Genomic DNA, 115,343 nt, shown 5'->3' on the forward strand with positions numbered 1-115,343 from the left:
CTATCATCGGATAAAAGACATCCGTTTTTCCACGGTACAGCTAAATTATCCGCGCCTCGTTGGTAAAAATGCGCGATTGGATCTGCATGGCCATGGCCCACGGGTAGAGATCTGTGTGCTATACACCGATCAGGGCGCCACGGGCTGGGCATCGCTACGCGGATCACGCAAGGAAGCCGAGCCCATTGCTAAAGCGATGATCGGCAAGAAAGTAAGCGAGCTTTTCCAGCGACAGATTGGTATCACGGACGCCCAGTATATACCCTTCGATATCGCCCTACACGATCTGGCAGGCGTTATCCTGCAGAAACCGGTATATGCCCTACTGGGACAGAAGCGGCCAATCATTAGCGATTGCTACAGCGGCATGCTTTATTTTGATGATCTGGAGCCCAGCGACAAGCCTGCAGGCATCGACAAGGTATTGGAAGAATGCCGAGACGATTATGCCATGGGCTACCGCCAGTTTAAGCTGAAGATCGGGCGTGGCCATAAATGGATGCCTGCCGATGCCGGCTTACAGCGCGACATCGATGTCACCAAGGCTGTAGCCAAAGCCTTTCCCGATTGCGAGATACTGGTGGATGGTAACAACGGATTTACGGTAGACCGCTTTATCCAATACCTACAAGGGATTGCCGGTGTCAAGCTTTTCTGGATCGAGGAACCCTTTCACGAAACCGAAGCCGACTACAGCAAACTGCGCCAATGGCTAAAAAGCGAAGGCATAACCACCTTGTTGGCCGATGGCGAGGCCGACCCTAATCAGCAACAGCTGCGGCAGCTTTTCGAGAAAAAACTACTCGATGTACACCTCACGGATATCGAGGGGCTAGGCTTCACCAATTGGCGCAAGCTGATGCCCGAGTTAAAGCAACTTGGTGCGCAAGCATCGCCTCATGCTTGGGGCTCTCTACTCAAAACTTACTATACCGCCCATTTGGCCGGCGGATTAGGCAACACTGTCACCATTGAGGGCGTGAGCAGTACCTCTGATGATGTTGACCTATCAAGCTACCGTTTGGAAAAAGGCAAATTAATTCCAGCGAGTGGACACGGCTTCGGCATGAAGCTACTCAAGCAAGTGTAACAATAGAGCGACTCGTACGGGCTGTCGACAACTTTTTCGACAGCCATTACGAGTACAACCTGTTAGAATTATTTGTACATTTAGCGGTAATCTACTTGTGCTAAGAAAATGGTCTATTCAAAAAAAATCGCCCTCCTAGGAGCCTGCCTGACTTGGTTTGCGCTCGTCGTCCAATTTGTCATTATGTTGCTTCATCGGGAGGTTTCCCTAGTCGAGTCCTTGGTTCGTTTTTTTAGCTATTTCACCATTCTTACCAATATTCTGGTTGCACTATATTTCACAGCTGTAGGCTGGCCAAAACCTATACGCGCACTACACTTTATTCAAAACCACAGTGCCGCTACGGCAATCTGCACGTTTATACTCACCGTGGGTATCGTCTACCAAACGGTTCTGAGAAACCTGTGGCAGCCACAAGGCATACATTTCGTTGTCGATCAATTGCTGCATGGCATTGTCCCACTTTTTATGTTGGGGCATTGGTTGCTTATTATTCGCAGTGGTAAAATCGAGTCCGGCCGCGTGTACCGCTGGCTATGGTATCCTATTCTCTACCTGCTATTTGCGCTTACCCGTGGTTATTTCTCCGGTTTCTACCCCTATCCTTTTCTGAATATCGAAGAAATCGGTTTCGGCATAACCTTAATCAATGTTGCCTTGATATCCTTTGGTACTATCGTGATGCTAGCCTTGCTCATTACCCTAGGCAAGTGGGTTCAGAAAGGATTGAAAACACAATAGTCTGCGCTATCAAACTTAACGCCGATGTCAGATTTTCCCGTTCACCCCAGTTCGCAATACAGCATATTACTAAAAATAACTACCTTTGTTTAACAGAGATGCTACAACGCTTGGTTTACATATGGATTGTGCTGCTAGGGATATCCTTTTATCCCCTAGATGTTGCCGCTTGCCAAGAGGCAGCGCACGAAGCATCCATGGCCTGCTGCGCAGAGCAACATACCGCTGCCGATAGCGAGAAAGATTGCTGCGCTAAAACAAAAAAGAATAGCCATCCCGATGATTGCGAACAAGATGCATCCTGCCATTGCCCCGTCATGAAGATGCCGATGCATATGTTAGCTTTTTCCCTGCGAGATCTTGACGTGGACGTACCTTCATTAAATCACGATGCGTCCCGGCCGGTACATATTCCCCAATCGGGATTTACCCATATTTGGTTGCCGCCTAAAATAGCTTAAAATTAATATCGCCTAGCCATAGGTGTGTCCTGTCGTGTGCTAAAAAAGCAAACACCAAAGATTAACATATTATTTTATCCATTTTTATTTTAAGCAAAAACCATGAAATCATATACATTAGTAGGTCTATTAGCCCTTTCAATATCCGTTAACAGCGCTATGGCGCAAATTAAAAACAGCAAATTGCTTACCGTGCAGATCAGCGGAAACTGCGGCATGTGCAAATCCACTATCGAGAAAGCAGGCGATGTGGCCAATGAATCTTTAGTCGTTTGGAATAGTAAAACCAACGAAGCGACCCTAACCTACGATAGCAACAAAACATCTGAAGATGCCATTTTAAAACGCATTGCACTTGCCGGATACGACAATGAACGCTATTTGGCGCCGGAGGAAACCTACGCCGCCTTGCACAGCTGCTGCCAATATGATCGCACACTACAGGCCGAAGAAGCAGGCCGCAAGCCAGCCGAGAACCAAAGCCAAGGAGATAGCGGTGAGCAGCATACGGCTCACGAAGCAACAGCGAGCAGCTCGGTTAGCAGCCTGCTAACGCCCTATCTAGGCCTAAAAGATGCCCTGATTGCAGGCGATAGCAAGGCCGCCAATGAAGCCACGAAGAAATTCGACCAAGCCTTGACGGCACTGCAGGCTGCGAACTTCAGCAAGGAAGAAAAAGCGGTGTGGGCTAATGAACAAAAGAAACTGCAGCAAGCAACTGCAGGCATCACGGCAGGAAAATCCATTGACGCACAGCGTCAGGCATTCGACAAGCTGTCCCGTTCACTTTACACCGTGCTCAAAGCGTCCAAAACATCGGACAAGCTTTACTATCAGCATTGCCCGATGTATCAGGACGGCAAAGGCGCCTATTGGATAAGCCGCGAAGCAGGGATCAAAAACCCCTACTATGGAGCGCAGATGCTAAGCTGTGGAAAAACGGTAGAAACCCTGTAAACGCTTCTCCATGTCATTACGCATTTATCGCGCAAGTTTTCTTGCGCTGTTGCTCCTCGTGCTCGGATTTTCCGTGCGGGGGCAGCAGACGGTTCGGTATGAGCTTTACGTCCGCGATACCCTGGTTCACTTTGCGGGAAAAGAAAAACGTGCCATTGCGGTCAACGGACAATTGCCCATGCCCACCCTAACGTTCACGGAAGGCGATACCGCAGAAATTGTTGTGCACAACCAGCTGCGGGAGAGCACCTCCCTGCATTGGCATGGCGTGTGGCTGCCCAACAAAGAAGACGGGGTACCCCATCTCACGCAGCAGCCGATTGCCTCCGGCAAAACGCATACCTATCGCTTCCCCATCATCCAAAATGGCAGTTACTGGTACCATAGCCATTCGGGGCTGCAGGAGCAAATTGGCATGTATGGTTCCATGGTTTTTCATAAGCGCAAGGACGACCCCAGCTTCAGAAAGGGTATCGATGATATCCCTAGCTTATCCTTGCTGATAAGTGAATGGACCAACCTTCGTCCGCATACGGTAGACCGCATGCTGCATACCGGCAACGATTGGTTCAGCATCCAGAAAAACACGGTACAAAGCTATGCCGAGGCCATACAAGCCAAACATTTCAAAACCAAACTCCGTAACGAGTGGAAGCGTATGGAAGCCATGGACGTCAGCGACGTGTATTACGAAAAGTTTCTGATCAATGGCCTAGCCGAACAGCAGCTAGCCTCGTTCAAAGCGGGCGATAAAGTCCGCCTACGCATAGCCAATGCCGGAGCATCCAGCTACTTTTGGCTTACCTATGCCGGTGGAAAGATCAGGGTTGTGGCCAACGATGGCAATGATGTAGAGCCAGTGGAAGTAGACCGCCTACTGATTGGCGTTTCCGAAACATATGATATCCTGCTGGAAATTCCTGCGCAAAACACTGCCTATGAGCTGCTGGCTACCGCCGAAGACCGCACCGGCTCGTCCTCCTTTTTCCTCGGAGCCGGTAGGCGACAACTGACGGCGCGCCTGCCCCGCCTCCAATATTTCGAGGGCATGAAGATGATGAACGATATGATGAAGATGAACGGCGACATGCACGATATGGGCATGCAGATGAGCCTGCAGCAGATGGACATGAATGCCGTGATGTATCCCGAATTAAAGGACGAGGCGTCCACATCCGCAAGTGATGCGCATCATGCAGCAGCATCAAGCCCCCATGAAAAGCATGAGGGCCATGCACAACATGCGCCCCAACAAAAAGACAAGGTGACGTTAAATTACGGGATGCTGCGCGCCACGAGCCCCACTACGCTAGATAGCGCCGCAACGGTAAAAAATCTACGCTTCGAGCTTACCGGCAATATGAACCGCTATGTATGGAGCATGGACAACCGCGTGCTCTCCGAAACAGACAAGATACCGATCAAAAAAGGTGAAGTTTTACGCATCGTACTGTACAACAACTCCATGATGCGGCACCCCATGCATCTGCATGGTTTTGACTTCCGGGTGCTGAATAAAAATGGCGACTACGCACCCCTGAAAAATGTCTTGGACATTATGCCGATGGAAACCGACACCATTGAATTCGCTGCCAACCGAGACGGCGATTGGTTTTTCCATTGCCATATCCTTTACCATATGATGGCCGGCATGAACCGCGTATTTGCTGTGGGCGATTATCAAAACCCGTTGCTGCCCAACAGAGAAAAGGCATACAGCGCTTTGCAAAAGGAAAGCAACATGTGGCACTTTATGGCCGATAACGACTTTGCCAGTAACGGCAATGATGGATCGGCCATGCTGCAAAATGCCCGTTGGAGTGTAGGAACGGAATGGCGACTGGGCTACAACAACATGCACGGCTATGAAGTGGAGACCCATGTAGGGCGATACATCGGCAAGATGCAGTGGTTGATGCCCTTTGTAGGCTTCGATTGGCGGTACCGCAAGCTGGGCATGGATCAGCACGAGACCAACATCTTCGGGCAGACCAATAAGAAAGACAGTCGGCAAGCAGTGAGCGTCGGAGCCATGTACACCCTACCGTTCCTGATCAACGTGCAAGCCGAGGTTTACCATGATGGTATCGTACGCTTAGCGCTTATGCGTGAAGACATCCCGATTTCCAGAAGACTGCGAGGCGGCTTTATGTGGAATACCGATCGGGAATATATGGTCGATCTGCGCTATATCCTCCATAAAAATATGGGCGTCCGCACGCATTACGATAGCGACATGGGATTTGGCGTAGGCTTGGCCTTGAATTATTAAAAATCTTAAGAATTGTTAAAAACCATAGCGCCCAGAAACGAAAATAAGCGCATAGCCGTTAATTAAAGATACGATGATGTCTAATAATAATACAGCTATGCGACTATTTTCTATTTACATGCTATTCCTAAGCAGCCTGACGCTGATCTCCTGTCAAGAGGATGAATCCACATTTTTAGATCCCGTAGAAGTCAACGATGATTTCAGTTCATCGATGATGGATTGGAGCGGTGATTTTGCAGACTACCCCTCCGAAGGAGATACCGATTTCGAGCTCAGTATCTCGCACGAAGCCTTGCCGGCACCGCTCGATCAGTCAAAAAACGGCATCCGCATATCGGGCAATAACCGTAGTGATGATCTTTTTATGTTCATTAAGAAAAAAGTCGATGGCCTAAAGGCCAACCAACGCTATCGCGTTCGTTTCACTGTAAATTTTGCATCCAATGCCGCGTCCAATCAGGTGGGCGTGGGTGGTGCACCGGGCGAGAGTGTCTATGTAGGTGCTGGCTTCAGTGTCGTTGAGCCTATGAAAACGATAGACTCCACCGACAACTACTACCGTATGAATATCGACAAAATGCAGCAATCACAAGATGGTGCAAGCATGAAAGTCATTGGCGATATTGCCAACGGCACGGAAGAGAACAACTATGTGCTCATCAGCCGAACGGGAGAATTTACAGGGCAGGCCGATGAAAATGGCAGCGTTTGGCTGATTGTAGGGACAGATTCGGGCTTTGAAAGTGTGACCACGCTCTACTATACCGGCATAAAGGCAGTTTTTCAAGAAATGACCAACTAGCCTCCGAGGCTATCATCAACAAAAAAAGGTCTCCACGAATGGCCACAGGCACATTCGGGAGACGTTTTATCTGATAAGCGTTTAAAGACCCTTACAATTTTTTGATTCGGATATTACGCAAAAAGACTTCCGAGCCATGACCAAGAAATCCGATATGGCCTTGGGCATTTTTTAATCCCGGATGGTCTTTTCCATCCAAGGTTCCATTTTTGGAAGCCTGCGCCAAGTCACCATCCAAGATCACCACACCATTCAGTGTTACCCGAATCTTGTTGCCCTGCAGGCGAATCTCTTGGCTGTTCCATTCGCCAATAGGCTTCATGCCTGTGCGCTTTGCCGGGATAATGCCATAGGCCGAGCCATGATATTGATATTCCTTTAAGTTTTTATAGATATCCGCATCGTTATCCAAAATTTGGATTTCCGTGCCCACATAAGCAGCATCACCGTCTAATGGTGTGCGGATACCGACACCATTGTTTGCTCCCGGCGTCAATTTGAAATCAAAACGGTACACAAAGTCGCCATACTGCTCTTTGGTATATAGGTTTTTACCAAACTTTGCATCCGGATTTGCGCGTACAAAACCCTCGGGTGTAATCTCGTAAGCAGAAGTTTCTGTCCACTTATTCAAGTTTGTGCCATCAAACAACAGGTCGAAGCCCTCCTTCTTTTCGGCTTCCGACAAGCTGTAGACCTCTTTTCTAGGAAATTCCTTCAAGTAGATATCACGGTACCAAACCTGCGATCCGTGTGCCTGCAGCTCCAACTGTTCCGTTGGGAAGATCGCCTGGTTACGGTCCCAATAATTCTCCAAGGTGACACTATCCACCACCAGTTCGCCATTGAGCCATACCCATACCTTTTCGCCGCGCATGCGCACCTTGAAGGTATTCCATTCGCCCAGTGCGTTATCGGCTACTTTCAACGGATCTTTTGAGTTCTTTTGATTATTGTACAAGCCGCCCGAGCCTACTTGAGCCCCCACGTTGGTACGCGAGATATCCCAGATTTGTACCTGCGGTGTGCCGCGTAGGTAGATGCCTGCATCAGGCTCCTTTCCATTTGGATCCAACTTCCAATCCACCAAAAGCTCAAAATCACCGTACTGCTTCACCGTAGCAATATTATCGCCATGTCCGCTAAACACTAAACTTCCCTGATCAGCTTTCCAACTTTCGCGCATCTGTTGATCCGCCACTTGTTGTTTTGCGGCCAACTCTTTGGCAGACATTTTAGACCGTTTAATAGGGTCTTCCACAAGTCCCTTCCATCCCGAAAGATCCTTTCCGTTGAACAAGGCTACATAGCCTTCCCCTTTTAGCATTTCGGCCAAATGCCGCACGATAGCTTCCCGCAGGTACGAGCTTTCACTCCCCGAGAGGTTAGCCATCGCCTTTTCCAAAATAGAACGCACCGTTGCTCCCGTAAAAGCAGCGTTGTCCATCGCAATATTCATCGCCGTATTCGTGGCGGCACCTTTTAGTTCGGCATCATCTAGAAACTGCGCCGCAAAAATCATGGCTTGGTAGGTTTCCGTTTGTTGTAGGCTAGCCAACACCTGTCTTTTCTGCGCCACATTGCGCGCCAGTGCAAAAGCATCTTTCAGGTACAGGGTCTTCTGCTCGGCGGTATGCGCACTCGCATTCACCTGCTTAATCAGTCCCGCGAAAATAGCGTCGAACGTAGCGCCCTTTTCTTCTCGGGAAAGGTTGATCAAGGTCGGCAATACTTCCGGATTAGACCAAGCGGCCAACGCCTGCTGCGCCGGAGTTTTTAAGCTAGCGTTGGGCAGATAGTTCTTCACAGCCTGCAATGCATCCGCGCCACCTATGCCAGCAAACACGGGGAAATAATTTGCTGCTGAAGGTGCTGCCGAGCGGGAAATATTTGCAGCCAATCGCTGCACCTTGGCATCCCGATCCGTGCTGGACTGCAACACCGAAATCAAGGCCTTTTGCAATGCCGGCGCATCCGTTGCCGGTGCAGCCGCTAGCAGCTGCACCACTGCATCAAAGTCATCCGCTTGTACCACGGTCGGTAAAGCCTTCAACGCAGCTTGCTTTACCTGCGGATCTGCTGAAGCAACCAAAGGCAAAACTACTTTGGAAGAGGCCGCATCCGTCCGCTTCGACAGGATATCCAACAACAGCAATTGCGTTTTCGCATCGGCGGATGGCAATGCCGCATCAATCAGGGCCACCGTTTGGGGATCCCTACTAGAAAGCAGCAGGCCCGAAATCGCCTGTGCAGTAGGTTCATCCGCTCCTTTCACGGATTGGATAAGAAAGGCTGCATTGGATTCCTTACCCAGCGACGATAAAGCTGTTAAGCCCGCAACTTTGGATTGCGTATCCTTCACGTGCGGCAAACTTGCCTGTAGGGCTGCCAAATCTGTCGCATCCCCTGTTTTTGCCAAATAGTTGAAAATGCTTTCTTGCACCTCTGGCGAAGCTTTTTTCAAGATAGCCATCAGCTTCTTATTGTCCGCAGCTGTTGCCTGTCCCTTCAACAAAGACAAAGCACTGTTACGATACAAGGCGTTGCTTGAGGTCGCCGCTTTCATCAGCTGTTTCTTTGCTTTTTGCGGATTAGCATCCATCAACAGACTGAGAGCGCCCACCTGCAGCGTCGTCGCTTGGGCGCCAGCAGCTCCCTTCATAACGGCGTTGGCCACCGATAGCGCCAAGCGATCGTTACCTTCGCGCAACAGCTGCTGCGCATAGTCAAGAGTCAGTCCGCCAATATTTGTTTTGTCAAAGCTGTAGTTGACCGTCTTTAGCTTGCTCAATAGCACAGGGGCAGATTTAGCGCCGCCGATCTTGCTCAGCGCCGTATACACCGTGCGCTGAAAGTTCTCACTATCATAGCGACTTAAGCTGGCAATGATGGCGTCTTCATCGCTTTTCGAGCGCAGATCGCCCAAGGCGGCAACCAATGCCGTCGTTGTCTTTTCCGAATCCGCCTTCTGCAAAGCCTCAGACAGTGCTTTCGCAGCCTCGGGCGTACGGATACCGTTTAAGGCGAGCGCTGCTTTGTCTACCAGTTCGCTGTCGCTAAGGTAAGGTACAATGGCCGCAATGGCTTCATTTTTAGCCGTCTGCTTTAACAACTGCAATACAAAAGCCTTGTGCTGCTTGTCCTGCAAACGATCGAGTGCTTGGATCAGCCCTTGCGAGAACTGCGCGCGCGCAGTTTCCTTACCCTGTTGCAATACGTAAAAGGCATAGGAATTTGCCGCATAGGTAATCGGAATATTTTCGGTACTGTTGCCTTTAAGGCCTGTCAATAGGTTCACGATATCATCGGCCGTAAAGGCCTCCAGCTCGTTCATCGCCGCGAGAAACTTCGTTTGTTCCTCTGCAGGCTGCTGTGCCAACACATCGGCAATCTTCGTTGCTGACGTTCTATTGGCCGGCTGTTGTGCGTAGGCCGCTCCCTGGAGTAACAGTAAAACGGATAACGTATTAAATACTTTTTTCATTTTTCGGTTGGTTAGATAGTCCAGGGTCCGCGCATCGGTTGATTGATCAGTCTGTTCGCTCCTTCGTCGTTCACAAACTCCTGCTTTTCGGAATCGAAATGCAGGGTACGATTTAAACGCAGCGCCGCAAGCCCTAAGTTGACCAGCGTGGCCGAGTAATAGCCATTCTGCTCGTTCAGGGCAAATTTCTGCCTGCTGCGGCAAGCCTCCACAAAATCCGTTACCTGCGCTGCCGGTTCCGGGTACTGGGAAAGTTTACGCTCCAAATCCGGAATATCCGATACAAAGCCTTTATACAGTTTTCCTTTCGGCCCGTCGATATAAGCCTGTCCCTCTTCGGTACCGGCACCATCCAAAATAATCTGGCAACCATCGGCGTAGGTGTAGGTAATCTTGCGCCAAGTACCCACAGCATCAAAATGCTGCTGTGGCGCATCGACCTCTACTTTCACCGGACTCTCCTGGTCTTTACCTAAAAAGTACTGCACAGGATCCAAGTAATGCTGACCCATATCGCCAAGACCACCGCCATCATAATCCCAATAGCCTCTAAAGGTCGTGTGCACGCGATGCGTGCTATATGGCTTGTATGGCGCTGGCCCTAGCCACATATCGTAATCCAATTCTTTTGGCGCCTGCTCTACCGGCAGGTTCTCCTTGCCCACCCAGTAAAATTTCCAGTCAAAGCCGGTATGTTTACTGATGGTCACTTTAAGTGGCCAACCCAACATGCCGGTATCCACCAATTTTTTTATTTTCTTCACCGGCACGTTCATGCCATAGAAATTGTCTGTAAAACGAAACCAAGTATTCAGGCGAAAGATGTTGCCATGCTGCGCAACGGCCTCCTTGACTTTCTTACCTTCACCTATGGTGCGCGTCATCGGTTTCTCACACCATATATCTTTGCCCGAGCGGGCTGCTTCTACAGCCATAATACCATGCCAGTGTGGTGGCGTAGCAATATGAACAATGTCCACTTCTGGATTTTGGATAAGCTCTCTGTAGTCGTGGTGCTCTTTGATGCCGCCACCCAATTCCTTTTGGGCAATGGCTAAATGCCGGGTATCTACATCGCATATGGCCACCGTTTTGGTACCCGCATAGGCGAAATGTCCACGGCCCATCGACCCAACGCCGATAACGCCTTTGGTTAAATGGTCACTCGGAGCCAAAAAACCGTTACCGCCCAGCACATGTCGGGGCACAATGGTAAAGGCAGCAGCTCCAATCAACGTCTTTTTAATAAAATCACGTCGTGAAGTGTTGTTTTCTTTCATTTTCTAGTAGCTAGTCTTAGATTTAGCTTCCAAGTTAACAAACTTTATATTCAATACCAAAATTGTCACACAATTGTTGATATTTAGGCGGAATAGCATCGCTGATCAACATATCAACTTTATCCAAGGCCGCAATTTTGCCCAGACTTTTGCGGTCAAACTTGGACGAATCGGCCAAAACAATCACCTGATGGGCTGATTCCATCATCTTGCGGTTCAGCAGCGCCTCCTGTGCATTCGTGGTGGTGATGCCAAAGTCGCCATCAATCCCATCGACGCCCAAAAAGAGCTTAGAGCAGAAGAAATCGCCCAACAGGGCTTCGGCATAGCTGCCCATAATGGAAGAAGAGGTTTTGCGAACAGGACCGCCGAGTTGTATAATATCCACCTGCTCATGCTTGATCAACTCCATGGTCACATTGATGGCCGAGGTGATCACCGTCAAGCCAGCCTGCGGCACAATCTCGCGGGCAAAAAACTGCATGGTCGTTCCCGAAGCAATAATAATAGAATCATTGGGCTCCACCAGCTTTGCAGCCTCCATCCCGATACGCCTTTTGGCCTCGGCGTGTAGTTGCGCTTTCTCATTAATCGGGCGATCCTTTTGATAAGGGTTTACGCTTGTTGCTCCACCATGGGTACGGGATAGCAGCATTTCATCTTCCAAAAACTGCAGGTCTTTTCGAATCGTGACCGAAGAAACCTTCAGCTCTTCGCATAAATCTACAACCGAAACATGCCCGTCTTCAGCTATTCTCCGAATGATATATTGGTGGCGCTCTACGTTATTCATAGCCCCAAGATACGGATTTCTGGGGATGGAATGATTTCGAAACCGAAATTAATTTCGAAAAGTTTCGTTTGTTTACGTTTTTTATTAAATTTACAATCAAAACAAACATAACGAAACAAATCAACATGAATTTCAAGCGAATCGAAGCCATAGGAAACGTTGCAGCAGGTGAAGCCTGGGACATCATCATTATCGGCGGGGGTGCTACCGGCTTGGGCATAGCCGTTGATGCCGCCTCCAGAGGCTACAAAACGCTGCTGCTGGAGCAGTATGACTTTGCGAAGGGCACCTCCAGCAAAAGCACCAAGCTGGTGCACGGCGGTGTGCGTTACTTGGCCAATGGCGACGTCAAGCTGGTCTTTTCGGCGTTGAAAGAGCGCGGGCTGATTTTCAAAAATGCGCCACATGTATCTTTTGTACAAAGCTTCGTGATTCCCTCCTATTCTTTCTTCAGCAAGATGAAGTTTCTCATCGGCCTTAAACTATACGACTGGATGGCGGGCAAGCTACGGATAGGCAAATCTAGCTTGCTGAGCAAGGCACAGGTGCAGGCGAGCCTTCCCAAGATCAAGACCGAGCGTTTACAGGGCGGGATACGCTATTACGATGGGCAATTTGATGATGCCCGTTTGGCTATCAACTTGGCACAGACCGCCGCAGAGCAGGGCGCCACCGTGCTAAACTATTGCCAAGTGGTTTCGATCGATAAAGACGCACAGGGGCAGGTCAACGGCGTTCAATTTATCGACAGCCTAAGCCAGAAAAGCTACCAGGTGAAAGGCAAGGCGCTTGTCAATGCGACCGGCATATTTGTAGACGATATCCTGAAAATGGATACGGCCAGCCACAAAAATTTGGTACGTCCCAGTCAAGGCGCCCATATTGTGATCGACAAGCACTTTTTGGGAGACCGCGATGCACTGATGATTCCGGAAACAAGCGACGGACGTGTGCTTTTCGGTGTGCCTTGGCATGATAAGGTGCTGCTGGGCACCACCGACACGCCGCTACATGCCCACCAAATCGAGCCCCGCCCCTTGGAAGAGGAGCTCGACTTTATCTTGAACACGGCGAAGGACTACCTGCAGGGCGCACCCACCCGTGCCGATATCAAAAGTATATTTGCCGGTCTACGTCCTTTGGCAGCACCAACACATGGCGACGGCGACAGCACCAAGGAAATTTCACGGGATCATAAGCTTATAAAAAGTCCTTCCGGCCTGGTGACCATCACTGGCGGAAAGTGGACCACCTATCGTAAAATGGGCGAAGAAACGGTGGATCTTGTTGCCAAACATACCGACCTGCCAGCCAAGGCCTGCCAAACGACTTCTCTTCGTCTTCATGGGTACAGCGTAGAGAAAAGGGCCGGCCACTGGCAGGTATATGGTGCGGATTATCTCCACATTGCGCAGCTGATGGAACATGATCCACGTTTGGCAGCGAAAATCCATCCCGATTACGACTTCCGCTTAGCCGAGGTGGTTTGGGCCGTGCAAAATGAAATGGCCTGCCGGCTGGAAGATTTCCTTGCGCGCCGTATCCGCCTCCTGCTGCTGGATGCCCAAGCCTCTTTGCAGGCGGCTCCTCTAGTGGCGCAGGTGATGGCCGAGCAACTGGGGAAAGATCAGGCATGGATCGATAACGAACTGCGGGACTACCAAGCGCTCGTCAGCAAATACCTTATATAAATCAACACATACATATACCCTATAAACCAAAAAGCATGAGAAAAGAGTTTATTTTAGCGCTGGATCAAGGAACGACAAGTTCCCGCGCTATCTTATTCAACAAAGCGGGGCAGATTGAAAATATCGCACAAAAGGAATTTACACAGATCTTTCCGAAGTCGGGCTGGGTAGAGCATAATGCCAAGGAAATTTGGTCCACACAGCTGGCCGTATTGACCGAAGTTATCGCCCAATCAAAAATAAAATTGGATGAAATAAAAGCGATCGGCATCACCAATCAACGGGAAACGACCGTGGTATGGAACAAAAAGACCGGCGAACCGATCTACAACGCTATTGTGTGGCAAGATCGCCGCACGGCCGAATACTGCCAGTCCATCGCCGCCAAGGGCTTGGATAAGCTTATCCAAGAAAAAACGGGACTGCTGATCGATGCCTACTTCTCGGCCTCAAAAATAAACTGGATACTGACCCATGTGGACGGCGCGCGTAACCTTGCCGAGCAGGGCGAACTTGCATTTGGTACCATAGACTCTTGGTTGGTATACAACCTTACTAGTGGGCAGAAACATATAACCGACGTGACCAACGCCTCGCGCACCTTGCTGTTTAACATACATAGCCTTGCTTGGGACGAGGAACTGCTCGACATCTTCGACATCCCTGCCTCCATGCTTCCCGAAGTACGCAGCAGCTCGGAGGTCTATGGCGAAACCAGCACCGAGCTGGGTAGCCGTGCCATCCCCATTGCTGGTATCGCGGGCGACCAACAGGCCGCGCTGTTCGGGCAGCTGTGCACCCAAGAGGGAATGGCCAAAAATACCTACGGCACCGGCTGCTTTCTGTTGATGAACATCGGCAAGAAGCCTGTTATCTCCACCCATAAACTGGTGACCACTGTTGCTTGGAAAATTGGCGATGAGGTGCAGTATGCACTAGAGGGCAGCATCTTTATCGGCGGCGCCGTGGTGCAGTGGCTGCGCGACGAGCTGGGCATCATCCGCCATTCGAGCGATATCGAAGTACTAGCCAGCAAGGTGTCCGATACGGAGGGGGTATACATGGTTCCCGCCTTCTCGGGCTTGGGCGCTCCGCATTGGAATGCCGAAGCAAGAGGCACCATTGTGGGGCTCTCTCGGGGTTCCAGCGATGCGCACATCGCGCGCGCCGCACTGGAAAGCATCGCCTACCAAACGTATGACATTCTGCAGGCCATGGAGATGGACGCGCCATCTCGCATCAAAGAGTTGCGCGTGGATGGCGGCGCCACACAGAACAACTTCCTTATGCAGTTTCAGGCAGATATCCTCAAAACCAATGTGGTGCGCCCAGCCATCACGGAAACCACGGCCCTTGGCGCAGCCTATCTGGCGGGACTAGCCGTAGGATTTTGGGAAGATATTGAGCAGCTAAAGAGTCTATGGCAAGAAGATAAGACTTTTGTTTTTGACCCGGAAAAGAACCACGAGGCGCAGCTCCATGAATGGAAAAGGGCGACCGAGACCGTCAAATTTTGGGCTAATTATACCTCGTAAACCAGCACTTTATAAACCATACGTTATGACTCCATTTCTCTCAGAACTTATAGGTACCGCCGCCATGATCTTATTGGGAGGCGGTGTGGTGGCCAATGTGGTGCTCCAAGACACCAAAGGGAACAACGCCGGCTGGATCGTGATATGCACCGCTTGGGCTATGGCCGTTTTTGTAGGTGTGACCATCGCTGGTCCCTACAGCGGCGCCCACCTCAACTGTGCGGTCACCATTGCCAACCTGGCCTTGGGCAAGCTTGACCTACAAACCTCCCTCAGCTATATCACCGCCCAGTTTCTGGGCGCCATGATCGGTGCTGCATTGGTGTGGCTGGTCTACAAAGATCATTTTGCACGCACGCAGGATGCCGCAACGAAACAAGCTGTCTTTTGCACTTCGCCCGCGATACGCAACCTGCCGGTCAACCTTATTAGTGAGGTGGTAGGCACCTTTGTGTTAATCTTCACCATCCTCCATTTCACAGAACCCATGATGGGGGACAAAACGCCGATCGGGCTAGGCTCCATTGGCGCTATTCCTGTCGCTTTCTTGGTGTGGGTCATTGGCCTTTCGCTGGGCGGCACCACCGGCTATGCTATCAATCCGGCTCGCGACCTTGGCCCTCGCGTTATGCATGCGCTACTGCCTATTAAAAATAAGGCGCCCTTTGATGTTGCCTATGCTTGGGTGCCTGTCATCGGTCCTATTGTCGGCGCCTTGCTAGCGGTATTGCTTTTTGTACTGATATCGGGTTAATCTGCTTGATCGGCCCGCAACATATACGCTATCCCAAGAGGCTGAGACGACATCGCAGCTTCTTGGGATGGCATGACCTTAATCTGTATGTTGACGAACGCATACCGGCAAAAATCCGCTTAAAAAGCGGTTAAAATGAATAAATAAACACTCCTTTAGAAAATAGTTGCCATTTTGCATATAAACAACAACTTGGTGCATAAGAACAATACGTTATAGCATGTATGCAATGGAGCGTTGTTTGTAAACAATACAGCATTGTTCATGAACAATGGCGCATTGTTCGTATACAATAGAGCTTCGAACAGGAGCATTACTCCTTTGTTTACTAACAATGCCGCATTGTACAGTGCGTTTGTCCCTTTGCATGGAAACAACGCTTCATTGTAAGTGTGCAACGCGGCATTGTATAATGAAGATGATCCATTGTAGGAGAACAACAACCCGTTGTTTTTATGCAACAAGGCATCGCTCATATGCAATACGCAGTCGTTTTCCCGCGATCCGCTCGTGTTTATCCTCTCCGACTTGCCGATGAGCAGCAACAAATGCGGGCATGCACTGCGGCGTTTAAAGTTTGGTACCTTGTACTTATCGTAACGGAACAATGGATTGTGGAGCAGCATCCGCAGCTTATTGCAGATGAACTATGTTATAAATAAGGGTGTCGATGGTTTATAAACGAGAAGATAGGATGTATTGATGGAGAGCGACGTCCCATTGAAAATCATCAATGTTTCGAGGACATGTAGTATAAATCAAACCAAAACTTTTCGCTTTTTTATACAGCCTAGGAAGACAAGTCTTCATAAACTAATGCCAATGGACTATCTTTTTTCACAAGGGTGGACCAACCAGGAAACGCACCCTTTTCTAGTTTAGCCACGAACATATTGGAAAAATAGATTTCCGCAGAAACATTCTCCTGATGTACCGCCCAGCGAACCTCAACCAACGTTTCCTCGTCAACAGGCGGCATATTAATTTTGACAAACATGTGCGGATTCTCAAATGGAAGATCACTTTCATTACTCCAATCGACAGTTTCTGGGGTTTTCAGGCTATTATATAACCAAACATCACTGATGATCAGCTCTTTTCCTTCTACCAAGTAGGCGTAGCACACTTTTCCGTCATCTTCGATTATCACGGAGAACAGCGGAAGTTCGTTATTGATGTATTGCTTAAAATAGGCCATAACTGTTTACTTTAAAAGTATAGCGCCGAAAATTCAGAATCGTTTTGATCGCAAAAAATCGTCCGTCTTTGATTGCTATCGGCAGCTTTCAGTAAGAAATAGTCAAAAGAACTTATTTCCAATTGGCTAATCTTAATCTGCTACCTAGCAACATGCAAAACTAAAGAATTGCAATCAGTTTTGCTACAGCCCCCATCTATAGAAACAACCGAAAGCTATAGAATTACGAGGGCACATAGTTGTTTTAAATAGCGTATCGCAAAGAAAGTAAAAGAGCTGAGCACATTTACGCTGATATTCATTAACTATGTTTCCATTTGGCGAAATAGCAGAGATCGTCGTAACAGGTAGGAAGAATATACATCAAACAACTCTCAGGACAGCACAGGATAGAGGCATCACTATTTCTTTATAAATTTAGTTATTACTATTTAACATGCATGCAGAACCGAATAACGAAATAGTTTCGTTCTATTGAGTACAACATGGATATGTTATGCATGAGGCGCGTAAGGAGCAAGTATTAACTTTTGTTTATTTGTATACATATGTTAGGTGAAGTTGTTTCATTTCTCTTCCTGCTGTTTATTTTTTCAACAGCCCATAGTACTGTATTGGCTCAGCTTTCATCTATTACGCGAGAATTGGGCGAAGCCGGCGTGCAGCTGCATGATGTGGTGCATTTTTCAGCAACCTCTAAGCTCGATATTTCACGCAAGGGCTCTTTGCCGACTTATACTTTTCTAAATGATGATACATCAGAAGTGTGGCACTTAAAAGTGAGCAGGCACCCCATATCACAAAACACGGGCTCTAAAGAAACGACTTCTACACAGCTAACAGCTAAAAGTCATAGAAAGCCCGCTAAAGAACTGCTTACAAATAAAGAACTAAAGCAACTGGGCGGGAGCTTGGGCGTATTGGTACATTTACCAAATCTCGACGCATTTGACCCGATTGTATACGAAGACAAAACCTATTCCCCTATAGCCTCACTCACCCTGTCAGGAAGCAAAGCAATAGTCAATTTGACCATCTATGATATGGAGATCCAGAAGAATATCAGCCGAAAAAGTTGGATAAGCAAAATCAAAAAATTTATGACAATCGATTAATAAGATTAAAACAGTTGTTTGTGGCAAGTAGGTTGTTTTTATGCAGTAACATTACACCTTACCCTCCATCAATAGCTGGTCCAAACTACAGCGATGCAAACCGAAACGGTCTTATTCACGTAAATTCAAAAAAGTCATTTGAAGAGCCTCTTTTTTATCCTTATTAAAAATCTTTACGTTAACGCTTGAACCTTTTCGAAAAACATTCCTGTATGCGTTACTATCACCCATTCGTTTCAGAAAATCATCGCCGTATTTAATGTATGCTTTTTGTCGTCTCTTTAAATTTAGATTCAAACAAATAGAGTTATCAAACTCAACCCTGTGATTGAACAAATTTAATATCCCGTAGTGTTTATAATAATATGCTTCACATAAATAAATCTCCAGATCATTTTTAACATCTGCATAGAAAGCCGAATCCAAAATCTTTATCTCGTCCGGACGAATTTGCCTGATGAAGTTGTTATTGTAGATCGAATTTTCAACAGATAACTGTGCGGGAAAGTGGTAGTTAACAAATTGTCCATTCCTAACGATCAAAATAGACAACACGTAATATGCCAAAACAATTGCTAGACATATTGTTACGGATATTTTTATTGCTCTATTTCTTTTCATCTTTTTTTGTTTTTTATAAAAACTCAGCACCAACCCAGTCAGCTCCGTTACCACCACAAGTAAATTGAAAGTACAGCAAGATAGCAATGTAAAAACAAATTGCTATCCGCCACACGATGTGCAACTTTCCAGAAACGTTATCACTTGGCTCTTTCTTTTTACTCTTTTTGAGTATCCGATTCTTAGGCATAACAGTTAATTAGTACAGCTTTTTTTTATAGGTATCCATCCTGTGCGATACAGCCTTCTTCATATTCCCATTTGTTCTCTTGCTCCCCTTTATCGAGAAACAACTTTACTAGACCATAGCTAACTTTTGGAGGTATATCCACGGCGATAAGTACAGCGATGTGACTGATCTCCGAGCTGCAACCCAATGCTGTTAACTCATCGCGAGTAGGCTGAACATCGCTGACATCGTTAAAAATCATACGCACCGTACTGTGTCCAGATTCTTCTATCAGATATGATACGACAAGTTGCCCGTCCTTTTCTTGCACGGCTAAGACATCTCCCCATGCATATCCCCTTGCGTAAAATGGGATATTATCCAATTTGTAATGATCTCCGACTTTCTCCGCCCAAACGCTCTCCATCATCATTTCATCCGTGATTAAATCCTCGCATTCAAAAACTATTTTTTCCATTACTTTATTTCGTTTCGGGGGATAGCATGGCTTTTTGCCAACAGCACAGCAGCTCTAAAAATAGCTAAAAAATTAACAAAAGTCGCGGCAGGCTATATGCTCGCTATAACAAAGGTGTCGTTGACTCCCTTCCTTCGCGCGTAAAACCCCGGTTTCATATCCGGCAAGAGAAGTATCGATGGATCTAAATCAACGATCTCTTCGATAGCAACAAGTCTGTAATCTGATTCTGCGACTTCACTGTCTCCGAAAAACGTCCACATACCATCTTCCTCGTAGTGATAAACGCTTGTTATTACATCAGTTTTGTTCAACACAAATAAACTGGTCAGTACCGCTTCCCTCAGATCGGAAAACTGTGAGTCGTCAAACAGCTCGCTTGTATTTTTCCTCATATCGCCTTTTTTTAATTCTATAAAAGTTAACGGTTGATATAATTCAGATATTCTTCTTGGATCATACCACTTGCAACATATTTAGCATTGGATGCATTATACGTTAAAACTGCAAAATCTAGCGCGTCTGCAATTGAAGAGAAAGTACTTATTACACCAAATGGCTCATCAGGATCTATTGGTGAAAACTCATAAATATCTAAAAATTCTTCACCACCCTCATCAACGCATTCTTGATATACGACAGCGACACCTTCATTTTTAACACAATCGATACTTAACCATTTAAGTATTGTAAAATCGTCTTTCTCGACAAAGCCTAGCCATTGCTCGACAGACCTACCTGCGCCTAATCTCGATCTAATTTGTTCTTCGTTTAAATACTTTTCCATCATGGGCTTTCATATTACAATATTATATAACAGTATACCTTTCAGCTTCTTAACTTCATAAAACTCTGAAAATCAAGCATCACAAATCTATCCAACAACGATAAGGCAGGTTTACAATATATATACTTTCCCGCTAATCCAAATCCGCCAGCATGTTTAGCAAAGCGATATTCAAATCTACCGCTTATCTCAATTATGGGGCAAGGATTGGGCTTGCAGTCCTTCGGTTTAAAGATACCGGATATTCCAAAGTTTACGATTATTTATCGAATCGACAATTTTGTTTAAAAAAGAAGATTGATACTTTTTATTTGTAAAACAATCGATACTGATTGGAAGATCTTGGCGATCTGGCCGACCTTCCCTGACCATAAAGCTAAATAGATCGCCGTCTAACTCATAGCCACACTCCCCAATATCTTTAATCAATTCTTTTACTTCAGGAATATTAAATCCGTCAATACTCCCCTCTTTAAAAGATAATCGCTCAACAACGTTGCCTTTAGCCAGTCTAGAGATGTTTATACTGTCTTGTGCGTATGTCCATACTGTAGAGAACGTTGCATTTGTAGAAGTAAGATAAAAAGCATTCCCGTTCTTCTCATAAAGTGAAAGAAAGAGCTTATTTGTGCTGACATTATTCTTATTAACAGTGCGTTTCATTGACCTGCATGAGACGCACAAACCTAACAGCGCAAACAACAAATACCATAATATTCTATTCATTTCCGTAGCTATTTCCTTCTTTTTAAAGTCCCGTTAGTTTATCAAAATACGCTATTAGATCTATTGTTCTCTTTGCTTTATGCTCAGCAACTTACCAAACATAAGATGAAGGCGTCGTTCTACGTCTAGCGCCTTTCTTCGACTCAGGAAATATGTGAGGTAAAAAGGAGCCGAAATGACAAAAGACATCTTACTTCCGTCCTTGCTCGTAATACATAAAGTCATGAAAGCATCTCCTTTTTCCATCTCAAGGTCGTCCAAATTCGTAAACGGAATTCGAACCGATTTTTTAGACATTTTCCCAGCGTTGATTAAAAGGACGCACCCGTCTCTGCTTAGGGTGTACGTCGGAAGAATAATTGTTGCAAGAACGTTTCCTAGCATCACAACAACAAACAATCCTAACGTCAGGATCAAAAATGCGAAAATAATTTGCATTACTCCACTGTTACCAAGCAACCCTATATCGTTGATAGCTGTTGATACATCGGAATTATCCATCAATTTTGTAGATGCTAAAAGTATAGCAGCCAGCAACAGCATGTACCCCAAAAAGAAAATATTATAAATCTTATGTTTATGAAGCTTCATTAGCATTAACCCGATTGTACTACATGGTCTCGAAATTCTGCACCCACGATATAAAAACCTTCAGATCTTACCCGGCAAGTGATTGTTTTTTAACATTGTCCTTGACAAACAGATCTATAAAAATCCAGCCCTTGGACTTACCCATAGGAGTCATTGGACCGATAACTTGATACCAAGGCAATTTGAAGTTACCCGTTGAAAGAAACAAAACTTTATAGCTATCCATAGTCAAGTCATTTTGCTCCAAGTAGAAATCTATATACTCGTTAAAGGCAGCACGCACCTTACGCTTTTCAAGACGCAAACCGAAAAAAGTACGCTACCGAATATCAATACCGGATATAAAAATTCTATATAATCCATAAAACTTATCTTTTGGAAAAACCTATGCTAAAATTAACAACAAATCCAGCAACAAAGATACGAAACGATATACTAACGTATAGCCTACATTACCTACTGCGGCATCCGTTCCTAAATTCAGAACGGTGATAGCGGCGCTTAAGTGGACTGTTCAGTCAATTGCAGCATACATGTTTCCCATTTGACCGTATCTTTCAAAAGGCCTTCAACAAATAAAGCCTCTTTAGTACCAAGATTTCTATACATCATTCCAAAAAAATTATTTAGTGTAGTATAGTAACACGTCCGACATTTATTACGCTGTAATCTTCCCTTAGCGAATCTAGCTAATATTATACGTTACTATAAAATGGTACCATAGTAAAATATAACAACAGCCAAAAAGGCGCCAACTGGTGTGCTGACAGCGTGCGCAAAAATTTCGGGGCAACCAAACATTATCCTGTTATTATTCTAGGTAAAAACCCGTGGCCCAAAACTCCAACGTTTGACCTTCATAAAACTCCAAATAAAAATATCCTCTTCCGTCTTCTAAACGCTCAATTAAAGCTCCATTTACTTCCGCTCTCCCTCTGTACAAAATATCAAGCGTTAAATTCTCTACATCATTAACATTAAAAAAGTCTATGGTCATAATATTAACGTCGGTGAACATCAGTGACAGTTGATTTCTACCGATCAAAGATTTAAATACTAGTCTTAATAAACCACTGGCATACGATAATTTTTCAAAACTGTAATCGTTATGAAAATCGTGGTTTGCATTATCGAAATCATATTGTGCTAAATCCTTAAAGAAAGGCACTGAAGTTGCCGCTATCATATTATTTACCGAGTCTTACTACGTATTTCTGTTCTTATTATACTCCTGCTGAATCATTTGAAAATTTAATTTTTCACATTAGCAAGTTTAAAATTACTTCTATGTGCCCCAATAGAGTTTAGTTTAGCTTATTAACTCTTTTAGATGCTTGCTCTGCTAGCATTTGGCTTTCCTTTCGATTGTTGCATAAATATTTCAACGACCTGGTCTAAAGTACCAAAATCCCCTTTTTCTTTTAAGAGGGTCGTTAAATATTTAAACCTGCCTATTTCTGTTGTACCGGCATAGTTCTATTCACCTGAACTAGAAATCTCCCGTTTCAGTAAAATTAAACAACTCTTCTTCCCCTTACGGCGCCCATACTATTCCTTACCTAATTCTTTCTCTAATTCTATCTTTCTCCTGAAGTAAATCCTCTGATACTCTTCCTCCATTTCTACGATAAGGTTCTCATATGCCTTTTTATCAGAACACAATTCAGAATACCCCAAAATAGATTGCACAAAAGGGTAAATATTTTCGTCTTTTTCTATTAATCTAAAGTACCAACTTGAAGCTGCTTTATTATCAACAACCTCAAACAATTGACATGGACAGGCACAAATCAACCCACTATCATCTATTAAATAGGCCTGGTAGGTTTGAAAAGTTATCAAACCCATTACTAAATATTCCTTACCCACCCATAATTGATCATATCCAGTATAAGCAGTAGCACCAAACCTACCCATCATTTCTTTCTCTAATTTCTTATATTCATAGGTTCTTAAAAATTCTCCCGTATTATTTATGCAACGTACTTTCATAATTATTTAAATTTAAAATCATCGATTGCTTTTATTATACCATTTTCTAATGTAATGGAATAATGCATTTTTGTCCAACCTAACCAGCGAGGGTCAGATAAATTTGCAACTACAGTACCCCTACAGACCACCGTCCGGTAGCAGGATCGTACATTATCGATCCATGATCAAATAAATTTAATTCATTTTGGTCAGAGAATTCTTTTCCCGAGTAAAGATAGTTATTGTTACTACCCGATACCTAGACATACAGTTAATCCTATCAAAAGCAAACATGACATTACCTCCAACAAAACCTTCTGCCCCTAGCCATTGTTAATAAAGTAGCAATAAGCAAGATAGTTATGAAAAAGGCATTTTTTAGATTATTGAACAAGGTTAATAAAGCAGCGTTGCCGAAGCTTTCGGACAAAGATCCGGCAACGCTGAGCAAATGGCAGCAGGGCCTATTGGCCTACCGTTATTACGTGCTTACTCAATCACTCGATTGATCTTTCTTCGGCAGACTGGCCAAGATCGTACCGTCAGATTTGATATGCATCTCGGTTTGCGGATAGGGAATAGAAATGCCTTTAGCATCTAAAGCCAGTTTTATTTTCTCCTGCAGCTCATTATGCGTCGCCCAAAACTGTTCCTTGTTTACCCAGCCGCGGATGGTTAAGTTTACCGAACTATCCGCCAGCTCGCTCACGAAAATTTCCGGCGTAGGGCTTTTCAAGATACGCTCATCAGCAGCAATCAAAGCCGTAATGGTATCCTTCGCGTCCTTGATATTATCATCATAAGATATCCCCACAATAAACTGAAACCTACGCGAAATAATCTTCGTAAAGTTCTTGATCACCGAGTTGGCCAAGGTTCCGTTGGGGCTAAACACCTTAATCCCTTCGCCACTAACCAAGGTGGTGTAGAGGATATCGATGCGATCTACCGTGCCCTCCGAGCCATTGTTGCTCGAAATATAATCGCCCACTTCAAAAGGGCGAAACATCAGGATAAGCACACCTCCGGCGAAGTTAGACAAGCTGCCCTGCAAGGCCAAGCCCACCGCCAAACCAAAGGCCGAAAGAGCTGCAATAAAAGAAGTCGTCTGAATGCCCATGGTATTGGCCACGGTCAAGAACAGTAGACAGTACAAGGTAAACTTGATCAAGCTGCTCAGGAAGCTGCGGATGGAGCGATCCACATTACGCTTCTCAAAGCGTCGTTCGATCAGGCGAAGTGCTAAACCAATTAGATAGCGGCCAATGACCAAGATCACCAGCGCAATGCCAATGGCGGGAAGTTTAAGAATCACCGCATCTATTAATTTCTCGATACTACTTTCAAATTTTTCCATAAAACAAAAATAAAATAATCTAGCAGATCTTGAAGGTTTTTATCATATTAAGCCTATCTTTAACCTATGTCGTGGATATATTTGGATAACAATGCAACCAGTAAAATCGACCCATCGGTATTGGATAGCATGCTCCCCTACTTACAAGAATCCTACGGAAACGCATCGAGCGTGCAGCACCGCATGGGGCGCGAAGCCAACCAAGCCATTGAGGTTGCTCGGCAGCAGGTGGCCAGCAAATTAACCTGCAAAACCAACGAAATATTTTTTACATCCGGCGCCACGGAAGGCATTAACATGGTGCTGCGTGGAGTGGCCGAGGCCTACCAGAAAAAAGGCAAGCATATCATCACCTGCCGCACCGAGCATAAAGCGGTGCTGAGCACCTGCGCCATCTTGGAAAAACGCGGTATAGAAATAACCTACCTGCCCGTCGATGAGCAAGGGCAGGTAGACCTGCAGCTTCTGGAAGACAGCATACGGCCGGATACAATCCTCGTGTCTATTATGGCCGCCAACAACGAGTCGGGCGTTATCCATCCCATCGACGAGATTGCGACCATATGCCAGCGTAAAGACGTGCTCTACTTCTGCGATGCCACCCAATATGTGGGCAAGCAGGAGCTCAACCTACAAAACACAGCCATTGACATCTTGACCTTTAGCGCGCACAAGTTTCACGGGCCAAAGGGCGTGGGCGTATTGTACATACGCCGTAAAAGCAAGCCCATACAGGTTCCCGCGCTGATTAGCGGTGGCAAGCAAGAGCATGGAATACGTGGCGGAACGCTGCAAGTACCGAATATCGTGGGATGCGGCAAAGCGTTGGAAATCGCCAAAAGCCACAGTCATCTTAAGCTCTACCGCGACCAGCTGGAACGCGAATTGCTAGCGCGAATACCGCAAACCTTTGTGCACGGCGCATCTGCAAAGCGATTGGACAACACCAGCTTTATCGCCTTCCGGCATATCAAATCGGCGGAGCTGATGACCAGCCTGCCCCAGCTAGCACTTTCCTCGGGTTCGGCATGCGCCTCCGGGCTGCTCGACCCCTCCCACGTGTTGAAGGCCATGCAGGTATCCGACGATGACGCCTTCAGCAGCGTGCGCTTTAGCCTGAGCAAATTCACCGAGCAAAGTGAGGTCACCCGCGCCATCGACGACTTGGTAGCTGCCGTGGAGCAGATCCGCACCCTATCGCCGGTTTGGAAACTTTTTACAGACGGCCTCATCGATTAGTTTTTTTACACTAGGATAACCCAACGCCCTTGCAACTATAAGCGATATTAACGTATTTTGTAAGGTAGCGAATAACATAATAGGAGAACACATGGTAACGATCACCGATAAGGCAAAACAACGTATAGAGCAGATTATGCAGGATGAGCAGTACGATAGCAACTATTTCGTACGTGTGGCCGTAGAGAGCGGCGGCTGCTCGGGTCTTTCCTACAAACTAAACTTTGATAACGAAGAAAAGAAGGGCGACCAGTTTTGCGAAGATAAAGGCGTAAAAATATGCTTGGATATCAAATCCTACCTCTACCTTGCGGGGACAGAGTTGGATTACTCCGATGGTCTGGGTGGTAAAGGATTTGAATTCCACAATCCAAATGCCAGCCGTACCTGCGCTTGTGGAGAGAGCTTCTCCGTATAAGAAAGCAAAGCTTTGCCGAATAAAACACGAGGCTTGTTATCCAAATAGATAACAAGCCTTTTTTATATAGAAAATAAAAAACACACGCTTTTTATTTAATAATTTCATTACTTTTACGTCTAAATTTTACAAAAATAGCAATCAGAAAAACCTACTGGTTGTGTTATTTTGAGGACAATACTATGGGACGTAATTTATTGAAAACCGAGCAGGCGATCACGTTTGTTAAGGAAACCTTTTCGCATAAACTAAAAGAAACATTAAACCTGATACCGGTATCATCGCCGTTGGTGGTGCTGGATGGCACAGGCATCAACGACGACCTCAATGGGATCGAGCGGCCCGTAGCCTTTCCGATCAAATCCTTGAACGAGCAACGCGCCGTGGTGGTACACTCCTTGGCCAAATGGAAGCGCCTGCGCCTCCAACAGCTGGAGATCGAAAAGGGCGAAGGCATCTTGACCGATATGCGGGCACTGCGCCCCGACGAGGATTACACGCCCATCCACTCTATCTATGTTGATCAATGGGACTGGGAGAAACATATAGCCGTCGCAGACCGTAGCTTCAGCTACCTCAAACAAACGGTGCTACAAATCTACCAAGCACTCTATGCCACCGAACAGGCAGTAGCGCAGCGATACCTAGAGATCCCGGCCGTATTGCCGGAGGAGATCCATTTTATTTCGGCGGAAGAGCTGCTCCTCACCTATCCCGACCTGACGCCAAAAGAGCGTGAACATGCCATCGCTAAGGCTCATGGTGCCGTATTTATCTATGGTATAGGCGGAGCACTGAGCAACGGCTTTCCGCACGATGGACGCGCCGCCGACTATGACGACTGGAGTACAGACAATGAAAACGGCTACAAAGGCCTCAACGGCGATATCTTGGTATGGAACCCCATTTTACATGCTGCATTCGAGCTCTCTTCCATGGGTATCCGGGTCAATAAATCGGCCTTGCTACACCAGCTGGAGGTACGCAACAGCCGTGATCGTGCAGCACTATCCTTCCACAGCATGTTGCTAGAGGACAAACTGCCGGAATCCATCGGCGGCGGCATAGGTCAATCGCGGGTATGCATGTTTATGCTGAAGAAGTCCCATATTGGCGAGGTTCAGGTAAGCATTTGGAACGAAGAACAGCGACAGCTACTCGCCACACAGGACATCAACCTCCTCTAATAAGTCACTACGCAAACAAAATGAGCAGCCTTTCGTTCTACTAAGCGAAAGGCTTTTCTATGAAAAAACTACAACATTACTTAGCCGCCAGCATGCTTATCATGGTAGGCGCTTGCCAACATCCCAATCAGGGACAGACGACAGCGGAACAGTCGGACAGCAGCGCAATGGAACGATTGGATAAGCAGGAAAAGCGACCCATCATCTTCGAACGACATCGCATAGCCCATCAAAAAGACACCTTGACCTTCGAGCTTGCGCAAGCAGCGATGGTGCATATCGATCTGAAAACGTCCAGCACAATAGGCAACATACGGCTTAATCAGTTGCTGATGCCCAATGGCCAAGCGGATGGGCCTTTTGGAAAAACCTTTGCCGACAGCCTGACGCAAGTCGGCACTTACCGCCTCATTATCAGCGAAAGTCTGATGCAGGAAAACCCGTATACCGGCGACTATCAGGTAACGATCGAACTGAAATAACTACAGATGTGCGCATAATTCTATTAAATTTAGTTAATTTGCATCTTCATTTGGAATAGATAGAAAAATAATATGATCATACAACCACGCGTAAGAGGTTTTATCTGTTTGACTTCACACCCTGAAGGTACAGCAGAACATGTTAAACAACAGATAGACTACGTAAAGTCCAAGGGCGAGATCAAAGATGGCCCAAAGAAGGTTTTGGTAATCGGTGCTTCCACAGGTTTCGGTTTGGCATCGCGCATCACTGCCGCTTTCGGATCTAACGCTGCCACCATCGGTGTATTCTTTGAGAAGTCCGCAGCGCCAGGCAAGCCCGGAACAGCAGGTTGGTACAACAGTGCCGCCTTCGAGCAGCAAGCACAGGAAGCAGGCCTTTATGCAAAGAGCATCAACGGCGACGCTTTTTCCGACGACGTAAAAAAACAGGCCATCGAGCTTATCAAGCAAGATCTTGGGCAGGTAGACTTGGTTGTTTATTCATTGGCATCCCCACGCCGTACGCACCCTAAAACAGGTGTGGCCCATGCGTCGGTATTAAAACCTATTGCAAATCCATTTACCAATAAAACGGTTGATTTCCACTCGGGTGTGATCTCTGATATCTCCATTCAGCCGGTAGAAAGCGAAGACGACATCAACAACACGGTGGCCGTGATGGGTGGCGAAGACTGGAAATTCTGGATCGAAGAACTTAAGGCCGCTAATGTCCTTGCAGAAGGTGTTAAAACAGTAGCCTATTCATACATTGGCCCTGAGCTGACCTACCCGATCTACCGTAACGGAACCATCGGAAAAGCAAAAGATGATTTGGAAGCTACTGTTCCGGTTCTCAACGAGCTGTTGGGCGACCTAAACGGTATCAGCTACGTATCGGTCAACAAAGCTTTGGTGACGCAATCCAGTTCGGCAATCCCTGTTGTTCCACTTTACATCTCTTTGCTCTACAAAGTGATGAAAGAAAAAGGAATCCACGAAGGAACAATCGAGCAGATGCAACGTCTTTTTGCCGAACGTCTATACAGCGGATCAACTCCTGCATTGGATGAGAAAGGCAGAATTCGTGTAGACGATTTGGAAATGCGCGAGGATGTACAAGCTGAAGTAGCCGCATTGTGGGAACAGGCGACAACGGAAAACTTGGAAGATATCTCTGATATTGCCGGATACCGCAACGACTTCTTCAACCTATTTGGCTTTAATTTCGACCAAGTTGATTACGAAGCTGAAACTAACGAGGTGGTTAACGTTCCCAGTATAAAAGATTAATTTATTTTTATATAAAGTGACGAGGCAGTAGAATTATCTACTGCCTTTTTTTATTTTTGCCAGAACAATTACCTTTTATTTACATAGCTAATAATTTCCATCGACATGAGAAAATTCCTTCTATCGCTTTGCTTCCTGTTCTTGACGACGGCTCTTTTTGCACAATCGTACAAAATTACCTACCAACGCAGCTATAACGATAAGGTTACCCCGAACGAAGATCCGCTCTTGGTATTTACCAATGCCGAGCAAACGGTGATCACCTCCGAGAAGGCCACCCAGTCCAGCGCGCACTATCCATATGAAACATTCTTCGTAGACCGCAAGCAGCCTTCGGCCTACTACCGCCTCACAAATTTCTCCGCAGACAACGAGCTTGCGACATTAGACAGCGCCATATTAAACCGCAATACCTTGGCTCTGACCGAGGAGACCAAGAACATACTGGGCTACACCTGTAAGAAGGCTACCACATCAGTAAACTCCAACAGCATCGAGATTTGGTATACCAACGACCTGAACGTAAAAGGTGCACCAAACGAGCTGGGACAAAACTTAGGGCTGGTATTGGAATATGTGCGCAACGGCAACTCCAAGATCACGGCGACGAAGATTGAAAAAATAAAACATATCCCCAACCATGTTGCGCTACGCCAATTTAAGAAAACGGTGGATGCCTTAACCTATCAAGATGAGGTTTGGAAAAGTAGATTTGTACATATACCCGTGTTTCAAAACGAACAGATCAACTTCTCCGATCAAGCAAAATCGGATAGCATCATGCGCTTTGCGAGCGGAACGGTGATCGTCAAAAAAGTTAAAATTCCGACACTCGACAAGGGCAGCCAAGCTTTTGTGCAGCTGATTGAAAAGTCTAATGGCGATGCTTATGACCGCACAGGATCGGTATTTATGATTGCGGAAGACCAAGCGCAGAGTTTCTTGGACGGCATGAAAAATGGTATGCAAACCCTACCGATGTATAACAACGGTGATGGCGAAAACTATCCCGGCATGGTGCGCACCGAGGGCTACTCGCCCATCTACGAGCTGATGCGCTTTTTCACGCCTTTTGGTGTAGCACACTTCAACGATCGCTTGACGCTGAAAGGCAAAACCTGGCAAGACTCTGTCGTCTACCGACAAGATATCTCGGAATTTTTAGGCGCTATGAACGGTAAAGAAGTGTATATTGGTACCTACATCGGCAACTACGACAAGGGTGGACATCGCGTAAGCTTGGAACTGACCATACACCCCGGCAGCTCCAAGATGGAATATCAAAACGTGATGTCCATTTTCAATAGCACCAATGTGATGGAAATGGGCGGGCAAACCTATGCGCGCTTTTTCAGTCAGGAAAAAGGATTGGAGGTGTCTTTTGAGCTTCCCCACGATGCGGAAAATGTGCAGCTGCGCTACATCACCACCGGGCACGGCGGCTGGGGAAATGGCGATGAGTTTGTACCCAAGGAGAACAGCATTTACCTAGACGGAGAAATTGCTTTCCGCTTTACACCATGGCGCACCGACTGCGGTTCATACAGGCTCTACAACCCGGTATCCGGAAATTTCCAAAACGGCCTTTCCTCATCCGATCTTAGCCGCTCCAACTGGTGCCCGGGAACCATCACTACACCCAACTACATCAACCTCGGAAACCTGAAGGCCGGCAAACATACCTTGCGGGTACATATCCCCCAAGGTGAACCCGAAGGCAGTAGCTTTAGCTTTTGGAATGTCTCTGGCGCATTGATTTTTTAGGTAGTGGGTAATGCGTAGTGCGTAGTGCGATAAGGGTAGCGGTAAATCTTAAGATTACCGCTATCAAATGTCACTTCGTCACTATATCACCTTGTCACTAATATCACTATTCCCCCCCTCACCCCTTTCCGCCGTTCGCCACGGCAGGGCAGCACTTTTGAAGGCCAAAAGTCCTCAAACGCCTTCGTCTCCTTCAGGTGCTTCGTCGCACTGAAAATAGTATATAGTAGTTAGTACGGAGTATATAGATAAGAAAATGGCGGTAAACTAGCAGATTACAGCTATTAACTAGTCAATCATACGATGTCAACTCATCACCATCTCACTTTATCACTCCCCAAAAGCGATCGAGCACATCTAATTTAAAATATAGCGATCAACGGAGCTTTTTCGTTTCATCAGGCGATGGAGAGAGCGAGATGCTGCCGTGGCCTAGTGAGTAGGGAAGGCATTAGATTATATTCCAAAATCCAATGAGAAGGATTTTGGGATGTCATCTTCGCCTGGCAGGCAGTGAAACGCTGTGGGCTGGACGGTGGGCAAGATCGCATGGATGAAACAAAGATTTTTTGCATACTTTTTTATCTTGAAAAAAGTATGGCCCTGTCCTGGCGAAGGACAAACCGGTTCCTGAAAGGGACAAGAAAGTAGTTAGTACGGAGTACATAGACAAGGATCGCGGTAAACCTTAAGATAACTGCTATCACCTCGTCACTTTGTCACCATATCACTTCATCACTATGTCACCTTTTTAACCGAACTTAAATGTTTATAACCGTTTAATAACCGACTAATAAAAATATCTTGTTTTTATTTGCCTTGTAAACCATTTATAAAGCGAAGTATGACGACCAACAGTACGTTCATTGACTTAACGACGGATTTCGGCTTTAAGCGAATCTTTGGTTCGGAAACGAACAAGGAATTTCTAAAGTCCTTTTTGAATGAACTCTTCCACGGACGTAAGCATATCGCTGACTTCCACTATGGGAAGAACGAGCATGTAGGTGACGCCGAAGATATAGGGACGGTGATCTTCGACCTAGTATGCACGGCGGACAGCGGGGAAACGTTCCTGATCGAGGTGCAGCGCAGTGTGCAGCGAAACCTGAAACGTCGGATGCTATATTATGGGAGCAAGCTGATTGCCGATATGGCACCCAAAGGTGATCGCTTTGGGTGGAACTACGCGATCAGCGAAGTGTACGTTATTGTGCTGTTGGATGGATTCCCAATGCCCGATCATGAAAGTGATGGACGATATATTCATGAAATCGGTCTCTGCGATAAACATACGGGAAAAGTTTTTTATAAACAATTGGGATATACTTACATAGAATTAGTTAAATTTGAGAAGGAAGAGATTGAATTACAGACGGATCTCGATAGGTGGCTCTATGTGTTAAAGAATATGTCTAAGCTGAAGAAGCTATCGGTCTATCTGCGGAAGCCTATATTTGAGCGGCTATTTGATATAGCCGCCTACACACAGTTAAATAAGGAGGAACGAAATATGTACGATGTAAGTTTAAAACGCAAATGGGACGCCTTCTCCATCCGTGAAACCCAAGAACTGGATCTAGCAGATGCGATTGAGAACGGCTTGAAGCAGGGGTTAGAGAGAGGTCTAGCGCAAGGACTAGAACAGGGCTTAGAACAAGGTCGAGAACAAGGTCGAGAAGAAGGATTAGAAAAAGGACTAGAAGAGGGAGAACGCCGGAAAGCCGTTGCGATAGCGTTACAACTCAAGAAAAAGAGTCTTTCGGTTGCTGATATTGCTGAGGTAACAGGCCTTTCTGTTGCCGAGATTGAAGCATTGTCGTTTTAATAGTATTGTTTAGTGGGTATAGCGTAGTGCGATAAGAGAAGCGATGAATCTTAAAAGATTACCGCTATCACACGTCACTTTGTCACCTCGTCACTAAATTCACAAGCTTTACAATTACCGCTCCTGCCTTAATTAACAGCAACGTCGCCTTATTTTTGTTGCGTCTGTAGAAGCTTGCCTAAGCACTGTCCCACAAGGATGCAACAAAAATTCACGACAGGGTTTTGGATACTTTTGCCCCACAAAAGTATCGCCCATCTACCGGGCTTAGGGACAAGATAGTACTTAGTATTTAGTACAGCGTATGTAGATAAAGATCATGGTAAATTATTGGATTACCACTATCAGCTCATCAGCATGTCACCATATCACTACATCACCTCGTCCACTGAATTCACAAACTATACAATTACAGCACCTGCCTAATATTAACACGAACGTCGCATCATTTTTGTTGCGTCTGTAGAAACTTGCCTATGCACCGTCCCCCAAGGATGCAACAAAAATTCGCGACAGGGTTTTGGATACTTTTGCCCCACAAAAGTATCGCCCACGTCCCGGGCTTAGGGACAAGATAGTACTTAGTAGTGAGTACAGAGTATGTAGATAAAGATCATGGTAAATTATAGGATTACCGCTATCAGCTCATCACCATATCACTTCATCACCTCATCACTATATCTCAACAACTTAACGCCCGCGTTTAAACAACAGATAATCTAAACTAAACTTGCCAGGACCAAGCAAGAAAACAGCCAAATAGCCCACAACAAAGGCGCTACCCAATTCATGTTGGCCAAAAAATTCCCAGTTGTGCACGGAAAGAATAACGAAAGCCGTTACCAAGAGCGGTATGGTGGCTAGGCGCGTGAAAAGACCTAAAATCAAAAATATAGAACAGAAAAATTCTGCAAAGATGGCGAGACTTAACGAAATGGTACTCCCTAGTCCAAGAAAATCCATAAACTGTGCCTTACGCTCATTGAATTCCACCAATTTGGCGTAGCCATGATGAGGAATCATCAGCAAGCCGAAGCCGATACGAAGAATAAAAGCAGCTAAGTTCGATGTGACCGTCCCTTTTGGAACAGATAGAAAAAATTTCTTCATGGTTATCAAAAGTTATCTACAACAAATATACTAGAAATACCTGTTTATCAATAAAAATTGTATGAAAGAATCGCTGTTCCGGATTATAAAAATACGCTGCAGGCTCGGGAGAAATGCCAAGCCTGCAGCGTATAATCATCTTCGTGCGCTCTAGCGCAAGTGGGCACGAAGCATCCAGGCCGTTTTTTCGTGCTGCTCGATAATCCCCACCAAGAAGTCCTCCGTTCCGGCATCGCTGTACGTCTCGCCAACAAGATGAATCTGTTCGCGGATGAAAACGATAATCGCCTCCACGTCTTCCAACAGCTCTTCGATATACCCTTGGCTGTTGTTCTTCGTATGTCGCATTTCAGACAACTGTGTCAGTGCTAGAAATTCCTTCATGGTGCCTACAGCATAATGCCCTATTGCACGAACCCGTTCGGCAATTTCATCGATGGTCTCGCCCAACTGATCGTAGATACCCTCAAAAAACAGATGCTGGGCATGAAAATCAGGCCCCTCCACATTCCAGTGTGCATTGCGCGTTTTGACATATAGCACATGCTCATCGGCGAGCAACTTATTTAATATCTCGGCAACAGCCTGCCGATCCTTCTCTTTAATACCAATGCTTGTTCTCATATTTGTCTACCTTAATTAATAACTACTTGCTTCATCCAGCAAAATCAATTCCTCCTTGGCAAAGGTTAAGTCCACGGCATCCACAAAAGGTTGCAGGTGCAGTTCCTTGGTGGCACTAGCGATAGGCGCCGCCACCGTCGGTTGCTGCAAGAGCCAAGCAAGCGCCACTGCCGAAGGCGTGCTGTCGTGTTGCGCTGCCACATGTTGCAGTGCCGTCACGATTTTCTGCCCCCGTTCGTTCCAGTACTGATCCTTCACCCCCTGTCCGCGTGCCGATTTACCAAAATCATCCTCGCTTTGGTATTTTCCGGTCAGGAAGCCGCTAGCGAGCGAAAAGTAAGGAATGACCGACAGCTCCTGAGCCTGCGCAATGTCGCGATAGTTTTTCTCGAAGCCCTCGCGGGAGTACAGATTGTACTCCGGCTGCAGCGTTCTGTAAGTGGGTAAATCCAATTTGCGACTGGTCTCCAAGGATTCCTGAAGGCGATCTGGAGTAAGGTTGGAAGCACCGATATAGCGTACTTTGCCTGCTTTGACCAGTTCTTCGTAAGCACGGAGCGTTTCCTCTACGGGAGTCTCCTCCTGATCGAAATGCGTTTGATACAGATCAATATAGTCCGTCTGCAAACGTTTCAGCGATAGTTCCACCTGCTCGACGATGTGCTGCCGTGTGGTGATTGGCGTTGGGCTACCTGCGAAAGCGCCACCTACTTTCGTCATCAATACCACACGGTCGCGGTTGGCTCTCGACTTTGTCCAAGCTCCCAATATCGTCTCGGACTCTCCGCCCTGATTTCCCGGCACCCAATATGAATATTGGTTGGCGGTGTCAATAGCGTTGAAACCACGATCCACAAAAGCATCTAAAATAGCAAAGGAATCTTTCTCGTCTAACGTCCATCCAAAAACGTTGCCTCCGAAAATAATCGACGCAATCTCAAGCGCAGTATTTTTTAATGTTATTTTTTCCATGTATACATTCATTTTGTTCTACGACAAGTTACGCTTTTTACCGTTTTTCAGGAAAAGCACTGCTCCATATTATTGTCATAAATCGGAATAAATTTTTACTTTTGTGCCGCGATAAAACCCCGCAGATGTCAACAACAAACATCCCTTTCTTACATCAGTTCCAATCGGATGTTTCCCATTTGACAAAACCCGCACGCTTTACCTTTCCGTTTAGCTATGTACCCAATCCCTTGAGCGAACTAGCGGCAAGCGAGCTGCAAACCTACCTCGAAACACAGGAAGATTTTGTGCACAACTTCGGTTTACGAGCCATGGAAGGACTCGTTATTGGGAAGATGTTTGGCGTATTGGTTGTTGAGACCGAGGACGGAGCATTAGCCTACCTCGCGGCCGTGTCGGGTAAGCTGGCCAACAGCAACCAACATCGCTACTTTGTGCCGCCTATTTTCGATATGTTGACCAAGGACAGCTTCTTTTTAACGGAAGAAGAACAGATCAATGCCTTGAACAGCAAAATCGAGCAGCTGACGAAAGACACAACGCTCCCGCAGTTGGAGACAGATCTAGCCGACTTACAGCAGCAGGCGCAAACCGCTTTGTCCGAATTTCGCCAACACATGAAAAGAGAAAAGGCGGGACGCAAAGAAAAGCGTATGCACGGTAAAGAGCAACTCGATGAAGCAGCCTACCGACTGTTAGAAGAAGACCTTATCAAACAAAGCTACCGCGACCAACACGAATACGACGTATTGAAGGCCGGCTGGAAAAGCAGCATGGAAGCCAAGCAACAGCAGCTGGAGGATCGGCAGCAAGCTATAGAGCGCTTGCGTAACGAGCGTAAGTCGCGCTCTGCCGCGCTACAGCGCCGCCTGTTTGATCAATACCAATTTCTAAATGCCGCTGGCGAGCAACGCAGTGTTTTATCCATCTTTACAGACAGCAAGCAACCTACGCCACCTGCCGGAGCAGGAGAATGCGCCGCGCCGAAGCTGCTGCAATACGCCTACCAACATAGCCTGAAGCCCATAGCTATGGCTGAATTTTGGTGGGGAGCATCGCCCGCCTCGGAGGTACGCAAACATAAAAACTACTACCCTGCCTGCAAAAGCAAATGTGAACCCATCTTGTCGCATATGCTGCAAGGCCTATCCGTTGATCCCAATCCGTTATTGGAAAATCCTGCCTTAGGTAAGGAAGTGGAAATTATTTACCAAGATGATGATATTGTTGTGGTCAACAAACCGGCAGAATTCCTCTCCGTACCGGGCATCCATATACAGGACTCGGTATATAGCCGTATCCTCAGCATAATACCGGATATATCCGGCCCGGTGGTCATTCACCGATTAGACATGTCGACCTCCGGTATACTCGTTTTAGCAAAAAATAAGGAAGCCCACCAATATATACAGGATCAGTTTATACGACACACCGTCGTCAAGCGCTACACGGCGCTGCTCGATGGCGAGCTTCCACTAAACGAAGGAGAGATCGATTTACCGCTGCGTGTAGACCTCGACGACCGACCTCGGCAAGTGGTGTGCTACACCTATGGCAAGCCCGCACGCACTCGCTACCGCCTGCTCCAACATGAAGAAGGCAAAACGCGCGTTCACTTTTTTCCGTTGACAGGCCGCACCCATCAGTTGCGTGTACATGCCGCCCACCACTTGGGGCTCCACTGCCCTATCGTCGGCGACGATCTCTATGGCAGCCGCCACGAACGCCTACACCTACATGCCGGATACATCCAATTTCAACACCCACGTACCCACGAAATCATCCATTTTCACGTGCCCGATCCCTTTTAATTGTAACGGAAAAAACAGAATCATCAAAACAAAGTCACAATCCTTTTTCCGCCCGCTATTCCCTTTTAAACTTATTTAAACAATTATTACTTTTGTTCGACTTCCTAAAGAGCTGACTTTATAAGTTCAAAAGTCAGTTCGATAGTTTCAAATTATACGTTATGTCCACAATACATATAAAGGTAGCCCGTAAGTATATCGCATTACTTTTTGTACTGCTCACCTTTTCTTTCATTTCCAACGCACAGAACCTGCACATAAAAGGCCGGGTAATGGACGTTACCAATAAACAGCCCATAGGCTACGCCACGGTGGCAGCCATTGGATCAACAACGGCTACCGCGACCGACGATAACGGTAACTTCGCCCTACATATAGAACCGGGATTTTCCAAGGTACGGATATCCTACGTAGGCTACGAGCAGCAGGACGTAAGCATAAGCGCAGATGCCTACCAAGAACTCACGATCTACCTTGTGCCGGAGGAAAACACGCTGGAAGCCGTGGAAATAAAGGCGCCTAGACGTTCAAAGTATTCCAACAAGAATAATCCTGCGGTGGAACTGATCCGTCAGGTGATTGCACATAAAGATGAAAACCGATTGGAGGCATACGAGTATGCCGAATACCAACAATATGAAAAGATCTCGCTGGGCTTAAGCAACCTTTCGGAGAAATTTAAAAACAGGAAAGTATTTAAGAACTATCAGTTTCTTTTTGAGCAGGAAGATGCCGAAGAAGGTGCTACCAAAGGATACACCCTACCCGCATTTATCGAAGAGCGCCTTTCGCAATTCTACACCCGCAAAAAGCCAAACAACAGCAAACAGTTGATCTTGGCCGAACAGCGCGCCCAATTTGATCCCAAATTTATTGATAACAATGGGATGAGCGCCTACTTTAACAAGCTGTATCAAGATATCGATATCTATGAAAGCAACATCGAACTGGTGACGAACCAATTCTTGAGCCCTATTGCCGGTGCTTCTCCGACATTTTATAAGTTCTACATCACCGATACGATCAAAACAGAAACCCCTTATTTGGTTGAATTGAGTTTCTTTCCGCGGAATAAAGCCGATCTACTTTTTCAAGGAAAGCTTTATATCACCTTGGATGGCCGCTATGCCGTAAAACATGCCGAGCTGAGTGTAGCCAATGACATTAACCTCAACTTTGTGCGTGACCTGGATGCCAAGCTAGACTACGAAAGGGACAGCAACAACCGATACTACCTCAAAACAAGTTCTTTGGGACTGGATTTCTCGTTGACCGATAAAGGAACCGGGATTAAAGGCAACCGCACTGTTATCTTCGAAGATTTTAAGACTGGTATTGCGATGCCGGACAGCACTTATACTGGGCCAGCCGTGGTGAAGGTGTTCGAGCAGGAGAAGAAGCCTATTGCAGACGATTATTGGCTTACCCACCGCCCCGTACCTTTGCAGTCCAACGAGCAAAATATCTACCGCAATATCGATACTTTGCAGCTGATGCCTTCGTTTCAACGTTTTCTGGATATCAGTGCCTTGGTTCTGTCGGGCTATAAACAGTTGGGACCTGTGGAAGTTGGCCCTGTGAACACCTTCTACAGCTTCAATCCCGTAGAGGGATTCCGCTTGCGCCTTGGCGGACGTACCACCGACCGCCTGAGCAAACGCTTTTATGCCGAAGGTTATACCGCCTATGGTTTCAAGGATGAGAAATGGAAGTATTTTCTGAGTGCTACCTATGCCCTCAACAATAAATCGGTGTATACCTTCCCGCAACATTACCTACGTGCTTCGGTGATGCGGGATACGAAAATACCGGGGCAGAACCTCGAATTTGTACAGGAAGACAACTTCTTGCTTTCCTTCAAACGCGGTGAAAACGAACGTTACCTCTACAACGACATCTATAGGTTAGAGTACAAAAGGGAGTTTGCCAACAACCTATCTTATGTCTTGGGCCTTTCAAAATGGAAACAGCAGCCAGCGGGCATCCTGACCTACCAAATGTTTGATGAAAACGGTAATAACCGACTTTTCAACGAACTGAATACGACAGAGCTATCCCTCAGCGTACGCTATGCACCACATGAGGAATACTATCAAGGTAAATTGTATCGCACCCCAATCTTTAACAAATACCCGATTTTCTACTTCAACTATGTAGCGGGGCTTAAGAATGTGCTTGAGGGAGAATATGATTACCACAACTTTACCTTGGGAGCCGACAAGCGTTTTTACTTTTCGCAATTGGGCTATGCCGATGTGAACGTCGAAGGAAACTATATCTTGGGCAATAACATTCCTTTTCCATTCTTGAATATCCATCGGGCAAACCAGACGTATGCCTACCAACTGCGCTCGTACAACTTAATGAACTTCCTGGAGTTTGTGAGCGACCATTCGGTTTCGGCAAATGTGCAATACTACATGAATGGTTTCATCTTGAACAAGGTGCCATTGATCAAGAAACTTAAGTGGCGCGAAGTATTCAGTATGAAAGCCATTTACGGCGGTCTGCGACAGGAAAACGATCCTGCTTACAGCAGCAATGTCTTCCAATTTCAAAAAAATGACGATGGACAGCCCATCACCTACGGCTTTGGTAGCAAACCCTATATTGAGGCCAGCGTAGGATTGACAAATATCTTCAAGTTCATTCGCGTAGACTATGTACGTCGATTGAACTACCTAGATCAGCCTGATGCGCCAAAACACGGTATTCGGGTACGTGTAAAATTTGACTTTTAATCGTTTGTATAGTTTATTTAGAAGCTGTTTCCATTACGGAAGCAGCTTTTTTTATGCTGTGGACGTAAAGGAGACACATTCAATGAGCGCTATCGATTGCACCGGATTTTGTACCGGATAAACCTTGCACATTGCAAAGATTTTTCTATTTTTATTGGGCTTTTACAGCTTACTAACAAGAATAAACAATGCAGACTAGCAGCTAGCGCTTATGTACCCAGAGAAACTCCATCTGATTTACCAGTATCCATCCATGAGCTACGCCGATCTCGACCAGATTACGGCACAGCACGAACGCGTGACGTTCAAAAAAGGCGACCTTTTATTACGCGAGGGTCAGGTGAGCGATTGCTATTACATCCTTGAAGAAGGGATTGTGCGTTCTTTCGTGTATGATTATGATGGTAACGATATCAGCACCAATTTCTTCTGTGAAGATGAAATTGTGATCGAGGTAGCATCTATCTTCCACCACATCCCAACAAAGGAAAACATCATCTGCTTAACCGATTGTGTATTATGGCGTATCAAGTTTGATGCCTTTCAGGATCTCTTTGAGCGTATCCCCGCCGTGACAGAATGGGGACGCGCCTGGATGTCGCACCAACTGTTTTTAACAAAAAAAAGAGCGCTGGATATGATTACCCTTTCGGCCATCGACCGCTACCAGCAGCTGCTGGACGAAAAGCCGCAAATCCTGCAGCAAGCGCCGTTGAAGCATATAGCGACCTTTTTAGGGATAACAGACACCTCCCTGAGCCGCATACGAAAAGAATTGGTCGGCAAATAAGCTATATCCGCAAAAAGTTGCCCTAAGACAAGCGTTTACCTCGCACAGGCACGTAATTTTGATAGAGGAAAACAAACAGCATGTACGTATGGAAATCAATTTTAGAGGGGGACCTAACATGGCGATGAAAATTCCGCCGGGAGAATATGAAAAGACGGTAGCGTTTTACCGCGACATCCTCCTATTTGATGTGGAGGAAGTGCCGATTGACCATCCCACGGTGCTGGCCACACATAAGCTGCGCTTTGGCGAAACGATACTGTGGTTGGATTGTGTAGAGGGAGTGACGCAGGGGCAACTATGGCTAGAACTACAAACGACAGATGTAGATCGCGCCACCGCCTACCTGCAAACCAACGATGTGCAGACCTGCGATGATATCGAAAAGATAAGCCCAGGAATGCATTGGATCAAAGATCCAGCCGGTACCGTATTGTTAGTAAAAAAATTGGATAACGAAAAATAAGAAACAATGGAAAAGATAAACATCCAGGCCACGATAAACAACAATGTAGCGACTATTTGGAATGCCTACAATTCCGCCGAAGATATTATGCAGTGGAACCACGCCTCAGCGGATTGGCACTGTACCAGTTCTTTTAACGACTTACGCGTTGGGGGGAAATTCAGCAATCGCATGGAAGCCAGAGACGGAAGTTTCGGCTTTGACTTCGAAGGGAAATATACCGCAATAGAACCTTTCAAGCGCATCGCTTATGCAATGGAAGATGGTCGACAAGTGGACATACACTTCCGGGAACATAACGAAAGCACGACGATTGAGATAGCTTTCGATGCCGAATCTGAACATCCATAGACATGCAGCGTGACGGTTGGCAGGCCATCTTGGATAATTTCAAGAGCTATGTAGAGCGGATCTACGGCAACAGCAAAGCATAAGGCGACAATAAAAAACACAAAAGAAGCTATGGCAAAAAACAAAACAGCCTACACCGGCGAAGAGGTAGGCAACTTCCTACAGCAGGTGAATGATGAACAGAAAAGGCAAGATAGCCTCGCACTGATAGCACTCATGGAAGAAGTAAGTGGCGAGCAGGCACAAATGTTTGGTCCGAGCATCATTGGTTTCGGCAAATATGCCTACCGCTATGCCAGTGGCCATGCCGGTGAGGCTCCCCTGATTGGTTTCTCGCCGCGAAAAGATGCCATATCCCTTTACGTATACACCGGTGCCGATGAACACCGCCACCTGTTGGATGGCTTGGGAAAATTCAAGATGGGCAAAGCCTGCATCTACATCAAACGGCTGACAGATATCGACAGCACAGTGTTAACCACGCTGATGACCGAAACGATAGCCTTCTTAAGCCATACCTACACACGCGTAGCCAACAACTAAAACATCGTATTACGCTTAGCATAGCATCATGAAGATCCATTCCACGAATTACTATGACACGCTCATCACCGTAGCGGAAGACAGCAAGGCCAACCAAGGTGTGGCTCCCCTATCAGCAAAAGGAAAGAAAACCGTCGCCAATTGGCAATTTGAACTCATTGCGGAGCAACCCTCTTCTCATACCTCGGACGAGGTGATTTTTTTGACCTATGCCTACCGCAATGAGCTCCTTGATTCCGAGATGGCTGAAGCCCGTGCTCAGTTTTTTGCTAAAGGGCAACCCTGCCTGCGCACTTCACCCTTGGCCAAAACCTATGGTTGGGGCATTCTTTCCGATTCGGCAGGGAAAGTGCGGCTGATCGATTGTGCCTCCGAAGAATACCAAACATTGCTCGGCACAGACAGCATCAAGAAGGTGCCCGCGATGAAATCTAAAAAGTAAATACTATGGAAAGCGCTCACTTTACAAACATCGACGAATACATCGCCCAGTTTGACGACAAGCAACAAGTCTTGCTACAAAGCGTACGGGAAATTATACGGGAGGCCGCTCCCGAAGCTAAGGAAACGATAAGTTACCAAATGCCCACCTTTCGACAACAAGGTAACCTCATCCACTTTGCACTGTCCAAAAATCACCTAGGCATCTACCCCGGCCCAGCAGCCATTACATTTTACCAAGCCGAGCTTGCTTCCTATAAAACGTCTAAAGGAGCGATACAACTGCCGCTCGACCAGCCGATACCAAAAGCCCTCCTGCAGAAGATCGTGCAGTTTAACCTGGAAAAGCAACAAGACAAGGTAGCACCCGACTGGAAGAAATACCATAGCCAATGGCAAGAAGCGATCGAAAAGACGCAAGCGATTGTTCAGGATTTCCCTTTACAGAAAACCTTTAAGTGGGGAGGCGATGTGTACACTTTTCAAGGTAAAAACGTGCTATCCTATGCCGGATTCAAACAGCACTTCGCCATTTGGTTTTACAACGGCGTATTTTTGAGCGACCCCGAGCAGGTGTTGGTCTCCGGCTCCGAAGGCAAGACCAAAGGTTTACGGCAGTGGCGCTTTAGCCACGTGGACGAAATGGATGCAACGAAGATAGCTCGATACATTGAAGAGGCCATACAAACCGTCCTTGATGGCAAAGAGCTGAAGACCGAAAAAGGGAAACCGCTTGTGCCTACCGCATTTCTTGCTGCACTGCTAGAAAGCGACAGCCAGTTTAGCGAGGCCTTTCATAAGCTCACCCCTGGGCGTCAACGCGAATACAATGCCTTTATCGATGAAGCGAAGCAGGATAAAACCAAGCAGACTAGGCTGGAAAAGATCAAGCCATTGGTAGCCGCTGGTGTGGGTTTGCACGACAAATATAAAGGCTAGCGCTTAGTCAAGCGCCAGCACCACTACCGCAAAAGGAGGTAATTTAACCTTCATCTGCTGCTTCTCCAGCTTAACAGCCTTGAAACTTGTGGGCACGATACGCTCTGCCGCATCAAAGTCGTTAAAGTCGCGGAGCTTGGCGGAGGTTAACAGGCGAGCGCTATGGAGCTTACGCTGCTGTGCTAGGTCGATGGTAACCTCTTGCGCAACCTTGGGATCTATATTGACCAAAGAAATATGTGTTCGTCCGTGCTTATCCCTAGAAGCCGAAGCCGATACCGCAGGAATGGCTTCGCCATTGAGCACATAGTCCGCACTCTTGATCTGCAGCGGAATCAACTGGGCATCCTGATGTACCTTATACATTTCTAACACATGGAACGTAGGCGTCTTGAGCATCTTGTCCTCTTTGGTGAGAATAACGGCTTGCAGCACGTTGATCGTCTGTGCCAAGTTAGCCATCTTGATACGATCGGCGTGGTTGTTAAAGATATTTAATGTTAGTCCGGCGATCATCGCATCACGCATGGTATTCTGCTGATAGAGAAAGCCCGGATTAGTGTTGGGCTCCACCTCATACCATCCACCCCATTCGTCCACCACGAGCGCGACTTCCTTCTTCGGGTCATACTTATCCATGATGGCACTATGTTTCTCCACCAGCTCATTCATGAACCAAGCAGATTTCATCGTCTGGAAGTATTGCTCATCGCTATAAGTAATAGATGGCCCCTTTTGCTTCCAATCGATTACGGAATAGTGGTGCAAGGCAATGCCTTTGACAAGATGCTTGGGTAGTTGCTTCATCAAGGTTTCCGTCCAATGGTAGTCGGCGCTGTTAGCACCCGATGCGATGCGATAGAGCCCGCCGGTATTTGTCCAATCCGCCATGAAAGTAGCATACTTCCGATAGATGTCGGTGTAGTATTCGGCTGTCATGTTTCCACCGCAGCCCCATGCTTCATTACCAACGCCCCAAAACTTTACGTTCCAAGGCTTATCACGTCCATTTTCCCGACGAAGATCGGACATCGGGCTTTTGCCTTCGAAATTGACATACTGCACCCAATCTGCCAACTCTTGTACCTCGCCACTGCCTACATTACCCGCCAAATAGGGCTCGGTCCCCAATAGCTCGCACATATCCAAAAAGTCATGCGTACCAAAGGAGTTATCTTCCGTAACACCTCCCCACCAATTGTTCACAATTGCCGGACGGTTTGCTTTTGGGCCAATACCATCTTTCCAATGGTAGGTATCTGCGAAACATCCGCCAGGCCATCGCAAATTAGGGATGTGCAACTCTTTCAACGCAGCGATTACATCGTTTCGAACACCGTTCGTATGCGGAATAATCTTATTATCCTCTCCCACGTAAAATCCATCATATACACAGCGTCCGAGATGTTCCGCAAAATGTCCATAAATATGTTTACTGATTTCCACCGGTTTCTCGGTGGGAAGCAGCTGTACGGTTGTTTGTCCAGAAATACGCCCGAAAAGCGACCCCATAAAAAACAAGCAAAAAAAATAACGTTTCATAGCTAACAAAAAAATAGGTTTATCGTAAACTTTATGTCCGCAGGACGAACCCACAAGGTCTAAAATAGATAAAAATAATTAAAGGTCAATAAAACATTTATTAAACAAAACGGCGACATTTCATCTGGCAGAGCTAGACGCTAGTTATAGGATGACGGTGATATTTACGAACAAAAACATAATTTTCGTGTTTAAAAACAAAAAGAACGATAACCAATGAATTCTTGCCCTATGCTAAGCGCATCGTTTAGGTAAGGGATTAACTTTGATGAAGTCAATAAGCAAAAGCTAACGCAACAAATAAAAGACACCGATACACTAAAAAACGAAAAATCATGGAGCAAACACATCAAATGCAATTTAAGCTGGCCGCAGATGGAAAATCTGTCCATATTTCTAGGCAATACGCGGCTCCTTTGCAGCAGGTTTGGGAAGCATGGACAGATGCAACGATTTTGGACCAATGGTGGGCGCCACAACCTTGGAAATGCCACACGAAGCACATGGATTTTAGCGAGGGCGGACAGTGGCTATACAGCATGCAAGGCCCCGAAGGAGAAGAAACTTGGAGCCTTTGTAGTTACGAGGAGATAGAACCACTATCCTATTTCGAAGGAAAGGATGCCTTCTGTGACGAGCACGGAAATCCTAATCACGACTTCCCATCCATACATTGGCGTACCGAGTTTAGCGAAAACGAATTGGGTACACTCGTTGAAAACCACTTGCGCGCAAAATCAGCAGACGACCTCCAACAATTGGTTAACCTCGGATTTAGAGAGGGCTTCGAAATGGGACAGAACAATCTCGAAGCATGGTTGACAAAACATAGTCGATAGGCTATACTAAATTGTAATTTATTTAAATTATATAATAAACTTAAGATCATGGCAAAACTACATGCTTACCTAAACTTTAACGGCAACTGCGAAGAAGCGTTTAATTTTTATCAAACGGTATTCAACACGCCGCTATTGGGCACCCATCGATTTGGCGATATGCCAGCAGACCCTAACTTCAGTATTCCTGAAGGCGACAACAACAAGATTATGCACACCGCACTGCACATCAACGACGATGTGATGTTGATGGGATCAGACTGCATAGAAAGCTTCGGGCAGAAAGCCGTCTTTGGAACAGGAACTTACATTATGCTGGATACCGCAACAGTAGAAGAAGCGCAGGAACTACACGGAAAACTCAGCGTAGACGCACAAAATATGGAGATGGATTTGGCAGAAACCTTTTTTGCAGAACTCTTCTCTTCGTTTACCGACAAGTTTGGTATTAGCTGGATGATCCACTACGAAGGAAACAAGAAGATGGGTTAATCTTCACTAGAGAAAAGAAGAAACAACCAACTCGTTATAAAATAATTAACTTTCATTTTTGCCAAAATGGCAAAAATGAAAGTTCCATACGAAGACCCATTAAAGAAGAAGCTATGAGGAAGCTTATCATGTCCCAATTTGTTTCGTTGGACGGTTTTGCAGCCGATCGTAACAAGACCACGAGCTTTTTTGATACCAATCCTTTGATTGACGCGGCCGTGAATGAAGACTTGTTGTCATTCATACATCAAATAGACAGCGTTATCCTCGGAAAAAGCACGTATGAAATGTTTGTAGACTTCTGGCCAAAAACCACTAATGATGAACAAATTATGGCCGACGACCTCAACAAACTTCCTAAGTTTATTTTCTCCTCCAGTCTGCAAGAAGTGCATTGGGGAGATTGGAACAATGCTATCCTAATCAAGGAAAACGCCATCGACTACATCAAGGCCTTGAAGGCCGATCATGGCAAAGATTTGGTCATATGGGGAAGCATTAACTTGGCGCATTCGCTGTTGCGCGCAGGACTGATCGACGAGATCCGCTTGTTTATCTGTCCTATTGCCATCGGCAAAGGGTACACACTTTTTCCTGCAGAATTTGAACATCTTTCCCTAACTTTAACCAAAAGCATTGCCTATCAGCAAGGCGTAGTACAGCTTATTTACACAGTACCAACAACTCATTTTTAAACTATTATGAAAATCTTAAAGTACATTCTATTCACGATTATAGGCTTGATAGCCCTCGTACTGATCGTTGCGTTATTTTTGCCTAAAACATTCCATGCGGGCAGCCAAATCAACATTGACCGCCCTAGCACCGAAGTGTTCGCTTACATATCCTCCCTGAAAAACCAAGGCAACTATGATGCTTGGTCTAAACAGGATCCCAACATTGAAAAGAAATACAGCGGTACCGATGGAACCGTGGGATTCACTTACGAATGGAAGAGTAAAAAGGTCGGTGACGGCAAACAGGTAATCACTAAAATAGAACCGGGTAAGCGGATTGATATGAACCTTTACTTTCAAGGAACAGATATCGCAAACCCATCCTTTATGGAGGTAAAGGAACTCAGTCCTACCCAGAGCCAAGTGACTTGGGAAATTGACGGTAAGATGCCTTATCCATTCAATTTCATGAACCTTTTTTACGACATGAACAAGGACTTTGAGGCAGGCTTGCAAGGTTTAAAAAGTATTTTAGAGCAACAATAATGCAACAGGCGATCGATTTCTTACAGCACTACATAGCCATCTTTTTACTAGGCCTGCTCCTCCCCCTCTGCAGCCGTGCACAGGATTTACCAAACTTTCTAACGGGCGACTGGAAAGTAGAGGGCAAAGAAAGCTATGAGCATTGGGACCGGATGAACGGCAACTTGTTAAAAGGCTTTTCCTATACAAAAAACAACGAGCTTCCCAAAGTACTTGAATACATGGAGATCGTTCAGGAAAAAGACAGCGTTTGGTGTAAAGTAAATATACCTGGACAGCATGATGGAGAAACGTTCTCCTTTTTACAGCGAAAAGTAGGGAGTCAATGGATCTACGAGAATCCGGCTAACGATTTCCCTCAAATTATTATCTACGAGCTGCTCAGCGATAACGACATTCAGATCTACCTGAAAAACGAAACGCAGGAAGTTAGCTACAAAATGCAGCGCGTACCACACAAGTCAACCGATTAAAACGAAAAACACGAGACGATGACAAAAGCTATTTACCCGGCGATATGGTTTAGCGAAGCGGCCAAGGAAGCCTTTAACGATTACGTAGACACTTTCCAGAACAGCTCGATTATCGAGAGCAATCCGGTTGTGGTATCGGCCAAGCTGGACGGCGTGCCCTTTATCGGTATCAATGGAGGGCCATACTTTACGCCCAACGCTTCCATTTCCTTTATGGTGATCTGCGAAACGACAGAGGAGATTGATCGCCTGTGGGCCATGTTGAGCGATCAGGGCGAAGTCCTGATGCCGCTACAAGCCTATCCTTGGAGTCCCCACTATGGCTGGCTGATCGACAAGAACAAGGTTTCTTGGCAACTTTACTCGGGAACCTTAGCCGACGTTAACCAGCAAGCTATTGTGCCGACCTTGATGTTCTGCGGGCCACAACAGGGGAAATGCGAAGCAGCCATCGCATTTTACAAAACGGTTTTTAGCGACTTTATTGAGCAAGGAAGCGTGCACTACCCCGATGGTGATATGCAGGGGCAGGTGATGCATGCACAATTTATCATCCATGGCTTTACGCTTATGGCTATGGACAGTGGTGTAGCGCAGGATTTCACCTTCAATGAGGGCATTTCCTTGGTGATTCCTTGTCAAGATCAGGAAGAAATTGACTATTATTGGGCGGCAATGACCAAAGATGGCGAAGAAAGCCGTTGTGGATGGTGCAAAGACCCCTATGGCGTAAGCTGGCAAATTGTGCCCCACAACATCGATGAAATTTTGCGCACACATCCTGCCGCCAACAAAGCGCTGATGAAGATGAACAAAATCGATATCGCGGCGTTACTTTCATAAATTAAAAGATTTGAGCATGCTTACAGCAAATACACAACTGCAAATACAAAAACCGGCATCGGAGGTTTTCCAGGCAATTATCGATCCCGACAAGATGAGCAACTATTTCATTGCGCACGCGACAGGCCCACTGGAAAAAGATAGTACCGTACAATGGACCTTTCCGGAGTTTCCAGAGTCTTTTCCGGTGACAGGCAAAGAGATCCAAGCGGACAGCTACATCTCTTTTGACTGGAATGACGGAAAACCCAATCAACTGGTTGAGATCTTTCTTTCCGATGGAGGGAATGGCTCCACCATCGTCCGTATTGTTGAACATGAAATGGGAAACAGCCCAGAAGGCATTGAGCAGATGAAAGGACAAACAGGAGGATGGGCCAATTTCTTAGCCTGCTTAAAGGCTTACTTGGAATATGGCGTTAATCTGCGCAAAGGCGCTTTTGATTTTATGCGCAAAACAGAACAATAGATCCTATGAGCATCAATAAAACGCTGTCGACTTATGTAGTATTGCTACGCGCGGTCAATGTATCTGGAAAGAACATCCTCAAAATGGCCGACCTACGGCAGGAGCTCGTCGATGCTGGATTTCAGCATGTGCGCACCTACATACAAAGCGGCAATATCCTACTAGCCTCGGCCGATACAGCTGACTCCGTGCAGCAGCAAGTACAGCAATTGATATTGGACAAATTTAGTCTGACGGTACAAACCTTCGTCGTCGACGCGCCTCTGATTGAAAAAGCGCTTGCTTCAATTCCAATTAAAGGCGAGCTTGCTCCTAACAGGCTTTTTATTACACTATTCGACAAAACGCCAAAAAAAACATTGGTCGATGCATTGCAAGGCACTGACCATGGCACAGAAACCTTTGCCTTGGTTGACAACATCCTCTATTTCTATCTGCCCGATGGTGCAGCAAAGGCCAAAATGAGTAATAACTATTTCGAAAAGAAGCTCCAAGTTGTGGGCACAGGACGCAACCTGAACACCTACCAAAAGTTACTAGAATTAGCTCAATAAAGTGGACTAAACTTTATCATACTATCTAAAAGCCGAATGCATTGTCAACCGGCTTTTTTTTCGGCTAACCCATCATTTTTATTTCCTATATTTACTGGATAACCATTTATAATGATGTATTATGAACCGACCCAATCAGCGGATAGATGACCCGTTATGGAAAGGCATCATCGAACATACTTTTGCGCATTTTCTAGATTTCGTCTTTCCAGATGCAGGAAAGATATTTGACTTAGATCGAGGTGTAGAATATCTCGATAAAGAGTTTGAGCGCCTCTTTCCTCCAGAAACCAACAATAAGGGCGTGCGTTACGTAGATAAATTGGTCAAGGTGCATCTCCTGGATGGACAAGCGAAGTTTATACTCTGTCACATAGAGGTGCAATCCAGTAAGGGGAGAGATGATCTTGCCGAGCGCATGTTTCAATATTTCTACCGGATCAAGGATCGTTACAAGGTTCCTATAACCGCTATTGCTATCCTCGCCGATAGCAACAGGCAATATAGCCCCAAACTATACAAAGAAGAGTTTATGGGCACAAGCCTGCAATATAGTTTCAACTGCTACAAGATTTTGGAGCAGGACGAAGAACGTTTGCGAGCCAACAGCAACCCTTTTGCAGTGGTAGTACTTACTGCGCAGCAGGCCATTCTGCACAGACATGCGAACGATGAGCAACTCATGTCCATCAAGCACGATCTCTATGATGAGATGATGAAACGCAAAATGGATCGATCTGCACGTCAGGGCATTTACGGCTTTTTATCACGTTATGTAAGTTTTAAAGACAGATCATTTTTTACTATCTTTGAGGAAGAGGTCACCGCCAAAACAGGAAAAAATAGCACTATGGGAATCAAGGAGTATTTACTGGATAAAGCGACAAAGGAAGGCAAACGCGAGGAACGTGCCAAAGCTGAAGCTGAAAAATTGTTGGAGAAGGAGCAAATGGCGAAGAAGATGCTAGCGAACGGTTTTGACACCAAATTAATAGCCGACATTATAGGACTTTCCATTGCGGATATAGAAAAGCTGAAATAGGAGATGATGCCAACACTACTTCATTTAGTCGATTCATGGTGTCTTTAATTACTTTAGAAAAATAGTATGACGAAAATAGCATTACCTGACTATTGCGGAAACTCACCGAAAATGCAACGTATTGCAGACTTCAACTTAGCATTTGCTTCGGCAGACGTGACGAAGGCACTAAGCTTTCTACACGAGGATGTACAGTGGGATATGTTGGGAGAACAGACCATACAGGGCCATCAAGCTGTTAAGGATTTTATAGAAGAAAATGCGAAGCTCAGCGTGTTGTCTTGGGAATTGCAAGATGTGTTATCACACGGAAAACTTGGGTCTGCCAGTGGGATGGTTCAGTTGAAACAGGAGACCATCTACTTCGCCGATTTTTACGAATTTGCATCCACTGCGGCGACGGCTAAGATAAAGAAAATCAAAACTTTGGTGCTCTCAAAAAAAACAAAGACAAAATAACGGATCATACCGAATTCTTGGGGGGATAAAATTTAAGCATATAATTTCATTACTCTGTACAGGAAGAATTTTGTATCCCTGACTCCGCGGAATATACTCCTAAAGGCTTTAAGTTTTGCATTGAAGGATTCCGCTGAAGCATTTGTACTATTATTGTCGAAGTAGTGAAGGATATCTGTGTGGTGTGCTGCAATTGACCGAGCGACACTCTCAAAAGATGCAATACCGGAGTTTTCTACCTGATTGTGCCACAGGCCAAGCTTGGTAAAAGCTACCGTCTTATCCTTGCATTTGTTGAAGATATCTCCCAGTGCCATCGCCAAATCATACGCTTTCTTTAACAGGGGAAAACGTACAAATAAGATTTCCGCACGATGCTTTTGGCTTTCTGTCCATTTGGAAGGATGTTTGAACAGCAGGTATCTTGATCTTGCCAGTAGCTGTTTGATGGTATCGCCATTGGACAGCAGCTCAGGGTCGTAGGGAATACCTTTCTTACGGGCACTGGCGATCTTCCTACTCTCTTCATCCAGCACCTCCCAACGATACCTTATACGGAGTTCCTGAACGGCATCATAAACCAGTTTCTGCACATGAAACCGATCGATGACCCTTCTGGCATTCCCAAAACACCGGCGGATTGCCTTTGCCATATTGGGAGCCATATCCATCGTTACTTCACGAACTTTATTTCTCAACCTGAGCGGGATACGTTCCAGTACAGTGATGATATCTTCTGCCTTTGTTCCCTTAATGCTGGCCAGGATGGTGCCTTTTCTTCCCTTGGAGGCTTTGCTGCCCACAACGGTATAGAGTTCGCCATTGCTAAAACTGGTCTCATCGATACTCAGCCGCTCGGAGATATTTGCCGGAAATACCGTCCAGTACTCGGCGTGGTGTTTCTGATCCCAATCATGAAAGTCGCTCAGATGGTTCCTGTACTGATCCTGCAGCTGCTTACCATCCAGCTGAAAGAGAAGTCCCAAAAGATGCGCACTGATGGGATGGTTATCCAAATATCCCCTTTAAAAAAAGCCCGAATTCCGTAGTCATCCGAGCACCTTCATGAACGAGGTTCCAATCCCTGGTAATGATCTCCCGTGTATCCAGCACGGTCCAACGTCTACGTCTGATATGTAGGGTGACTTTTTGGCCCCGGATGGGAAAGTCCTTGATCTGGGAAACCGGCATAAAGCCTTTGGATTCCAGCTTACTGTTTTCATAGCCTGAGGGGGCAATGTTTCTTTCATCAAGATAGATGTGAAGTTCTCCATCAACCTTGGAAACATCAATAATATCAAAATAATCTAAAAGCCCTTCGGGCATCAATAAAGACAGTAATTTACGTTCAGCGTCTTGCAAGGTAATCTATTTTAAGAGCGCTAAGCTAAGAATTTATTCTATGCCCCCCCAAAGATTCTGCTTGATCCAAGGTAATCTATTTTAAGAGCGCTAAGCTAAGAATTTATTCTATGCCCCCCCAAAGATTCTGCTTGATCCAAAATAACAGATTCAACAACAACAACTTACGGACAATTTAAAACTTTAATAAACTGACAGCAAGCGCCATAAAACAAAAATAGAGGCCTTTTGGACCTCTATTTTCTGGGTAAGTAATGGGGCTCGAACCCACGACCCCTAGAACCACAATCTAGTGCTCTAACCAACTGAGCTATACCTACCGTGATTTTGATGACACAAAAGTAGAACAAATACCCATATCCTCCAAATATTTTAAACAAAATAATGCGCGCAAACAGTAAAGAAGTTCATTTTTAATGAGATAATTTTTTGGAGGCGACGACCTGTAGGTAAAAGATATTTGACATGGCTCGCAAAACGATCATTGCCCCATCTTTCAAGAAGCCCAATGTCCAGAGATATTACCTTAAGATAAAAGACGGAGCACAAAAAAGCCACGAGGAATAGACAAATAATCCCTCGTGGCTTTCAACTATTTCCACTGAAGCGATCCGCTATCAGCAAGAAGAGACAAGATCACCAAATACTTTTCAATGTATGCACCTGCCCATCAACCAATGTTGCAGAACCTCCCGAAACGCGGAGACTGTAGTCCCTATTTTTTTGATCAAGATTGTAATTTATAGGCATAAAAACCTCGCCTTGACTTGCAAAAATCTCCACCCCTGTACGATCGACAAAAATTGTGAGCTCTTGTTCACCGTTGATAAGTGGAGCATGGGTGCGCACATTATCGACCACAAGTTCCTGATCCGCCACTTGGTACAAAATATGGAGCCCACGCACATTGATATGTATAGTATGCGCATCTTTTGGTTTAATACGCAATTTGATCTCTGCCAGCTCACTATCAAAGGCAGCCAATGCATTAGCTGATGTTGGCGTCAAATTACTGCTCTGCAGTTGCTGTGATCCGGCCCTTAAAGCTTCCCATTCGACAACAGGCTTGCGAATAATACGTGTCCCACGCGCCGTCTTCCGCAAAGATAATGTCGTGGGAATACTCATAGACTGATTGAAAGAACTGCCATGCTGGTTCGTATGCGTGCGCCACCAACCTATTTCCACACGACGCCCCTTGGGTTCGTTACTAAAGGTTTGTGCAGCATAGTAATCACGTCCCTGTTGGCTATACATACGTTCTTCTTCCGGGCGAAACGTTTTACCATCGAAAGTACCAATGGCATATTGGCTATTAGCGCCAGTAAGCACCCACTTGCTTTCCTTCTTTGCAGCCCCCTCGACCGGAAGCTCAAAAAATTCGGGGCATTCGAAAAGGTAACGATCATTTCCCTGTCCGCCCAGCACTTTGCTGGCAAAGGTCCAAGACTTCATGTCTGTGGAAGTAAAAAAGTGCATGGCATGCTGATCGCCCTCTTCGGTAACGTAAACCACCAGCACCCAATGTTTCGAAGGCTCATGCCAGATCACCTTCGGATCCCTGTTACCATCAGTAATCTTATCGATTACCGGTTTTTCCAATTTCTGAAAGCTACGCCCGTCGCTGCTATGCGCCAACGCTTGTGTCCAGCTCTTTTCTGCGGCCGTGTAAAACAACGTCAACGGCGGCTTCTGAGCAGATCCGAAGCCCGAAGAATTTTTGGTATCGACGACGGCTCCACCGCTAAACATCGTTCCAAATTCGTCAGGGTATAAAGCTTCGCCCAACTCTTCCCAATGCACCAAATCCTTGGAAACGGCATGCCCCCAATGCATGTTGCCCCAATTTACCCCATAAGGGTTATGCTGAAAGAACAGATGATACTCGCCATTGTAATACACCAATCCGTTGGGGTCATTGGTCCATCCTCGCTTGGGCGAAAAATGGATCTGACCACGGCGCGGTTCTGCGTAGACATGCGCATTGCTATCCTGATCTGTCTGCACAATAGGCTTGAAGGCCTTACTATGCTCTGGAAGTCCATCTACGCTGATGGTTAGTTCGGCCCCCTTCCAATCGCTAATATCAAGATAGGCAAACCAGTCGGCCTTTCCTTCGGCCAGCTCTGCGTTGAACCAACGCACTTTCTTATTGTCCACCAAAAGGTCTACTTGGCGCTGCGCAGCGCCATTCTTGATAGGAATCTGCAGAAACTTCTTCTCTCCGCGAAACTTACTAAAAAAACGCGTTTGCGCTTGAATCGTAAACGATAACAGTACGCAAACAGCGATCAAAAACATGGGTTTATTCATAGTATGGTAGTTTATTTATATTCATTTCAAGATGTGGCTCGTTCATCAATATGGAACGCCTTTAAATCGTGGATCCATTGAAACCTATTTAGGATCGTGGAATCATATGCAGGGCAAGCGCCATCACTTTGTGTGATGAAACCACTCAATGTAGCGGCAAATGAAAGCATCTCTTCTGCACTTGTCACCTTATCCCTTCGGCAGCGCTGCGCAAGAAAGGCCGCAAGAAAGGAGTCGCCACTACCAATGGTATCCTTCACCTCTACTTGCAAAGCTGGGAAGTGGTAACTAAAACCCGCCGATTGAACATGGTAAACCGCCCCCCTAGCGCCGTATGTTATGATAACCTCATCCACATAGCAGCTCTCCATAATGGCATCCACCTTCATTCGATCCGTCCATGTCTCGGAGAGTCCCATCCAAGTGGCGACCATGTCCAGCTCCTCTTGGTTCATCTTCACCAAATCTACATGTGATAATAGCTCCAAAACACGCTCTTTGGTATAGAAGGGTGCCCGAAGGTTCACGTCAAGCACCTTAAACTTAGCAAAAGGAAGCAACATCTTCCATGTTTCATAACTCGCTTGGTTTCTGGTCGACAAGGTACCGAAAACTAAAAAATCAGCCTCCTTAACAGCGTCCAGCTCTTGCATGCCCACCGCAATGTAGTCCCAAGCAACAGGAAACACGATCTCGTAGGTGACATCCCTATTTTCATCGATATGAACTTCCACCGTTGATGTTGGATATTTGGAATCTCGCTGGAAGAGCCTAGTCGGTATGCCCAAACTGGCACACAACCGTACAAGATCATCGCCAGCTTGGTCCTGCCCCACCCGCGTTAACATCATCGTCTCTACACCGAGTTTATTCAGATGGTAGGCCACATTAAGCGGTGCGCCCCCCAATTGACGACCCGTGGGCAGATTATCCCAAAGCACCTCGCCAAAACACATCCCTTTGATCGTTAATTTTTCTGTTTTCATTTTCTAATATTTATAGCTCTAAAATAGAGAACTCTTTGTACTTTACACGTTATTAAGCATCAGCTACACTTTTGCCCACCTCTTCCAACGAGCGTCCACCTGTCTCGGGCATCATCTTCCACACGAAAAGCAATTGTAAAACCATAAAACCCGCAAATATCAAAAAGGTATAGCCTCCGCCCAACATTTCGGTCAGCGCAGGAAAGCAAAACGTGATAATGGCTGCCATGACCCAGTGTGTCAAACTACCCAATGTCTGCCCTTTGGCACGTACATCGTTAGGAAAGATTTCGGAGATGAACACCCAAATCACTGCACCTTGAGAAAAGGCGAAAAAAGCAATATAAAACATCAGGTAGAGCGTGACAGCCACACCTTCCGTACGTCCCGAAAAAAAAGAATAAGAGACAAGTGATAAGGACGCAATCAGGCCAAATGAACCGATCAGCATCAGTTTACGCCGCCCCACCTTATCGATAAAATTGATCGCTATCAATGTAAAGGCGAAATTGACCAAGCCGATGCCCACCGAAGATAACAACGAACTTTGTGCGCCAAGGCCAGCCATTTCAAAAACACGGGGTGCGTAATAAATAATAGCGTTTATACCCGACACCTGATTGAACACAGCGAAGAGAATCGCCAGCATGACAGGTACGCGATTTGCTTTGGTAAACAGGCGCCCTCCCAGCGTAGTGCGGTTCTGTGCGGCCAAAATATCGTCAATATCACTTAAGTATCGATCACCGCTTATCTTCTGCATAACCCGCATCGCTTCCTCTCTGTTATTGCCATGAAGGAACAGCCAGCGAGGGCTTTCCGGCACAAAGAAAATCAAAATAAAAAATAGTAAAGCCGGAAAAGCTTGAACGCCCAGCATCCAACGCCAAGAGTCTTCACCAAACTGTCCAATGAAATAATTGGATAGGTAAGCGATAAGAATACCGAACACCACGTTAAACTGGAATAATCCAACGAGCTTGCCTCTGGATTCCGCGGGCGAAATTTCAGAAATGTAGATCGGCGCGGTAACCGAAGAGATGCCTACACCGATACCACCTAAAAAGCGAAAGATGATAAACATGCTCCAGTCCTGCGCCAAAGCCGTGCCTATGGCCGAAAAGAAATACAAACTAGCCACAAAAAACAAGGTATTCTTACGACCAAACCTATCGGACGGATAAGCCCCTAAAGCGGCGCCCAGTACGGTACCCAATAGCGCGATGGCCATGGTAAGTCCATGCTGAAACTCGCTCAGCGACCAAAATAACTGCACGGCCTTCTCTGCACCGGAAATGACAGCCGTGTCAAAGCCAAATAAAAAACCACCCAAAGCCACTACAAATGACCAGGCTAAAATCGAATTACTACGCATGGTATATTCCCTCATTAATATACCCAAAGTTATCGGAAGCTAGTGGAAGCGTATAATAATCGTCGAACAAAAGATACAGCTTTTGTTACCTTGTATAAAAATACGCAAAGAACTCATCAACAAACAATTAAAAACAAAAAGCTATTTTAAAATTATCGATAATTGAACAAAAAACATTTATTTTGTTTCACATTGATCACTACACAAAATAGTGTACTTTCTACACCTGAGAAGCCTACTGGGCGATAAAAACAAAATACGTATATTGCTTTTTCAAAACTTCATATTGGGATGTCAGCGCACTATCGTATTTATTTATTGATCATGGTACTAGTATTTCTTTTGGGCTGCCAAGAAGCGCCGACGAAAAGAAAATACGTTATCGCCTTTTCACAATGCATAGGTAATGATGCTTGGCGAAAAACCATGCTGGAAGAAATGAAACGCGAGCTTTCTTTTTATCCCGATGTGGAATTTCTTTATCGCGATGCCGGAGGCAGCAATCAGCAGCAGGTTTCCCAAATTAGAGAACTGATGGAGCGCCATGTTGATCTGCTCATCGTCTCGCCCAACGAAGCAAGCCCCCTCACCCCTATTGTAGATTCCGTTTTTCGGGAGAAAGTTCCCGTGATCGTAACCGACAGGAAAACGGCTTCTGGCTTATATCATGCCTATGTAGGAGCGGACAATGTGGCCATAGGGAGACTCGCCGGTCAATACATGCGACAGCTATCGTCCCAGCGTCTCAACATCGGGATTATGACAGGACTACGCGGATCTTCCGCATCCTTAGAACGTATGAAAGGCTTAGAGCAGGTTGTCGACAGCCTTCCTTCCATGCGCATTGGTATTACCCTACACGGCGACTGGACAAAAAACACCGCCTACACACTTGCTAAAACCAATCTTACTGCGTTACTAAAACAAGATATCGTGCTTGCATTCAACGATCAAATGGCCAAAGGTATACAACAAGCATATGCTGAGGCAGGCTATCCAGATCGAAAAATAGTAGGGATCGATGCGCTTCCTGGCGCCGGAAACGGATTGGAAGCAGTGACAGACGGTATACTCTACGCTTCGATGCTCTATCCTACCGGTGGTGCAGAGGCCATCCGTACAGCGATCGCCATCTTAGAGAAGAACCCCTTTACCCGAGACAATATCTTAGGCACTTTAGTAATCGACAAAGCAAATGCGGCATTGATGGGCCTACAATCACAAAAGATCAAGGAACAGCAAGAAGACATTGATAAACGACAGCAGCTTATCGCCGCGCAACAGGAAATCTATAAAAACCAACAAGCAACCTTAAATACCCTGGGAATAAGCTTGGCCCTTGCGGTCGTTTTTGGCGTACTATCCATTATCGTTATCCGCAGTAACCGAAGAAAGAACAGCGATCTGAAACGCCAAAATGAAGAGATTAAGCTACAGCAACAGCAGATCATCTCGATGAGCACCCAAGTGCAGGATGCCGCTGCTGCTAAAGACAAATTCTTCGCGCAGGTATCCCACGAATTTAAAACACCACTCACCCTCATCATGGCACCATTGGATATCTTGCAAGATGAACGTCAACTCTCTACGGACGGCAGAGAACAATTACAACGCATACAGCGAAATGCCAACACGCTGCTGCAACTAGTACAGAATCTAGTAGACATTCATCGCCGTGAAAACACCAAATTGCAGTTGAAAGCCACATCCGTGGACCTACCTGTATTCATACGCCAGGTATTGAGCAACTTCAAACCCTTAGCGCAGCAACACCGCATCTCACTCAGCTTTAGCAACCAAAGCGCAGCAACACATATATGGCTTGATCCATACCTTATGGAACAGGCTTTATCCAACCTGCTAACCAATTCCATCAAGTTCACGAAAGAACAGGGAAAAATAGCGATGCTGATTGAGGACAACAACTTTGGTGATTATATTTACATCCGCGTGCAGGACGATGGCATAGGAATATCGCCCAGCGATATTGATCATGTATTTGAACCGTTCTATCAGAGTACACCAAACCGCCAAGGTGCAGGAATAGGGCTGGCCCATGTAAAGGAAATCGTTGAGCTGCACCACGGCCAAATTACAGTGAGCAGCAAGCTCGATGTTGGGTCAGCGTTTACGCTACGCCTACCCGTTGGCAATGCCCACCTACGTGAAGAAGAAATGCAAGCAGCGGCCGCGAAAATCTCCTTTACGCCCACAAAGCAAGAAATTACTGTATCTGTAGACCATGATAATCTGAGCTCTTTCCATTCCAATAAAGCAGCAAGCATCTTTATCATCGACGATCACCTCGACATTCGACAATTGCTTCGAAGTATAATGGACAAACAGTACAACCTGCTGTTTGCAAAAAATATAGGCGAAGCGCGCGAAAAACTTCGCGATCAACATCCAGATCTCATTATCAGTGATATCATGTTGCCCGATGGCAGCGGCCTAGAGCTGTTGAAAACCATAAAAAGTAGTCCGGGTCTATCCCACATCCCTGTTTTACTGCTTAGCGCAATGGATAGCGAAGAGAGCAAACTTGACGGCATCAAGCTTATGGCCGATGCCTACCTCAACAAACCATTTCAAGTAGCCCATCTGTTGGCCGTGGTGGAAAACCTTCTACAATCACGCAAACAACTGAAAGCCCACTTTTCGAGTGTTCCACAGGGAGCAACCGCATCACTACAGGAACACAGTTTCATGAGCGATCAAGACAAGCGGTTTCTGCAACATGTGGAGCTATTGGTCGAAGAACGGTTAAGCGACCAAAAACTGACCACAGAAGAACTGGCTGAAGCCTTACAGATATCACGGGTGCAACTTTACCGCAAGGCCAAAAGCTTGCTAAACTGTAGTATGAACGAATATATATTGCAGCGTCGCCTCACGAAAGCTAAGCACCTGATTAGAGAGGGCTTCCACATCAATGAAATAGCCCGTGAGGTAGGTTTTTCTTCGGCCAATTACTTTGCCGTAGCCTTTAAAAAACAATTCGGGCAAAGCCCTAGCGCCTTTCGTAAGGAACTATTCAAACGATAAAAGTGGCTAAAAGGGATACGCAACATATCCCCTTTTGCCACTTTTAAAAACTGTAAAAAGCTTTTCTTAAGGCTACCTAGATCATCTCTACACTACGTTTCACGAAGGAAGTCAGATCAGCACCGGTCAGTAAGCCACGTGACAACAATGCCAAATCAAAAGCCTGTTTGGCTAATCGAGCACCTTCATCCTCGCCACTTTCGATGATACGTTTTACCAAAGGGTGGTTTCCATTAACCGTTACCTTATAGTTATCAGGTAAGGTACCATAGAAGCCCATTCCACCACCTGTTTTAGCCATATCTTTCATCCGTCGCATAAACTCGTCTAGCGTAACAGCTACGGGTAGATCGTCCGATGCCAAGGCATCAATCTCCACCTTCATATCCGTTCTAGCGATAGCCTTTTCGAAGATCTCAGAGGCTTTCTTCGACTCATCCTCCGATAGGCTAAGCGTTTGCTGTTCGTCCTTCGGTATCAACTTGTCTACGACATCCGCGTCTACACGCTTAGCCTGTACCTTCTCGCCACCTTTTTGCTCCAAATAGCTGGTAAAATGCGTATCCAAAGGACCATCCAACACCAATACATCATAGCCTTTAGCCTTTACAGAGCCGATGAAGCCATCTTGTTGCGCCTGATCATTGGTATACAAGTAAACGATGTTACCATCCTTATCGACTTGAATATCCTTTACCTTTTCGTAGTATTCCTTCAAGGTATAGCTTGAGGCATCCGTGCTTTTCAACAAACAGAAGTCGTTGGCTTTCTCCGCAAATTTTTCATCGCTCAACATACCATATTTGATAAAGAGGCCAATATCGTTCCATTTCTCTTCGAAATTCTTACGATCAGCTTTGAACAGTTCGTTCAATTTATCGGCTACTTTTTTGGTGATGTAGTTATTGATTTTCTTCACATTGCTATCTGCCTGCAAGAACGAACGAGAAACGTTCAACGGAATGTCCGGCGAGTCGATAACCCCTTGTAACAACATCAAAAACTCTGGGACAATATCCTTCACTTCATCTGTGATGAACACTTGACGGGAGTACAACTGTATTTTGTTGCGTTGGATCTCCATCTCGTTTTTCACTTTCGGGAAGTACAAAATACCAGTCAAATTGAATGGATAATCCACGTTCAAATGAATCCAGAACAAAGGTTCATCCATGGAATTTGGATACAGCTCGCGGTAGAATGCTAGATAATCCTCATCTTTTAGATCTGCCGGCGCTTTTGTCCATGCAGGGTTTGTGTTGTTAATGATGTTATCAACGTCGATGGATGTATATTTTGGCTTTCCTTCTTCATCCTCACCATCGGCTTGCGATTCGGTTTTGGTGCCGAAACGAACCGGAACAGGTAAAAAGCGTGCATACTTATTCAGGATATCACCTAAGCGACTTCTATTCAAGAACTCGATCGACTCTTCGTTCACATGTAGAATAATATCCGTACCGCGATCGGTGCGGCTACCTTCCGAAATTTCGTAAGATGTACTGCCATCGCAAGTCCAATGTGCTGGCTCTGCTCCTTCTTGGTAAGAAAGGGATTCGATTTCTACGCGGTCGGCCACCATGAACGCCGAGTAGAAGCCCAATCCAAAGCGACCGATGATCTCATTGGCATCATTTGCTTCCTTGAATTTCTCCATGAATTCGGTCGCGCCAGAAAAAGCGATCTGGTTGATATATTTTTTAATCTCGTCCGCGGTCATCCCGATACCGCGATCAGAGATCGTGATCGTCTTCGCCGCTTCGTCAAATTTAACGTCGACCGTCAAATCGCCAAGCTCGCCCTGAAACTGGCCCAAAGACGACAAACGTTTAATTTTTTGAGACGCATCCACTGCATTGGACACCAACTCCCGTAAAAAGATCTCGTTATCCGAATAGAGGAACTTTTTGATCACCGGAAAGATGTTCTCGGTGTGAATCGAAATACTACCTTTTTCTTGCATATACTATTATGTTTTTATCTACTTTATGCTAATGGCATCAACAAGGAATATTCCAAAAGGAGATTTGCAGACAGGATGACAGTTTGCTGACGTTAGAAAAACAAAAAACTGACGAGTTTACATTTTTTAATAAAATAGTTGCAGAAAACAAAAAAGACTACTAAATTTGTAGAGTATTCAGAATTGCCTAGGCAATACCAACCGAGTGTCGTCACCACGGTGGTAAAATAATACGGGTAAAGAGCCAAAATTAATGTGTTTAACGCTTGTTTTTACACCCACAAATTTCTGGATACAATTTATGGTTAAACTTTTAATTTTAAATTGTATGTCAACAGTCCTTCATTTATCCTCCCATCTGCAGGAGCAATTTAGCAACTACAGTATTCCGGAGCTGATTACCATCAACAATGACATCGTCGAAAGTGACGGTTGGGGCGCTTCGCGATCGACCTTCCGCAATGCGATTCTCAAAGCCTTGGCGAAAAAAGGCATTGATCTATCGCCTATCATCTCCAAAGAAGATGGCTTTAGCAGCATTCAAATTGTCAAGGTTCGCCTAGAGAACAATACCCTCATTCCACTACATCGGTAACGACAGCTTATTTTCCGTCATTCAGCAACTATTGGCTGGGATTAGATAGCGCTAGCAGCGCGAATGTGCCCAGCCAATGGCTACCCATATAATCGTCGTTGGATATATTCTTAAGGGAAAACTCGATATGCTGATTGGCCAACGGAACCAAAGTGGCTTGCAATTCGGGAATCACGCGTCCAATGCCATACAGGCAATTGGCACGACTAAAGTTCAAGCCGTCAAGGTGCACCAATTTGCCGTCGGTACGATCGCTCACGATACCAGGTTGTAGCAGGTCTACTTGCTTTTCGAATAGCACCGGCATAAAATTGAGTAGCCAAGTTTTATATTCGTCTTTAGCGAGAACCTTGCTCATCAGGTACGCTTCTTCCAAGCAAGGAGAAAGAAAATCAGAACCGCTGGGCTCGTAGGCTAGATCACAATTCTTATCGTTTTCGAAGAGGCGCAGGCTATTTGTTTTTATCGCATTCAGCAAATCATGATCCCCCATCGCTTCCGCATACTCGTACATGAGCGTCAAACTGAAGGCTGTATTTTCGTGTTGACCGGTGCGTATAGGGTATACAAGTTTCGTTAGATAAGCCTGCGTGCGTTTAGACAACAAGTCGGCCAAAGGCTGCAATACGGAGGCCCATTGTTTAGCATCCGGATCTTCCCATGAAAGCAATTCCTGCTGTAGCTTCATTAGCCAAGCCCAGCCATAGGTGCGCTCAAAGCTAAGGTTGTTCTTATCGTTGAAGAAAGCAAGTTCTACAGATAGGTTCTCTTTAGTGATGTGCGCTTTCAACTGCTGTCGAACGGTTCCAGCTGCATCAAGCTCTGGGTACATCTTTAGCAAACGAACAATGGACCAATAACCGTGTACCGACGAATGCCAGTCAAAGCAGCCGTAAAAAATGGGGCGTAGTACTTTTGGTGTTTTCAAATCTGCGGCACTCCCCAATACCTCGCCCATTTTATTGGGATATTCCACCGTTAAGCAATGGGTAGGAAGTGCAAATATTACTTTGGCATTTTCTTCTGTCAGCACCAGCTTCTCGGGGACTTTGGTCGACGTTTCCTTGTTTTTATCCGATTGTTCACAAGAAACAGCAAAAACAAACATCAATAAACCATAAAAAAAACATACTGTTCGTTGTCGAAACATAAAATTTGCGCGTAAGGTTCTAAATTACTTGGGATAAAGTTAAAAATTACGTGCATTTAATCGTAGAATTCCGATCAAAAAATTATCAGCAGATCATATTTACAGATTTCTAATGTTCACAAAAAATTAATTAGTCGCATTCCTCAATAAAACTTACCTTTGCCCTCTCATTCACACACTACATGAACAAATCACTAATCGCCTTAGCCCTCGGTGGATTAGCCATCGGTATGACAGAATTTACCATGATGGGTATCCTCCCCGACATCGCCAAAGATTTAAATATAGATATTCCTACTGCCAGTAACTTAATAGCCTTATACGCATTGGGAGTCGTGGTAGGTGCACCTACTTTGGTCGCATTTACGTCCAAATACTCGCCACAGCGCGTGCTACTCTTCTTGATGCTGCTCTTTTTTGTCTTCAATGGTATCTTTGCCATTGCACCAAATAAGATCCTGCTGTTAACCTCTCGTTTTATTGCGGGCCTACCACATGGCGCATTTTTCGGCGTCGGATCGGTTGTAGCAGCACGATTAGCCAAACCGGGAAAAGAAGCGCAAGCCATATCCATGATGTTTACCGGCATGACCATAGCTAATCTTGCCGGAGTACCCTTAGGCACCTATGTAGGTCATCACTATTCATGGCGCATTACCTATGGCGTCATCAGCCTTTTGGGCTTGGTAACCTTTTTGGCCATCTACTTTTGGATGCCAAAGATTGAGGCGAATAAAGATGGTAACATCATGAAACAGATCGGGTATTTTGGACGTTGGGACGCCTGGTTAATGGTTGCCGTTATCGCTATAGGAACCGGAGGCCTTTTTGCGTGGATCTCCTACATTGCGCCACTCGTCACCTTTGTTTCCAAACTAGATGCTGATCGTGTGCCGATTATTATGGTACTCATAGGCTTAGGGATGTTTTTCGGTAATATCATCGGCGGAAAGCTCTCCGACACCATATCGCCATCGAAAGCGGCCATATTAAGCTTTTCGGCGATGTCCATCTGTTTGGTTGTGGTGTTTTTCACAGCACATATTACCCAATTGGCCTATCCAATGGCTTTCATTACGGGTATGATATCTTTCTCTATAGGCTCGCCCTTGCAGATGATGTTGATCAACAATGCCAAGGGAGCAGAAACCTTTGCCGCTGCCGGAGGACAAGCCAGCTTTAATATAGGAAATACACTTGGAGCCTATTTAGGTGCGATTCCTATCAGCATGGGCTACGCCTACAATTACCCGTCATTAATCGGGGTAGTGATGGCGGCCATAGGCGCTATTTTGGCCTACACCTTCTTGGTGAAAGTGGTACGCGCCAAAATGAATGTTTAATAGTAAAACAAAAGCGAGCCTTGCAGCTCGCTTTTGTTTTTATTTAGTTTCTTGCTTCCTATCCCAAGCTACTACCAGGCGAGACATCAACGAGTAGCGTGCTGCCCCCTCCGGTTGATTATTATGCTTTAGGTAATTGCCATAAAAAAAGCCCATCAGACGATCTACAGGGCCACGATAACGTTGCCAAAACAAACGATCATCACGGTAGTCCCCCTTCACCGCATCAGACAATTTAAGCACATAAGCACGGTAGCGCTCTTCATCTTGAAAATAAAGTGGCCTTAACATGTACTCGACCGTTTCATAGTAGGCCGCATATTGGTAACGTAAATTAGGATGATCGTGGAGCGCTAAAAAAGCGATAAAATTGCACTCGTCCTCAAAACCTATGCCCATTTGATGCGCCAGTTCATGCACCACTGTGAACGGATATGATGTAGTAGGAGCTATAGCATTTACCTGCACCTCCTGCGTAAACGGGTTGAGGTAACCGGTGACCGTAAAATAAGAGACCAGTTCGCTGGACAGCGGATTTTTAGCACACACCTGTGTGCGAGACAGCATAGGCAGAAATTCCGTTTTCTCTCTCATCATCGCAGCTAATTCATGCTGCACCTTTGCTCTGTCCAATGCCGTCGTATCAATCCGAGCACGCAGCTTATTCAACGTATCAATGTAACGATTCAATACATCCAAGTAATCGTCTTGATTTAGGCTATCCACCTGGAGTTGAAGTTGCTCCTGCAGCGGAACACGATAGTAATTCATCCCCCAGCTCACGTAGAAGTAGCCATATAGCAGCAAGCACAACGTAAAAACACGAAGTACATACAACCAAGCCAGCTGCCACTGCTTTCTAAATAGTCGAATGATGGCGCCCACAATAAGACCCAGAAACGACAGCAATGCCACAATGTAGAATAGATCACCAACACTAAAAGGTATCCAACCTATAAGCCATTTTGGCAAATAGGAAAACAAGGAATAAAATCCTTGGCTATAGTAACGCTCAACAGCATTTGGATACTGCTTAAACAGCTCCAAAAGAAAAATGATTGGCAACAGCACGGCAATACTAATATACTGACGCTTAATGCTCAAAGACCACTTTCTATTAGGATTGCGTCTCGTTTTCAAAATACAATTTATAGTAATTTAGCCCCCGTTCTTCATCGAATCCGGTTTCGAGGTAATCCCGTTTGCCGTGAATATAGATATGGAAGTTCTTATCCAATTTAACGACGGATTTGTAGGCCGACGCCATTTTTTTAACCGCAGGCGTGGCTATGTCGAAACTCGATTGGAAGGAAGTATCGAACTCCTCTTCGAAATTCTGTTGATAACTTTTAAAAAGAGAAGCCGCATCAGGGTTGGCAATAACCTCTTCTTCGAACTCACTTTGGTCAAAGGTTTCTTTTGTTTTGAAATAGTTCATCGAACGATTAAGCAGATCGATCTTATCCGCGCTTTCCAGCTGAAAAACCTCGTCCAGCTTTTCGTTAACAAACTTCTTATACACCTTCATGATGTTCCCCGTCTGCTGATAATTATCATTACGTGTGCGGATTTTTAAAAAATCATCTTTCCAATACACGGCTTCCGATTGGTTTGTCTGATCGACAACCAACACTTTGTACCCCTCCTCATCTTCGACATTGACAATCACCACGCCTTTATCCAACTTGTTGATATTGATCGCTTCTTGCTCATAATCGAGGTCAAAGCCTTCGCCATTGGGATATACCTTTAAATAAGCTTCCTTGTTTTCCGACTTAAAGATACCGATAGCATCGTGGTCCTCCCCTTCCATTTGTACATTTTTAAGCGCAACGATATATAGTTCCCCTCCTTTTATTTTCGGATGTTCCGACACTTCGTACAGGTGCTTTGCAAGTTGCTGCGACATATCGTGAAAGGCGATCTTACCATCAAAGAACTGCTTGCTGAAGTAATAAACCTCATTCAACTGCAGATCATCATTCGGATGGTAGAATCGATACACCTCATTCGCCTTGCTAAAAGGCTTCATAAAATATTGCATCAATAAATCGGGCAAAACCTCGTCTTGGCTAAGGTCAATAGGACTATCCGACAACACATAAAACTCGTCTTGAGCTTTATTACCGACCCGGTGTATGGACAATTGTTCGAATGTAGCGTCTTGGTGAAAAAACATGAAGAAAATTAAATAGTCAAAATTAAAATTTAAAAATACAAAGTGTTACCGAAAATATCAGGGGTTGCACGGTAAAAGCTACAATTAAAAGCCAAATACCTCTATTGCGGTTTTATAGGTATTGACATGAGCATTAACAATATCCTTGATGTGCACAGAATATCCACCGCCCATACTCACCTGTACAGGGATGCCACGTTCGCGGCAGGCTTTGAAAACAAATTTGTCGCGTAGTCTACAGCCCTCTTCGCTAAGCTTCAGCTTTCCCAGCTTATCCGTAGCCAGAATATCCACACCAGCTTGATAAAATACAAAATCCGGTTCGTACCTTAGCAAGGCTTGTTCTACAGTACTTTCAAGTAGGCCTAAATAAGCCTCATCCTCCATACCATCCGGCAGTGGAACATCGACATGTGACCGCTCCTTGATAAACGGAAAATTCTTCTCGCCATGCATGCTAAAGGTGAAAATATTTCCGTGTCCTGCAAAAATATGTGCGGTACCATTCCCCTGATGCACATCCAAATCGATAATCAAGATTCTTTCCGCCAACTTACGCCTAAACAGGTAGGCTGCGGCAACAGCTTGATCATTTAATAAACAGAAACCTTCACCAAAGTCGCGCCCAGCATGGTGCGTACCTCCAGCCGTATTAAAGGCCACACCATATTGCTGTGCAAATATGCTGGCCTGTATGGTGCCATCAACGAGATAAAGCTCCCGATCCACCAGTTCTTTTGATAGCGGAAAGCCTATTCGCCTGACCATCTTTGCGTCCAAGGTCAAGTCCAGTAATGCTTGCACATAAGCTTCGTCATGTGCCAACAAGACATCTGTCCGCTGTGCTAGCTTCGGCATAAAGAAACTAGTTGCTGTGACCACCCCTTCGTGTATCAGTTGCGCTGGGATAAGCTCATACTTCAGCATCGGAAAACGATGTCCTTCCCGAAGCGGATGTATATATGCAGGATGGTGTGCAATGCGTAACACAGTTTATCTTTTTGTTTACCGCGAATTTACTAAAAGATTTAAGGCTAAAAAACTCCTTTCGATAAGGGCGTGAGCACATGGCTATTTCTATTTTGAAAACTATATATTTTTTTTATCTTCGAAAAACATAGACCAAATTAATTTAATAGAGATGGACGAAACAGTGAGCTTACCCGTATTGAGTGCCGTGGAACTACGTGTTCTTGGTTCCCTTTTGGAAAAATCCAAAACTACACCCGAGTATTACCCCATGACGCTCAACAGCTTGCAAGCTGCCTGTAATCAGAAATCATCTCGTAAGCCGGTAGTTTCCTACGATGAACACACAATAATTGAGGCCTTGGACAGCCTGCGCAAGCGCGGCTTAATTTCTACGGTAGTGGGTGGCGGAAGCCGGGTTACCAAATACAAACATAATGTTGCTATCCAGTATCCGTTGATTCCACAAGACTTGGCTGCTTTATGTTTACTTCTCTTAAGAGGGCCACTCACGCCTGGAGAGATCAACTCTAATGCCGGTCGTTTGTTCGACTTCGAGAGCATCGAGGAAGTGCAAGAAGTGTTGACACGTTTACAAGAGCAAGATCCGCCATTTGTCAAGATGTTAGCGAAACGACCCGGACAAAAAGAAGTACGCTATGTACACCTACTTGGCGAGGTGAACGAAGAAGACTATGAAACCGCACATTCGAGTGAAAGTACAGGGGGAAATAAAGTTCAAGAGTTGGAAGAACGCGTATCAAGTCTTGAGGAACAGCTAAGCACCTTGAGAGCTGAATTCGATCAATTGATGCAGCAGCTTACATAAGTATCGCAGCGACTAAAGGCTTGTAAATGAATAGCTACAAGTTAATCAATTTACAAAATACTATACAGTATAAGGCGCCAAATACCATAATAGTAGACAGTACTATTTTAAGTAATAAAGTGCGTTAAACTTGTTTAAATGGGCGTTTATAGACCTGTGTTAAGTGAAGTTTAAATAAACGGTAAATGTCCGAACTTTTGGGCATACTAATTGTTTATACTCTAACCACAAACACACTAAACACAGGATAACAATGAGAAGGACACCGTTAACAACGTTTTTGGTACTGGCTTTTGTCGCATTTGTGCTGATATTTGCCACGACCTGCTCCGGGATAGGATAGCCTATCGGAAGACAATACTAAAGCCAAACCGCTTCGACAAGAAACCTAAAAAGGCGCTGCTATGCAACAGCAGCCGTACCTTTTTCTTTAAATTCCTTATATTTTCGCATTTCTTCGGAAAGCTTACTGATGGCGTAGCCAACAATCGTTAGATCATCCAGCCATCCTAGGATAGGAACCACGTCAGGAATGGCATCTAGGGGCGACAGCACGTAGATCACAGTTCCCACAATAACCGATAGGTTCCATTTATTCATTTTGTAGCGACCAGCAAGACTATCCTTCGCCATGGCAATCAGCAATTTAAAATCATTCATCTTATCTGCCAAATTTACAGCTTTTGATTCCGCACGATCCAGATCATCCTGCGAAATGGACGTCTTACGAAATTGATCAAACAGCTGAAATGCGCGTATCCACCTCATCTTTTTCATATTAGCAATATACGTTTTATTTTAAAACTGACCAAAAAGCATGCCTAGCCCATTCGGCCTACCTTTGCAAACAAGCTATAGCGGTTCAAATTCGTGGAGGCAACTTATATTAGGAAAAACAAGCCGACATATGTACTACAGGTTTCCATAAGATCTATGAAATCTTTTTTCGTCAACAAGCATGCTCCTTGCGATAAATGCCCTATCTTTGGCAAAAAAAGCGCGTATGTCAAACTCCGATAAAGCAATAAGAACGACATATTTCAGCATCCTCACCAACTTTCTCTTGGCATTAATTAAATGGCTTGCGGGATTTTTCGGAAACTCCTATGCACTGATTGCCGACGCCATCGAGTCTACAGCTGACATCTTTTCTTCTTTTCTCGTGTTATTGGGTCTAAAGTATTCCAAACGTCCGGCCGATCAATCACATCCCTACGGCCACGGCCGGATAGAACCACTGATTACTTTTATCGTTGTTATCTTTTTGGTGATTTCGGCTTTTGTAATCGCGATGGAAAGTATCGAGAATATCAAAACACCACACGACTTACCGAAGCCTTGGACCTTAATTGTGCTTGCTGGTATCATTATTTGGAAAGAAACATCGTTTCGCATTATCATGAAGCGCAGCAAAGCCTTAAATAGCACCTCCTTAAAGGCAGATGCTTGGCATCACCGTAGTGATGCTATTACTTCAGTAGCCGCTTTTATCGGTATCGCCATCGCACTGTTTTGCGGTGAGGGCTATGAAAGCGCCGACGACTGGGCGGCTCTTTTGGCCTCCGGCTTGATTATCTACAATTGTTACGGCATATTTCGTCCGGCCTTAGCGGAAATCATGGACGAAAACAGGTATGAAGAGCTGGAAGAAGAGGTACGCCGGGAATCCCTAAAAGTCGATGGCGTATTACTGATTGAGAAGTGCTACATCCGAAAGATCGGTATGCTCTTCCAAATTGACCTGCATGCGGTCGTTGCGCCTCACATATCCGTTCGAGAGGGTCATGAAATTGCCCATCGACTGAAGGATTATCTGATAGCTCATATTGATAACATCGGGAATGTGTTTGTTCATATTGAGCCTTTTGATGAGGCTCCAAGTGGCCCGCATAACGAGTAGTACGTATAAACAAGCCAAGTGACGGTGTGTAATCTTTCACCCCATCACTTGGCTATACCCTATTAGCTATTTTACTTTTTAATTTTCCTTAATCAACGAACGATCGAGGTGCACATAGCCGCCATCGACATGAATCAATTGCCCGGTGGTATGGCTCGATTTATCCGATAGTAGAAATGCCGTCGTGTTGGCAATTTCCTCAGCCGTTGTCATCCGATGTTCCAATGGGATACGGTCGGTTATTTTCTGCAAAGTCTCTTCCGGATTATCAAGCGTTTGTATCCAAGAATCATATTGTGGCGTTGCACACTCTGCAACGATAATAGCGTTCACCCGTATACTGTACGGAAGCAGCTCTACAGCCCATTCGCGCGTAAGTGCATTACGTCCACCATTAGCAGCAGCATAGGCCGAGGTATTTCCTTGCCCCGTTTCAGCAGTCTTCGAGCTGATGTTCAGGATAGTTCCTTTAGACACACGCAAGGCATCGATACAGTAATGCGCCATCAGGTAATAGTGAATCAAGTTTTTGTGCAAAGAATCCACAAACCCTTCGTAGCTCCCAGAGATGAGCCCCACCCCGTCATTATGACCAGCATTATTGACCAACCCGTCGATGCGACCATAAACCGACAATGTCTTCTCCACAGCCCGCCGACAGGCTTCTGGATCAGAAAGCTCTGCTTCCACGCTCAGTGCCTTTCCTCCTAGCGCTTCCACTTCCGCTTTCACCAAATCGTTATCAGCTTGTTTTCTGCCCACGATTACGGGCACAGCGCCTTCCTTGGCCAGCGCAATCACAATAGCACGACCTATGCCTTTGGCACCGCCCGTCACTATAAAAATCTTATCGCTTAAATTTAAATCCATTGTTATTTTTCACTTAAACATTGTAAAAACTAGCTGCATTTCCACCCCAAAAAGCGTCGCGTTCTGCAGCAGAGAAATCCGATAAATTATCTGTCGCCACACGCACCACATCAGCGTAAGAACCCGCCAGCGTGCAAACAGGCCAATCCGTACCAAACATTACCCGTTCTTTACCAAAACAGGCGATAGCATGTTGTACATAGGGCTTGAAATCAGCCAACATCCATTGGCTCCAATGGGCTTCGGTAAGCAGTCCAGACACTTTGCAATATACATTTGGAAAAGCGGCTAGCTTTTCAATAAATGCCGCCCAAGCCGTAAACTCTCCACTGCGAATATTCGGTTTAGCCATATGATCCAAAACGAACTTTTGATTTGGGTGCTGCGCCACACAAGCAAGCGTGCTGGCATAGTGGCGAGGGCGAATCAACAGATCGTAGGTATATTTAAACTTCGTTAAAGCGGCTATACCGCGCAGAAAGGCTGGCCGTACTAAAAAATCAGGATCATCTTCTGCTTCTATCACATGACGAAACCCTTTGATTATCCTATGCTGACTAAACTGCTCTAGCTGTTGTTCCACATCGTCGGCCTGCAGGTCTACCCAACCAACAACCCCTTTTACCATAGCATACATCGTCGAGAGATCCACGAGAAACTGGGTCTCCTCAACAGATTGCGAAGCCTGAACGGCAATAACGCCGTCCATTCCATTCTCTTTTAAGAGAGGAGCCAAATCTGTCGGTAGGAAATTACGCTGGATGGCAGCCATATCATCTGTTATCCAAGCATCGCGTTCCGCGTTAAAAATCCAAAAATGTTGATGAGCATCGATACGCATAGCGACTTCCCCTTCTATTAACCTTTGTAAGCAATGACTTCCTGACGCGATTCACCCAAGTAATCGGCACCCAATTCGACTACATCACCAGCCTTCAGGTAAATTGGCGGATTGAATCCTAGGCCAACACCTGCGGGCGTGCCTGTGGAAATCACATCTCCTGGAAGCAGGGTCATAAATTGAGAAACATAGGATACCACATGAGCTACAGAGAAAATCAAGTTGCTTGTATTTCCGTCTTGGAAAGTTTTGCCATTCACCTTTAACCAAAGACGTACGTTGTTGATATCGGGAATCTCGTCTGTTGTTGTTAGATAAGGCCCCATAGGCGCAAAGGTATCACAGCCTTTTCCTTTGTCCCAAGTTCCACCGCGTTCCAGTTGGTAAGCACGCTCCGAGACATCATTGTGCAGCACATAGCCCGCAATGTAGTTCAACGCATCGGCTTCATCTACATAAGATGCTTTTTTGCCGATTAAGATACCAAATTCCACTTCCCAATCGGTCTTTTCAGAATTTCTTGGTATAATAATTTGGTCGTTTGGCCCCGCCAAAGAGGTGGTTGATTTCATAAAGATGATGGGCTCTGCGGGAATCTGCGCACCAGTCTCTTCCGCGTGATCTTTATAGTTAAGACCGATACACACAATCTTTGAAGGTCGCGCAAACGGCGCGCCCAACCTCGTTCCCTGAGGCACCTCAATCAATTTTCCGGCATTGGCTTTCACAAATTCTTCCAATCTAGCTAAACCATTCTCCGCAAAGAATTGTTCATTGTAATCACCGCCAAAGGCTGATACATCATAGTTTACACCATCAATTTGAACAGCAATCTGCTCTTTTCCTGATTCTCCAAAACGTAGTAACTTCATTTTATATAGTATTGGGTAGTGGTGATCTGGATCACGTATTTAATACAAACACATCGTTCCAGCGCTGACCACATTTTTACATGTTGATTTTCTAATTTTTACCTTTTAATTGTTCAATTTGATGAAGCCGCCGTCAATAGGATAATCATTCCCCGTAATGAAAGCTGCATCCTCCGAACAGAGAAACAATGCCAATTTAGCAATTTCCGCTGGCTTAGCCATCCTGCCTATAGGCTGCGATTGCGACAGTTTTTCGAACATTTCGGCCTCTTGACCGGGATAGTTCTTTGCGATAAAGCCATCCACGAAAGGCGTATGCACGCGAGCTGGCGAGATCGAGTTACAGCGGATGTTATCTTTCATATAATCGCGCGCCACGGACATGCTCATCGCATAAATCGCTCCTTTGCTCATCGAATAAGCAAAACGATCTGCAATACCTACCACGGCAGCAATAGAAGCTAGATTTAAGATAGCTCCTGCCCCTTGCTTCTTCATCGCCGGAATAACGGCATAAAGCGCATTGTAGGCGCCTTTCACATTGACGTTGAACACACGTTCAAAGTCCGTTGCAGCACAGTTTTCAAGATTGCCAACATGGGCAATACCTGCATTGTTCACCAAAATATCTACATGGCCAATGGCAGACACAATGGCTACCACCTCCTCCTGTACACCCACATTGCAAGCGTGCACCTTGGCCTGCCCGCCACGTGCGACAATCTCGTCTACAACGGTCTGACCAACTTCGGCATTCAGATCCAAAATATGAACCTCAGCGCCCTCATTGGCAAAAAGCTCGGCAATCGCCCGTCCGATGCCACTACCGCCACCGGTAACGATGGCCACCTTATTCTTCAGTTTCGACATATTATTTTATACTTAACTTTAATACTAAATCTGCTGTATCAGGCGTTCCTTCAGGCAGCTGCACCACCAACACATTATTATCAAGCTGGTGATATTTAATTTTTGTTTTTCCATCAAAGGAAGTCAGCGACGATACCTTAAACTTAAAATTGGGTATCAAAAAGTTGTCTTTTCCGGTATTGAGCAGATGTACATATACCGTATTGCCCTTTTTTGTCAAGGCATAGTCGTCGGTTGGCGCAACAAAGCCACCTTCGGTACCATAAATACTTTCGCCATAGGTTTTCAGCCATTCACCAAGTTGCTTTAAGCGTTCCTGTTGATAATCCTGAATTTCTCCATTCGGCATCGGCCCAACATTAAGCAGCAGATTCGAACCATAACCGGCCGCTTTCACCAAATAGGTAAGCACCTCTTTAAATGACTTCTGTTGCCTATCCTTTATATCAAAGCCCCAAGATCCCGCAATAGTGCCACAAACCTCTTTGGGCAAATTCCCAACAGCATCAGCCGCTGTTCCAAAACCCGTGGTGTTATGTCCAGGAAGGTCGCGCTCGAACATTTGGAAATCTTCCCCTTCGAAAGGCGCAACGTGATGGTTGTTACCAATTAAACATTGTGGCTGTAGCGAATGAATTAACGAATAGATCTCATCGTAATGCCAATTTGCATCCGGTTTATCCCAATGCCCATCAAACCAAATGCCATCGATCTGTCCGTAGTCTGTCAACAACTCCGTGAGCTGGGTCTTCATAAACTGTATATACTTATCCCAAGATCCCCGATCCACATGCCTACCCGCTATACCTTTCCCGGTACGTCCCAATGGAGCATAGTCATCCCGTTTCCAGTCTAACAAAGAATAATAAAACATAATACGAATACCTTCCTCGCGGCAGGCATTGACGAGTTCCTTCACGATATCCCGTTTGAACGGTGTTGCTTTCACGATATTATAATCCGAAGCTTTCGAATCCCACATCGAGAAACCATCGTGGTGCCTTGTGGTGAAAGTAATGTACTTCGCTCCAGCATCTTTAAAAAGCTTGGCCCATGCTTTCGCATCAAAATCAATGGGGTTAAAAAATGTAGGCAAAAGCCCGTATTCACTAATCCCTAGATTTTTATTATTCATCACCCACTCGCCATCACCCAGCACGGAATACACACCCCAATGTATAAAAACACCAAAACGCGATTCGGCAAACCATTTCCTGTTTTCCAGATTCGCCGCACTAGGTTGATAGGCAGTTTGTGCGAAAGAACCGCTCAGCAAGCCGAACAGTAATGCAAAGACCAATAACTTTTTCATATCAATATTTTTAGTTTATACGGTTAGACTACAGCGAAACTCCCCTTCGCCATGGAATAAAATCATCTTGCCCGAGCTGTACAGCCTTTGGCTGCGAAACACCACTTGCTACCTCGATCACATACTCCAAGATCCGGTGTGCCGCGTCCTCGATGGTCTCTTCACCATCGATGATCGTACCACAGTTCAAGTCAATGATATCCGGCATCTTCTCGAAGGTTTTCGTGTTGGTGGACAATTTGATCACCGGCGCCACAGGATTTCCGGTAGGCGTTCCCAGTCCTGTTGTGAAAAGCACCACGTTCGCTCCCGCAGCAACTTCCGCCGTGGTACTTTCCACGTCGTTGCCCGGTGTACACAAAAGATTCAGCCCCGGCAGATTCGCCAATTCGGGATAATCCACCACCGCTGTTACCGGCGAAGTGCCTCCTTTCTTGGCTGCTCCGGCAGATTTTATGGCATCCGTGATCAGTCCATCGCGAATATTCCCCGGCGAGGGGTTCATGTAAAAGCCCGAACCATCGGCCTCCGCCTTTGCATTGTAGGTCTTCATCAGGTGCATAAACTTTTCTGCCGTAGCCTCATCAATACAACGATCGCTAAGTTCCTGTTCCACGCCACACAGCTCGGGAAACTCCGCCAAAATAACGGATCCCCCAAGAGTAATCAACATATCCGAAAGATAGCCCAAGGCCGGATTTGCAGATATGCCCGAAAAACCATCTGAGCCTCCGCATTCCAAACCAATGCACAGCTTATCAAGCGAAGCCGGCTGGCGCTCTTGTTCATTGGCGATGCTTAGCCCCGCAAAGGTAGCTTTGATGGCTTTCTGCATCAGCTCCTGTTCGGTGCCTTCTAACTGCTGCTCAAAAACAAAAAGTGGCTTATCAAATTGTGGATCACGTTTCTTAATTTCATCGCGCAAAATAGATGCTTGCGCATGCTGGCAGCCCAAGCTCAAGATCGTTGCGCCCGCTACATTAGGATGCGTTACATAGCCCGCCAAGAGACCACAGAGTGCGTCGGAATCCATACGTGTACCACCACATCCCATATCATGGTTCAAAAACTTCACGCCATCCACATTGGCAAATAAGCGGTTTTTACGCACATTGGCTTTCGCCGACGAAAGGTCTACAGCAAGCAACTCATCTACCGATGCCCCCGACTTGTAACGGGATATAAGTGCATCCACCTCATCGGAATAATCTTTCGATTCCACTTGGTAGCCCAACTTCTCTTCCAGTGCAGCTTTCAAGGTCAGCACATTTCTGTTTTCACAAAAAACCATCGGAATAACCAACCAATGGTTTGCCGTACCAACAGTGCCATTGCTGCGATGAAAGCCCTCAAATGTACGTCCTTCAAAACGCGATACATCTGGCTTGGTCCAAGCCAATTTCCGGGTACCCATCCTAAAATCGTCCGAAGCATGACGGAGATTTGCTGTCGTAATGACCTCCCCCTGCGCTACGGCAACATTCATCTTACCGACCAATACGCCATACATAAAAATCGGTGCATCTTGTGGCAAAGCAGTAATCGTAAATTTATGTTTTGCGGCAACAGCACTTAGCAAGGGAAACTGTTCTCCTTGAAAATCTACCACAAATCCTACTGGCAAGTCACGCAAAGCGACCAATACATTATCCTCTGGATGAATCTGCAAATATGACAATCGTACGCTATCCATTATTTCTCTAACTCAAAAATTTTATCCATCATCACCCATTTCTCGCCAGGTTTGGCACCGGGAACCACCTGCTGGTATTTCCACATTAGCTCCTCCCACTGTTGCACCTTGGCATTTCCCTGATCCATCTCGTCCTTTCTACTGAAGGAAAATGCGTCATCCACTTCCATCAGCATAAACAAACGATTGGAAAAGCGATAAATTTCCATTCGCTCTACCCCCGATTCCAAGATCGACTTTTCGATCTCTGGCCATACCGACGCATGGTAACGTTCGTACTCGGCAATCAATTGCGGATCATCGACCAGATCCAATGCAAGCGCAAATCTTCTCATGCTCTTCTCTAATTATTATAGTATATCTCTTTATTATTGTTTTAATGACCTCCCTTAGCTTCGCGCAGCTCACTACCTTTATTGTTCCACGCAAAGAGCGCAACAACAACAAAGCAAACAAGCACCACGTAGTATGCCAATTGAAAGCTTCCCGTAGAGTCTGACAACTGCCCAAGCAGCGGTGGTAATATTGCACCGCCCACGATAGACATCACAATAAGGCTAGAGGCCGATTTAGTATCTGCGCCGATTCCTTCTACACCGACGGCAAATATCGTAGGAAACATGATAGACATGAAGAAAGCTATGCCGATCAAGGCATAAAGCGTCAACAATCCCGTTCCATAAATCACCACAAATGTCAGCAACACCGAAATGATAGCATATAGCAGCAACAGTTTTACGGGAGCTACATAACGCATGAAGAATGTTCCGATAAAGCGGCCCACCATAAAAGCAAGACCAGCAACACCAGCGTAATATTTAGCATCTGACGGCGCTATGCCGGAGACATCCGTCGCAAACATGACCAAGAAACTTAATACACAGACTTGCGCGCCCACATAAAAGAATTGTGCAACGACAGCCCAAGTGACATTCTTATGTCTAAAGGCACTAAACACTCCGCCGCTGTTGGCTCCTTCTTCTTTAATATCCGGCAACTTCGTGAAGATAAACACAGCGGTTACTGCCAATATAATCAGCCCCAAAATCACATAAGGACCTTTTACAGAAGCTGTCTCCGTTTGCACATAGATGTTGCGTGCCTCTTCGGACAGCGCAGCAATCTGCTCGGCTGTTTTGGGCTCTTCGGTAAGAATAAATTTTCCGCCAACAATTGGCGCAAGGAATGCAGCCAAGCCATTGAACGATTGCGCGAAATTTAATCGCTGCGTGGCTTTCGACGGATCGCCCAGCACCGTAATATAAGGATTTGCCGCAGTTTCCAAGATCGTAAGACCACAGGCCACCACAAATAGCGCCCCCAAAAAGAACACATAGTTTATCGTGTTTGCAGCAGGTACAAAAAGAAAACAGCCCACGGCAAACAGCAAGAGCCCTACCACAATGCCCACTTTATATCCGAAACGCTTCATGATAATACCGGCAGGTATAGCCAGTAAAAAGTAAGCAATGAATACCGCCGAGTCAACTAATGAAGCCTGAAAATGCGTAAGACTGAATGCATTGCGCAGGTGCGGTATAAGTATAGGATCTAGATTATGAATAAAGCCCCAAAAGAAAAACAGGGATGTTATCAGAACAATGGCAAGTGCGTAATTTTTTGTTTGCGTCATAAGATTTACATTGGAGATGTAAAGCTAAAATAAAAGTGCAAGCGCACATTGAACTATTTTACCGAATAAATAAACTATTTTATCATATTTACACGATATTTGATCTGCATCATTGAATAAATTAGTTAATCAATTGCACATTCGAGCTTTAAACATGGAGCATATCGACACCAAAAGCAGTTGATTTTAGCAGGTAAAACATGTACATACAGCGATTAAATCACAGCGGATCGCAGGCTGGAACGCTAAGCGTCCGCCATGACTATATGCCGCAGAACCATAATATTTGGCATTATCATGAAGAACTGGAATTCATTTACATCAGAAAGGGTAATGGAACTTTTTTCGTTGGCGATTGTATTCAGCCGTTCTCGGATAACTTTTTGGTATTGATTGGCCCCAACACGCCCCATTATTGGCTATTCGACGAGCAGTACGTCCGCAGCGAGCAACCCGATCGTGCAGACATACACGTGGTACACTTCAGAGTAGACTTTTGCGGCGCTGATTTCTTAAACCTACCTGAGTCACGTTTGATCAAAAAAATCTATAAAACTGCCGAGCGCGCTATCTCGCTAGATATACAGCATAATTTCTTGCCAGATTTTTTTGACGGACTAGCCCAAAAAACGCCATTATCCAAGCTCAGCAGTTTATTGGACACCTTATGTGCCATAACGGAATTGCCCCGATTAACAACACTTGTCAGCGAAGAATACACTAATCCGCAGCAACAGGAAGACTATGGACGTATGAATAAAATTTTCGAACATATACGGTTGCACTACCGGGGCAAGATTCAACTGGAAGAAATTGCCCAGCTAGCCGGGATGACATCAAACTCCTTTTGTCGTTATTTTAAACAGAAAACAGGAAAGACACTGGTCCAATTTGTAAATGAGTTCCGAATTGGTCAGGCTTGCAAGATGCTTAGTGACACGCGCGCAAGTATCAAAGAAATCTGTTTTGATTGCGGATTCCAAAATTTCGTCAGCTTTCACAAAACATTCAAATCTATTACATCCACAACGCCCTCCAGCTATCGCGATGCCGCGCACAAACCTGCACGTACATATTTTTAATTTCTTATCATACATCAATGTGCAGCCTGCACGCTTTGTGGAGATTTGTGGAAAGAAATCAAATAAGAAAAAAATGAAAAATCTATTCTCCGTTTTGTTTGCGGCCGCATTAATGGTCAACGTTGCATTCGCTCAGGTTAAGTGGTCTGTTGATCCAGCACACACTAACGTACTCTTCTCTGTAAACCACTTGGGTATCTCCATGGTTGATGGCCAATTCAAGAAATTAGAAGGTGCTGTAGAGACAAAATCTGCCGAAGATTTCAATGGTGCAAGCGTTGGTTTTACTATTGATGTAAATAGCATTGACACCCGCATTGAAGCACGCGATGGTCATTTGAAAAGCGATGACTTCTTCAATGCCGAGAAGTTTCCAAGCATCACCTTGAAAAATGCCGTTCTTAAAAAAGCAGGCAAAGGAAAATATACATTAACAGGCGACCTTACCATCCGTGACGTAACGAAAAAAGTAACCTTTGATGTGCAACAAAACAATGGCATTATCACGGATCCATGGGGAAAAACACGTGCAGGATTTACAGCAAAAACTACCGTCAATCGTTTAGACTTCAACATCAAGTATAACGACAAATTACCTACTGGCGTGCCTGCTGTTGCAGCAAATGTAGACATCATTGTGAATACGGAATTAGTGAAAAACTAATTTCAACGAAATATAAGAAAAGCCATCTCGGTTAGGGGTGGCTTTTATTATTCGTTAAAACAGCTAGATTGACTATCTTTGTTTTTCATATTTCATACGCATTCCGCGCTGCAATCACTGCATTAACACGCGGCATTGCATAAAACAAATAAAAACACATTGTCCATGCAAACTATAGTTTTAACGACAGCAGCTATCTTTGGTACCTTGGCTATTATCTTAGGTGCTTTTGGTGCGCATCTTTTCAAAAAAATACTTACCGAAGACAAGCTACAATCTTTTGAAGTTGGTGTTCGCTATCAGATGTATGCCGCATTGGCGCTGCTCATCGTTGGCTACAACAACGATTTCTCACAAACAGCGCAGCAATGGGCATTCTATGGTATAGCGTTTGGCAGCCTGCTCTTTTCGGTGAGTATCTACGGACTTTCCTTTGCCACTTATTGGAAGGTCAACCTTCGTTTTCTTGGCCCCGTCACCCCACTCGGTGGCTTACTCATGATCATCGGCTGGATCGCGCTACTTGTAAGCTTTTATTAAAATTCCTATCTTCGTACTATCCGCGGCAATGATATCTGCCCTTAACCGCCCAAAAAGCTGATGATGTCTACGTAATTTGAATAGTTCAGATCTATTGATTAGTGTAGTTTTTATAGCATGGCAAACCACTCTCTTCCTGACGTTAAAAATATAGGCAAATGGATATTAGCTATTTCCATGATAGCCCTTTTAGTTGGCAGTACCTCTGCATTCTTTTTGTATACCTTGCAAAAAGTCACCTCCTTTCGTGAAGCACATTTATGGATCCTACTTTTCCTGCCCTTGGCTGGTGTGGCTATTGTTTATTGGTACCAGCGATATGGTGACGCGGCGAAACAGGGCAATAATCTCTTATTGAAATCTTACTATGATCCACAGGTAGATATTCCTTGGAAAATGGCGCCTATGATTTTATTGAGCACGTTAGGCACGCACCTGTTTGGAGGATCAGCCGGACGCGAGGGCACAGCGATACAATACGGTGGCACCATCGCCAGCCTGTTCCGCCGTTGGTTCAGCTGGTCAAAGCAAGAAACAAGGATTTTGATATTATGCGGTATGGCGGCAGGATTCGCATCTCTATTTGGCACACCTTGGGCAGGAACCGTCTTTGCCATAGAAGTCGTGCGTGTGGGAAAAATCCGATGGAGAGCTATGCTCCCCGTATTAATTACGGCATTCCTTGCAAACGAAGTTTGCGGACTTTATGGCAATCTGCACACGCATTATACCCCCATCCAATCGATACCCAACTTTTCATTTGCGCTTTCGGGCTACCTACTACTGGCCGGCATCGCCTTTGGCCTAGCAGCAAGACTATTTATTTTTACGGCAGAGGGTTTTAGCGTCCTATTCCAAAAGATTTCCTATCCGCTGTTACGCCCCTTTATCGGCGGGTTGCTAGTGCTTTTGATCGTATTTTGTCTACACAGCAGTAAGCACATTGGTCTCGGCATCCCGACCATCCTCGCCTCTTTTGAAACGGCACTTCCTCCTACCGACTTCCTCCTAAAAATATTATTGACGGCCATCACGCTCAGCGCTGGCTTTAAAGGAGGCGAAGTTACACCTCTATTCTTTATCGGTGCCACGCTAGGCAATGCGCTCGCGCTGCTTCTGCCCTTGCCCTTGGCCTTGCTCGCCGCTACTGGATTTGTAGCTGTCTTTGCTGGTTGTACAAAAACACCTATTGCTTGTAGTATCATGGCCATCGAGCTTTTTGGCTGGCATGCTGCATTAATCTTTATTGCCGTATGCACAATCAGCTTCCTAATTTCCGGAAAGCAAGGCATATATAGCATGCAAAAGTCGAGAAAGTCCAATAGACTATTCCGAAAAATCTTTCGTAGTTAGCAGAAACCGAGCGTTATGCATGAAATACTCTTCTTTAACAGTAATATTCTATTGAATTATACTACATCTCTCAAACATAACGAAAAATAAAGTTAACTTAGCACCATCTAAACGTGATGGGCAGCGGAAAAATCGACAAACCAATATTGAAAAAACTAAAAGCAGGCGACTATCTTGCTTTTAAAGCCGTCTACGACAGTTATGCCCAGCCTTTGCTAAGCTTCATCTACAAAATCATAAAAGACATTGACCTTGCTGAAGATATTTTACAGCTAACCTTTGTTAAAATCTGGAAAAATCACCAATCCATTGATATAGACAAGTCTTTCGACGCCTACATCTTCCAAATTGCCTCACACAGCAGCATAGATGCGCTACGGCATATCGCACAAGATGAAAGAAAAAAGGAAAAACTACGGGAACAAGGTGAAGAGTTAGCGCTTTCCGTAGAAGAAGCATTCCTACTAAAAGAACAAAACCTACTTATCGAAAACGTATTGGCACAATTGCCCGCACAAAGGCGAGAAATTTTCCGTCTCTGTAAATTGGAAGGCTACAGCTACCAAGAAGCAGCAGATGCCCTAGGTATATCTCCTTCGACGATCAGCAACCAATTGGTATCCGCTTTAAAAACTTTACGGCAATTATTGAAAGAACACGGCGACAAACCATTACTAATCATCTACTTATCAACACACTACATTTTTTACTAAAAAAAACACTTTTTGAATAGTGTGTTTCGAAGATAGCTTTCGTATTACTTGTATACGTCATACTACTATGCCCTTATTACCCGAATTTGAAGACCGACTTCAACGTTTTCTCAACAACCAACTCGACAAAGAGGAATTCGACAGCTTTTTTCAAGAGCTATCGGAGGTAGATGATAATGATTTGTCCGCTTATTTAACAGAATGGGGATTAAAGGAAGAGTTCAGCTTAGCCAAATCAGCGGAAACCCAAGTGCTGTGGGATGCCAAACTCGCTAAGTTATGGAATGGCCTACCTCATTCTGCAGAGACCACTGAAGCCAGCACCACAATCCCACGAATCCGCTCGAAAACATGGCTTGCGCTATCCGGTATTGCGGCAGGCCTGCTATGTGTCCTTGCTGTCTCGTTCTACCTTTGGAAAGGGCAATCTCAAGAGGAACAACGAACTGCATCTACAACGTACCCCTCCGAGAACATATCCCAAATTACCCTACCTTCGGGCGAGGTGATCAGTATTCAAGACAGCATATCCGGGTCGCTATACAAGAATGATGAACTTGAAATTGTTCGTATAGACAATGGGGAACTTCAATTCGTTTACAAAAACCACGATTTAGCGACGCTAAATAATCAGTTTAATAGCATACATACTTCGAAAGGTGGATTCACCAAGTTTCAGTTGGAAGATGGAACGAAAGTACACCTAAATTCAGAATCTACGCTACGGTTCCCACTTACTTTTGCGAAAAACAAAAGGGAGGTATTCTTAGATGGAGAGGGATATTTTGAAGTGGTTAAAAATAAGGAAGCGCCCTTCCTCGTACATACGGCAAAACAAGATATTGAAGTTTTAGGAACCACATTCAACGTCAAGTCTTATGCTGATGAAATACAAGAAACGACGACCTTGGTAGAAGGTCTTGTTAAGGTGACCGGCGTAGATCAACCCTTAGCCGATAAGGTCATCCTTCATCCAGATCAACAGGCAACCATTCAAGATAAGAACATCCGCGTACAACTGGTATCGCCAGAGGAATATACCGGATGGGTAAGCAAACGATTTATCTTTTCAGGAACTCCATTGGAAGTCGTACTGCGCGATATTGAGCGCTGGTATGATATTAAGTTTGCATACGAAGGAAAGCTGCCCGCTATACGCATCGAGGGAAACCTATCCAAAGATGTTGCGCTTGATAAGCTCTTAAAGGTTTTATCCATCAACACCACGTATAATTTTTCTATGAAAGGAAGGAGGGTCTATATGGAAAAATAGTACGCATCACAAGCCAAAAAAAAGACCAGGGATGGTTGCAACACCCCTAGTCACGTTATGAAGGCATTCATCCTGAATCAGTAAACAGAATAACTAACCTATTAGTACAAATATAACGATATCTAAGGATAACGTCGTGCATATTTTGTGCTATACAATGTGAAAATTATGAAATATAAAACAGTATATACTGTTGAATTTCACCGAAAAAAAAGTAAAAAGACAGACTTAACTAGCCTTATTAACAAGATCTGTATGAGATTAACATTCTTTATTTTTCTGTGCATTAACCTACAGGCTTTGGGTAACTCCATGGCGCAAAATGTGAGCTTATCACTAAGAAATGTACCCTTAAAAAATGCATTAAAGGAACTGCAAAAACAGACTTCCTACGATTTTATGATCAATGCCGAATACTTGGCCAAATCAAAATCGGTGTCCGTTGAACTAAAAAACATGCCCATCAAAAAGGCATTGGATCTCATTTTTGAGCACCAACCTTTTGGTTATGCGTTGACAGACGAAATTATTACCGTAGCACCCCGAAAAACGATCGAGATGGAGGTAAAACACAGCGAGCCATCTGTACAGCAAGCGGTCGCTACCGGTAAGATTATGGATGAATACGGCACGGTAATTCCCGGTGTAAACATCAAAGAAATTGGTAGCAGCAATGCTGTTTCCAGTGCTGCCGACGGAACATTTAGCATCCGACTACGCAATGCCAATTCCTCCCTAAGCTTCTCTATGGTAGGCTACAAAACATTGGTACGCCCCTATCAGGGTGATGCCATGCGTATTGTGCTGCAAGTCAATGAGAATGAAATGGATGAGGTTGTTGTTACCGGCTTTCAAAACATCAGCAAGAAATTATTTACCGGAGCATCGGCGTCCGTAAAAATGGAAGACACAAAAATCGAAGGGATGACCGACGTCAGCCGTATGCTCGAAGGCCGTGTAGCCGGCGTATCGGTTCAAAACGTATCAGGCACCTTTGGCTCGGCACCTAAAATTCGCGTGCGCGGCGCTACGTCAATCACTGGCGACAACAAACCGTTGTGGGTGGTGGATGGTGTCGTTCTAGAAGATATCGTAAATATATCCAACGATCAATTATCCAGCGGTGATGCCTTGACCTTGATCGGATCATCGGTCGCAGGAATCAATGCCGAAGATATCGAAACCTTTGAAATCCTTAAAGATGCATCTGCGACTGCACTGTATGGCGCTAGAGCCATGAATGGTGTCGTGGTTATCAGCACAAAGAAAGGAAAAGTCGGTGCACCGTTGGTCAGCTATAATGCCAACTTCTCCACCTACCTCAAGCCCTCCTACTCGACCTTCAACATCATGAATTCCTCGGACCAAATGTCCGTCTATTCCGAAATGGATCGTAAAGGACTTTTTAATTTCGCTCCCTCTCTTCGCCGATCCAACGGTGGTATCTATACCAAGATGTATGACCTCATCAACACCTACGATGAGCAAACAGGCAACTTTATGTTGGAAAATAGCACCGAAGCACGTGAACAATTTTTGAGTCGCTATGCTCGTGCAAATACCGACTGGTTTGATCTTTTATTTCGAAATTCCTTTGTACAAGAGCATTCCATCGGTATCTCGTCCGGAACGGAAAAAGCCCGGCATTATTTCTCCGGAAGTTACTACCACGACAATGGTTATACCATTGCCGATAATGTGAAACGCTTCACTGGAAATATGCGTTCCGACTATAATCTAGGCAGTCGCGTAACCGCAGGCGTTATTGTTAACGGGTCGCTTCGTGATCAGCGCGTCCCCGGAACATTGGCCCGCGAAAACGATGCTGTTCGCGGCGAGTACACACGTAATTTTGACATTAACCCCTACTCCTACGCCTTAAATACCAGTCGTGCCCTTACCGCCTATGACGAAGACGGGAACCTTGAATTTTTTACGCGCAACTATGCCCCTTTCAATATCATCCATGAGTTGGATAACAACAAGATCATGGTGAATATGGTGGATTTCAAAATCCAAGGTGAATTAGGCGTTAAGATTTTAAAAAACTTAGAGTATAAGGCTCTTGGATCGGTACGTTACGTAAAAACAAGTCGCGAAAACATGATCACCGAGTACTCAAACATGTCGGGTGCTTATCGGGCGGCCAACAATTCGACCATCCGCGATCGCAACAACTTCTTATACAACGATCCCGACAAACCCTATCAAGAAGCACAGGTTGTTCTTCCTGAAGGAGGCTTTTACATGCGTGGCGACGACATGCTAAAAAGCTACTACGGGCGCCATACCCTACAGTACAATACAAAAATGTTTCAAGACCACGGCTTGAATGTGTTCGTGGGGCAAGATATCCGTTTCGCCGATAGACAGTCTAGCTACAACAATGGCTACGGTTATCAGTATGATAAAGGCGGCGTGCCGTTCACCGACTACCGCATCATCAAACAGATGCTAGAAGGAAACTATAACTATTTTGGTATGGACTACAATTACGATCGTTTTGTTTCCTTTTTCGGCAATCTACAGTACGATTACAAAAGCCGCTATGTGTTCAGTTTTGCCAGTCGCTACGACGGATCCAACAAAATGGGCGATACGCGTGCCGCGAGATGGTTACCTACTTGGACATTCTCAGGTGCTTGGAATGTGGATGAAGAGCCATTCATGGAAAACCTACCGCAGATCTCCATGTTGAAAGTTCGTGGTAGCTATGGTCTTACGGCCAATATCGGAAACGCGCGCAACTCCACAGCGCTATTCAGCAATACACAAACCAACCGACCTTATCTTTCGGAGACAGAATCAAAAATCACCATCACCGCCTTGGAAAACCAAGAGCTCACTTGGGAAAAACAATATGAGCGCAACGTTGGTCTTGACGTGGGCGTCTTCAACAACCGCTTAACCCTCTCGGCAGACTACTTCCACCGCGATGGTTTTGAACTGATCAACAGTGTACGCACATCCGGAATCGGTGGGCAGGCAACAAAATCGGCAAACTATGCCGATATGACCTCCAACGGGGTAGATATCACCTTGGGCATGGCTTGGTTTCGAGAGTCAAACTGGAAATATAGAACAAACTTTACCTTAGGCTATGTGAAAAACAAGATCACCAATCTACGCAGCCTACCGCGTATTTTCGACTTAGTGATTCCTGAAGGAGGCCCGAAAATAGACGGTCCTGTTCGCGGTCTATACTCCGTTCAATTTGCCGGTTTAGATCCCTACACCGGTGTTCCCAACTTCGTAAACCATCTAGGCGAGACGAGTCCCAATGTCTATTTGCAAAGCACAAACACGGATTACCTGAAGCTAGAAGGATCGGTAGACCCCTTGTACACCGGAGGTCTTTCCAACGTTGTTTCCTATAAAGGCGTTAGTTTAAATGTTTTCGTAACCTACCAGTGGGGTAATAAAATACGTTTAGATCGGGTTTTCAAGACCTCATATAGTGATCTAGATGCTACGCCTCGCGAGTTCTTGGATCGCTGGACAATGCCGGGCGACGAGACAACAACGAATATTCCTTCTATCATTGATGGACAGGTTGAGCAAGCCCTAGGTAGTGTATATCCGTACAACAACTACAACTTCTCAGATATGCGCGTCGTCGACGGTTCCTTCGTTCGTTTGAAGACCATCGCGCTAAACTATTTGTTGCCCAACAGCATCAGCAACAAGCTGGGTGTAAAATCATTATCAACAGCACTCAATGCCAACAACGTGTGGCTGATCTATGCCGACAAAGGGCTAAAAGGCCAAGATCCGGAATTTTTCAATTCCGGCGGTGTAGCCAATCCGATGCCTAAACAATTTACCTTAACCCTAAAAATTGGAATCTAGACCATGAAAAGAAAACTTATATATCCTATTCTTCTTTTTATTGCCCTCCCGTTTACGGGCTGTGAAAAATATTTAGATCAATTGCCCGACCAACGGACACTATTAAACAATGGGGAGAAGCTTTCCGAGCTCCTTGTCTCGGCCTACCCATCAGGCAACTACATCACCTTTTGTGAGGCGATGAGCGATAATGTGACCGATAACTTTGGGATGGGCACCAACGATGAAACGAACACCAATGGTTACGCGTGGCGCGATGTGACTGCTGTCAATCAAGATTCGCCGATCTACTACTGGAACAATGCATACCGTGCTATTGCTGCAGCCAATGAAGTGCTGAAGGCTATTGCCGACGCGGGCGATCCAGCCGAGTTTGCCTCAAAAAAAGGCGAAGCACTGGTAGCACGCGCCTACGCGCACTTCATGTTGGTCAATTTATTTGCCAAATTCTACAACAACAGCACTTCTGGCGTTGACATGGGTGTTCCCTATGTGGAGATTCCTGAAACGGTGGTTTGGAAAAATTACGAACGCAATACCGTGAGCAGTGTCTACGAAAAAATAGAGCGCGATTTAGTTGCAGGCCTACCTTTGATCGTCGACAACTATAAAACGCCGTCCTATCATTTTACCAGAAAAGCAGCGCACGCTTTTGCAGTACGTTTCTACCTTTTCAAGAAAGATTATGCTCAAGTGGTAAACCATGCCAATCTCGCCTTCCCAGAGGGAAATATCGCAAACAATATGCGCGATATGAACGGTCGGTACGCCGCTTTTGGTTCAGAAGAATTTGCGTATGAATACACCAAATCCGATGAGCGTGCAAACATTCTGTTGGGAGAAACCACCTCTTGGTGGGCACGCCGATTCCGTCAGTACCGCTATTCTACCACATCAGCTCTATTAAACAGCGTTATTCAAGGCACCGTCGCCGGCAACTTAACCGCTATCCGCACTTGGTCATTAAGTAGCCAGTCGTTCTACACCCGGAAATTTATGGAGCATTTCGTGCGTACAAGCATCAATGCCACCACCGGCGTGGGATACAATATGGTTCCCCTATTTTCTACGGAAGAGGTGCTCTTAAGTCGTGCTGAAGCGTTAGCATATCTTGGTCAGTATGAATCGGCCATGGCCGATTTGAATGCCTATGCAAAAAATCGCATTAAAGTAGCGGATTACAGCAGTTCTCGTACGATCGACAAACAGAAAATAAAAACCTACTTCTACAATGAGCTGCCCGAGGAACAATACACAGATGCCGTATTCCAAGAAGGACTGATCCAGTCATGCCTGCAATTTAGACGCGCCGAGTTTATGCACGAGGGCCTACGCTGGTTTGATATCCTACGTTATAATATTCCGGTAACGCATGCCGTGTACGGTGGTGCTAGCATCAGCCTGCCGGCAGACGACCTACGCCGCGTATTGCAACTACCAGAAGAAGTAAAACTATCCAACGTAGAGCTTAATCCAAGACCTGAAAACGATTAGTACCGTATTATGAAAATTAGAAGAATAGTCACATATACACTACTTGCCAGCATCGCCTTTTTGGGAATGGCCTGCAGCAAGGAAGAGAATTTAGATAAAGAGATCGTTGGTTTGGGCGGTGAAAAATGGGTAAAAAATGAAATAGACAATTACATTTACCAAACCTTCACGGTACCCTACAACATTGATGTCCTCTACCGATGGACGCCATCCGAAGTTAGCTTCGTAAACAACTTGGTTCCGCCGCAGGAAGATAAGATTGTGCCCGTCATGGAGATGGTAAAACAAGGATGGATCGAGCCCTATATTGAAATAGCAGGAGCCGACTTCATTAAGAAGTTTGCACCTAGGCAATATCTTTTGGTAGGAAGTCCAGAGTACAATACCTCGGGTACGATCACCTTGGGAACGGCCGAAGCCGGAGCCAAGATTGTGCTTTACCGGGTTAACTGGTTTGATCTAAAAGATCGAGACCTGGTACAAGCCATGCTAAAAACCATCCATCACGAATTTGCGCATATCTTGCACCAAACCATCATGTACCCTAGAGAGTTTGAAGCCATCACACCGGCAGACTATACCTCTACCTGGAATCAGGTCAGTGTTACCGATGCGCGAAACAAAGGCTTTATCTCCTCTTACGCCATGTCTGCCCCAGATGAAGACTTCGTGGAGATTGCCGCTATCATGCTGACACAAGGTTACCAACCTTTTGAAAACATCATCAGCTCGATCAGTAATGCAGATGGTGTACAGAAAATAAGGCAGAAACAACAGATTGTACTAAACTACTTCCGCCAAACATGGAATATCAACCTCTACGACCTGCAAGCAAAAACGGAGGCTGCGATCAATAAGCTATCGCCTCCGCCATCCGCCTTCGAGCGTTTAGGTTTTGGACGTAGCAACAGCGTGTTGTTTACCTCCGTCACGACAGACGAAACAAATTGGTCGGCAAAATTCAAAGAGAGCTTTCAAACCGCATCCAGCTCTTTGGGCACCTTAGGTAATGCCGGTCGCTACCTAGAAGATGTGAACGTAATCTATTACCAGCAAGGAAAAATGATGTTGCGCCTCAAATATCGGAATCCAGCGAACCCAACATCGGTATTCAATGCCGATTTCCGATTTGACTACACCGAAGAGCCGACCACCAAACGCAGCACATTTACCTATGTGGGTACGTCAACCGATCTGAACAGTACAGCAGGTGGGAATGCAAACACCATTCGCACCTACGTAGCGGATCTACTAAACTACTTCGACGGCAAGACCTTTCACTATGGCTGGTCCGATGGCGGCGCCTATCCTACGGACTTCGCTAAGATGATACGGGAAGACGATGCAACAAATTACATCTATGGTTTGTTAAGAAACACTTATTAATTATGAAGATTAGAAATACCTCTATATTTATTTTCCTCGCCGCGCTGCTCAGCTTCAGTGCATGTAAGAAAGAGGATGATCCCATCCTGCAGGATCCAGATAGCCGCCTAAGCGAATACCTAGCCAGCAGCCTTGCTTTTCTGACGGAAGCGCCACATGGCTATAAAGCATCGCTTGAGACCGTTGATGGGAAGACCTTTGCCCTCTTTATGCAATTCGATAGCGAGGGCCGTGTGCACATGTTATCAGATTTCACCGATGCTGCATCAGGCACATTGGGCAGCAGCAGTTACCGCTTAAAAGCTTTGCAACGGCCAAGCTTGCTATTTGACACCTACAACTATATTTCCGTCTTTGCAGATCCGCAAAATTCGGTTAATGGAGGAACCAATGGACAAGGCCTGAAAGGCGACAACGATTTCAGCTTTGTGAAGTTTTCAGGCGATACCGTCGTGCTTCAGGGCAATAAAAATGCCGCCATCTTAACCTTGATCCGCGCCAATGAAACCGAAGAGGAAGCTTTTTTAGGCGGAAGACTTCAAGCATCACGCGAGAACCTACGCACATTTTTACAAAGCAACAGCAACTTGTATGTCGCTAATGGAGCAGATAAAGTAGCTTTCGCCATCGATGTAAACAACCGTACGGTGACGTTAAGCAAGTTGGAGGCCGATGGAACAACCATCAGCAGTGTTTCTTCCTCCTTCGCCTACAGCCCAGAAGGCATTGTACCTGCGCAGCTCACCTTTAACGATGCATCGGTACAAGCCATAGCATGGAATGCCAATACAAACAGCTATACCATGCGCACCAATGGCAGCACATCCGCCGTGGAAAGCAACCCTACACCGGTATTTCCGCTTTACCTACAGTTTGGATTCAACAAAACCTACAGCACCATAGGTACCACAACCAACAGCCTTCCGGCAGGTGTTAGCTCGGCCTTCAACGAAGTATGGGCTACATTGAACGCCAACTTCACCAGCACAAATCGCGCGATACGGTATATGGAATTCAAGATTATATCGGAAACGCAAGCTACCTTATCGGTGTATTACTCATCCGGCACGAGCAACTTTGTGGCTGACATGTCGTTCAACTACAGCTTGCAGCAAAACCTGTTGACCTTATCCAACGCGCGGCGCGACTATTCCAACGGCAACTGGACAACACGTTTAGCACAACTGCGTGTACTCGAAGAGTATATCCTAAAAGGCCCCTTCCTCTTAGATTGGATCGATAGCAGTTCGCCAGCAGTCACCGTTCCTCTTGGCGGTATCCGACTACAAAGTGACAGCCAATCCTTCCTTTATGGATTCTTGAAATAATAAGGGAACCGTTTTAGACCGTAAAAGCCAAACGAAAATCGTTTGGCTTTTACTTTTTATAACCTTTTGCAGCTGCAGACTACAACTCCTTGTAAAGCGCTAAATACCGCTTGATTGCTTCTCTTTTTTCTGCTGTTAGGTGAAAATCTAAGTTCTCCGTCAGATATTTTTTATAATCAAAATTAGGGTAGATCGGTAGGCCGGCAATCACATCTTCCGGGTGCGAAACACCATCGGCCAAAGCCCGGTTAAATGCTTCGGTAAATTCCTCAGGCAATTGCTTATTAGATACCCATACGGCATAAGCAAATGGAAGTCCTGTCATCTCCTTCCAATACTGTCCAAGATCATACACATAAGGCATCGAATCCTTCTTCCCAAATGTTCGATCACCAATAAGCACATAGGCATCAGCATCACCTTCGGTAACAATTTCTACGTCCCGTTTCCAGTGGTGCTTCAGTAAAATACGGGCCAAGCCATTAGAGGTCCGCGATTGTACATCCAATCGTAGAGACTGAATTTCTGTTATTGGCTTTTGTGAAAAAATAAATACCGAGTCAACGGCACCATCGCTACCGATGCAATAATCGCCTATAATATGGTATTCAGGCAGTTTCAACAAGGCAGCAATAGGGATAATCCCCATATCCACCACATCATCGATCACCTTTTGTGCACATGCACTGGGATAGTCCACCGATAGATCGATGGCATTCATCACATCCGAGTTTCTGATACCTTGTAAAAATGGGAGGGTATTTGTATAAGAAACAGCGGATACGCTTATTTTCTTCATTTATAAATTCGCTAGGTGTTTGACATTGTAGTGGTCTACGATCGTAAATTTCTCTTGATCATATTCCAAGACATATAGCGCCGTGTTGGTATGTGGGAAATCATCCATAAGGCAAACGTCCACATCCGTGAGATGACATAGCATAATACGCAAGGCGCGTCCATGCATGCATACCAAAATCGTTTCCTCATCGGTACGGGTCAACATATGCTGTATCGCTTCTTTCTGCCGGGCAACTAAAGCGTTGGGCGATTCGCCCTCTTCGATGCTGAGATCTAGCTCGCCATTGCGCCAAGAAGCGACGACCTTCTCAAAGCCCGTCATAATAACTTCGTCCTGCTCCTTGCCTTCGTAGATACCCCAAGAGATCTCATCGAGCCCGATCAGTTCTTCCGTGGGAATACCGTCATCGAGAAACTGCTGCACCGTTTGTTTTGTTCGTAGCAAAGTCGATGTATAGACCTTATCAAAAGGAACATCTTTAAAAGCCTCATAAAATGCTTCCGCCTGCTTAAAACCTGTTTCATTCAAGGGTGAATTTACCCCTCTGCCCTGCACAATACCTTTGAGATTAAGGTCGGTCTGTCCGTGTCGTATAAAATAGAAAGTCTTCTTCAAAATTGATATAATTACTCCACTACGGGTAACGAATAATAGTTTGCCTTTTTAGCTGTTTCGAAAACGTGATCCTGATAATCGGTAACCACTTGATACAGCGTGTCGCGCTCAATGGGGTGTCTACCCACATTTTTGATTAGCTCCACCACCTGCTGCGTGCTCATACCCGGATGTTGTTCTTCAGCACCAGCCATCGAATAGATCTTCGTGGTATCATCCAGCGTGCCGTCGATATCATCCACTCCGAAAGCTAAAGACAGCTGCGCCGTGTCTCGGGATATCATCGCCCAGTAAGCTTTGATGTGGTCAAAGTTATCCATATAGATACGCGCTATCGCGTAGTTACGCAAATCTTCGATAACCGATACTTCGGGAATATCAGACATTTGATGACCTTGGTTACGAAATTTCAGCGGAATAAACGTTTGGAATCCGCCCGTTTTATCTTGCAACTGTCGCAAACGTTCCATATGGTCTACGCGGTGCCAAAACTCTTCGATATGCCCATAGAGCATGGTCGCATTGGTACGCATCCCCAAGCTATGGGCTTGCTCGTGAATGTCCAGCCATTGTTCGGCTGTACATTTATCGCCCGCAATTTTCTCCCGTACATCCGCGTGAAAAATCTCTGCTCCGCCACCCGGCATAGAATCCAGTCCACATTCTTTCAGATACTTCATACCTTCGTAATGTGTCAGCTTTGCCTTCTTAAAAATATAATAATATTCCACTGGAGTAAGCCCCTTGATATGTAGGCTTGGGCGATGTGCTTTACAGCGCTTAAAGAACTCAGCGTAGAAATCGAGGTTTTGTTTGGGCACTACCCCACCCGTGATATGTACTTCGGTAACTGGCTCATCGTCGTATTTACGAATAATGTCCATCATCCCGTCGACATCCATCTCCCAGCCTTCGTCACGTTGCTTGATCAAGCGCGAATAGGCACAAAATTTACAGTCGTACACACATACGTTCGTGGGCTCTATATGAAAATTTCTATTGAAGTAAGTATAGTCGCCATGCCTCTTTTCTCGGATATAGTTTGCTAAAACGCCCAGATAGCCTAACTCGCCACGTTCGTATAGTAAAACACCCTCTTCAAAGGTAATGCGTTCAGCGTGAAACACTTTAAGGGCAATACGTTTTAAGTCCGCATCTAAATTCTTATCTTGAATCAAAAAATCAAGTTTTTGCGTTGCATTCATTTCAGCCTCCTAACTAAACAAATGTACCAATTAGCAAAGAAAAAAGCGATTTTGAAACCGCTTTTCTATGTTAATCAACAAATTGTTGCATGTCTATCAATCGTTTATATAATCCTTGTTTATTCACCAGTTCGAGGTGGCTTCCTTCCTCCACCACCCGACCAGCTTCGATCACCACAATTTTATCTGCATTTTGAATGGTGCTCAAGCGGTGAGCGATGACCACCGTCGTCCTATTTTCCATTAATTTGTACAGGGAGTCCTGCACCAGTTTTTCCGATTCCGTATCCAAGGCCGAGGTCGCTTCGTCCAGCAGCATGATCGGCGGATTGCGGAGCACCGCCCGTGCAATACAGATACGCTGACGCTGTCCACCCGACAATTTTGCTCCCCGATCGCCAATATTCGTTTGGTAACCCTCTTCCGTTTTCACAATAAATTCATGCGCGTTGGCAATCTTGGCTGCATGTTCCACCTCTTCCATCGTCGCATCAGTCTTCGCAAAGGCGATGTTATTAAAAATCGTATCGTTAAACAAAATAGATTCTTGGTTTACCGTCCCGATGAGGTTACGTAGGGAGTCCTGTTTTACATCGCGCAAATCTACGCCGTCTAAGGTAATGCTTCCGTCTTTTACATCCATAAAACGCGGAATCAAGTCGATCAAGGTCGATTTCCCGCCGCCCGATGGCCCCACCAAGGCCACTGTTTTTCCTTTAGGGATTTCTAGATTGATCTGGTTCAGGATCTGCTTCTCTTCGTAAGAAAAATCCACATCCCGGAAAACAATCGATTGGTCAAATCCGGTCAAAGCAACGGCATCTGGCTTATCAGTCACCACACTGCGCTCATCGACAAGATCCAAAACACGCTCACCGGCCGCAATACCGTTATGGATGCTAGAAAAAGCATCCGTCAATGCTTTCGCAGGACGCATAACTTGCGAGAATATGGCGATGTACGTGATAAATTCGGAGGCTTTCAGATCGCCTTGTCCATCCAGCACCAAGCCACCTCCATACAACAAGATTACCGCCACCATCAGAACGCCCAACAGCTCCGACACAGGTGAGCCCATCTGTTGTCTGCGCACCATGCGTCGCATAATCTTCGAGTAATATTCACTTTCACCATTGAATCGATCTTTCACGAATAAGGTTCCGTTAAACGCTTTGATAATTTTAATGCCCGACAATGCTTCATCCAAGTAGGAAATCATATTGGCATAGGATTTCTGCCCTTCACGCGCCTGCTCACGCAGCTTTTTGACAATCCTAGAAATAAAAAAAGCCGAAACAGGAATAACGGCCAAGGAGAACAATGTAAGCTTTGCAGAAAGCGCAAACAGTACCACGATGTAAGCAATGAGTTGCAAGGGTTCTTTGAAGGCTACCTGCAAGGTCGAGGTCACGGAAAATTGTACCACCTGCACATCAGATGCAATCTTGGAAATAATATCGCCTTTTCTACTGTTCGTAAAATAGCCTAAATGTAGATCCATCACGTTGTTGAAAACAGATTTCCGCAGATTGAGCAGGGTATGTATACGCAAGTTTTCCATAATGCGCTGCGAAAAATACCGGAAAAGATTGCTGATAAAAACCGAAGCCACGATAACGATACAGACATATTTCAAGGCTTCAAATGGCCCAATATCATAGTACAGCTTATCCGCATAGTAGGTAAACCAACCTCCGATATCATCCAAGCCGTCAGGCTTCTGCGCCAATTCCGCAGGCGCCAGATCGGCATCCCCCGTCCCTTTGAAAAGTACCTGCAACAATGGCGCTAGCAGCGCCAAATTAAGCGTCCCGAAAACTACCGTCACCACCGTGCAGATGATATACGGGATGGCGTATTTTTCGATAGGTTTCGCAAAGGATAACAGTCTAAAGTATGTCTTCATGTATTTTATTCAGGCTACAAAAGTAATAAAAAAGAACGAGCGTTAACAAATTGACCCGAGAAGCATACATATTGTTGCACAGAATTGATAAAATCGCTTTAATAGAGTTATTTATTGCTTTAAATCTGTAATTTAGGCGCTAAATTTCAAAACAAACAGTATGTATATTGAAGTTGCCAGCAGGCTAAAACAGACAGAAGAATACTACTTTTCGAAAAAGCTACGCGAGATCGACGCGATGAACAAAGCTGGAGCCCAAGTGATTAACTTAGGCATCGGAAGTCCTGACCTGCCCCCTCACCCAACCGTTATACAGGTTTTACAGGAGGAGGCAAGTAAGGCAACCGTACATGGCTATCAAAATTATAAGGGAGCACCGGCACTGCGAGAGGCCATGGCAGATTGGTATGCACGCTACTATGGCGTGACCTTAGATCCACAAACGGAAATTATGCCGCTGATAGGCTCAAAAGAAGGTATTGTACACATTTGTATGACCTACCTACAAGAGGGCGATCAGGTACTCATCCCAAACCCCGGCTATCCTGCGTATAGCAGCGCCGTGAAGGTTGCGGGTGCTACAGCTATTCCCTACGAGCTGAAAGCAGAAAGAAACTGGCAGCCCGATTTTGAGGAACTGGAGCTGCTCGATCTATCGGCCGTCAAAATCATGTGGATCAATTATCCGCATATGCCTACGGGCGCCTTGGCGACGAAAGCACTTTTCGAGCAGCTGATCGCCTTTGGAAAGAAACATCAGATATTAATCTGCCACGATAACCCCTACAGCTTTATCCTCAACGAGCATCCACAAAGCATCATGTCCGTGGATGGTGCAAAAGAGGTCGCCATAGAGCTCAACTCGTTGAGCAAATCGTCGAACATGGCGGGGTGGCGTATCGGTATGCTAGTGGGCGATCAAGCACGTATTAACGATGTCTTACGCTTTAAAAGCAATATGGACTCGGGCATGTTTCTGCCCATGCAGTTGGCTGCTGCAAAGGCTCTACAGCTAGACAAAAGTTGGTACAGCGAGTTGAATGCGGTGTATACACGACGTCGAGAAAAAGTCTATGCCATCATGGATCTTCTGGGCTGCAGGTACGATACGGCGCAAGTAGGTCTATTTGTTTGGGCCAAAATACCGGCTACTTATCAAGATGCCTATGCGTTGAGCGACGAGGTGCTTTACGACGCCCAAGTGTTCATCACGCCGGGCGGAATCTTCGGCTCGGCTGGCGACAGCTACATTCGCATCAGCCTATGCGCCCATGAAGATGTTTTAGATCGTGCTATTGCACGCATCTTGGATGCACAAAAGGAAGCTGAAGGCGAGTAGTAATTGAATAGCGTTAACGCCTTAGTTTTTTTTAATTTTTACTTTTAAATTTTTACTTTTAAAAATGAACATAGCCATTGTTGGTATCGGTTTGATCGGCGGGTCAATTGGTATCCGTTTGAAAGAAACGAACTTTTGCGAGCAGATCATTGGTGTGGAGAAAAATGAATCCAACCAAAAGAAAGCCCTGCAGCTGGGACTCGTAGACCAAATACTATCGTTGGATGAGGCCTTGGCGAGCTGCAAAATTATTGTGCTCACCATCCCTGTAGATGCCATCTTGACGCTTTTACCGAGTCTGTTGGACAAGGTTACCGATCAGGTAATCATCGACATGGGATCCACAAAGACCAATATCCTCCACCTCATTGCCGACCACCCCAATCGGGGACGTTACGTGGCAGCTCACCCCATGGCCGGTACCGAGTACTCAGGCCCCGAAGCTGCAATTCCGAATCTCTTCAAAGACAAAGTGATGGTATACGTCGAAGCTTTTAAAACCGACGAAGATGCTTTTGAACTAGCCGATGCGCTCACCGATCAATTGGAGATGAAAACCTCCTTTATGAATGCTGATGAGCACGATATGCACACCGCCTATGTATCGCACATATCCCACCTTACCTCCTTTGCTTTAGCACTTACGGTGTTGGAAAAGGAAAAATCGCAAGGCCGGATTTTCGAATTGGCGGGATCAGGCTTTCAGTCAACGGTTCGCTTAGCTAAATCATCTCCAGAAATGTGGACGCCGATTTTCAAACAAAATCGCTCCAACGTTTTGGAAGTGCTCGAAGAGCACATCAAGCAGCTTCAAAACCTGTACAATAAAATCGATGGCGAGGATTACGAAGGTCTGCACAAGTTGATCAAACGCTCCAATAAGATTAAACGTATCATCAAGTAACATGGAATTTCAAACATTGGAAAACAGCGATATCGCCTTGGAACCACTTCAGCCAAGCGATTACGAACGCCTGTTTCAAGTGGGGTCAGATCCGGAGATTTGGGCGCAACATCCCGATGCCAATCGTTACCAGCCCGATGGCTTTCATGTGTACTTCACGAAGCTTATGGAAACGGATATGCCCTTTCTGATCATCGATAAGGCCCGCCATGTTGTCATCGGTGCTACCTCCTATTATCAGTATGACGCCGCGGCCAGCCATATCGCCATAGGCTTTACCTTTTTGGCTAAATCATACTGGGGCGGCATCACGAACAGGACGGTAAAGGCTATGTTGCTTGACCATGCTTTTCAATTTGTGGATACCGTGATCTTTCACGTGCGGGAACACAATTTCCGTTCCCAAGCGGCCTTAGGCAAATTGGGTGCGTTAAAGACCAAGGCATATCCAGCTCCCGTTGATCCGAGCACTATGCAGTTCGAATATGAAATAACCAAAGTACAATGGCGCGCGCAGCAGCCTTGATCAAAAGTTTTCCGAAATTTAACACCCTTAATTTGCAAAACATATAGCAATAACTTACATTTGTTACGTTTTTAATAAACAATGACTCATTTGTTCACACATCACATCCATTTTCATCATCGCCAGATTGGCGATATGTAATGTTATGTGTTTCTACGTGAAGCAAAGTACCCCGAGTTATACTTCTTTTATTAATAAACGTTTTACAACAAAAACCTTATATTTTGAAAAATCTTAAGATAGCTATCCAGAAATCGGGTAGATTAAATGAAAAATCAGTACAGCTTTTAAAAAACTGTGGACTTGATTTTGAAAACTATAAAAGCTCCCTCATCACTACCGTCAACAACTTTAACCTCGAAATCCTTTTTCTGCGCGACGATGATATTCCCGGCTATGTAGCACAGGGCATTGCCGATCTAGGCATCGTTGGCGAGAATGTGATCGACGAAAGCGAGGCTAAAGTAACCTACCTACAACGTCTTGGCTTTGGGCGTTGCACCTTAAAAATTGCCATCCCCAAAGATTCTGACGTACAAGAGCTTAGCGATCTTAATGGCAAAGCCATTGCCACCTCCTACCCTGTTATCCTACAGCAGTTTCTTGACGAATATAAAATCCAAGCCGACATCCGCGAGATCTCCGGATCGGTAGAAATTGCGCCAGGTCTCGGTTTGAGCGACGCCATATGTGATATTGTATCGACGGGCGGCACTTTGAAAAGTAATGGATTGAAACCTTTCGCCGATGTACGCAGTTCGGAAGCTATCCTGATCGGTCGTGAAGGAATTTCGGAAAACCCGATTCTTTGCGAGCTGTTGCAGCGCATACAGTCGGTATTGCGGGCCAAGGAAACAAAATATGTGGTCTTGAACGTCGAGAAAATAAACCTCCCGCAGATCACGGAGCTGTTGCATGGCGTAAAGAGCCCTACCGTGGTTCCACTAGCAGAAGAGGGTTGGGTAGCGGTACATACCGTCATCACAGAAGACGATTTTTGGGACAAGATAAATACATTGAAAGCGGCAGGTGCGCAAGGAATTGTTGTAATGCCGATTGAAAAAATCATTTTATAATGCTGAAGCAGTATACGTTAACTGATCTGTCCGATGCTGCACTGGAGGCCTTGGTTGCCCGTAACACAGATGACACCCATGCGATCCAAGATGCCGTGCAGCAGATCATTGCAGAGGTACGGCAAGATGGCGATGCCGCCCTGCGCAGTTTTGCCAGCAAGTTTGATAAGGTAGAGCTACAGCAGCTTTATCTGGAAAAATCTGATATCGAAGAGTTGGCGATGACGATTACACGCGACCAGCAGCGGGCGTTGGAAATCGCTTTTCAAAATATACATAAATTCCACAGCACGCAGCTGCGTCGTGAGCGTACGGTAGAAACCATGCCCGGCGTAAAATGCTGGCGCGAGGTGCGTCCTATTGAAAAGGTAGGGCTCTACATACCTGGCGGATCCGCCGTACTGCCTAGCACCTTGCTGATGCTTGGCGTACCTGCCCGTATTGCCGGTTGCAAGGAGATTGTCGTTTGCTCGCCACCGCAACAAAGCGGCAAGATCAATGGCTTCGTGGCCTATTGCCTGCAGCTGTTGAAGATCGATCGCATCTACCTTTCAGGTGGCGCACAGGCCGTTGCGGCGATGGCCTTCGGCACAGAAAGCATCCCCAAGGTGGATAAGATATTTGGCCCCGGCAACCAGTTTGTCACCAAGGCAAAGAGCTTGGTGCAGGGCATGAGCAATGTCAGCATCGATATGCCTGCCGGCCCATCGGAAGTATTGGTCATAGCCGATGAGACCGCAAATCCGGCCTATGTAGCCGCCGATCTATTGGCACAGGCCGAACATGGACCCGATAGCCAAGCCGTACTCGTGTCTACGTCTGAAGAGCTGCTAGCGGCTGTCAACAGTAAGCTCGATGAGCAATTGCAGATCCTGCCTCGGGCAGAGATTGCGAAAATGGCAATCGCCAACTCTTACGCCATTAAGGCCGACAGTTTGCAGGAAGCCATGCGTTTCTCCAACCGCTATGCGCCGGAGCATTTGATTTTGGAAACCGACCAGTGGGAAAGCTTGACACGCTATATCAGCAATGCTGGATCCGTGTTTTTAGGCCACCTGACTCCCGAGAGCGCTGGTGACTATGCATCGGGCACCAACCACACCTTGCCCACCTCCGGATATGCCCGGTCCTATTCCGGGGTGTCCGTGGATTCTTTTGTCAAAAAGATAACCTTCCAGCACATCAACGCCGAGGGCTTAAGCCAAATCGGATCTACCGTAGAGATCTTGGCCGAACTGGAGGGGCTACATGCACATAAAAACGCTGTTAGCGTGAGAAAATAAAAACAAAAAAAGGGGCTACACATTACGGTAGCCCTTTAAATTTAATATATTTGCACCTTCATTTGCGAAACTATAGAATCAACTTCATTGTTCTAAACCTGTTGGCAAATATTAAAACAAACGAATAGCTTATTATGGCAAACAGTAAAAAACATATTGTTGTTGTCGGTGGTGGCTTCGCAGGGATCAACTTCGTTAAATCCCTCGGAAACAACCTCGATTATCAGGTTACCTTGGTAGACATCAACAACTATAACTTCTTCCCTCCGCTTATCTATCAGGTTGCTACCGCATTTATTGACTCTTCCAATATCAGTTCGCCGTTCCGGAAGATGTTCAAGAAACACCGTAACTTCGCCTTTCACTTGGGTAAGCTTTTGCAGATCAACAGCGATAACAATACAATAGAAACAGATACCGGCCTTTTGCACTACGATTATTTGGTGCTGGCCGTGGGAACCGAGACCAACTATTTCGGCATGGAAAACGTTAAGAAAAACGCTTTTCCTATGAAAAATATTACGGATGCCTTGGCTATACGGAACAAGATTCTTGTCAACCTGGAAGAATATATCCAGCGCAAAGACGATCCTAACCGCGACGCCTACCTCAACCTTGTTGTCGCTGGCGGAGGCCCTTCGGGCGTAGAAATATCCGGTATGATCGCCGAGCTTAGCGATCGTATCGTGCGCAAAGAGTACCCTGAATTGGCTGGTCTCACGCCGAAGATCCACTTGGTCGATGCGGCCCCCGTATTGTTAGGTCCGATGAGTAAGGTGGCTCAACAAGAAGCAAAAGACGTATTGGAGAAATTAGGTGTGGAAATCACCTTGAATGTAGCCGTTAAAGATTACCAAAACGACTTGGTTGTACTGAGTGATGGCAAAGAGATCTTGACCAAAACATTGATATGGACCTCCGGCGTTATTGCCCGTGAACTTCCAGGCCTACCGGTCGAAAAATTTGGTCGTGGCCGTCGTGTTCTCGTCGATCAGTTCAATGCCGTACAGGGATATGACAATATTTTCGCCATTGGCGATATCTGTTTCCAAACAACGGATGAAAACTTCCCGAATGGGCATCCGCAATTGGCACAGGTAGCCATGCAGCAAGGTACCTTGCTCGCTAAAAATATCGTTGCTAAAGATCGCCAGGTGAGCATGAAACCATTCGGTTACTGGGATAAAGGAAGCATGGCCGTTATCGCGCGCTACAAGGCGGTTGCCGACCTACCGAAATTCTCCTTCAAGGGCTGGTTCGCTTGGTTAACCTGGTTATTGATTCACTTGATTCCTATCGCAAGCTTCCGCAACAAATGGAAACTGCTCGGAAACTGGATTTGGTCATTCTATTCCGCGAATTCCGGCCTACGCTTGATCATTCGTAGTGAGCGCAAACGCGATGCTAAAGAGGTCCGAACAAATATGGAAGGATAAGCAATAAAACAAGGTCGAGCATAGCTCGACCTTGTTTCTTATATAATTTCCCTATTTCTTCTTTTTCTTTGGCTTTTTATCCAATTTTTTCAATACGCCTTCCACGATCTTTTTTACTTTAGACTTCAGCCCTTCTTCACTTTTCTTGGCTTTGGTTTTTTCCTTTGGTTTCTTGTCTTTCTTCGCATCGGACACTTTTACTTTAGCTTTCGCTTTGGACTTTTGTTTCACTTTCTTATCGTCCTTCTTATCCTTCGCCTTCTTATCAGCGAAAGCCGTTCCTTCTTTCACCTTTTCTTTAAAATCCTCGTTGTAAGCAGCTTCTTTCTCCAACTTTTTAGTTTCCTGAGCAGTCACTGCCGTATCTTCAGCCGATACTTTATTGACAGCTGTCGCTTTTTTCGCTGCAGCAGGTTTAGCCACAGGTTTCTTAGCTTCCGCTGTAGCCTTTGCAGGCGTTGCTGTCTTCGTATTTTTTGCTACAGGAGCTTTAGTCGCGGTTTTCGCTACAACTTTGTTCACAGGGGCGGCTGCACGCTCGGCTGTTACCGGTGCCGGCGTTTTGCTTGCCGTGGTCGCAGGTTTCGCTGCAGACGCTTTTGTCGGTGCCTTTGTCTCTGTAGTTTTGGCTGTTGCTGTCTTAGCAGCCGTAGGCTTTGCAGCTGTTTCTTTCGCTGCCGACACCTTGCTTGCAGCAGGTGTAGCCGCAGCTTTTGTTGCAGGCGCTTTAGCCGCTACAGGCTTTGCCGTCGCAGCAGGTTTAGTAGTCGGTTTTGTTACCGTTGCTGCTTTTGTAGCTGCACTGGTCTTCGCAACCGGTTTAGCCGTGGCAGTTTTGGTTGGAGTTACTTTTTTTTCTTCCGTTTTTGTTGCGGATACCTCTTGATTTACCGAAGGAGTTTCCGTGTTAGCGTTATTTTCTGTTGACATATGCGGGTATATTTTAATCAGTAACAGTAGAAAATTAGGTTTGTTTGCACTAAACTTAGAAAATTTTAATACGGAAAGCAAACGACAGGATTTTAAAAAAAGAAATTTTTAACGCAACAGGCAGGTCGGCAGCAAAAAAATAATAGTAGAGACACGCGGGAGCGTGTGCTCTACTATAGATGGAAACCACAAATTTTACTGTTTTTTATAGGTGATGAGGGTCTGGTTCCACAATTTGGGATTATCGGTTTGGATGATCCTGACGAAGGGATACGCGGCAAGAAAATCGCGGTAGGCAGCTTCCCCCGCCACTTCCGCTTTTTCGTCTACCTCGCCGAGACTATTTATCCAAAAGAAAACTCCTTGAGCATGCAACTGCAGTAATGCTGCCCTATCCTGAAAGGATGCATCGATATGGATAATCTGTGTGCGCTTTGTCTTCAAGATCTTCTGTATGTCTTTCATACTGCGCGCACGCGGAAACATCGTAATCGCCGGATTAATCCGGGACACGCGTTCCATATCTTTATAGTCGTACAGAAAAAACAACACTTCATCCTCCATGCCCATCTTTTGCACAAGCTCTAGCGTAGGTCGAACATATACTTCGTTTTCCTCTTTAAAATCAAGGTCCACAATGATCTTCCCTTTACAAACCGACAATGCTTCTTCCAAGGTAGGCACATGATGCACCGAAGCTTTTCCATGCGGTTGCTCGCGTAGGTACAACGCTTTCACCTCGGCATAGGTAAGCTCACTGATCTTTCCTGTTCCAGTAGTTGTCCGGTCTACGGTATTGTCGTGCATCAACAGCAACACACCATCCTTGGTGGCCCGCACATCCACCTCCACGATGCTTGCCCCCAAGTTGATGGCTTCTTTCAGCGATTCCAAGGAATTCTCAGGGTAGTCCATATGTGCACCGCGGTGTGCTGCAACATGGAATTCACGTTGCTGCAACTTGGTCAACAACGCTGGCGACTGCGCCCGCACGTTGGCGAGCAAAGCTGCGCCAACCAAGGTCAGCGAAAGCAAATAGCGAAATAACATGTTCATAGCGCTACTTTTTCGGAAGTTCAAACGAATCGAACAGCTCGCCATTGAGCTTGTAGCTCGAGAAATAAAGCCTACTATCCGTTACGCGAATAACTTGATATAGCTGGGTGTGCGAAGCGGCCACCTGCATCCAGCGCTCCGAGTCAGAATCGTACATTTTAGGGCCAGCAACAGAAAGCAAATACACCGGGCGAGGACTATCTACCGTGCCCCGTGCATAGGTATGATCGTGCCCTTGCAGCACAAGATCAACAGCGTATTTCTCAAAAATAGGCTTGAAACGCTCCCGCAGTATGGTGTTGTCCCTGTTTTTTGCCGTCGAATAAACCGGATGGTGCATCACGACGATATTCCATTTCTTTTTAGACGAGGCCAATACCTTTTCCAACCACTCTTCTTGGCTGAGAGCCGCTAGAGAATCCAACATAATCAGCTGCGAGTTCAACGAGATAATGCGTACATCCTGATAGTCGAGAAAGTAAACGGCATCCTGCAATTTTTCGGGACCATTCTTAGGCAGATTAAACTGCACCTTCCAGTGCGGATCCAGCACCAGTTGTTCCAATGAATCACGGCGATACTCATGATTTCCAGGCGTGGGAACAGCCGGAATCATCTGATGGATAAATCCAGCACCTTCATACCATTCGCCCCATTCGCTATCCGTATTGGAACGGTTAATCAGGTCGCCGGCATGCACGATAAACCGTGCGTTGGGTTCTTGCTGAAACGCTTTTCGGATGCTGCGCGACCAGCGCGAGCGCAAATCGTTCTGGGCATCACCCAAATAGATAAACGAGAAATCGCCCGTGGCGTCGGCCGTTCGAAACTGGTTCCACGAGCTCCACTGTTGACCGTCGCCCACACGATAAGCATACAAGGTGCCCGGTTTTAAATCCCCGAAGGTAACATGCCCATAGCTGTCTTTCTTGCCAGCGCCCCTATCCAATAAAGACAGCTTTCCGACAACCACGCGCGCGCGCTCTTCCAAATCAGGGCTGCTCTGCTCTTCCACAACCTGACCCAGAAATTTATCGCTACCGCTGTGGGCACGCCAGCTTACCGACTGTGTGCTAGAAGGATTGTCCGACCAAGTCAACATAACCCTGTCGGGCAACTGTTCTTTTTCGGCAGTTTGTGCCGTGCTGGTAAAAACCGCACAACACAAACTTAAACCTAACCATAATTGTTCTACTTTTTTCATATTCAGTTCCTATTTATGCTTACCAAGGCTTGCTCGTCCCTTGCAGTAACCAAGGTTTCGACCAAGCACTGTTTTCATTATCAGCCTGCGAATACGCTGTTTTTTCGATACGTGACAATGCTTCTTCTGCATTTTTTTGGTTCACGCTCATCTCATTTTGCATGTACGGAATGCGTACCGGCAACTGCGTACGTATAGCGGCAGGCCCCGCCTTCAACTGCGGATATCCTGTTCTGCGGTAGTCAAACCAAGCTTGTGCCGCCGTGGTCCAGTTCGCAATCCACTTTTGTTCCATAATCTGCGCTTGCGTATTGGCAAAAGCCACGCCGGGCCGTTGGATGTAGGCACTATAGTCCGCCGCCCTGCCCCAGCTCGTCAACGACTGCTGTATGGCTCGCTCGTAGTAGGTTTTCGCACTTTCCGGCACCGCCCAACCCTTCCAGGCCGCTTCCGCCAAAATAAAGCTTACTTCGGATGCGGCTAACAAACGGGCTTTAAGTAAATCGCCCTTGGAAGCGCGGTAGATATCGCTGAGATACGAAACATGCGGATTCATGGACGTCTGGCCCGGCGTCGGGTTTAGGTTGTAGGCAGAAGGATTCTTGGATCCGCTGGCCGGTAAACCTACATAATCGGTATCCGTATCCACAGGGATGCCGGCAACCACATCTGGCGATACGATGCGCACACCATTGACAATCTTATCCGTCCTAGCAGGTTCCGTAGCCCGCACTTCAATAGGAATCTCCACCGGTTTTGCCCATACCGCAAGACGTGGGTCTTGCAAGGCCTGCAAACGATCAACAAAGGTGGCACACATCTTCATGCGTCTGAAATTGCTGCCGCTGGCATCAAATACGGTGTTGGATGGCCATGAATCGCTGGAGTTCACGCCCACGAACCCCATCAACACCTCTTCTCCCACCGAAGTGATCAATGGAAATTGATTGGCATCGGCCAGCATCGCTTCCACGCCCTGCTTTGCAAAAGCAGGATCCTTTTCGGATAAGCGCATGTAATAACGTAAGGCCAAAGAGTTTGCAAAACGACGCCATTTAGACACATCTCCATTAAAATAAAGATCTGCTCCGCCCAATACATCAAATGTACCATCAGGTTTGGCGAAGATGGTATTGGCCTGTTTCAGTTCTTCGAGAATACCTTTGTAAATAACATCTTGCTGATCAAATTTTGGGAAATTATACTGCACACCACCTAGATCAGCTTTCACCGCATCGGTGTAGGGTGCATCGCCCCATAAATCGGTGATCAGCCCAAAAATGTAAGCGCGCATCACCAAGGATACCCCATGGTGAAAATCAAGACCGAGTTCTTCCGAACGCCTTCGCATCAGTTCATTGTCACGCAGGAAACTATAGTAAGCATCCCAGCTTAAGATGCCCCCCGTCCACTCATAATCGTTGTGCCCATCAAACCAAGCATCGAGCTGCGTATGCTGCATCACACCGCCTAGATCGATAAAACTCAATTCGTTGTACTTACTGGCCGTGCCGCTTAGCACCGTTGGCAGCAGTAAATTGGGGTTTACATCTTCCTCGCTGATGTTGTTGGGGTTTATATTCAATTCGGTTAAATCCTGACAGCCGGATAAACTAAGGCTCAAGCTGATTGCTAAAAGACATGCACCGATCGTTATCTGTTTTTTCATGTTGTGTAGCCTGATAAATTAAAATGTGAAATTAACTTTGAAACCGATGGGCATAGACCAAGGCGTCACATTGTAACGCTCAATGCCTTGTTTGAAACCACCGCCAGCTTCGGGTTGGAAAGCCATCTCCGGATCTATTCCCACGTTGGCTTTTGTCCACAGGATTAAGTTGCGGGTATACACGCCCACACTACCCGCATCAATTCCCATGCGCTTTAACCAGTTTCCCGATACGTCATAGCTAAATGATAGTTCCCGCAATTTGATAAAAGAAGCATCAAAGGTTGCTGCATTCATAAAATCCCATGGATAATTATCGGAGTAAGCAATATATTTTGTGCCTGCTCCACCTAAATTTTCGGTGTATCCGGTGATGTTTCCTTCCGCATCATACTGCGCGATAACACCCGGATTGAACACACCAAAGTTCCCGACAGAGCCGCCTGCATCAATGGGATAACCGCCATATTCTTCGCCAGGCCCGCCGACGATAGGATAGCGATTGCCTTGCACGCGGACCAGATCATTGTCGATCAAGTAATTGCGCAAATCCTCCCCCGTCAACCCATTCGGATTGATCAATTGATCCAAGAAGCGCTGTGTGGTCAAGTTGGATTCAAAATAGCGGTAGGTTTGCGACATAAATTTACCGCCGAATCGCATATCCGCCGCAAGGTGCATGGTCAGCTTTTTGTACCGTAACGTAGACTGCACACCCATACTAAAATCGGGGTTGAAGTTGCCGATCTTGTTACGGCTATTGTTGATACGGATCGCTTGCCAAGAACCGTTGCTATCCAAAATCGGGTATCCGAAATATGGAGAAGAAGGGTCTTCGACGGTAACCAGTTTGGAATCGTAAAGATCGCCAATTTCTTCACCTACATAGGTGCGGGCTCCACCTCGTCCATCGGTCCAGAAGGTATGAAACTCTGCTCCTTCCGAAAGCTCTACAATACGGGTACGGTTACGGTGCCAGTTTACGCCAAGATCCCAAGTCCAGTTTTCCTGTTGGATAGGTCGTCCCGATAGCGCAAGTTCGATGCCGTTGCTACGCAATAGACCGGCATTGATTTTCTTTGATGTAAAGCCACTCGAACTGGGCAATGACGTTGAAAATATCTGGTTTCTATTATCGAGCTTATAGATGCTAGCCTCAAGCTTTAACCGGTTGTGAAACATCCCGAAATCCGTACCGAACTCATAAGAAGTCGCAATCTCCGGTTGCAGATCGGGTGTAAGTAATCCGGCAGCACGCGTTAAACGCAAAACCTCGCCCCAACTTCCCGGATTACTTACAACGTTCGTCAGTTGATATGGTGAAGCATCATTACCTGCGCGAGCAATACCACCACGTAGTTTGAATAGACTAATAGACTGCGGCAAGGGAAGAATTTGATCCACCAATACACTTAAGGAAGCCGATGGATAAAAATAAGACCGGTTTACTTCGGGCAATGTGCTTGACCAATCGTTACGGGCCGTCAAGTCTAGATAAATCATATCCCGGTAACTCAAATTTAGGAGTCCATACACGCTATTGATTGCCTTTTCGGAAACACCACTAAGGAAATCTAAATTTAAGGGACTAATGTTGGAAAGACTATATAACCCCGGCGTAATCAATCCCGATTCATTCTTTGACGCATTTCTCACCGAAGTACCGCGATAGTAACGCAGGTTTCCACCCAATGATCCCGATACATGAAAATCACCAAGCTCTTTTTTATACGATGTCAAGAAATCTACGTTCTGCTCCATGTTCATCATGTTGACAATACCATATGATCCGCGCGGTTCGTTCGTATAGCTATAAGGGATTTTTGTTTCGCGGTTTTCCCAATAAATGTCATTAGCGTAACGCAGCATAAAGGTCCAATCTTTAAGGATCGTCCAATCCAAACGCAGGTTTCCGAATACACGATCGCGTACAAAAGAATTGTTAACCCCATTGGCTAGAAAGTATGGGTTATTGTGGTTTCCTGGCGACTGCGATAGCTGTTGCAAACCCTCTTGGCCCGGCACCCAATAATCCTTCAGATCCAAAATATTGATATGTGGAGCCACTTCATAAGCTGCTTGAAGTGGGTTTGTACCGCGGTCCCCAGCGGGACGATTATTAGAATTGTTACGACTAGCATCCAGCGATAATCCAAGTGATAAATTATCACGAATATGCATCGTTGAGTTAACATTCAAGGTATTCCGAAAAAGATCGGCGTTGGGTATAATTCCACGGTTATTCATATTCGAATAGGAGAAGCGGTAATCTAGATGCTCGCTTCTATTCGCTAAGGAAATCCCGTTGGTAGAGGTTATACCCGTTTGTACAAACTGTTTAATATTATCTGGGTAAGACCGTAATTCCGTAGGAATAGGATTACCATTTTCATCCAGCGGGCTGTTCCACTGCACGGCCAAGTAGCCCTTATCTAAGGCAGGTCCTACCATGTAGCTCGAGCTTTCATCGATAATCAAATCGCCCGATTGATCGCCAGGCTTCCACGGCATGGTGCCGCTTGCAAATTTGTTGTGCAATCCAATAAACTTGTAGGGAATATCAACCACCGTATTGCTATTTATCGCTACGGTCATTTTCTCCACGTTCTTACCACTTTTCGTCGTAATCAGCACTACTCCATTTCCAGCTCTAGAACCATAGAGCGCTGCCGCACTAGGCCCTTTTAACACAGAGACACTCTCGATATCCTCTGGATTGATATTAGAGATTGCATTTCCATAATCTACCTTATTGTCGTCACCAATCTGACCGACATTGTTTAGGCTGTTCGTAAGCGGCACACCATCCACCACAAATAACGGTTGATTGTCGCTACTTAAGGAGCTAGCACCGCGGATCACCATATTCACGGAGGAACCGGTTGGTCCTGTCGAACTGATGGACACCCCCGGCACTTTTCCGGCCATCCCCACCAAGAAGTTATCGTTGTTCACACGGCTGATGTCCTCGCCTTTCACTGTCCCTACGGCATAGCCCAACGAACGATCTTGACGCTTTATGCCTAAAGCCGTTACCACCACTTCACCCAACTCGCTTTGGTTGTTTTGTAAGCTAACCAGCTGCACGCTCGCATTGGCATCTACACGAATATTGTTGAGTTCCTTAGCCTCGTAACCGATATGCGTGATCAAAATTTCATAATTCCCGTCAGGTAGGATAATGGAAGCTTCCCCATCGGCATTGGTCAGGATATTTTGCTTGCTGGTCAAAATCTTCACTGAAGCGCCCGCAACAGGCAGTTTCTGTTCGTCCGTCACTTTCAGCTTCAGCAGGTGCGACTGTTGCACGGCTTTGCGAGTCAACACCACGCCGCCGTAAACTTTTTTAGATTGAATATTGGTGTTTTGCAGAATGTAGCCCAGCACTTCCTCAAAACTGGCGTCTTGAAAATTTCGCGCATTGATCTTTACTTTCTCCAACTGCAGCACCCGCTTATCATAACCAATAGCGTTGCCTGTTTTTTGCGCGAGTAAGGCTAATGCTTGTTCTGCAGTACTGCTTTTTAATTGAATATTTATCCTTTCTAGTGGATCTACATTCTTCCTTACGGACACTGTTCTGGCTTCCACCGCCTGTATATAGGCCAGTGGGCAGAGCGCGATCGCAGCAGCTAATTTCGTAAGCTTAATAATTTTATACATATATTTGTGAAAATGTTTATTTAAACATGGATTTAACGGTGCTCACTGGTCGATTTAGCGGTTTGCCAGCTGAGCACTTCTTTCAAAAACTCCCCTAGTTTCTGATGTCGGATTGCTCGATTTATTTATAGAGTATTATTTCATCTTTATTCCTCCTAAATTTTAATTCATGAATAGTACATATCATCGTCAGCATCTGATCAACAGATTCTACCTTTGGTATCAACAGCGAATAGCTGAACCTTTTTGTATCGAGACCATTTGCCTTCAGCTGCATCCCATAACGTGATGCCAGCAAATCCTGCAACTCATCAAAGCTTGCCCCATCCAGCATAATACCGCCCGTCGTCCATATGTTGATGTGCGCAGGATTAGTATCGAAGGCGGTAAACAGCTGCTCATTTGTATGATAACGCAAGCCTTTCCCTGCCGTTAGGATATGTTCTTGATGATTTTCTTTAGCGGTCACCCGCACGCGCCCCGTCTTCACACCTACCACAACTTGCTGTCGAGTCGGTGTATTATTCACATTGAAGGAAGTACCGAGCACCTCGATGTCAACATCGCCCGCTTCTATCGAAAAGGGATGCAAAGAATCGCGCTTCACGTCGAAAAAAGCTTCACCTTGGTCGAGGTATATTTTTCTCGCATCCTGAAAGCCCGTCTCCTGAAATCGTAGTTTGGCATTTCCACTAAGAAAGATCGTGGAACTATCCGGCAGTTTTACCGCGCGCACTTCGCCGGGCAAGGTAAGAACCGCTGTCAATTGGTTTTGCTGTAGCAATTCATGACGGATATCCACTTTATAGAAAAACAAGGCGCTGCCCAAACCGGTTAGCATGACGAGTGCTGCAACAGCGAGCCAACGTCTTTTCTGAAGTTTTATAGTCTTCTTTTCTACGCACTGTGGAATAGGTAATCCGGCGATGATCTCCGCCTTTATTCGATCGCGATCTTGCGCATCGGCAAAGGGCTGTACTTCTTCTGAAGATACCGTCTGGTACCACCTATCAACTTTCTCCTTCGCCTCTTCCGATAGACCTCCGTTGAGGTATTCCTGTATAATATTTTTGAATCTTTCTGAATCCACCTGTGTACTGATTTTACTATACTACAGTTGGAAAGAGGGAAAGTACTTTAAGATAATATGTTGTTTATATTAATAAATCATGAATAGCATAAGTGCTCACAACAAGCAGCAATAGGGTATCGTGATCGGCAAAACGTTGGGTTAGCTCTTTCTTCAGGATTTTCTTGGCTTCAGAAAGGTAGTTTTTCACGGTTTGCTCGGCAATGTTGAGCTGGGCAGCTATTTCTTGTATCGAATGGTTATCACTACGCATTTGGTAAACGGTCTTCATCAAGCCGGGCAGCTTCGCGACAGACAGTTCGACAATCTCTTCCAACTTTTGGTAAACGGTGGCACTGCTATTTTCGGGAGATACAGTGGTTTCCATCCGATGCAACATCTGTTCAACCACTGTTTTGCGCACGCGTTCCGATGCATAATAGTTCAAGAGCTTATTCTTTAGCGTACGAAAGAAGTAAGGCCTCAGCGAGATGTAAGCGCTGTTGACAAGACTTCTCTTTTCCCAAAGATGTATAAAAACCTCTTGTACCAAGTCCTTCGCTAGATCCTCATCGCGCAAATGCCGATAAGCTACCGTGTAAAGCTCTTCCCAGTAGAGGTTAAAGAAGTAAGTAAATGCGCGGGGTTCTCCATTTTTAAAAAGAGATACATGAAAAGATTCCTCGCTTGGTTCGGTATGCGTCACCTTGCAAAGATAGCTGGACAACATTAGGAGAGTATTAACTTTTCATCAACCAATGAAGATGATTTGGACGATCGCGAACCGCTACCTTTCCGATATGCCGTGTCGCGCGATGCGCTTACGCTCTCCCAAACAGAGATTTCCCAAGATAGGGTATACGAAGATAAATTACATTTGAAGCGGTTGGATTAGTGTTGTCGAAACGATAATCCATTTCATCAAAAAAGGCTGCCTTTGCATATAAAAGACAGCCTTTCTTTATAACTAGCTGATGTGATCGATATTGTTGCCCAAATTGCGGTAGTTGATATTTTCGCATGGATTGGTTCCATTCAGGTATTCCTCCACATTGGTGTATCCATCGCCATCGGCGTCCTTTGCG

The 115,343-nt window shown here is 45.6% G+C and carries 107 protein-coding genes, 1 tRNA gene and 2 riboswitches (2 of these 110 only partly in view); of the genes, 58 read left to right on the forward strand and 50 right to left on the reverse strand.

Annotated elements, in window-relative coordinates; all coding sequences use genetic code 11:
* From SCB77_RS03800 to SCB77_RS03825, 6 genes are all read left to right on the forward strand, one after another.
* Positions 1-1,090, forward strand: the 3' portion of a protein-coding gene (locus SCB77_RS03800) for an enolase C-terminal domain-like protein (protein ID WP_320185098.1). It extends 125 nt beyond the left edge of the window; the window shows 1,090 of its 1,215 coding nt (coding positions 126-1,215); the start codon falls outside the window, past its left edge; it ends in the stop codon at positions 1,088-1,090.
* A gap of 108 nt (positions 1,091-1,198) precedes the next feature.
* Complete coding sequence (locus tag SCB77_RS03805) at positions 1,199-1,831, forward strand: Pr6Pr family membrane protein (protein ID WP_320185099.1); 633 nt, start codon at positions 1,199-1,201, stop codon at positions 1,829-1,831.
* 98 nt (positions 1,832-1,929) lie between these two features.
* A complete protein-coding gene (locus SCB77_RS03810; RefSeq protein WP_320185100.1) occupies positions 1,930-2,292 on the forward strand; it encodes a hypothetical protein in 363 nt (120 codons plus the stop codon).
* Between the two features lie 102 nt (positions 2,293-2,394).
* Complete coding sequence (locus SCB77_RS03815; RefSeq protein WP_320185101.1) at positions 2,395-3,249, forward strand: DUF3347 domain-containing protein; 855 nt, start codon at positions 2,395-2,397, stop codon at positions 3,247-3,249.
* A 10-nt stretch (positions 3,250-3,259) separates the two neighbouring features.
* Entirely contained in the window at positions 3,260-5,521 is a 2,262-nt protein-coding gene (locus SCB77_RS03820) for a multicopper oxidase domain-containing protein (RefSeq protein WP_320185102.1), read from the forward strand.
* Positions 5,522-5,618: 97 nt separating this feature from the next.
* Positions 5,619-6,326 (forward strand): hypothetical protein, encoded by a 708-nt coding sequence (locus tag SCB77_RS03825; RefSeq protein ID WP_320185103.1) that lies wholly within the window; start codon positions 5,619-5,621, stop codon positions 6,324-6,326.
* Between the two features lie 91 nt (positions 6,327-6,417).
* On the opposite strand, the gene SCB77_RS03830 is transcribed toward SCB77_RS03825, so the two are convergent.
* Genes SCB77_RS03830 through SCB77_RS03840 form a run of 3 tightly spaced genes read right to left on the reverse strand, consistent with a single transcriptional unit; the run spans position 6,418 to position 11,883 of the window.
* Complete coding sequence (locus SCB77_RS03830) at positions 6,418-9,810, reverse strand: DUF1080 domain-containing protein (RefSeq protein ID WP_320185104.1); 3,393 nt, start codon at positions 9,808-9,810, stop codon at positions 6,418-6,420.
* An 11-nt stretch (positions 9,811-9,821) separates the two neighbouring features.
* Positions 9,822-11,090, reverse strand: coding sequence for a Gfo/Idh/MocA family oxidoreductase (locus SCB77_RS03835; RefSeq protein WP_320185105.1), 1,269 nt, complete (start codon positions 11,088-11,090; stop codon positions 9,822-9,824).
* Between the two features lie 34 nt (positions 11,091-11,124).
* Entirely contained in the window at positions 11,125-11,883 is a 759-nt protein-coding gene (locus SCB77_RS03840) for a DeoR/GlpR family DNA-binding transcription regulator (protein ID WP_320185106.1), read from the reverse strand.
* A 125-nt stretch (positions 11,884-12,008) separates the two neighbouring features.
* Here SCB77_RS03840 and SCB77_RS03845 point away from each other — a divergent pair, with 125 nt between their 5' ends.
* From SCB77_RS03845 to SCB77_RS03860, 4 genes are all read left to right on the forward strand, one after another.
* The gene (locus tag SCB77_RS03845; protein ID WP_320185107.1) at positions 12,009-13,574 is read left to right on the forward strand and encodes a glycerol-3-phosphate dehydrogenase/oxidase; all 1,566 of its coding nucleotides are present in this window, start codon (positions 12,009-12,011) and stop codon (positions 13,572-13,574) included.
* Positions 13,575-13,609: 35 nt separating this feature from the next.
* Entirely contained in the window at positions 13,610-15,109 is a 1,500-nt protein-coding gene (glpK, locus tag SCB77_RS03850) for a glycerol kinase GlpK (RefSeq protein WP_320185108.1), read from the forward strand.
* A gap of 25 nt (positions 15,110-15,134) precedes the next feature.
* Entirely contained in the window at positions 15,135-15,863 is a 729-nt protein-coding gene (locus tag SCB77_RS03855; protein ID WP_320185109.1) for an MIP/aquaporin family protein, read from the forward strand.
* Between the two features lie 476 nt (positions 15,864-16,339).
* Positions 16,340-16,525, forward strand: a complete 186-nt coding sequence (locus SCB77_RS03860) for a hypothetical protein (protein ID WP_320185110.1) — start codon at positions 16,340-16,342, stop codon at positions 16,523-16,525.
* 128 nt (positions 16,526-16,653) lie between these two features.
* Here SCB77_RS03860 and SCB77_RS03865 read toward each other — a convergent pair whose 3' ends face one another.
* The gene (locus tag SCB77_RS03865) at positions 16,654-17,061 is read right to left on the reverse strand and encodes a hypothetical protein (protein WP_320185111.1); all 408 of its coding nucleotides are present in this window, start codon (positions 17,059-17,061) and stop codon (positions 16,654-16,656) included.
* Positions 17,062-17,609: 548 nt separating this feature from the next.
* Between SCB77_RS03865 and SCB77_RS03870 the strand changes: the two genes are divergently transcribed.
* Entirely contained in the window at positions 17,610-18,176 is a 567-nt protein-coding gene (locus tag SCB77_RS03870) for a hypothetical protein (protein WP_320185112.1), read from the forward strand.
* A gap of 111 nt (positions 18,177-18,287) precedes the next feature.
* On the opposite strand, the gene SCB77_RS03875 is transcribed toward SCB77_RS03870, so the two are convergent.
* The 9 genes from SCB77_RS03875 to SCB77_RS03915 all read right to left on the reverse strand — a co-directional run bounded on the left by SCB77_RS03875 (position 18,288) and on the right by SCB77_RS03915 (position 23,540).
* The gene (locus tag SCB77_RS03875) at positions 18,288-18,797 is read right to left on the reverse strand and encodes a hypothetical protein (RefSeq protein ID WP_320185113.1); all 510 of its coding nucleotides are present in this window, start codon (positions 18,795-18,797) and stop codon (positions 18,288-18,290) included.
* A 215-nt stretch (positions 18,798-19,012) separates the two neighbouring features.
* Entirely contained in the window at positions 19,013-19,444 is a 432-nt protein-coding gene (locus tag SCB77_RS03880; protein WP_320185114.1) for a DUF4265 domain-containing protein, read from the reverse strand.
* A gap of 92 nt (positions 19,445-19,536) precedes the next feature.
* Positions 19,537-19,839: a hypothetical protein gene (locus tag SCB77_RS03885; protein WP_320185115.1), complete on the reverse strand. Its 303-nt coding sequence runs from the start codon at positions 19,837-19,839 to the stop codon at positions 19,537-19,539.
* Between the two features lie 26 nt (positions 19,840-19,865).
* Entirely contained in the window at positions 19,866-20,234 is a 369-nt protein-coding gene (locus tag SCB77_RS03890; RefSeq protein ID WP_320185116.1) for a hypothetical protein, read from the reverse strand.
* A gap of 225 nt (positions 20,235-20,459) precedes the next feature.
* Positions 20,460-20,957, reverse strand: a complete 498-nt coding sequence (locus SCB77_RS03895; protein ID WP_320185117.1) for a hypothetical protein — start codon at positions 20,955-20,957, stop codon at positions 20,460-20,462.
* A gap of 60 nt (positions 20,958-21,017) precedes the next feature.
* Positions 21,018-21,548: a hypothetical protein gene (locus SCB77_RS03900; protein WP_320185118.1), complete on the reverse strand. Its 531-nt coding sequence runs from the start codon at positions 21,546-21,548 to the stop codon at positions 21,018-21,020.
* 67 nt (positions 21,549-21,615) lie between these two features.
* Entirely contained in the window at positions 21,616-21,774 is a 159-nt protein-coding gene (locus tag SCB77_RS03905) for a hypothetical protein (RefSeq protein WP_320185119.1), read from the reverse strand.
* Between the two features lie 585 nt (positions 21,775-22,359).
* A complete protein-coding gene (locus SCB77_RS03910; RefSeq protein ID WP_320185120.1) occupies positions 22,360-22,734 on the reverse strand; it encodes a hypothetical protein in 375 nt (124 codons plus the stop codon).
* Between the two features lie 362 nt (positions 22,735-23,096).
* Entirely contained in the window at positions 23,097-23,540 is a 444-nt protein-coding gene (locus SCB77_RS03915) for a hypothetical protein (RefSeq protein ID WP_320185121.1), read from the reverse strand.
* Between the two features lie 344 nt (positions 23,541-23,884).
* Between SCB77_RS03915 and SCB77_RS03920 the strand changes: the two genes are divergently transcribed.
* On the forward strand, positions 23,885-24,031 hold the full coding sequence (locus tag SCB77_RS03920) for a hypothetical protein (protein ID WP_320185122.1): 147 nt from the start codon (positions 23,885-23,887) through the stop codon (positions 24,029-24,031).
* Here SCB77_RS03920 and SCB77_RS03925 read toward each other — a convergent pair.
* Positions 24,016-24,879, reverse strand: coding sequence for a mechanosensitive ion channel family protein (locus tag SCB77_RS03925; RefSeq protein ID WP_320185123.1), 864 nt, complete (start codon positions 24,877-24,879; stop codon positions 24,016-24,018). The two genes, SCB77_RS03920 and SCB77_RS03925, sit on opposite strands and share 16 nt — an antisense overlap.
* A gap of 66 nt (positions 24,880-24,945) precedes the next feature.
* On the opposite strand from SCB77_RS03925, the gene SCB77_RS03930 reads away from it, so the two are divergent.
* The 7 genes from SCB77_RS03930 (at position 24,946) to SCB77_RS03960 (ending at position 33,069) form a co-directional block, all read left to right on the forward strand.
* Entirely contained in the window at positions 24,946-26,118 is a 1,173-nt protein-coding gene (locus SCB77_RS03930) for a cysteine desulfurase family protein (RefSeq protein WP_320185124.1), read from the forward strand.
* A gap of 91 nt (positions 26,119-26,209) precedes the next feature.
* Positions 26,210-26,536 carry a HesB/IscA family protein gene (locus SCB77_RS03935; RefSeq protein WP_320185125.1) on the forward strand — a complete coding sequence of 109 codons (327 nt, stop codon included), beginning with the start codon at positions 26,210-26,212 and terminating at the stop codon, positions 26,534-26,536.
* Positions 26,537-26,718: 182 nt separating this feature from the next.
* Positions 26,719-27,723 carry an aspartate--ammonia ligase gene (asnA, locus tag SCB77_RS03940; protein WP_320185126.1) on the forward strand — a complete coding sequence of 335 codons (1,005 nt, stop codon included), beginning with the start codon at positions 26,719-26,721 and terminating at the stop codon, positions 27,721-27,723.
* 59 nt (positions 27,724-27,782) lie between these two features.
* Complete coding sequence (locus tag SCB77_RS03945; RefSeq protein WP_320185127.1) at positions 27,783-28,205, forward strand: hypothetical protein; 423 nt, start codon at positions 27,783-27,785, stop codon at positions 28,203-28,205.
* A gap of 72 nt (positions 28,206-28,277) precedes the next feature.
* Positions 28,278-29,477: an enoyl-ACP reductase FabV gene (gene fabV / locus SCB77_RS03950; protein ID WP_320185128.1), complete on the forward strand. Its 1,200-nt coding sequence runs from the start codon at positions 28,278-28,280 to the stop codon at positions 29,475-29,477.
* Between the two features lie 105 nt (positions 29,478-29,582).
* Positions 29,583-31,241: a GLPGLI family protein gene (locus SCB77_RS03955; RefSeq protein WP_320185129.1), complete on the forward strand. Its 1,659-nt coding sequence runs from the start codon at positions 29,583-29,585 to the stop codon at positions 31,239-31,241.
* Positions 31,242-32,085: 844 nt separating this feature from the next.
* Entirely contained in the window at positions 32,086-33,069 is a 984-nt protein-coding gene (locus SCB77_RS03960) for an Rpn family recombination-promoting nuclease/putative transposase (protein ID WP_320185130.1), read from the forward strand.
* Between the two features lie 690 nt (positions 33,070-33,759).
* Here the strand turns inward: SCB77_RS03960 and SCB77_RS03965 are convergent.
* From SCB77_RS03965 to SCB77_RS03975, 3 genes are all read right to left on the reverse strand, one after another.
* Positions 33,760-34,179 (reverse strand): DoxX family protein, encoded by a 420-nt coding sequence (locus SCB77_RS03965; protein ID WP_320185131.1) that lies wholly within the window; start codon positions 34,177-34,179, stop codon positions 33,760-33,762.
* 150 nt (positions 34,180-34,329) lie between these two features.
* The gene (locus tag SCB77_RS03970; RefSeq protein ID WP_320185132.1) at positions 34,330-34,803 is read right to left on the reverse strand and encodes a Dps family protein; all 474 of its coding nucleotides are present in this window, start codon (positions 34,801-34,803) and stop codon (positions 34,330-34,332) included.
* A 15-nt stretch (positions 34,804-34,818) separates the two neighbouring features.
* Entirely contained in the window at positions 34,819-35,775 is a 957-nt protein-coding gene (locus tag SCB77_RS03975; RefSeq protein WP_320185133.1) for an aldo/keto reductase, read from the reverse strand.
* A 125-nt stretch (positions 35,776-35,900) separates the two neighbouring features.
* On the opposite strand from SCB77_RS03975, the gene SCB77_RS03980 reads away from it, so the two are divergent.
* The 8 genes from SCB77_RS03980 (at position 35,901) to SCB77_RS04015 (ending at position 43,857) form a co-directional block, all read left to right on the forward strand.
* Positions 35,901-37,586, forward strand: a complete 1,686-nt coding sequence (locus SCB77_RS03980; RefSeq protein WP_320185134.1) for an RluA family pseudouridine synthase — start codon at positions 35,901-35,903, stop codon at positions 37,584-37,586.
* Between the two features lie 161 nt (positions 37,587-37,747).
* On the forward strand, positions 37,748-40,327 hold the full coding sequence (locus tag SCB77_RS03985; protein WP_320185135.1) for a DUF5686 and carboxypeptidase-like regulatory domain-containing protein: 2,580 nt from the start codon (positions 37,748-37,750) through the stop codon (positions 40,325-40,327).
* 211 nt (positions 40,328-40,538) lie between these two features.
* A complete protein-coding gene (locus SCB77_RS03990; RefSeq protein ID WP_320185136.1) occupies positions 40,539-41,117 on the forward strand; it encodes a Crp/Fnr family transcriptional regulator in 579 nt (192 codons plus the stop codon).
* Between the two features lie 88 nt (positions 41,118-41,205).
* Positions 41,206-41,583, forward strand: coding sequence for a VOC family protein (locus SCB77_RS03995; protein WP_320185137.1), 378 nt, complete (start codon positions 41,206-41,208; stop codon positions 41,581-41,583).
* Positions 41,584-41,589: 6 nt separating this feature from the next.
* Complete coding sequence (locus tag SCB77_RS04000; RefSeq protein ID WP_320185138.1) at positions 41,590-41,934, forward strand: SRPBCC domain-containing protein; 345 nt, start codon at positions 41,590-41,592, stop codon at positions 41,932-41,934.
* 111 nt (positions 41,935-42,045) lie between these two features.
* A complete protein-coding gene (locus tag SCB77_RS04005; RefSeq protein WP_320185139.1) occupies positions 42,046-42,477 on the forward strand; it encodes a DUF1801 domain-containing protein in 432 nt (143 codons plus the stop codon).
* 28 nt (positions 42,478-42,505) lie between these two features.
* Complete coding sequence (locus SCB77_RS04010) at positions 42,506-42,919, forward strand: DUF6157 family protein (protein WP_320185140.1); 414 nt, start codon at positions 42,506-42,508, stop codon at positions 42,917-42,919.
* 5 nt (positions 42,920-42,924) lie between these two features.
* Positions 42,925-43,857, forward strand: coding sequence for a DUF1801 domain-containing protein (locus tag SCB77_RS04015; RefSeq protein ID WP_320185141.1), 933 nt, complete (start codon positions 42,925-42,927; stop codon positions 43,855-43,857).
* Positions 43,858-43,860: 3 nt separating this feature from the next.
* On the opposite strand, the gene SCB77_RS04020 is transcribed toward SCB77_RS04015, so the two are convergent.
* A complete protein-coding gene (locus SCB77_RS04020) occupies positions 43,861-45,399 on the reverse strand; it encodes an alpha-N-arabinofuranosidase (RefSeq protein ID WP_320185142.1) in 1,539 nt (512 codons plus the stop codon).
* A 335-nt stretch (positions 45,400-45,734) separates the two neighbouring features.
* On the opposite strand from SCB77_RS04020, the gene SCB77_RS04025 reads away from it, so the two are divergent.
* From SCB77_RS04025 to SCB77_RS04070, 10 genes are all read left to right on the forward strand, one after another.
* A complete protein-coding gene (locus tag SCB77_RS04025; protein ID WP_320185143.1) occupies positions 45,735-46,238 on the forward strand; it encodes an SRPBCC family protein in 504 nt (167 codons plus the stop codon).
* Positions 46,239-46,286: 48 nt separating this feature from the next.
* Entirely contained in the window at positions 46,287-46,730 is a 444-nt protein-coding gene (locus SCB77_RS04030) for a VOC family protein (protein WP_320185144.1), read from the forward strand.
* A gap of 113 nt (positions 46,731-46,843) precedes the next feature.
* Entirely contained in the window at positions 46,844-47,425 is a 582-nt protein-coding gene (locus tag SCB77_RS04035) for a dihydrofolate reductase family protein (protein ID WP_320185145.1), read from the forward strand.
* Between the two features lie 6 nt (positions 47,426-47,431).
* On the forward strand, positions 47,432-47,953 hold the full coding sequence (locus SCB77_RS04040) for an SRPBCC family protein (RefSeq protein ID WP_320185146.1): 522 nt from the start codon (positions 47,432-47,434) through the stop codon (positions 47,951-47,953).
* On the forward strand, positions 47,953-48,426 hold the full coding sequence (locus SCB77_RS04045) for a DUF6265 family protein (RefSeq protein ID WP_320185147.1): 474 nt from the start codon (positions 47,953-47,955) through the stop codon (positions 48,424-48,426). Before SCB77_RS04040 ends, SCB77_RS04045 begins: the two co-directional genes overlap by 1 nt.
* 18 nt (positions 48,427-48,444) lie before the next feature.
* Positions 48,445-49,269, forward strand: coding sequence for a VOC family protein (locus SCB77_RS04050; RefSeq protein WP_320185148.1), 825 nt, complete (start codon positions 48,445-48,447; stop codon positions 49,267-49,269).
* 16 nt (positions 49,270-49,285) lie between these two features.
* On the forward strand, positions 49,286-49,738 hold the full coding sequence (locus SCB77_RS04055) for an SRPBCC domain-containing protein (protein WP_320185149.1): 453 nt from the start codon (positions 49,286-49,288) through the stop codon (positions 49,736-49,738).
* A gap of 5 nt (positions 49,739-49,743) precedes the next feature.
* Positions 49,744-50,292, forward strand: a complete 549-nt coding sequence (locus SCB77_RS04060) for a DUF1697 domain-containing protein (protein WP_320185150.1) — start codon at positions 49,744-49,746, stop codon at positions 50,290-50,292.
* Positions 50,293-50,413: 121 nt separating this feature from the next.
* Positions 50,414-51,334 (forward strand): RpnC/YadD family protein, encoded by a 921-nt coding sequence (locus tag SCB77_RS04065; RefSeq protein WP_320185151.1) that lies wholly within the window; start codon positions 50,414-50,416, stop codon positions 51,332-51,334.
* Between the two features lie 66 nt (positions 51,335-51,400).
* Complete coding sequence (locus SCB77_RS04070; RefSeq protein ID WP_320185152.1) at positions 51,401-51,793, forward strand: nuclear transport factor 2 family protein; 393 nt, start codon at positions 51,401-51,403, stop codon at positions 51,791-51,793.
* A 32-nt stretch (positions 51,794-51,825) separates the two neighbouring features.
* Here SCB77_RS04070 and SCB77_RS04075 read toward each other — a convergent pair whose 3' ends face one another.
* The 6 genes from SCB77_RS04075 to SCB77_RS04100 all read right to left on the reverse strand — a co-directional run bounded on the left by SCB77_RS04075 (position 51,826) and on the right by SCB77_RS04100 (position 57,844).
* Positions 51,826-52,809: an ISAon1 family transposase gene (locus SCB77_RS04075; protein WP_407028957.1), complete on the reverse strand. Its 984-nt coding sequence runs from the start codon at positions 52,807-52,809 to the stop codon at positions 51,826-51,828.
* A complete protein-coding gene (locus SCB77_RS04080) occupies positions 52,802-53,155 on the reverse strand; it encodes an ISAon1 family transposase N-terminal region protein (RefSeq protein WP_320185153.1) in 354 nt (117 codons plus the stop codon). Before SCB77_RS04080 ends, SCB77_RS04075 begins: the two co-directional genes overlap by 8 nt.
* Before the next feature lie 246 nt (positions 53,156-53,401).
* Positions 53,402-53,475, reverse strand: a tRNA-His gene (locus SCB77_RS04085).
* A gap of 316 nt (positions 53,476-53,791) precedes the next feature.
* On the reverse strand, positions 53,792-55,468 hold the full coding sequence (locus SCB77_RS04090) for a glycoside hydrolase family 32 protein (RefSeq protein ID WP_320185154.1): 1,677 nt from the start codon (positions 55,466-55,468) through the stop codon (positions 53,792-53,794).
* A gap of 26 nt (positions 55,469-55,494) precedes the next feature.
* Positions 55,495-56,454: a carbohydrate kinase family protein gene (locus SCB77_RS04095; protein WP_320185155.1), complete on the reverse strand. Its 960-nt coding sequence runs from the start codon at positions 56,452-56,454 to the stop codon at positions 55,495-55,497.
* A 52-nt stretch (positions 56,455-56,506) separates the two neighbouring features.
* The gene (locus SCB77_RS04100; RefSeq protein ID WP_320185156.1) at positions 56,507-57,844 is read right to left on the reverse strand and encodes a sugar porter family MFS transporter; all 1,338 of its coding nucleotides are present in this window, start codon (positions 57,842-57,844) and stop codon (positions 56,507-56,509) included.
* A gap of 309 nt (positions 57,845-58,153) precedes the next feature.
* Here SCB77_RS04100 and SCB77_RS04105 point away from each other — a divergent pair, with 309 nt between their 5' ends.
* The gene (locus tag SCB77_RS04105) at positions 58,154-60,874 is read left to right on the forward strand and encodes a substrate-binding domain-containing protein (protein ID WP_320185157.1); all 2,721 of its coding nucleotides are present in this window, start codon (positions 58,154-58,156) and stop codon (positions 60,872-60,874) included.
* Between the two features lie 76 nt (positions 60,875-60,950).
* Here the strand turns inward: SCB77_RS04105 and htpG are convergent, their stop codons facing one another.
* Positions 60,951-62,837 (reverse strand): molecular chaperone HtpG, encoded by a 1,887-nt coding sequence (htpG, locus tag SCB77_RS04110; RefSeq protein WP_320185158.1) that lies wholly within the window; start codon positions 62,835-62,837, stop codon positions 60,951-60,953.
* A 168-nt stretch (positions 62,838-63,005) separates the two neighbouring features.
* A riboswitch (SAM-I-IV-variant riboswitch) is annotated at positions 63,006-63,100 on the forward strand.
* A 65-nt stretch (positions 63,101-63,165) separates the two neighbouring features.
* Here htpG and SCB77_RS04115 point away from each other — a divergent pair.
* Positions 63,166-63,432: a 5-oxoprolinase gene (locus SCB77_RS04115; protein ID WP_320185159.1), complete on the forward strand. Its 267-nt coding sequence runs from the start codon at positions 63,166-63,168 to the stop codon at positions 63,430-63,432.
* A 28-nt stretch (positions 63,433-63,460) separates the two neighbouring features.
* Here the strand turns inward: SCB77_RS04115 and SCB77_RS04120 are convergent, their stop codons facing one another.
* On the reverse strand, positions 63,461-64,540 hold the full coding sequence (locus SCB77_RS04120) for a DUF2891 domain-containing protein (protein ID WP_320185160.1): 1,080 nt from the start codon (positions 64,538-64,540) through the stop codon (positions 63,461-63,463).
* 224 nt (positions 64,541-64,764) lie between these two features.
* Here SCB77_RS04120 and SCB77_RS04125 point away from each other — a divergent pair, with 224 nt between their 5' ends.
* Positions 64,765-65,925, forward strand: coding sequence for an MFS transporter (locus SCB77_RS04125; RefSeq protein ID WP_320185161.1), 1,161 nt, complete (start codon positions 64,765-64,767; stop codon positions 65,923-65,925).
* 39 nt (positions 65,926-65,964) lie between these two features.
* On the opposite strand, the gene SCB77_RS04130 is transcribed toward SCB77_RS04125, so the two are convergent.
* The 3 genes from SCB77_RS04130 to SCB77_RS04140 all read right to left on the reverse strand — a co-directional run bounded on the left by SCB77_RS04130 (position 65,965) and on the right by SCB77_RS04140 (position 69,094).
* Positions 65,965-67,029, reverse strand: coding sequence for a DUF3810 domain-containing protein (locus SCB77_RS04130; RefSeq protein ID WP_320185162.1), 1,065 nt, complete (start codon positions 67,027-67,029; stop codon positions 65,965-65,967).
* Between the two features lie 13 nt (positions 67,030-67,042).
* Complete coding sequence (locus SCB77_RS04135) at positions 67,043-68,104, reverse strand: nucleoid-associated protein (RefSeq protein WP_320185163.1); 1,062 nt, start codon at positions 68,102-68,104, stop codon at positions 67,043-67,045.
* Positions 68,105-68,188: 84 nt separating this feature from the next.
* The gene (locus SCB77_RS04140; RefSeq protein WP_320185164.1) at positions 68,189-69,094 is read right to left on the reverse strand and encodes a histone deacetylase family protein; all 906 of its coding nucleotides are present in this window, start codon (positions 69,092-69,094) and stop codon (positions 68,189-68,191) included.
* A 151-nt stretch (positions 69,095-69,245) separates the two neighbouring features.
* Between SCB77_RS04140 and SCB77_RS04145 the strand changes: the two genes are divergently transcribed.
* On the forward strand, positions 69,246-69,902 hold the full coding sequence (locus SCB77_RS04145) for a YceH family protein (RefSeq protein ID WP_320185165.1): 657 nt from the start codon (positions 69,246-69,248) through the stop codon (positions 69,900-69,902).
* A gap of 402 nt (positions 69,903-70,304) precedes the next feature.
* Here the strand turns inward: SCB77_RS04145 and SCB77_RS04150 are convergent, their stop codons facing one another.
* Positions 70,305-70,679, reverse strand: a complete 375-nt coding sequence (locus SCB77_RS04150) for a YkvA family protein (RefSeq protein WP_320185166.1) — start codon at positions 70,677-70,679, stop codon at positions 70,305-70,307.
* Between the two features lie 226 nt (positions 70,680-70,905).
* On the opposite strand from SCB77_RS04150, the gene SCB77_RS04155 reads away from it, so the two are divergent.
* Entirely contained in the window at positions 70,906-71,802 is an 897-nt protein-coding gene (locus SCB77_RS04155; RefSeq protein WP_320185167.1) for a cation diffusion facilitator family transporter, read from the forward strand.
* Between the two features lie 78 nt (positions 71,803-71,880).
* On the opposite strand, the gene SCB77_RS04160 is transcribed toward SCB77_RS04155, so the two are convergent.
* The 8 genes from SCB77_RS04160 to fucP form a co-directional block, all read right to left on the reverse strand.
* Positions 71,881-72,672 (reverse strand): L-fucose dehydrogenase, encoded by a 792-nt coding sequence (locus SCB77_RS04160; RefSeq protein ID WP_320185168.1) that lies wholly within the window; start codon positions 72,670-72,672, stop codon positions 71,881-71,883.
* Between the two features lie 13 nt (positions 72,673-72,685).
* The gene (locus tag SCB77_RS04165) at positions 72,686-73,513 is read right to left on the reverse strand and encodes an amidohydrolase family protein (protein ID WP_320185169.1); all 828 of its coding nucleotides are present in this window, start codon (positions 73,511-73,513) and stop codon (positions 72,686-72,688) included.
* Positions 73,514-73,530: 17 nt separating this feature from the next.
* Entirely contained in the window at positions 73,531-74,385 is an 855-nt protein-coding gene (locus SCB77_RS04170) for a fumarylacetoacetate hydrolase family protein (RefSeq protein WP_320185170.1), read from the reverse strand.
* Between the two features lie 105 nt (positions 74,386-74,490).
* On the reverse strand, positions 74,491-75,255 hold the full coding sequence (locus tag SCB77_RS04175; protein ID WP_320185171.1) for an SDR family NAD(P)-dependent oxidoreductase: 765 nt from the start codon (positions 75,253-75,255) through the stop codon (positions 74,491-74,493).
* A 1-nt stretch (position 75,256) separates the two neighbouring features.
* On the reverse strand, positions 75,257-76,567 hold the full coding sequence (locus SCB77_RS04180) for an alpha-L-fucosidase (RefSeq protein WP_320185172.1): 1,311 nt from the start codon (positions 76,565-76,567) through the stop codon (positions 75,257-75,259).
* 28 nt (positions 76,568-76,595) lie between these two features.
* Positions 76,596-78,260: a UxaA family hydrolase gene (locus SCB77_RS04185; RefSeq protein WP_320185173.1), complete on the reverse strand. Its 1,665-nt coding sequence runs from the start codon at positions 78,258-78,260 to the stop codon at positions 76,596-76,598.
* A complete protein-coding gene (locus SCB77_RS04190; RefSeq protein WP_320185174.1) occupies positions 78,260-78,595 on the reverse strand; it encodes an L-rhamnose mutarotase in 336 nt (111 codons plus the stop codon). Before SCB77_RS04190 ends, SCB77_RS04185 begins: the two co-directional genes overlap by 1 nt.
* Positions 78,596-78,636: 41 nt before the next feature.
* The gene (gene fucP / locus SCB77_RS04195) at positions 78,637-79,893 is read right to left on the reverse strand and encodes an L-fucose:H+ symporter permease (protein ID WP_320185175.1); all 1,257 of its coding nucleotides are present in this window, start codon (positions 79,891-79,893) and stop codon (positions 78,637-78,639) included.
* A 200-nt stretch (positions 79,894-80,093) separates the two neighbouring features.
* Between fucP and SCB77_RS04200 the strand changes: the two genes are divergently transcribed.
* The 10 genes from SCB77_RS04200 to SCB77_RS04245 all read left to right on the forward strand — a co-directional run bounded on the left by SCB77_RS04200 (position 80,094) and on the right by SCB77_RS04245 (position 93,575).
* Entirely contained in the window at positions 80,094-80,975 is an 882-nt protein-coding gene (locus tag SCB77_RS04200; RefSeq protein ID WP_320185176.1) for an AraC family transcriptional regulator, read from the forward strand.
* A 73-nt stretch (positions 80,976-81,048) separates the two neighbouring features.
* Positions 81,049-81,639 (forward strand): YceI family protein, encoded by a 591-nt coding sequence (locus SCB77_RS04205; RefSeq protein ID WP_320185177.1) that lies wholly within the window; start codon positions 81,049-81,051, stop codon positions 81,637-81,639.
* Between the two features lie 165 nt (positions 81,640-81,804).
* Complete coding sequence (locus tag SCB77_RS04210; RefSeq protein ID WP_320185178.1) at positions 81,805-82,179, forward strand: DUF423 domain-containing protein; 375 nt, start codon at positions 81,805-81,807, stop codon at positions 82,177-82,179.
* Between the two features lie 15 nt (positions 82,180-82,194).
* Positions 82,195-82,256, forward strand: a riboswitch (Fluoride riboswitch).
* Between the two features lie 40 nt (positions 82,257-82,296).
* Positions 82,297-83,532, forward strand: a complete 1,236-nt coding sequence (locus SCB77_RS04215) for a chloride channel protein (RefSeq protein ID WP_320185179.1) — start codon at positions 82,297-82,299, stop codon at positions 83,530-83,532.
* 146 nt (positions 83,533-83,678) lie between these two features.
* Positions 83,679-84,245 (forward strand): RNA polymerase sigma factor, encoded by a 567-nt coding sequence (locus SCB77_RS04220; RefSeq protein ID WP_320185180.1) that lies wholly within the window; start codon positions 83,679-83,681, stop codon positions 84,243-84,245.
* Positions 84,246-84,312: 67 nt separating this feature from the next.
* Entirely contained in the window at positions 84,313-85,518 is a 1,206-nt protein-coding gene (locus SCB77_RS04225) for a FecR family protein (protein ID WP_320185181.1), read from the forward strand.
* Between the two features lie 255 nt (positions 85,519-85,773).
* Positions 85,774-89,367 carry a SusC/RagA family TonB-linked outer membrane protein gene (locus SCB77_RS04230; protein WP_320185182.1) on the forward strand — a complete coding sequence of 1,198 codons (3,594 nt, stop codon included), beginning with the start codon at positions 85,774-85,776 and terminating at the stop codon, positions 89,365-89,367.
* Positions 89,368-89,370: 3 nt separating this feature from the next.
* Complete coding sequence (locus tag SCB77_RS04235; RefSeq protein WP_320185183.1) at positions 89,371-90,861, forward strand: RagB/SusD family nutrient uptake outer membrane protein; 1,491 nt, start codon at positions 89,371-89,373, stop codon at positions 90,859-90,861.
* A 9-nt stretch (positions 90,862-90,870) separates the two neighbouring features.
* A complete protein-coding gene (locus SCB77_RS04240) occupies positions 90,871-92,247 on the forward strand; it encodes a zinc-binding metallopeptidase (protein ID WP_320185184.1) in 1,377 nt (458 codons plus the stop codon).
* A gap of 2 nt (positions 92,248-92,249) precedes the next feature.
* Entirely contained in the window at positions 92,250-93,575 is a 1,326-nt protein-coding gene (locus SCB77_RS04245) for a DUF4302 domain-containing protein (RefSeq protein ID WP_320185185.1), read from the forward strand.
* Positions 93,576-93,654: 79 nt separating this feature from the next.
* Here the strand turns inward: SCB77_RS04245 and SCB77_RS04250 are convergent, their stop codons facing one another.
* The 4 genes from SCB77_RS04250 to SCB77_RS04265 form a co-directional block, all read right to left on the reverse strand.
* A complete protein-coding gene (locus tag SCB77_RS04250; protein WP_320185186.1) occupies positions 93,655-94,374 on the reverse strand; it encodes a menaquinone biosynthetic enzyme MqnA/MqnD family protein in 720 nt (239 codons plus the stop codon).
* Complete coding sequence (locus tag SCB77_RS04255) at positions 94,375-94,992, reverse strand: histidine phosphatase family protein (protein WP_320185187.1); 618 nt, start codon at positions 94,990-94,992, stop codon at positions 94,375-94,377.
* A gap of 11 nt (positions 94,993-95,003) precedes the next feature.
* Entirely contained in the window at positions 95,004-96,197 is a 1,194-nt protein-coding gene (locus SCB77_RS04260; protein WP_320185188.1) for a radical SAM protein, read from the reverse strand.
* Between the two features lie 70 nt (positions 96,198-96,267).
* The gene (locus SCB77_RS04265) at positions 96,268-98,103 is read right to left on the reverse strand and encodes an ABC transporter ATP-binding protein (protein ID WP_320185189.1); all 1,836 of its coding nucleotides are present in this window, start codon (positions 98,101-98,103) and stop codon (positions 96,268-96,270) included.
* 160 nt (positions 98,104-98,263) lie between these two features.
* Between SCB77_RS04265 and SCB77_RS04270 the strand changes: the two genes are divergently transcribed.
* From SCB77_RS04270 to SCB77_RS04295, 6 genes are all read left to right on the forward strand, one after another.
* On the forward strand, positions 98,264-99,442 hold the full coding sequence (locus tag SCB77_RS04270; RefSeq protein WP_320185190.1) for a pyridoxal phosphate-dependent aminotransferase: 1,179 nt from the start codon (positions 98,264-98,266) through the stop codon (positions 99,440-99,442).
* Between the two features lie 64 nt (positions 99,443-99,506).
* Positions 99,507-100,346 (forward strand): prephenate dehydrogenase, encoded by an 840-nt coding sequence (locus SCB77_RS04275; protein ID WP_320185191.1) that lies wholly within the window; start codon positions 99,507-99,509, stop codon positions 100,344-100,346.
* A gap of 1 nt (position 100,347) precedes the next feature.
* Positions 100,348-100,872 carry a GNAT family N-acetyltransferase gene (locus tag SCB77_RS04280; RefSeq protein WP_320185192.1) on the forward strand — a complete coding sequence of 175 codons (525 nt, stop codon included), beginning with the start codon at positions 100,348-100,350 and terminating at the stop codon, positions 100,870-100,872.
* A 224-nt stretch (positions 100,873-101,096) separates the two neighbouring features.
* Entirely contained in the window at positions 101,097-101,948 is an 852-nt protein-coding gene (gene hisG, locus SCB77_RS04285) for an ATP phosphoribosyltransferase (protein WP_320185193.1), read from the forward strand.
* Entirely contained in the window at positions 101,948-103,231 is a 1,284-nt protein-coding gene (gene hisD, locus SCB77_RS04290; protein WP_320185194.1) for a histidinol dehydrogenase, read from the forward strand. Before hisG ends, hisD begins: the two co-directional genes overlap by 1 nt.
* A 134-nt stretch (positions 103,232-103,365) precedes the next feature.
* The gene (locus SCB77_RS04295) at positions 103,366-104,667 is read left to right on the forward strand and encodes an NAD(P)/FAD-dependent oxidoreductase (RefSeq protein ID WP_320185195.1); all 1,302 of its coding nucleotides are present in this window, start codon (positions 103,366-103,368) and stop codon (positions 104,665-104,667) included.
* 51 nt (positions 104,668-104,718) lie between these two features.
* On the opposite strand, the gene SCB77_RS04300 is transcribed toward SCB77_RS04295, so the two are convergent.
* The 8 genes from SCB77_RS04300 to SCB77_RS04335 form a co-directional block, all read right to left on the reverse strand.
* Positions 104,719-105,597, reverse strand: coding sequence for a hypothetical protein (locus tag SCB77_RS04300; protein ID WP_320185196.1), 879 nt, complete (start codon positions 105,595-105,597; stop codon positions 104,719-104,721).
* A gap of 195 nt (positions 105,598-105,792) precedes the next feature.
* A complete protein-coding gene (locus SCB77_RS04305; RefSeq protein WP_320185197.1) occupies positions 105,793-106,653 on the reverse strand; it encodes a glycerophosphodiester phosphodiesterase family protein in 861 nt (286 codons plus the stop codon).
* Between the two features lie 4 nt (positions 106,654-106,657).
* Positions 106,658-107,857, reverse strand: a complete 1,200-nt coding sequence (locus SCB77_RS04310; protein WP_320185198.1) for a metallophosphoesterase family protein — start codon at positions 107,855-107,857, stop codon at positions 106,658-106,660.
* Between the two features lie 19 nt (positions 107,858-107,876).
* Entirely contained in the window at positions 107,877-109,526 is a 1,650-nt protein-coding gene (locus SCB77_RS04315) for a SusD/RagB family nutrient-binding outer membrane lipoprotein (RefSeq protein ID WP_320185199.1), read from the reverse strand.
* An 18-nt stretch (positions 109,527-109,544) separates the two neighbouring features.
* On the reverse strand, positions 109,545-113,189 hold the full coding sequence (locus tag SCB77_RS04320; protein ID WP_320185200.1) for a SusC/RagA family TonB-linked outer membrane protein: 3,645 nt from the start codon (positions 113,187-113,189) through the stop codon (positions 109,545-109,547).
* Between the two features lie 121 nt (positions 113,190-113,310).
* Positions 113,311-114,279 carry a FecR family protein gene (locus SCB77_RS04325; protein WP_320185201.1) on the reverse strand — a complete coding sequence of 323 codons (969 nt, stop codon included), beginning with the start codon at positions 114,277-114,279 and terminating at the stop codon, positions 113,311-113,313.
* A 64-nt stretch (positions 114,280-114,343) separates the two neighbouring features.
* Positions 114,344-114,988 carry an RNA polymerase sigma factor gene (locus SCB77_RS04330; RefSeq protein WP_320185202.1) on the reverse strand — a complete coding sequence of 215 codons (645 nt, stop codon included), beginning with the start codon at positions 114,986-114,988 and terminating at the stop codon, positions 114,344-114,346.
* 237 nt (positions 114,989-115,225) lie between these two features.
* Positions 115,226-115,343, reverse strand: partial view of a pectate lyase family protein gene (locus SCB77_RS04335; protein ID WP_320185203.1) — the end only. The gene runs 1,469 nt beyond the window's last position; only the last 118 of its 1,587 coding nucleotides appear in the window; its start codon lies beyond the right edge, outside the window; the stop codon is at positions 115,226-115,228.

The organism is Sphingobacterium bambusae, from assembly GCF_033955345.1.
GTDB lineage: Bacteria > Bacteroidota > Bacteroidia > Sphingobacteriales > Sphingobacteriaceae > Sphingobacterium > Sphingobacterium bambusae.

Bases quoted from the DNA above. Each gene is read 5' to 3' on its own strand.
- SCB77_RS03805 (WP_320185099.1), top strand. From the start codon at position 1,199: ATGGTCTATTCAAAAAAAATCGCCCTCCTAGGAGCCTGCCTGACTTGG.
- SCB77_RS03810 (WP_320185100.1), top strand. From the start codon at position 1,930: ATGCTACAACGCTTGGTTTACATATGGATTGTGCTGCTAGGGATATCC.
- SCB77_RS03815 (WP_320185101.1), top strand. From the start codon at position 2,395: ATGAAATCATATACATTAGTAGGTCTATTAGCCCTTTCAATATCCGTT.
- SCB77_RS03820 (WP_320185102.1), top strand. From the start codon at position 3,260: ATGTCATTACGCATTTATCGCGCAAGTTTTCTTGCGCTGTTGCTCCTC.
- SCB77_RS03825 (WP_320185103.1), top strand. From the start codon at position 5,619: ATGCGACTATTTTCTATTTACATGCTATTCCTAAGCAGCCTGACGCTG.
- SCB77_RS03830 (WP_320185104.1), bottom strand. From the start codon at position 9,810: ATGAAAAAAGTATTTAATACGTTATCCGTTTTACTGTTACTCCAGGGA.
- SCB77_RS03835 (WP_320185105.1), bottom strand. From the start codon at position 11,090: ATGAAAGAAAACAACACTTCACGACGTGATTTTATTAAAAAGACGTTG.
- SCB77_RS03840 (WP_320185106.1), bottom strand. From the start codon at position 11,883: ATGAATAACGTAGAGCGCCACCAATATATCATTCGGAGAATAGCTGAA.
- SCB77_RS03845 (WP_320185107.1), top strand. From the start codon at position 12,009: ATGAATTTCAAGCGAATCGAAGCCATAGGAAACGTTGCAGCAGGTGAA.
- glpK (WP_320185108.1), top strand. From the start codon at position 13,610: ATGAGAAAAGAGTTTATTTTAGCGCTGGATCAAGGAACGACAAGTTCC.
- SCB77_RS03855 (WP_320185109.1), top strand. From the start codon at position 15,135: ATGACTCCATTTCTCTCAGAACTTATAGGTACCGCCGCCATGATCTTA.
- SCB77_RS03860 (WP_320185110.1), top strand. From the start codon at position 16,340: ATGCAATACGCAGTCGTTTTCCCGCGATCCGCTCGTGTTTATCCTCTC.
- SCB77_RS03865 (WP_320185111.1), bottom strand. From the start codon at position 17,061: ATGGCCTATTTTAAGCAATACATCAATAACGAACTTCCGCTGTTCTCC.
- SCB77_RS03870 (WP_320185112.1), top strand. From the start codon at position 17,610: ATGTTAGGTGAAGTTGTTTCATTTCTCTTCCTGCTGTTTATTTTTTCA.
- SCB77_RS03875 (WP_320185113.1), bottom strand. From the start codon at position 18,797: ATGAAAAGAAATAGAGCAATAAAAATATCCGTAACAATATGTCTAGCA.
- SCB77_RS03880 (WP_320185114.1), bottom strand. From the start codon at position 19,444: ATGGAAAAAATAGTTTTTGAATGCGAGGATTTAATCACGGATGAAATG.
- SCB77_RS03885 (WP_320185115.1), bottom strand. From the start codon at position 19,839: ATGAGGAAAAATACAAGCGAGCTGTTTGACGACTCACAGTTTTCCGAT.
- SCB77_RS03890 (WP_320185116.1), bottom strand. From the start codon at position 20,234: ATGATGGAAAAGTATTTAAACGAAGAACAAATTAGATCGAGATTAGGC.
- SCB77_RS03895 (WP_320185117.1), bottom strand. From the start codon at position 20,957: ATGAATAGAATATTATGGTATTTGTTGTTTGCGCTGTTAGGTTTGTGC.
- SCB77_RS03900 (WP_320185118.1), bottom strand. From the start codon at position 21,548: ATGAAGCTTCATAAACATAAGATTTATAATATTTTCTTTTTGGGGTAC.
- SCB77_RS03905 (WP_320185119.1), bottom strand. From the start codon at position 21,774: ATGGATAGCTATAAAGTTTTGTTTCTTTCAACGGGTAACTTCAAATTG.
- SCB77_RS03910 (WP_320185120.1), bottom strand. From the start codon at position 22,734: ATGATAGCGGCAACTTCAGTGCCTTTCTTTAAGGATTTAGCACAATAT.
- SCB77_RS03915 (WP_320185121.1), bottom strand. From the start codon at position 23,540: ATGAAAGTACGTTGCATAAATAATACGGGAGAATTTTTAAGAACCTAT.
- SCB77_RS03920 (WP_320185122.1), top strand. From the start codon at position 23,885: ATGAAAAAGGCATTTTTTAGATTATTGAACAAGGTTAATAAAGCAGCG.
- SCB77_RS03925 (WP_320185123.1), bottom strand. From the start codon at position 24,879: ATGGAAAAATTTGAAAGTAGTATCGAGAAATTAATAGATGCGGTGATT.
- SCB77_RS03930 (WP_320185124.1), top strand. From the start codon at position 24,946: ATGTCGTGGATATATTTGGATAACAATGCAACCAGTAAAATCGACCCA.
- SCB77_RS03935 (WP_320185125.1), top strand. From the start codon at position 26,210: ATGGTAACGATCACCGATAAGGCAAAACAACGTATAGAGCAGATTATG.
- asnA (WP_320185126.1), top strand. From the start codon at position 26,719: ATGGGACGTAATTTATTGAAAACCGAGCAGGCGATCACGTTTGTTAAG.
- SCB77_RS03945 (WP_320185127.1), top strand. From the start codon at position 27,783: ATGAAAAAACTACAACATTACTTAGCCGCCAGCATGCTTATCATGGTA.
- fabV (WP_320185128.1), top strand. From the start codon at position 28,278: ATGATCATACAACCACGCGTAAGAGGTTTTATCTGTTTGACTTCACAC.
- SCB77_RS03955 (WP_320185129.1), top strand. From the start codon at position 29,583: ATGAGAAAATTCCTTCTATCGCTTTGCTTCCTGTTCTTGACGACGGCT.
- SCB77_RS03960 (WP_320185130.1), top strand. From the start codon at position 32,086: ATGACGACCAACAGTACGTTCATTGACTTAACGACGGATTTCGGCTTT.
- SCB77_RS03965 (WP_320185131.1), bottom strand. From the start codon at position 34,179: ATGAAGAAATTTTTTCTATCTGTTCCAAAAGGGACGGTCACATCGAAC.
- SCB77_RS03970 (WP_320185132.1), bottom strand. From the start codon at position 34,803: ATGAGAACAAGCATTGGTATTAAAGAGAAGGATCGGCAGGCTGTTGCC.
- SCB77_RS03975 (WP_320185133.1), bottom strand. From the start codon at position 35,775: ATGGAAAAAATAACATTAAAAAATACTGCGCTTGAGATTGCGTCGATT.
- SCB77_RS03980 (WP_320185134.1), top strand. From the start codon at position 35,901: ATGTCAACAACAAACATCCCTTTCTTACATCAGTTCCAATCGGATGTT.
- SCB77_RS03985 (WP_320185135.1), top strand. From the start codon at position 37,748: ATGTCCACAATACATATAAAGGTAGCCCGTAAGTATATCGCATTACTT.
- SCB77_RS03990 (WP_320185136.1), top strand. From the start codon at position 40,539: ATGTACCCAGAGAAACTCCATCTGATTTACCAGTATCCATCCATGAGC.
- SCB77_RS03995 (WP_320185137.1), top strand. From the start codon at position 41,206: ATGGAAATCAATTTTAGAGGGGGACCTAACATGGCGATGAAAATTCCG.
- SCB77_RS04000 (WP_320185138.1), top strand. From the start codon at position 41,590: ATGGAAAAGATAAACATCCAGGCCACGATAAACAACAATGTAGCGACT.
- SCB77_RS04005 (WP_320185139.1), top strand. From the start codon at position 42,046: ATGGCAAAAAACAAAACAGCCTACACCGGCGAAGAGGTAGGCAACTTC.
- SCB77_RS04010 (WP_320185140.1), top strand. From the start codon at position 42,506: ATGAAGATCCATTCCACGAATTACTATGACACGCTCATCACCGTAGCG.
- SCB77_RS04015 (WP_320185141.1), top strand. From the start codon at position 42,925: ATGGAAAGCGCTCACTTTACAAACATCGACGAATACATCGCCCAGTTT.
- SCB77_RS04020 (WP_320185142.1), bottom strand. From the start codon at position 45,399: ATGAAACGTTATTTTTTTTGCTTGTTTTTTATGGGGTCGCTTTTCGGG.
- SCB77_RS04025 (WP_320185143.1), top strand. From the start codon at position 45,735: ATGGAGCAAACACATCAAATGCAATTTAAGCTGGCCGCAGATGGAAAA.
- SCB77_RS04030 (WP_320185144.1), top strand. From the start codon at position 46,287: ATGGCAAAACTACATGCTTACCTAAACTTTAACGGCAACTGCGAAGAA.
- SCB77_RS04035 (WP_320185145.1), top strand. From the start codon at position 46,844: ATGAGGAAGCTTATCATGTCCCAATTTGTTTCGTTGGACGGTTTTGCA.
- SCB77_RS04040 (WP_320185146.1), top strand. From the start codon at position 47,432: ATGAAAATCTTAAAGTACATTCTATTCACGATTATAGGCTTGATAGCC.
- SCB77_RS04045 (WP_320185147.1), top strand. From the start codon at position 47,953: ATGCAACAGGCGATCGATTTCTTACAGCACTACATAGCCATCTTTTTA.
- SCB77_RS04050 (WP_320185148.1), top strand. From the start codon at position 48,445: ATGACAAAAGCTATTTACCCGGCGATATGGTTTAGCGAAGCGGCCAAG.
- SCB77_RS04055 (WP_320185149.1), top strand. From the start codon at position 49,286: ATGCTTACAGCAAATACACAACTGCAAATACAAAAACCGGCATCGGAG.
- SCB77_RS04060 (WP_320185150.1), top strand. From the start codon at position 49,744: ATGAGCATCAATAAAACGCTGTCGACTTATGTAGTATTGCTACGCGCG.
- SCB77_RS04065 (WP_320185151.1), top strand. From the start codon at position 50,414: ATGAACCGACCCAATCAGCGGATAGATGACCCGTTATGGAAAGGCATC.
- SCB77_RS04070 (WP_320185152.1), top strand. From the start codon at position 51,401: ATGACGAAAATAGCATTACCTGACTATTGCGGAAACTCACCGAAAATG.
- SCB77_RS04090 (WP_320185154.1), bottom strand. From the start codon at position 55,468: ATGAATAAACCCATGTTTTTGATCGCTGTTTGCGTACTGTTATCGTTT.
- SCB77_RS04095 (WP_320185155.1), bottom strand. From the start codon at position 56,454: ATGAAAACAGAAAAATTAACGATCAAAGGGATGTGTTTTGGCGAGGTG.
- SCB77_RS04100 (WP_320185156.1), bottom strand. From the start codon at position 57,844: ATGAGGGAATATACCATGCGTAGTAATTCGATTTTAGCCTGGTCATTT.
- SCB77_RS04105 (WP_320185157.1), top strand. From the start codon at position 58,154: ATGGTACTAGTATTTCTTTTGGGCTGCCAAGAAGCGCCGACGAAAAGA.
- htpG (WP_320185158.1), bottom strand. From the start codon at position 62,837: ATGCAAGAAAAAGGTAGTATTTCGATTCACACCGAGAACATCTTTCCG.
- SCB77_RS04115 (WP_320185159.1), top strand. From the start codon at position 63,166: ATGTCAACAGTCCTTCATTTATCCTCCCATCTGCAGGAGCAATTTAGC.
- SCB77_RS04120 (WP_320185160.1), bottom strand. From the start codon at position 64,540: ATGTTTGTTTTTGCTGTTTCTTGTGAACAATCGGATAAAAACAAGGAA.
- SCB77_RS04125 (WP_320185161.1), top strand. From the start codon at position 64,765: ATGAACAAATCACTAATCGCCTTAGCCCTCGGTGGATTAGCCATCGGT.
- SCB77_RS04135 (WP_320185163.1), bottom strand. From the start codon at position 68,104: ATGTTTTTTCACCAAGACGCTACATTCGAACAATTGTCCATACACCGG.
- SCB77_RS04145 (WP_320185165.1), top strand. From the start codon at position 69,246: ATGGACGAAACAGTGAGCTTACCCGTATTGAGTGCCGTGGAACTACGT.
- SCB77_RS04150 (WP_320185166.1), bottom strand. From the start codon at position 70,679: ATGAAAAAGATGAGGTGGATACGCGCATTTCAGCTGTTTGATCAATTT.
- SCB77_RS04155 (WP_320185167.1), top strand. From the start codon at position 70,906: ATGTCAAACTCCGATAAAGCAATAAGAACGACATATTTCAGCATCCTC.
- SCB77_RS04160 (WP_320185168.1), bottom strand. From the start codon at position 72,672: ATGGATTTAAATTTAAGCGATAAGATTTTTATAGTGACGGGCGGTGCC.
- SCB77_RS04165 (WP_320185169.1), bottom strand. From the start codon at position 73,513: ATGCGTATCGATGCTCATCAACATTTTTGGATTTTTAACGCGGAACGC.
- SCB77_RS04170 (WP_320185170.1), bottom strand. From the start codon at position 74,385: ATGAAGTTACTACGTTTTGGAGAATCAGGAAAAGAGCAGATTGCTGTT.
- SCB77_RS04175 (WP_320185171.1), bottom strand. From the start codon at position 75,255: ATGTCGAAACTGAAGAATAAGGTGGCCATCGTTACCGGTGGCGGTAGT.
- SCB77_RS04180 (WP_320185172.1), bottom strand. From the start codon at position 76,567: ATGAAAAAGTTATTGGTCTTTGCATTACTGTTCGGCTTGCTGAGCGGT.
- SCB77_RS04185 (WP_320185173.1), bottom strand. From the start codon at position 78,260: ATGGATAGCGTACGATTGTCATATTTGCAGATTCATCCAGAGGATAAT.
- SCB77_RS04190 (WP_320185174.1), bottom strand. From the start codon at position 78,595: ATGAGAAGATTTGCGCTTGCATTGGATCTGGTCGATGATCCGCAATTG.
- fucP (WP_320185175.1), bottom strand. From the start codon at position 79,893: ATGACGCAAACAAAAAATTACGCACTTGCCATTGTTCTGATAACATCC.
- SCB77_RS04200 (WP_320185176.1), top strand. From the start codon at position 80,094: ATGTACATACAGCGATTAAATCACAGCGGATCGCAGGCTGGAACGCTA.
- SCB77_RS04205 (WP_320185177.1), top strand. From the start codon at position 81,049: ATGAAAAATCTATTCTCCGTTTTGTTTGCGGCCGCATTAATGGTCAAC.
- SCB77_RS04210 (WP_320185178.1), top strand. From the start codon at position 81,805: ATGCAAACTATAGTTTTAACGACAGCAGCTATCTTTGGTACCTTGGCT.
- SCB77_RS04215 (WP_320185179.1), top strand. From the start codon at position 82,297: ATGGCAAACCACTCTCTTCCTGACGTTAAAAATATAGGCAAATGGATA.
- SCB77_RS04225 (WP_320185181.1), top strand. From the start codon at position 84,313: ATGCCCTTATTACCCGAATTTGAAGACCGACTTCAACGTTTTCTCAAC.
- SCB77_RS04230 (WP_320185182.1), top strand. From the start codon at position 85,774: ATGAGATTAACATTCTTTATTTTTCTGTGCATTAACCTACAGGCTTTG.
- SCB77_RS04235 (WP_320185183.1), top strand. From the start codon at position 89,371: ATGAAAAGAAAACTTATATATCCTATTCTTCTTTTTATTGCCCTCCCG.
- SCB77_RS04240 (WP_320185184.1), top strand. From the start codon at position 90,871: ATGAAAATTAGAAGAATAGTCACATATACACTACTTGCCAGCATCGCC.
- SCB77_RS04245 (WP_320185185.1), top strand. From the start codon at position 92,250: ATGAAGATTAGAAATACCTCTATATTTATTTTCCTCGCCGCGCTGCTC.
- SCB77_RS04250 (WP_320185186.1), bottom strand. From the start codon at position 94,374: ATGAAGAAAATAAGCGTATCCGCTGTTTCTTATACAAATACCCTCCCA.
- SCB77_RS04260 (WP_320185188.1), bottom strand. From the start codon at position 96,197: ATGAATGCAACGCAAAAACTTGATTTTTTGATTCAAGATAAGAATTTA.
- SCB77_RS04265 (WP_320185189.1), bottom strand. From the start codon at position 98,103: ATGAAGACATACTTTAGACTGTTATCCTTTGCGAAACCTATCGAAAAA.
- SCB77_RS04270 (WP_320185190.1), top strand. From the start codon at position 98,264: ATGTATATTGAAGTTGCCAGCAGGCTAAAACAGACAGAAGAATACTAC.
- SCB77_RS04275 (WP_320185191.1), top strand. From the start codon at position 99,507: ATGAACATAGCCATTGTTGGTATCGGTTTGATCGGCGGGTCAATTGGT.
- SCB77_RS04280 (WP_320185192.1), top strand. From the start codon at position 100,348: ATGGAATTTCAAACATTGGAAAACAGCGATATCGCCTTGGAACCACTT.
- hisD (WP_320185194.1), top strand. From the start codon at position 101,948: ATGCTGAAGCAGTATACGTTAACTGATCTGTCCGATGCTGCACTGGAG.
- SCB77_RS04295 (WP_320185195.1), top strand. From the start codon at position 103,366: ATGGCAAACAGTAAAAAACATATTGTTGTTGTCGGTGGTGGCTTCGCA.
- SCB77_RS04300 (WP_320185196.1), bottom strand. From the start codon at position 105,597: ATGTCAACAGAAAATAACGCTAACACGGAAACTCCTTCGGTAAATCAA.
- SCB77_RS04305 (WP_320185197.1), bottom strand. From the start codon at position 106,653: ATGAACATGTTATTTCGCTATTTGCTTTCGCTGACCTTGGTTGGCGCA.
- SCB77_RS04310 (WP_320185198.1), bottom strand. From the start codon at position 107,857: ATGAAAAAAGTAGAACAATTATGGTTAGGTTTAAGTTTGTGTTGTGCG.
- SCB77_RS04315 (WP_320185199.1), bottom strand. From the start codon at position 109,526: ATGAAAAAACAGATAACGATCGGTGCATGTCTTTTAGCAATCAGCTTG.
- SCB77_RS04320 (WP_320185200.1), bottom strand. From the start codon at position 113,189: ATGTATAAAATTATTAAGCTTACGAAATTAGCTGCTGCGATCGCGCTC.
- SCB77_RS04330 (WP_320185202.1), bottom strand. From the start codon at position 114,988: ATGTTGTCCAGCTATCTTTGCAAGGTGACGCATACCGAACCAAGCGAG.